Raw genomic sequence first — 111,937 nt, forward strand, 5'->3', positions numbered from 1 at the left:
AGCGACAAACCATCGAACATCGACGCTTGCAGCACCGCAAGCGCGCCGCCTAACATCAACCCCCAGACGAGGCCCGCACTCCACTAATTTACGCCGCGAGATGCGCCAAATGATCTGACGACGGACATCGCCAAGAAGGCCGGGATCGTTCATGTCGAACCGAACGAGGCTGGAGGCCCGCCCCTAGGCCGCCGCAAACACCTCCACGACGTGCGCGGCACGTTTGCGACCCGGCTGATGACCACCACCGACCTCACTAATGAGGAGATCGCCAGCATCATGGGCTGGTCGCCTGAAGAGGTCGAGTAGATCCGTCGCATCTACGTTGACGACGCCGCCCGAAACGTGGCACTTGGCCCCCGCATCGCGCGTGGATTGTAAACCGGAATTGTAAACCGGAGCTCCAGGGGCGATCAGTCAGCGCTAAGTCGTTGATATGCGGGTGTAGCTCAATGGCAGAGCAGAAGCTTCCCAAGCTTACGACGAGGGTTCGATTCCCTTCACCCGCTCCAGCCGTCGAGGTGATCTAGCCGCGCTAAATCACCTTTTGATCGACGGCTTGGCCGGCGCCGCTGATTGCGGCGTCCGACAGCGCGGCTTTGCCGCGCTGAACCCTCCAGCAATCCTCCAGTCTCAGGTGGAACTGCGCCCTCGTGCGGAGGGCTGGCGTCGACGAGCGGGCAAGATCGAACGGCCAGCCCGAGGCTCGGCGACCTGGAGCGCGCTTGTCGACCAATATGACGTTAGCGCTGCAGACGGCGAGCGCCTATGCCCCCGCGGGACTCGGTGTGCCGAACGGCCCTGACGGACGCCGCGTCTTCGGGATCGACGTTCCGACCGTTACGCGCGGCGCCTTCGGGCCATTGTCGATCCGCGCGATGTCTTCCCCCGCGATCAGCTTCTTGATCTCGTCGCCGGACAGCGTCTCATACTCGAGCAGCGCACCCGCAAGCAGATGGAGCTGGTCGACATGTTCGGTCAGCACATGCTTGGCGCGGTCGAGACCGCCTTCGACGATGTTCTTGATCTCGTCGTCGATCAGTTGCGCAGTCGCATTGCTCATCCGCACCGGCTGGCTCGAGGAGTAGCCGAGGAAGCTCTCGCCTTCGGGCTGCGCATATTCGACCGGGCCGACCTTGTCGGACATGCCCCATTTGGTGACCATGTCGCGCGCGAGACCGGTGGCGTACTGGATGTCGCCCGACGCACCGCTCGACACCTTATCGTAGCCGAAAATGATTTCCTCGGCGACGCGCCCGCCCATCGAGACCGCGAGGTTCGCATACATCTTGTCGCGGTGGTAGCTGTAGCTGTCCCGCTCAGGCAGCCGCATGACCATGCCCAGCGCGCGACCGCGCGGGATGATCGTGGCCTTGTGGATCGGATCGGATGCGGGTTCGTGGATCGAGACGATCGCGTGCCCCGCCTCGTGATAGGCGGTCATCCGCTTCTCGTCCTCGGTCATCACCATCGAGCGCCGCTCGGCGCCCATCATGACCTTGTCCTTGGCCTCCTCGAACTCGGCCATCGCAACGAGCCGCTTCGACTTGCGCGCTGCGGTCAGCGCCGCCTCGTTGACGAGGTTGGCGAGGTCCGCGCCCGAGAAGCCCGGCGTGCCGCGCGCGATCACCCGCGCATCGACGTCGGGCGCCAGCGGCACCTTCTTCATATGGACTTCGAGGATCTTGACGCGGCCCTCGATATCCGGCCGCGGCACGACGACCTGCCGATCGAAGCGGCCCGGACGCAGCAGCGCCGGGTCGAGCACGTCGGGCCGGTTGGTCGCGGCGATGATGATGATGCCCTCGTTCGCCTCGAACCCGTCCATCTCGACGAGGAGCTGGTTCAGCGTCTGCTCGCGCTCGTCATTGCCGTTGCCGAGGCCGGCGCCGCGGTGACGGCCGACCGCGTCGATCTCGTCGATGAAGACGATGCACGGAGCGCTCTTCTTGGCCTGTTCGAACATGTCGCGCACACGGCTGGCGCCGACGCCGACGAACATCTCGACGAAGTCCGAGCCGGAGATGGTGAAGAACGGCACGCCCGCCTCGCCCGCGATCGCGCGCGCGAGCAGCGTCTTGCCGGTGCCGGGCGAGCCGACGAGCAGCGCGCCCTTGGGGATCTTGCCACCCAGCCGCGCGAACTTCGTCGGGTCCTTCAGGAACTCGACGATTTCCTCCAGCTCCTCGCGCGCCTCGTCGATGCCAGCCACATCCTCGAAGGTGACCTTGCCTTCCTTCTGCGTCAGCATCTTCGCGCGGCTTTTGCCGAAGCCCATCGCGCCGCCGCCGGCGCCGCCCTTCTGCATCTGGCGCACGACCAAGAACGCGATGCCCATGAACAGCAGGAACGGCAGCGCCTGGACGAGGACATATTGCCAGATCGAGGGGCCGTCATCGGGCTTGCCGGTGATCTGCACGCCCGCCTTCAGCAACCGGTCGGTCAGCGAGGCATCGGCGATCGGGTTCGTCTTGAACTTGTCACCCGACGACAGCGTGCCGGTGATGAGCGACGGCGAGATGTTGACGTCCTTGACCGTGCCCTCGTCGACCTTCTGGACGAAGGTGGAATAGCTGATCGCATTGCCCTGCGCAGCCGCGGTCCGCCCGTCGAACATGGTGACGATGATCGCCAGCCCCAGCAGGATGCCGACCCAGATCAGCAGGCTCTTCATCCAGGGATTGTTGCCGCCGCCATTATCCTGGCCAGGCTGCTTGTCGTTGTCGTTCATCGGGCACGGAACCTTTCGTCCGCATTATGTAGGCGCAGGCCGGTTAATGGCAATGGAACAGATGGGCGCAATTCGCCCATCAGAGCGCGCGGCGCGGCGGGGCCTGGCGAAAGCGCCAGACGGTGCCCCGCCGGGTCACCTGAATGCCCGCCTGCGTCGCGCTGCGCCCGGCGGCCAGCGAATCGAGCAGCGGCTCGACGTTGGCGGCATCGGACCAGTCGGGCGTATCGACGCCGAACGCCGTGCGCGCCTCGCCGATCGCACGCCGCGCCAGCCGGCGGCGGAACTCGCGCGGCAGATCGGCCATATCGATATCGGTGTCCGTGCTGCGCTGACGCCAGAGCAGGTCGACCATCGCCTTCAGGTCGGAATCGATCTCCGCCACGTTCTGCGCGGCTTGCGCAAGGCCGGGCGGATCGAGCCATTCATTCGCGTCGAGCAGGCGGCGGAATCGGGTGCGATCGTGGCGCAGGTCGTCGTTCGCGGGATCGTCGATGAAGGGCATGCGCTGGCGCCGCGCCACCGCACGCAGCTCCGCGCGTCGCCACCCGAGCAGCGGGCGCACGATCACCACGCCGTCCGCCTCGCGCCGCGCACGCACCCCGGCGAGCCCCGCCACCCCAGACCCGCGCGCCGCGCGCATCAGGAACGTCTCGGCCTGATCGTCGGTGTGATGCGCCGTGACCAGGCAGCCGGCGCCGGCCCTTCGCGCCCAGTCCAGCAGCAGCGCATAACGAATGCCCCGCGCCTGCGCTTGCAGGCTCGCGCCCTCCGGCGGCGTCTGGGGAACGAGCGTGGCGTGGACGATGCCGAGCGTCGCGCATTGATCCGCGACCATCAGCGCCTCGTCGGCCGCCTCTGCCCGCAAGCCGTGATCGACCGTCGCCGCGATGACAGCGCCGGGAAAGGCCCCGTGGGCCAGCGCGAGCATCGCCATGCTGTCAGGACCACCCGACACCCCGAGCGCAACCGGACCGGTGGGGGCACGCCCGAGCGCGCGGATCAGATCGGCGCGGAACCGCGCGACCGCATCGCCCGGTTCGTCCGCGGCGTCGGCCTTGCGCTTCACTTGCAGCTCGCGGCGGAGCGTCCCTTTGCGATTCCCGCCTGCATCGACGGGCTGATCTTGCCCGCATAGACGTCGCTCAGCTCGCCATAGACCTTGCACGCATCCGCCGGCTTCTTCAGCTTCATCAGCGCATCGGCCAGATAGAACAGGCTTTCGGGCGCGCGCTCACCATCGGGCATTTTCTTGTAATTGTCGTAGAAAGCGATCGAGGCGAGGCTCGGCTTGCCCTCGTCGAGATACGCGCGGCCGAGCAGGTTCTGCGCGTAGCTCGCGCGCTTGCTCTTGGGGAAATCGGTGACCACCGACTTCAGCTGCGCCTCCGCCTCGGGGTAGAGCTTCGCCATCCACAGCCGGTAGCCGTAGAGATACGCATCCTCCGCCGCGTCGCCCGTCTGCGGCTTTTCCACCGCGGTCACCTGCGCAGCGCGCGCGGCATCGCGCGGCACCGATACCGGGCCGGCGGGGCGCGAGGCGGTCGGGCGCGTCGGCGGCGCTGCGCCGTCGTCTTCTACGTCACCGCCGCCCATCCCGCCTGCGGGGGCCGGCGGCGCGCCCGCCGACAGCCGCGCATCGGTCGCGCGCTTGTAGGCGTTGAACCCATCCTCGAGCTGGCGCTGCTTGTACTGGGTCTGTTCGATCTGGCCGGTCAGCGACGCGATCTGGCTCTCCAGCGCGCTAACCCGCTGCGTCAGGTCGGCGACCGCGCTGGTGGACGGCGTGCCGGGAACGACGGTCGGCGCCTGCTCCGGGGTGATCTGCGGCTCGACATAGGTGCCGCCGCCGGGAAAGACCTTGCGCTGGACCGCGCGCATCTCGCTCTCCAGCTTGCCGACGCGCGGCTCGAGGCTGGACTGGGCGAGTGCAGGCGTGGCAGCGGTGACCCCCGCCAGGATGGTCGTTGCGATCAGGACCTTGCGCATCAAACTCTCACACCCCGCACACATCCGGCACCCCCGGCGCCGATCCTTGAGCCTATAGCTGCAACCGCGAAGCTGTCGCCAGCCTTAAGGGTTGGTCTTGAACCCGTTGGGCAGAAGATTTTCCGGGCCCTCCGCGCTCGGCGTCGGGCTTGGCGAGCGGCGCGCGCGCGGACGTTCGTTCGACCGGCGCGCACTCGTCTCGGACGCGCGCGAAGCCGCCGCGCGCGGCGTCGGCGCGGTGAAGGCCGGCGGCACCGAGGCGGATGCGGTTGGCGTCGGGGACGCCGCCGCGCCCGGAGCCGCTGCCGACGCACCGTTGATCCGCGCCGCGATCGACGCCGCATCGACCGGGATGTCCTTGATCGGCCTCCGGCCATCGCCGAGCGCGGGAACGTTCGACCCGTTCAGCGTCACCTGCAGCTTGTCGGGCCGGCCGACGTTGATCATCGGAGACCTCGCGCCCGCGGGCACGTCGAACTTGTCGCCCGCCTTCATCGTGCCGAGGAAAAGCGTCTTGTTGTCGGCGTCATAGACGCGCAGCCACACCGCGTCGGTCGCCGCCAGAGTCACCTGCCCGCCCGAGACGGGGGTCGGGCTGGCGACCGGGACGGGCGCCGCGACGACGGGCGCGCCGACCTCGGTCGCCGGGGGCACGCTGCTACCGCCCCGGAACAGCCCGGTCGCGAAATACAGCAGCGCCAGGACGAGGACCGCAAGCGCAAGTCCGGCCGCGACGATCATCACCCCGCGCGACGGCACGCGTGCCGGATCGGCGATCTCATAGGGCTCGTATTTGGGGGTCGCGCGCACCGCCTGCCCCGCCTCGATGCGGACGTCGCGGGCCAGTGCCACCTCGTCGCCGCCCACCGCGCGGGCATAGGCGCGCACGAACCCGACCGCATAGGTCGGCGAGGGAAGCTGCGAATAGTCCGACGCCTCGATCGCCTCCAGATGACGCAGCGGCACCCGGGTGCGCGCGGCGACCTCGGGCAGGCTCAGCCCCAGGGCTTCGCGCTTCGCCCTCAGCCGTGCACCCACGGTCTGCGGAAACAAAGTCGCCTCGTCGCCGCGTTCGGCCTCGGTCATTCGTATCTCCGGCGGGAGGATGGCGCCCGTGCTTTGCCCCGCCCCTTGGCGCGAGATGTCCCAAAGCGGCTAGTCACTGTCAATCATACCGGCACGGTTTATCGGCACTTTAGGCCAGTTCGACGCCGTTATCGTCGGCCCAGCGGGTCAGCGCCGCGCGCATGTCGCGCGGGGGCTTGGCGAGCATCGTGTCCATCGCCGCGGTCAGCGCATCTCTATCGAGCGAGCGGATCATCGCCTTGACCGGGCCGACCGCTGCCGGCGTGATCGACAGCCGCCCGATTCCAAGCCCGATCAACGCCATCGCCTCCAGCGGCCGCCCGCCCATCTCACCGCAAACGCCAAGCGCCACCCCGGCCGCGCGCGTCGGCGCGACCACGCTTTTGAGGAAGCGCAGGATCGACGGGCTGAGCCAGTCGTAACGTTCCGCCAGCTTGGGGTTGGCGCGATCGGCCGCGAACAGGAACTGGGTCAGGTCATTGGTGCCGATCGACAGGAAATCGAGATTGGGGAGCAGCAGGTCGAGCTGATAGGCAAGGCTCGGCACCTCGAGCATCGCGCCGTAGCGGATCTCGGCGGGCAGCCGCTTGCCGCGCGCGCCGAGCCACACGCGCTGCGCCTCGAACAGCGCCTTCGCCTCGTCGAACTCCCACGCCTCGCTCACCATCGGGAACATGACGTTCAGCGTCCGCCCCGCCGCCGCCTCCAGCAGCGCGCGCGCCTGCGCCTTCATCAGCCCGCCGCGTTCCAGCGCCAGCCGCAGCGCGCGCCAGCCCATCGCCGGGTTCTCCTCGTCCCCGCCCGAATCGATGGTGAGATAGGGCAGCGCCTTGTCGCCGCCGATATCGACCGTGCGAAACACCACCGGCCGCTCGCCCGCCGCATCCAGCACCTCGCGGTACAACCGCTGCTGCCGCTCGCGCTGTGGCAGGGTGGCGGAGACGAGGAACTGGAATTCGGTGCGGAACAGCCCGATCCCGTCCGCGCCGGTGATGTCCAGCGCCGACACGTCGTCGCGCAGGCCCGCATTGACCATCAGCGTGATCCGCGTGCCGTCCTTCGTCTCGGGCGGCACTTCGCGCAGCGCCGCATAGGCCGCCTTGCGCTTCTGGCGCATCGCCAGTTTCGCGTCGAACGCCTCCTCGATCGCCGCCGATGGCCGCACGAACACCGATCCGTCGGTCACGTCGAGCAGCATCAGGTCGCCCTCGGCGATCAGCCGGCGCACGTCGCGCACCCGGCCGAGCACCGGCACCCCCATCGCCCGCGCGACGATGGTGACGTGCGCGGTCAGCGAGCCTTCCTCCAGCACCACGCCCTTCAGCCGCCGCCGGTCATATTCCAGCAGCTCGGCGGGACCCAGGTTGCGCGCGATGAGGATCGTGTCCTGCCGCAGCCCAAGCTGCGCCGCGGTGCCCATCTGGCCGGAAACGGTTCGCAGCAGCCGGTTCGCCAGATCTTCCAGATCGTGCATCCGGTCGGCGAGCAGCGGGTCGTCGATCTGGCGCATGCGCTGGCGGGTGCGCTGCTGGACGCGCTCGATCGCGGCCTCGGCGGTCAGCCCGCTGTCGATCGCCTCGTTGATCCGCCGCGCCCAGCCCTCGTCATAGGCGAACATCTTGTAGGTCGCGAGGACCTCCTTGTGCTCGCCGTCGACCCCGAACTCGGCCTGCGCCGTCATCCGGTCGATCTGCTCGCGCATCTTGTCGAACGCGGCATAGACGCGGTGGCGCTCCGCCTCGGTATCTTCCGCCACCGTATGTTCGATCGTGATTCGCGGCTGGTGGAACACCGCGTGCCCCGCCGCCATCCCCTCGACGAGGCGAAGGCCCTGCAACCGCACCGATGCGGTCGATTGCGGGCGTGCGGCGCCGGCTTCCGGGCCGTCGATCAGCCCCGCATTGGCGATCAGTTCGGAAAGCACCATCGCGACCGTCTGGAGCGCCTCGATCTCGATATCGGCATATTTGTGCGGATCGACATGCTGGACCGCCAGCACCCCCACCGCACGCTCGCGCCGGATGATCGGCACGCCCGCAAAGCTGTGGAACCGCTCCTCGCCCGTCTCCGGCTTGTAGGCGAAGTTCGCATGGGAGGCCGCTTCGTCGAGGTTCAGCACCTCGCTCGTCTCGGCGATCGTGCCGACGAGCCCCTCGCCCATCGCGAGCTTGGTGACGTGCACTGCCTCCTCGGCCAGCCCGCGGGTCGCAAACAGCTCCAGCACGCCCTCGCGCAGCAGGTAGATCGAGCAGACCTCGCTGGTCAGCGCCTCGCCGATGATCTGGACCACCGAATTGAGCTTCGCCTGCGCGTTGCTGCGCGCAGCCATCACGTCATGCAGGCGGACAAGGATTTCGCGGGCGGAGGCGGCGGCGGACAGCGGCATGCGAACGGGGTTAGCAGGCTCGTGGCTTGGGTGCCACGCAACAAAAACTACGCTGGTGCGCGACGATCGCCCTTTGCTCTCAAACGATCCTCCCCCGCCAGGGGGAGGTGTCAGCATAGCTGACGGAGGGGGAGGACACGAAACATCAGTTGGCGTGTCCTCCCCCCTCCCAGCCGCTAACGCGGCCCACCTCCCCCTGGCGGGGGAGGATCGGGAATGCGCGTCGGTCCGCTACTCGAACAGCCCGTCCTGGCTTCCGGCGGGCGGGTTCAGCCCCAGATGCTTCCAGCCGCCGGCGTTCAGGCAGCGTCCGCGCGCCGTCCGCGCGACGAGGCCGAGCTGGATCAGATACGGCTCGATGACTTCCTCGATCGTGTCGCGCGGTTCGCTCAGGCCCGCGGCGAGCGTCTCGACGCCCACCGGGCCACCGCGATAAATGTCCGCGATCATCGTCAGATAGCGCCGGTCCATCGCATCTAAGCCGAGCTTGTCGACCTCCAGCCGATTGAGCGCCGCGTCCGCGGTCTTCGCATCGACCACCGCCGCGCCTGCCACATCCGCGAAGTCGCGCACGCGGCGCAGCAGCCGCCCCGCAATCCGCGGCGTGCCGCGCGAGCGCCGCGCGACCTCGACCGCGCCATCCGCCGAAATCGCGAGCCCAAGCAGTCCCGCCGCCCGCGTCACCACCCGCTCCAGTTCCTCGACCGAATAGAATTGCAGCCGCACCGGGATGCCGAACCGGTCGCGCAAGGGGGTCGTCAGCAGGCCCTGCCGCGTCGTCGCGCCGACCAGCGTGAAGCGCGGCAGATCGATGCGCACCGACCGCGCCGACGGCCCCTCTCCGATCATCAGATCGAGCGCGCGGTCCTCCATTGCCGGATACAGCACTTCCTCGACTGCCGGCTGGAGCCGGTGAATCTCGTCGATGAACAGCACGTCGCCGTCCTCGAGATTGGTGAGCAGCGCCGCCAGATCGCCCGACTTCGCAATCACGGGACCGGAGGTGGCGCGGAACCCGACCCCCATCTCGCGGGCGATGATCTGTGCCAGCGTCGTCTTGCCGAGCCCGGGGGGCCCGAAGAACAGCACATGGTCCAGCGCCTCGCCCCGCGTCCGCGCCGCCGAGATGAATACGCGCAAATTCTCGCGCGCCGCCTTCTGCCCAACGAACTCGTCGAGCGATTTGGGCCGCAGCGCCGCGTCGACGTCTTCGGGCTTGCGGGCGGGCGTGAGGATGCGGTCGCTGTCGGTCATCGGTAGCGTGTTCCCTACCCGTTCGCCGATGCCGATGTCGAGCGCGGCAACGGCTTAGGGTTTCGCCGCCTTGCGCAGCGCCAGCCGCACCAGCGCGTCGAGCCCCGCACCGCTGCCGAGTTCTTCCTCGGCCGCCGCAACGGCCGCGCTCGCCTCGGCCGGGCGGAAACCCAGGTTGAGCAGCGCCGACACAGCGTCGGCGCCCGCACCAACCGGTGCAACAGATGCAGTCGCCCCGCCGATCGCGATGCCGCCCACCTTGTCCTTCAGCTCGCGCACGATGCGTTCGGCAAGCTTGGGCCCGACGCCGTTGGCGCGCGCGACCATCGCCTTGTCCTGCGCCGCGACCGCGCGCGAAAGGTCGGCCGGCTCCAGCGCCGACAGGATCGCGAGCGCCACCCGCGCGCCCACGCCCTGCACCCCGGTCAGCAGCCGAAACCAGTCGCGCTCGCCAGCGCTCGCGAAGCCGACGAGCCGAAGGAAATCCTCGCCCACCAGCATCTCGGTGTGCAGCATCGCCGCCTCGCCGACCGGCCCCAGCGCGGCGAGCGTCCGGCTCGACGCGCCGACGAGATAGCCGACGCCGCCCACGTCGATCACCGCATGGTCGAGTCCCAGCGAATCGAGCCGCCCCTTCAGATGCGCGATCATGCCGTCACCCGCGCGCGGCGCGCCATGCCCTGCGCACTCGCCAGATGATGCGCGTGGGTGATCGCGACCGCCAGCGCATCGGCCGCATCGGGTCCGGCGAGCTTCACGCCGGGCAGCAGCACCGCCATCATCGCCTGGATCTGGCGCTTCTCCGCGCCGCCCGTGCCGACGACCGCCTTCTTGACCGTCGATGGGTGATACTCGCCAATCACCAGACCCGCCCCGGCCGCGGCGAGCAGCACCACCCCGCGTGCCTGCCCCAGCTTCAGCGTGGATTGCGCGTTGGTGTTGCCCAGCACTTCCTCGACCGCGGCACCGTCCGGGCATTCGGCCAGGATCACGTCGGTGAGCGCGGCGTGCAGGTTCGACAGCCGGCGCGGCAGCGGCATCGACGGATCGGTCCTGATCTGGCCGTTGGCGATATGGCGCAACCGGTTGCCGTCGGCATGGATCACCCCCCAGCCCGTCGTGCCGAGCCCGGGATCAAGGCCGAGGATAATCACCAAATCCTCCCCGACGCGAGGAGGATCGAACCGATCAACCCAGCTTCTCCATGACCTCGTCCGAAACCTCGTAATTCCCCCAAACCGTCTGCACGTCGTCATCGTCGTCCAGCGCGTCGATCAGCTTGAATAGCGTCCCGGCGTCGCCTTCGTCGACGGCGACCATCGTCTGCGGGCGCCAGGCGAGCTTCGCCCCTTCCGCCTCGCCGAGCACCGGTTCCAGCGCCTTGGCGACTTCGTGGAGATCGGCCTGTGCCGTCCAGATCTCGTGCCCGTCCTCGGACGAGGACACGTCTTCCGCCCCGGCCTCGAGCGCGGCCTCGAACACCTTTTCGGCGTCGCCCACGCTGGCGGGATAGTTGATGAGACCCACCCGGTCGAAGCCGTGACTGACCGATCCGCTCGCCCCCAGATTGCCGCCGTTCTTCGACACCGCGGTGCGCACGTTGGTCGCGGTGCGGTTGCGGTTGTCGGTCAGCGCCTCGATGATGAGGCTGACGCCGCCGGGGCCGAAGCCTTCGTAGCGAATTTCCTCGTAATTCTCGGTATCGCCCTTCACCGCCTTGTCGATCGCGCGCTGGATGTTGTCCTTGGGCATTGACTGCGCCTTGGCGGCGTTGACCGCGGCGCGCAGCCGCGGGTTCATGTCCGGATCGGGCATGCCCATCTTCGCCGCGACGGTGATCTCGCGGCTGAGCTTCGAGAACATGCCCGACCGCTTCTTATCCTGCGCACCCTTGCGGTGCATGATGTTCTTGAACTTGGAATGGCCTGCCATTGTCGCCTCTGTTCGTGATGGCGAAGCTCTTAGGACGCGGCTGCGGTTTTCGCCAGACCGTCGATCTTCGCCTCGATCGCGCCCAGCCGGTCGATCACCTGCTGGTCAAGCTTGTGGTGGAGCCGCAGGATATCGAGCTCCGCGCGCAGGTTGGTCTCGTAATCGAGGCTCGCCGCAAGCCGGTCCTTCGCCGCCTGCCGGTTCTGGCTCATCATGATGATCGGCGCCTGCACCGCCGCCAGCGTCGACAGCATCAGGTTCAGGAAGATGTAGGGATAGGGATCGAACGCCACCCCGAAATGCGCCAGCACATCGGAATTGAGCAGCATCCAGCCGAGCAGCACCGCGGTGAAGGCGATGATGAACGTCCACGACCCGCCGATCGCCGCGACCCGATCCGACAGGCGTTCGCCGAAGGTCGATCGCTCGTCCGCCACATCGGCGGCGTCGCGGCTGACGGTGGTGCCCGCCTCGATCCCTTCGAGGACGCGCAGTTCTTCCTCGTCGAGCGCGCTGGCAGGCTTGCGCAGCAGCCGCTGGGCAAGATCGGCAATCTGGCTGGGGCGTAGTCCCATCGCCCTTCTCCTTCGCGTGTGCGGGCGTTCCCGAATCACCCGCGGCGCCTCTACGCCCGCCGCGGTCAGACGCAAACACCTTGCGATCGGCGCCCTGCATCGGCCAAACGCGCTGGCAATGACCGTCAGCGTAGACATGGGCACCGATTCCGCCGGCACGCCCGTCCCCATCGATCTCGAGGAACTGCTCGCCACCCGGCTGCTCGTCCAGGGCAATTCGGGGTCGGGCAAGTCGCACCTGCTGCGCCGTCTGCTCGAAGGCTCGACGGGGCAAGTGCAGCAGGTCGTCATCGATCCGGAAGGCGACTTCGTGACGCTCGCCGATGCCTATGGCCATGTCGCGATCGAGGCGGCGGATTACAGCGAGCGCGAGATCGCGCGCTTCGCCGCGCGCATCCGCGAGCACCGCGCGTCGGTGGTCCTCAGCCTCGAAGGGCTGGAGGCGGAAGGCCAGATGCGCTGCGCCGCGACCTTCCTCGCCGCGCTGTTCGATGCCCCGCGCGAGCATTGGTATCCGGCGCTGGTCGTGGTCGACGAGGCGCAGCTCTTCGCCCCCGCGGCGGGCGGCGAGGTGAACGAGGAGGTCCGCCGCGCGTCGCTCGGCGCAATGACGAACCTGATGTGCCGCGGTCGCAAGCGCGGGCTCGCCGGCGTCATCGCGACGCAGCGGCTGGCGAAGCTCGCCAAGAACGTCGCGGCGGAGGCGTCGAACTTCCTGATGGGGCGCACCTTCCTCGACATCGACATGCAGCGCGCCGCCGACCTGCTCGGCATGGAGCGTCGCCAGGCCGATGCGATCCGCGATCTCGCGCGCGGCACCTTCCTCGCGCTCGGCCCGGCGGTGTCCAGACGACCGATCACGGTGAAGATCGGCGCGGTCGCAACCCAGGCGCGCAGCGGCAGCCCGAAGCTGACCCCGCTGCCCGAGGCGCCGCCTGCCGACCTGAAGGACCTGCTCTTCGCGCCCGTCGCGGCGGCGCCCGAACTGCCCTTCGCGCCGCTGCCGAAGCCCGAGCCGATCGCGGCCGACGCGCTGCTCGCCACGATCGATCGCCCGGCCCCGGCGCCCGCAGACGCGACCGCGCGCGATCCGGACGAGGTGGAGACGATCGTCACCGACGTCATGCGCGCGATCCTCGCCGACGCCGATTCCGCCGGCCGCCAGCCCGCGGTGCTGTTCCAGGATTTCCAGGTCCGCTGCCGCATGGCCGACCTGCCGCGCCCGCCGGTCGACCTCGCCGCCTTCGCCCGCCGCCTCGCCTGTGCCCGCGCCGGAATCTTCGATCTCGACGACCCCGACTGGACCCGCGCCCTCGATGTCGCGGCGGGCCTCCCCGACGACATGCTCGGCGCCTTCCTGCTGATCGCCCGCGCCGCGCATGACGGCGACGCGTGCCCATCGGACGTCGCGCTCGCCGAAGTCTACGGCACCAGCTCGCTCGGCCGCGTCCGGCGCTTGCTGGCCAACATCGAAACCCGCGACCTGATCGTCGCGCGGGTGGATTTAGGGGGGAAGCGATCGATCACCATCCCCAAGCTGGGATGGACGACGGCAGCGGCCGAGGTTTGACGCTGCGATGTGCTCCCGCGAAGGGGTCCCCCGCAAAGTAGTACTTTGCGGGAACCCCGAAGGCGGGAGCCCAGACTGGATCCCCGCCTTCGCGGGGATCCAATTCGGCGGTTTTTAGATCATCCCCAGCGCGGTCATATACGTTTCGAGGATCGTCTCCTCCTCCTGATATTCTTCCTTCTTCTTCTTGCGAATCTGGAGGATCTTGCGGATCGCCTTCGTGTCGTAACCGCGCGATTTCGCTTCGGCCATCACGTCCTTGATATCGTCGGCAATGCCTTTCTTCTCTTCCTCGAGCCGCTCCGCACGCTCGATCAGCAGGCGCAGTTCGTCCGCCGCGACGCTGCCGCCGCCCATGCCGTGCTGCCGTTCTTCTGCCATTGTCCCGCCCCTAAGAATGAATGGATCGAACCGCCCCGCAACGACGATGAAATCGTCGACAGAATCGCGAAGGCGCATCGGAAAGCGCTGGCGTCTAGTGGCTCGCGCGGGCGCCCGCAACGGCCGAAGCGATCAAACGTGTGCGGCATTCTTCGCGACCGATTCCTCCATTCGGCGGAGCTGCTCGGGCGTCGCCTCGGTCTGGTATTTCGCCTTCCACTCGGCCTGCGGCATGCCATAGATCGTCTCGCGCGCCGTCGCCTTGTCGAGGTTGCCGGCGTCCTCGATCCAGTCCGACAGGCAGTTCCGGCAGAAGCCGGACAGCCCCATCAGATCGACATTCTGCGCGTCGGTGCGGTGACGAAGATGACGCACGAGCCGGCGGAAGGCCGCGGCTGCGGTCGCGTCGTCGAGAGTGTCGAGGGGGTCCATGATGATGCTCCTTGTATTGCCGCCGAGATAGCGGCGCGCCACCAGGGAACAACTCCTACCGTGCAAACGACCACCGTGCTCCCGCGCAGGCGGGAGCCCAGAGTTGCAGGCGTCATCGGTTGCGGCTCTGGATTCCCGCCTTCGCGGGAATACGGGTCTACTTTCGCCGCGGAGCAACACCCGCTACCCACCCCAGATGCCCGCAACCCCCGCCTGGCCTCCACAATCGACCCCGCGGCTGTTCGTCGAGACCGAACTCGCCCCCGGCCCGATCACCGTCGACGGCCCGCAAGCGCATTATCTCGTCTCGGTGATGCGCACGAAGCCCGGCGATCCGGTGAAGCTCTTCGACGATCGCACCGGCGAATGGCTCGCCGTCGCGACCGATATCGGCAAGCGATCGCTGACCCTCGACATCACCGAACGCCTGCGCCCGCGCGAAACCGTTCCCGACCTGTGGCTCTGCGCCGCGCCGCTCAAGAAGGGCCGTATCGACTGGATGGCGGAGAAGGCGTGCGAACTCGGCGTCGCGCGCTTCGTCCCCGTCATCACCCGCCGCACCGTCGTCGACAAGCCCAACACCGACCGGCTGCGCAGCCATATGATCGAGGCCGCCGAACAATGCGGCCGCACCGCCATCCCTGAGGTCGCTGCGCCGGTAAAGCTCGCCACCCTCCTCCGCGACTGGCCGACCAATCGTGCGCTGTTCTTCGCCGACGAAAATGGCGGCGCGCCCGCGGCAGAGGCGATGCGTGCGCACGCCGGACCCGCCGCAATCCTCATCGGCCCGGAAGGCGGCTTCGATACCGACGAGCGCGACCTCATCCGCGCGCACCCCCAAGCAATCGGCATCAGCCTGGGCCCGCGCATCCTGCGCGCCGATACCGCTGCGGCGGCGGCGGTATCGCTATGGATGGCAGCGGCCGGCGACTGGTAGTCCGCCACCTGAAAACGCCATGACCACTTGTTCATTTGCGGGCGTGTTTCCGGCATGGAATAGAACAGTGACCTCTGCCGCCCGGTGCGACAAAGGGTGCAAAGGATTGGCCATGCTCCGTCTTTCCATCGCCCTCACCCTGACGCTCGGCGCACTGATCGCCCCTCGCCCGGCCGCCGCCGATTGCAAGCTGTCGAAATATGTCGACATCCCGGTGACGATGACCGGCCGCAGCCCGATCGTCACCGTACAGATCAACGGCCGCGACGCGCGCTTCATCCTCGACAGCGGCGCCTTCTTCAGCACCATCGCGGAGGCGAACGCGAAGGAATATGGGCTGACCATCGGCGATCTCGGCCCAGGCGCACGGCTCAAGGGGATCGGCGGCAGCACCTCGCTCGGCTACACCACGGCGAAGACCTTCACCATCGCCGGCCAGACGCTCGATCGCATCCAGTTCGGGGTCGGCGGCAGCGACACGGGCTATGCGGGGCTCCTCGGCCAGAACCTGCTGGGCATCGCGGATGTCGCCTATGATCTGCCCCACGGCGTCGTCACGCTGATGAAGGGGGACGGCTGCAAGGACGCGAGCATGGCCTATTGGGCGGGCAGCAAGCCCTTCACCACCGTCCCGCTCGAACCGATGGGGCCGGGCCAGCGCCACACGATCGGCACGATCACGATCAACGGCGTGAAGCTGCGCGCGCTCTTCGATACCGGTGCGCAGAGCTCGCTGCTGACGCTTGCCGCAGCACGGAAACTCGGCGTCACGCCCGACAGTCCGGGCGTGACCGCGACCGGCTTCGCGCACGGGCTGGGCACCAAGGGCGTCCGGTCATGGCGTGCGCGCTTCGATACGATCGACATCGGCGGCGAGAAGATCAGCGGGCCGACGATCACCTTCGCCGACCAGGCGTTCGACAATGCCGACATGCTGATCGGTATCGATTTCTTCCTGACCCACCGCCTCTATGTTGACAATCGCTACCACCGGATGTTCGTGACCTATGAAGGCGGGCCGCTGTTCGGGCTGAGCCCGCGCGGCGCGGTGGATGACAAGGGCGTCAGGCTCGACCTGACCGACAAGGCAGGCGATCCCACGGACGCCGCCGGCTACAGCCGCCGCGGCGCGATCCTCGCATCCAGCGGGAAGCTGGACGCCGCGATCGCCGATTTCGACAAGGCCGTCACGATGGCGCCTGACGATGCGCATTATCTCGTCCAGCGTGCGAGCGCTCGCCTCGCGCTCCGCCAGCCGCTGCTCGCGTCCGGCGATCTCGACAAGGCGATCGCGCTGGCGCCGGACAATGGCGAGGCGCGGCTGGCGCGCGCGCAGATGCGGCTGCGCGGCAACGACCGGGCCGGCGCGCTCGAAGACCTGCGCGCGGCGGACCGGGTGCTGGCGCCCTCCTCCGATGCGCGGCTCCGGCTCGCCGCCATGTATAACGCGGCCGATACCAATGACGGCGCGATCGCGAGCTACGACCAGTGGCTGAAGGCACATCCCGAGGACCATGACCGCGCAGTCGCGTTCAACGGCCGCTGCTGGGCGCGGGCGCTCGCGAACCGCGACCTCGACCGCGCGCTCGACGATTGCAACGCGGCGCTGCGGCTTCGCCCGAACACCGCCGCCTATCTCGACAGCCGCGCGCTGGTGCGCTTGCGCCGCGGCGAACTCGACAAGGCGCTGGCCGATTACGACGCCGCGATTGCAGCGCAGCCGCGCAGCGCCTGGTCGCTCTACGCCCGCAGCATCGTCGCGCAGCGGCTGGGCAAGGCCGCACAGGCCGCCGCCGACCGCGCCGCCGCCCTATCGATCAGCCCGGCGGTCGCGGCGCGCGCCAAGCGCTACGGTCTCGAGGATCAGGCGGTCGCACGGCAGCCCTGACAGGCGCCGTTCAGCCATGCGAAAGGCGATCGGGCCGAGGCAGGCCGGCACTACAGTAAGAGTTGCGTCCTTGCCTCAGTCTCCCTTCACCGCAGCATCGTCGATCCGGACGATTTCTCCCCGGGTCGCGAGCGATCCTTCGCGGACGCGGCTGGACCATGGCCGGCCAATGTTCCTGTGCATCGCGGCAAGCGTCATCATGCTGTCGCTGCTGATGCATGCGGCGCGGCTGACGATCGATCCGCTCGGCGAAGGCATTGTCCCCTATTATCTCGCCGGCGGCGTCGCCATCTTCCTGCGCCTGAATGGCGAGCGCTGGATACCGCGATACGGCCGCGTTATCGCCGACTGCGCGGAATATTACGCGCTGTTCACCGGAATCGCGCTGATCGGCGCGGTGGCGAGCTACCCGATCGCAGCACTCACCTACGGCTTCCACGACGCCGCGCTGCAGCGAATCGATGTGGCGCTCGGCTTCGATTGGCTCGCCTGGTACCGGACGGTCGCCGAACATCCGCTGCTCCAGCACATCGGCCTCGCCGCCTATCGCAGCATCTACCTGACGCCCGCGATCCTGCTCGGCTGGTTTGCCTGGCACGGCGACCGGGCCGCCGCACACCGCTTCCTCATCACCTTCTGGCTGGCGGCGCTCGTCACGCTCGCGCTCTACGTGCTGATGCCGGCGGTCGGGCCGCTCGCCTATCTCTGGCATGCGCCGCTGCCCTACATGCCGGAAAGCGAGCTCTGGCAGGAGGGCCTCATCCCGGCGCTGCGCGATCACCGCGTCGGCGTCATCGACCTTTCGCATCTGCGCGGGATCGTCTCCGCCCCCAGCTTCCACACCGCAGCCGCGGTCCTTTACATCCATACCGCCTGGTCGCGGCGAGAGCTGCGATGGCCGATCCTGGCGATCAACATCGCCATGCTGCTCGCCACCCCGGTGGAAGGCACGCACTACTTCATCGACATGATCCTTGGCGCCGTCGTCGCGGTCGTGGCGATACTGGCCGTGAAGCGGATCGTATCGGCACCGCCCCCATGATCCGCCTCTAGCGGCGCCGTTCATCCCGGCGTAAGGCGCGGCCATGACGACCAAGACGGTTTCGAACAGCAACGCACCCCTGATCGAGTCGCGCGATCAGCTCATCGCCAATTTCGCGCGCGGCGAGAAACCGAAGGATCATTGGCGGATCGGCACCGAGCACGAGAAGTTCGTCTATTCCACCGCCGATCACCACGCGCCGAGCTGGGGCGAGCCGACGGGCATCCGCGCGCTGCTGGTCGAGCTGGAGCAGCATGGCTGGCAGCCGGTCGAGGAGGGCGGCAACATCATCGCGCTGACCGGGGCGGACGGCTCGGTCAGCCTCGAGCCCGCGGGGCAGTTCGAGCTGTCGGGCGCGCCACTCGATAATCTCCACGAAACCTGCGCCGAGACGGGCCGGCATCTGGAGCAGGTAAAGGCCGCGGGCGAGAAGCTGGGAATCGGCTTCCTCGGCCTCGGCATGTGGCCCGACAAGCGCCGCGACGAATTGCCGATCATGCCCAAGGGCCGCTACGCCATCATGCTCCGCCACATGCCGCGCGTCGGCACGATGGGCCTCGACATGATGCTGCGCACCTGCACCATTCAGGTGAATCTGGACTATTCATCAGAAACCGATATGGTGAAGAAATTCCGTGTCGGCCTTGCGCTCCAGCCGCTCGCGACAGCGCTCTTCGCCAACTCGCCCTTCACCGAAGGCAAGCCCAACGGCTTCCTTTCCTATCGCAGCCATATATGGTCGGACACCGATCCGCATCGCACCGGCATGCTGCCCTTCGTGTTCGAGGACGGCTTCGGCTACGAACGCTACGCCGATTACATGCTCGATGTGCCGATGTATTTCGTCTACCGGGAGGGGCGCTACATCGACGCCGCCGGCTTGTCGTTTCGCGATTTCCTGAAGGGCGAACTCTCCGTCCTGCCCGGCGAGAAGCCGACGCTCGACGACTGGAACGACCACCTCTCCACCGCCTTCCCCGAAGTGCGGCTGAAGACCTTTCTCGAGATGCGCGGTGCCGATGGCGGGCCGTGGAGTCGCATCTGCGCGCTGCCGGCCTTCTGGGTCGGGCTGCTCTACGATCAGGGGGCGCTCGATGCGGCGTGGGATCTCGTCAGGGGCTGGTCGATGGACGACCGCGAGGCGCTGCGCAGCGCGGTGCCGAAGCTGGCGCTCGACGCGCCGCTGCCCGGTGGCGGGCGCCTACGTGACATCGCGGGCGAAGTGCTGGAGATCGCGAGCACCGGGCTGGCCGCGCGGGCGCGCACCAACCAGTCGGGCGACAACGAGACCGGCTTCCTTGATCCCCTCCGCGAGATCGTCCGCTCAGGCAAGGTCCCCGCGCAGGTCCTGCTCGATCGCTACAACGGCGCCTGGGGCGGCGACGTGTCGAAGGTTTACGAAGAGGCCAGCTTCTAAATCCTCCCCTGCAAGGGGAGGTGGCAGTCGCGTTAGCGACTGACGGAGGGGTATCGCCCTCTCGATAGGGCGACCCCCTCCACCATGCTGCGCATGGTCCCCCTCCCTTTCCAGGGAGGATCGAGTCACCGCCCCCGCACCCACGCAAAGAGCCGCGGCACCGGCCCGTTCCGCGCCATCCACTCCGAATACGCCCGGTACGTCGGATCGGCCGAGAGATGCCGCTCCTCGGTCGTCGCGCGCCAGTAATACACCCCGCTCACCGCGCAGATGATGATCGTCGTCCGCGCCGCATCCACGATGCTGCCCGTCGTCAGCACCGGCACGGTCGAGATCCACCAGAACAGGTTCTTCGACAGATACGCGGGGTGCCGCGACCAGCTATACGGGCCATGCGTCAGGATGCCGCGATCGGTGAGGTTCGAGAAGCGCAAGCCGAACGCCATCGTCGACCACGCATAGATCGCGGTCAGCGCCACCAGCACCGCGCCGATCATGCCGAGCACCACCGGATGTCCCGCGAACCAGACGTTCCAATCCTGCGTGCCCGGCCGGTAATCGAGCGGCCCGCCATCGTCCATCAGGATGAAGGGCGGGTAGCAGATCAGCGCCGCCATCCACCCGGCGGCATAGGGGTTGGCCGATCGGATATGCGAATCGAGCGGCCGCATCGTCAGCAGATACCCGACTGTCGCGAACGCGACGTCGATCACGAACATGAAGGTGATGAGCCAGAGCGACAGTCTCACCGGATCGCCGAACACGCCCGACACGTCGCCGCGCACGAACTCCGCAAAGCCGCCCGGCACGATCGCGAGCATGAAGGCGAGGAAGAACCCCTTCACCGCCCAGGCCCGCAGATGCGCGAAGATTTTCGCGCTCTCCGCCCCGCCGATGCTCATCAGCCACGCACCCAGATGCCAGGCGCCGTCCTTCGGCTCCACCAGCCGGCGGTCGAGCCACAGGACGTAGGGGATCGAGGCAAGGAACACCCACGGCGCGGCGACCTCGAAACACCACATGGCGAACAGGTAATTGCCGTCCCAATAGAAGCGCCCCGTCGCGTAGATCAGCGCGATCCCGGCCCATGTCGCCCACAGTCCGGCAAGCTTCGTCAGGCTCACGTCGATCGTCGCGCGCCACGGCTTCACGTTTGCCCAGTCGATCCCGGTCGAGGGATTGCGGTGGACCTTGTCGACCAGCACCGACCAAAAGATCATCGGCACCCCGCACGCAGCGACGTTGCAGAGCGCCGCATACGGCCCGTCCATCCGGAAATGACACGCCAGCGCGATCCACGCGATAAGCCCGGCAAGCCCGACGAGCCCCGCCCCGTGGCTGACCGCCGATTTCGGCCGCGGATCGGCGGCACCGGTCCGCGCCAGGCTCGTGTCGTGATACATGCCCGCCCGTCTAGCGGGACTTGGTAAGCAAGCCGTGAAGGATGCGCCAGGTGCTTGCGCCCACCCGCCCCGCCCGCTAATCGCTCGTCCACGCGAGGCGCCAACAGGCTCCGGGCGGGTATAGCACAATGGTAGTGCAGCAGCCTTCCAAGCTGAATACACGGGTTCGATTCCCGTTACCCGCTCCAGCCCGCATCTTGCGTCCCCGGCATCGATCACACACATTGTTGCAACCGGCTGGCTGCGTATCCGTTCAGTCGGGAGAATGCGCAGCCGCGAGGGACACATGCACGATGAAAACACTTGCCTGCCGGTATCGCGCCGGGGGGTCATCGCAGGCGGAGTGGCAACCGCTACGCTCGCCGGCGCGCCCGCCATTGCCCGTCCGCAACCGCCGATGAAACAGGGTGTCGCCCCGACCATGCCAGTATCGTTCACCGTCAACGGCAAGCCCCGGTCGCTCGACCTCGATCCGCGCACGACGCTGCTCGATGCGCTGCGCGAGCATCTGCACCTGACGGGCACGAAAAAGGGCTGCGATCACGGCCAGTGCGGTGCCTGCACCGTCATCGTCGACGGTCGGCGGATCAACAGCTGCCTGACGCTCGCGGTGATGCATGAAGGCGACAAGGTGACGACGATCGAAGGCCTCGGCACGCCGGGCGATCTCCACCCGATGCAGGCAGCGTTCGTCCGCCACGACGGTTATCAATGCGGCTATTGCACGCCGGGGCAGATCTGCTCCGCGGTCGCGGTGCTCGATGAAATCCGCGATGGCATCCCCAGCCATGTCAGCGCCGATATCGTCGGCAAGCCCGCCTTCTCCACCGACGAAGTGCGCGAGCGGATGAGCGGCAACATCTGCCGCTGCGGCGCCTATTCGAACATCGTCGAGGCGATCACCGACGTCGCAAGCAAGGGAGGCAAGGCATGAAAGCCTTTACCTACGCCCGCGCGAAGACCGCCGCCGAGGCCGCGCAGATGGCGACCGCGACACCCGGCGCGAAGTTCATCGCCGGCGGCACGAACCTGCTCGACCTGATGAAGCTGGAGATCGAGACGCCGCAGCACCTGATCGACGTAAACGGCACCGGACTCGATACGATCGCGGCAACGCCCGAGGGCGGGCTCCGCATCGGGGCGATGGTCCGCAACACCGATCTGGCGGCGGACACGCGCGTGCGGCGCGATTACGGCGTCCTCACCCGCGCGCTCGTCGCGGGCGCCTCCGGCCAGCTGCGCAACAAGGCGACGACCGCGGGCAACCTGCTCCAGCGCACGCGCTGCCCCTATTTCTACGACACCAATCAGGCGTGCAACAAGCGCAAGCCCGGGTCGGGCTGCGCCGCGATCGGCGGGTTCAACCGCAATCTCGGCGTCATCGGGACAAGCGACGCGTGCATCGCGACGCATTCCAGCGACATGGCGGTCGCGATGCGGGTGCTCGATGCCAGCGTCGAGACGGTCGATGCCGGCGGCACCGCGCGAACCATCCCGATCGCGGACTTCCACCGCCTGCCGGGAAACACCCCGCAGGTCGAAACCGCGTTGAAGCCCGGCGAGTTCATCACCGCGGTCACCCTGCCCCGCCCCACAGGCGGCACCCACATCTACCGCAAGGTCCGCGACCGCGCGTCCTACGCCTTCGCGCTGGTTTCGGTCGCGGCGATCATGAAGCCGGACGGCGTCCGCGCGGCGTTCGGCGGCGTCGCGCATAAGCCGTGGCGGGTGGAAGCAGCCGAACGCGGCACCGACGCGCGCAGCATCGCAAGCGGAACCTTCGCCGGCGCGAAGACGACCCCACAGAACGCGTTCAAGCTGCCGCTCGCCGAACGCGCGCTGGCGAGCGCGATTGCGGAGGCACAAGCATGAAGTTCGACCAGCCAGCCGGCGCCAACCCCACCGACCAGTTGAAGGTCCTGGGGATCGCCCACGACCGCATCGACGGTCCGCTGAAGACGACCGGCACCGCGCCTTACGCCTATGAGCGCCGCGACGTCGCACCGGATGCGGCTTACGGCTTCATCCTCGGCTCCGCGATCGCCAAGGGGCGGATTACCGCGATCGACACCGCTGCCGCCGCCGCGGGCGCTGGCGTGCTCGCGGTCGTCACCTACAAGGACGCCGGCAAGCTTGGGAAGAGCGACGACGGCCCGGCGCGCTACCTGGCAGGCCCCGAAATCCAGCATTACGACCAGGCCGTCGCGATCGTCGTCGCAGAGACGTTCGAACAGGCGCGCGCGGCGGCCGGGCTCGTCCAGGTCGATTATGCCCGCGAAAATGGCGCCTACGATCTCAAGGCCGCGAAAGCGACCGCGACCAAGCCGAAGTCTGGCTTCGGCGGCGAATCCGACACCGCCGTCGGCGACTTCGCCGGCGCCTTCGCAAAGGCCGCCGTGAAGATCGACGCGACCTACACGACGCCCGACCAGAGCCATCAGATGATGGAGCCGCACGCGACGACGGCGGCATGGACGGCAGACGGGCTGACGCTGTGGACGTCCAACCAGATGGTCGCGTGGTCGGTACGCGACCTGATCAAGACATTCGGGCTGCCCAAGGACAAGATCCGCGTCCACTCGCCCTATGTCGGCGGCGGGTTCGGATCGAAACTGTGGATCCGCGCCGATGCCGTGATGGCGGCACTCGGCAGCCGCGCGATCGGCGGTCGCCCGGTAAAGGTCGCGCTCGCGCGGCCGCAGGTGATGAACAACACCACCCACCGTCCGGCGACGATCCAGCGCATACGGCTCGGCGCCGATACATCGGGGAACATCGTCGCGATTGCCCACGAAAGCTGGTCGGGCGACCTGCCCGGCGGCGCGCCCGAAACCGCAGCCAACCAGACCCGGCTGCTCTATGCGGGCGCCAACCGGATGACGGCGCACCGGCTGGCGGTCCTCGACCTGCCCGAGGGCAATGCTATGCGCGCACCGGGCGAGGCCGTCGGCCTCCTCGCGCTCGAGATCGCGGTCGATGAGCTTGCCGAGAAGCTGAAGATGGACCCGGTCCAGTTGCGTATCCTGAACGACACGCAGGTCGATCCCGAAAAGCCCACCCGCCCCTTCTCGCACCGTAATTTCATCGGCTGCCTGAAGACGGGGGCGGATCGCTTCGGCTGGTCCGCGCGCCGGCCCACGCCCGGCGCGGTGCGCGACGGGCGCTGGCGCATCGGCATGGGCGTCGCCTCCGCCTTTCGCGACAACATCACGATGGATTCGGCGGCGCGCGTCGGCATCGATCGCAAGGGCGTGGTGACCGTCGCGACCGACATGACCGATATCGGCACCGGCAGCTACACGATCATCGCGCAGACCGCCGCCGAGCTGATGGGCGTCGATATCGACAAGGTCGTCGTGCTGCTCGGCGATTCCAGCTTTCCCGTCTCGTCAGGCTCGGGCGGGCAATGGGGCGGGAACAGCTCGACCGCCGGCGTCTATGCCGCCTGCATGAAGCTGCGCGAGGGACTCGCGGCAAAGGCGGGGTTCGACCCAGCGACCGCAACCTTCGATGACGGGCGCATCAGGGCGGGCAACAAGTCCGTGTCCCTCAGCGACCTCGCGCCGCTGTCCGCCGAGGACAAGATCGAGTTCGGCGATCTCGGCAAGACCTATGCGCAATCGACCTTTGGCGCACACTTCGTCGAGGTGGCGGTCGACCCCGCGACCGCGGAGGTGCGCGTGCGGAGGATGCTCGCGGTCTGCGCTGCGGGACGTATCCTCAACCCCAAGTCCGCGCGGAGCCAGGTGATCGGCGCGATGACGATGGGGGTCGGCGCGGCGCTGATGGAGCATGCGGTCGTCGACACGCGCTTCGGCTTCTTCGTCAACCACGACCTTGCCGGATACGAAGTCCCCGTCCACGCCGACATCCCGCATCAGGAGGTGATCTTCCTCGACGAGATCGACGACAAATCCTCGCCGATGAAGGCGAAGGGTGTCGGCGAGCTCGGCATCTGCGGAGTCGGCGCGGCGGTCGCGAATGCGATCTACAACGCCTGCGGGGTGCGCGTGCGCGATTATCCCGTCACGCTCGACAAGCTGCTGCCCCAGATGAAAATGGCCTGATGCCGCTTTGGGAAATTGACGGAAAACGGCCGACCCGCGCGCCCAGCGCGTGGGTCGCGCCATCAGCGGACGTCATCGGCGACGTGCAACTCGGTGAGGAGGTGAGCGTGTGGTTCGGCGCGGTCATCCGCGGCGACAACACCGCGATCCCGATCGCCGCGCGCACCAATATCCAGGAAGGCGCGATGCTGCACAGCGACCCCGGCGCGCCGCTCACCGTGGGTCAGGACTGCACGATCGGCCATCACGCGATCCTCCACGGCTGCACGATCGGCGACCGCGTGCTGATCGGCATGGGCGCGATCGTCCTCAACCGCGCGGTCATCGCAGAGGATTGCATCGTCGGCGCTGGCACGCTGGTGACCGAAGGCAAGACCTTCCCGCCCGGCAGCCTGATCGTCGGATCGCCCGCCCGTGCGGTGCGCACCCTCGACGATACGGCCAGGGCGATGCTCCGCGTTTCGGCGCAGCATTATGTCGCAAAGGCGAAGGCCTGCGCGGCCGGATTGAAGCGCGTCGAGGATTGACCCCTACCCAACCCCCATCGTCACCCCGGACCTGGTCCGGGGTCCACCGTGCCGCCGAAGCCCAAGAGGTGGCGTTCAATCGCTCGGCGAGCGGCAAGCTGGTCCTGCCCCTGCTTCGATGCCCTCTGTCCTACAGCGCACCTTTCAGGCGATAACCGGCGCCGCTCTTTGAAACCGTCGATACCGGCTGTCCTACAGCCCTCACTCCATGCAACGCGCGGGCGCGCACCCGCGACTAGGTGTCAACCGTGTCAACCTGCGACGTTTTCATCCTGCGATATCAGCATGATAGCGGCGCGCCTGCCGTCAAGCGATTCGCCGCTATTGTCCGTGAACGGTGGCCCGCAGACTACATCCCCAGCCATTTGCTGACTGCTGGCCGCAGCCGATCCGCGACGGCCTTGCGCGTCGCAATCGTCGTCAGCGCGCGCTTGGCGCCGCCGCGCGAACCCTCGGGCAGATATTTGTCGGCATAGGCCTGGATCTTGCCGGGCATTGCCGCGTCGTTCGATCCCGCGCCCAGCCCGACGACGAAGCCGGCCCGGCTCGACTGCTCGACGAAGCTGTCGACCAGCGCGCGGTGCGCGACCGCCCAGTCGAACGCCATGTCGGGCTGGCTGCGACCGAGCGACGCGAGCAGGCTCGCGCGCTGCGGCTCGCTCAGCGTCGTGCCTTCCAGCAGGCCGAACGCACGCTGCGCGACCTTGGGATCGTGCGCTGCGCCCAGCAGCGTCGTCAGGCGGTTCTTCGCCACCGGGCTGCGCTCCGCCTGCTGCAGCTTCAGCAGCGTGTCCCAGTCTGCCGACGTGGCGTTGCGGGCATAGGTCGACAGCAGCGCCTCGCGCGTCGCGGGCGGCAGTGCCGTCGGATTCGATGCAAGCTTCGGCACGTCCGCACGGGCCAGCGCCACGACCGCCGGATCGCCCACCGCGCCCAGCCGGCCGACAAGCCCTTCGCGCAGGTTCGTGTCGAGGATCGATTCGCCTGCCTTCGCACTCATGCCGAGCCGCTGGAGCACCGGCGACAGCAGCGTGCGCGACTTGGCATCAATCGCGTCGCCAAGTGGCGTGTTCTCGTACAGCCCGCCGAGCCCCGCCATCTCGCCCGTCACCGCCGCCCATTCGAGCGGGCTCGCCCCCGCGCCGATGCGATCGAGCACCGCCGTCCAGCGCGACAGGTCCTGATAACCGCCGCGAGCGAGCGCATAATCGTCAGCGATCGTGCCCAGCCGATCCTCGAGATCGAGCTTGGTATAATCGCGCACGATCGCCGCATGGGTCGCGTCGTCATACATGACGCGGGTGTAGCTGCCCTTGCCGTGGTTGAGCACGATCGCGCCGCAGCCCGGCACCGACACCTGCGTGCCCGCCGCGCCGCGCACGATCGTCGAGGTCTGTCCACCGCCAAGCGTCGCGACGACCAGCGGCACCCGCCACGTCTGCGGCGCCTTCGATGCGGCATCCAGCCCGAAGCGCCCCTGGGTCAGCGTGGCGACCGTCTTGCCGCCTTCGCACCGCGCGCCCGTCAGCGTGACGAGCGGCACCCCGCCCTGCAGCGTGAAGTCGTGCGCGATCTCGGCGACGGGCTTGCCCCACGCCTTCGACAGTTCGGCCCAGAGCTGGTCGGTCTGCGTATTCTTGTATTTATACTTCGCCATGTAGCTGCGGATGCCCTGGCGGAAGACATCGGGACCGAGCGTCGATTCGAGCATCCCGATCACCGCCTGCCCCTTGGCATAGGTGATGCCGTCGAAGGCTTCGCTGATCTGGTCGACCGTCTCGACATGGCGGACGATCGGATGGGTGGCCGCGGTCGCATCGATCCCCATCGCCTGCTCGCGGTCGGAAATGATCGCCGCCGCGCGTGCCTGCCACTGGGGGTTCAGGTCGGCCGTCGCCTTGGTCTCCATCCACGAGGCGAAGCCCTCATTCAGCCACAGATCGTCCCACCACGCCATCGTGACGAGATCGCCGAACCACTGGTGCGCCATTTCGTGCGCGACGACGGTGTAGATGCGCTGGCGTCCGCTTTCGGTCGTCCGCTTCGGATCGAATAGCACCTCGTTCTCGAAGTAGAAGATCGCGCCCCAATTCTCCATCGCGCCGAAGAACTGGCTGGAGCCCGGCCCCGCGATCATGTCCATCTTGGGCAGCGGATAAGGCTGGCCGAAATAATTGTTGTAGTAGCCAAGCAGGTTCTTCGCCGCGCCCAGCGAATAGTCGCCCTGATCGACGACGCCCTTGCGGGTCACGATGCCGATCTCGGTCGGCCCGGCCTTCACCGTCTTGCGGTCCAGCTTGCCGGTGCCGAAATACAGCAGATAGCTCGACATGACCGGCGTCTGCGCGAACCGATAGAGTTGCGATCCGTCGGCCTGCTTCGTCACAGACACCGCGGGCGTGTTCGAAATGGCAAGGTCGCCCGCCGGCACCGTCGCGGTCAGCTTGAAGGTCGCCTTCAGCCCCGGTTCGTCCCACATCGGCGCGAAACGGCGCGCGTCGGGCGCCTCGAACTGGGTCGCGAGCATCTGCCCCGGCGATCCATCGACATTCGTGTAGTCGATCGAGAACAACCCCGCCGCCGATCCGTTGATCTTGCCGGTCCACGCAAAGGTCATGGTGTGGCGCCCGGCGCTTGCCCTGGCGGGCAGCGTGACCGTCATCTGCTGGGCGGCTTCGTCGATCGCGGTCTTCACCGGCTTGCCGTCGAAGGTAGCAGCGACGTTCGAGAGTTCGGCGGCGTTGAGCACGATCGAATCGGTCGGTGTCTTCACATCGACGACGACGGTTTCGGTGCCGGTGAAGGTTTTTGCCGCGGCGTTGGGCTTGACCGAAATGTCATAGGACACCGGAACGACGGTGCGCGGTAGCTGGCCCGCCGCAAGTGCCTCGGATGAAACGGTAAGCGCCAGGACGGTGGCGGCAGCGAGCTTCAGGGACAACACGACTCTCCGTAACCTTATATCGTCAGCTTCCCTTACGGTCTGCGCCGCGAAACGCAAACCGCTTGGCAGCGCGGTCGGTTGCGGTACAAAACGTATCCATGACGCTGCCAGCCCTGCTTTCGTCGCTGCGGATTCCGGTCATCGGATCGCCGCTGTTCATCATTTCCGGCCCCGATCTGGTGATCGCGCAGTGCAAGGCGGGGATCGTCGGTTCCTTCCCGGCGCTGAACGCGCGGCCGCAGGCGCTGCTCGACGAATGGCTGCACCGCATCACCGAAGAGCTCGCCGCGCATAATCGCGCTCATCCGGACCGGCCAGCGGCGCCCTTCGCGGTCAACCAGATCGTCCACAAATCCAATGATCGGCTTGAGGCCGACCTCGCAACCTGCGCGAAATGGCAGGTACCAATCGTCATCACCTCGCTCGGCGCGCGGGAGGACCTCAATACCGCGGTGCACGGCTGGGGCGGAATCACGCTGCACGACGTCATCGACGATCGCTTTGCGCGCAAGGCGATCGAAAAGGGCGCGGACGGTCTGATCGCGGTGGCGGCGGGCGCCGGCGGCCATGCCGGGCGGCTCTCGCCTTTTGCGATCGTGCAGGAAATCCGCCAATGGTTCACCGGCCCCCTCGCGCTCTCCGGATCGATCGCCACGGGCGATGCGGTGCTGGCGGCGCAGGCGATGGGGGCGGACCTGGCCTATATCGGATCGCCCTTCATCGCGACCGACGAGGCGAATGCCGATCCCGCCTACAAGGATGGCATCGTCGCGGGGAAGGCGTCGGACATCATCTATTCCAACCTCTTCACCGGCGTGCACGGCAACTATCTGCGCCAGTCGATCGAAACCGCGGGCCTCGATCCTGACAACCTGCCCGATGGCGACCTGAAGACGATGAACTTCGGCGGCGGCAATTCCGCCAAGCCAAAGGCGTGGAAGGAAATCTGGGGTTCGGGTCAGGGCATCGGCGTCGTCGACCGGATCGAGCCGGTGGCAGCCCGGATCGACCGGCTTGCGGCCCAATATGACGCCGCCCGCGCCCGGGTGCTTGCGCGCTGAAGCGCATCGGACCCGTGTTTCGGCGGGTTGTATGGGGCAGCACCTACCTCAGAACGACATCGCCAGCCGGTCGAGCATCGAACGCGCGGGGCTTGGCGCGGGCACATCCATGCTCTGCGCCTCGTCCAGGCGAGCCACGCGGCGGTGGAGGTCGATGCTCGTCGCGATCATCCCCTGTGCCGATTTGGGCAAACTCGCGAGAACGCGGCCTTCGGTGACCGGCGCAGTGCCGAGCCGACGCGACGGATCGAGCGCGTCGCGCGGGGCGAGTTCGCCCGCATCGATCGCGCGCTGGGTCAGCAGCCAGGCGATGATGTGCATCAGCCGCGTCGTCACCTTCAGCGATTCGCAGGAAAAGGTGACTCGCTCCATCGGCGCCAGCGCCTCCCGATCGGCACGCCCGCCTTCGTCGAAATAGGCGCGCGCCTCGTCGGCCAGCAGCATCGCTTCCATGTAAAGCGAATCGATGAGGCGGCGCTGGATGCGCGAGCGGTGACCGTCCCCTGTCATGACGCTTCGGTGACACGGATGCGGGCGCCCGAAAAGGGCCGCAAATGGTTATCGGCGCGATTTTGTGCCGATGCCGGGCAGGTCACGCGATGATGTCGGGAATCAGCTGATCCTCGAGCAGCGCGATCTCGTCGCGCAGACGCAGCTTGCGCTTCTTCAGCCGCGCCATCTGAAGCTGATCGACCGGCATCGCGGAACCCAGCGCGACGATCGCGGCATCCAGGTCGCGGTGATCGGTGCGCAGGATTTCCAGCCGTGCCGCGATCTGTTCGTCGTCGTTCATCGCCACCCCTGCGCCACCCGTTTCAGCGTTGTCTGCGCGCCATGCAAGCCCGACGATTACCCCATCGAGGCGCGAATCGTCTCGTCGCATCTGGCAAGCGGGTAAGCCGATTCACCGAATTTGACAGGGACTTTTCCATCATCGCGTGGTTTACTCCAAGGTTCCGTCAACCAACCCAGGAGGTTTTTCGCCATGCACGACGCGCATCTTTCCGCGCTTGAGGCAAAGCACGCTGGACTCGATCGCAGGATCGCGCAGGAATTGCAGCGACCTATGCCCGACAGCGCGACGATGGCAGACCTCAAGAAGCAGAAGCTGAGGCTGAAGGAAGAGATGATCGTCGCCGCCCATTGAGGCGACTCGCGCGGCGGCTGTCCCCTTGGGGCGGCCGCCGCTTTTGATTCTTGGCCGCGCGTTCAGCGCCCCGAATTCAGCCCTTGATGATGATCGGCTTGACGTAGCTGGGCGTCATCGTGCCGCCGGTAACCGGTTTGCGGGCAAGCTGCGGATCTACCAGCCTGTCGAACGCGATGCCCGTGCGACCCTCGGCATGCCATGCGATCCGGCCCTTGACCCAGCCAAGACCGCGCACCTCGACTTCCACCGCCTCGTCGATGTCCAGCGCTTCGGGCAGCTCCGCCATCAGCCCGCCCTCGGACAGGTTGCGCACCCGCACCGCCACATGCGCCTTCTCGCCGGCACGGCGAAATTTCGCCATCAGGAACAGGCTGTCGCGGCCGCGCTCCCGCCCCGCCCGAACCGATGCCGGCAGCTTCCCGAACGGGTGTTCTGGATCCATCGCGCCCATGGCTCGGCGCTACCCTTTATTCGTTAGCGAAAACTTGCGAAAACCACGCGATCGCTCGGCTTCGGATCAATCGTCGCGCGAAACCTTTTCGGCACGCTCGTGGCGCTCCTGCGCCTCTACCGTCATCGTCGCGATCGGCCGCGCTTCCAGCCGCGCCAGGCTGATCGGCTCACCGCTCACCTCGCAATAGCCATATTCGCCGTCCTCGATCCGGCGAAGCGCCGCGTCGATCTTGGAGATGAGCTTGCGCTGCCGGTCGCGCGTGCGCAGTTCGATCGACCAGTCCGTCTCGCTCGACGCGCGGTCGGTCAGGTCCGCCTCGCGCAGCGAATCGATCTGCAGCTGCGACAGCGTTTCCTGCGATTCCCGCTTGATCGCATCCTTCCACTGCAACAACTTGCTGCGAAAATACGCCTGCTGGCGCTCGTTCATGAAGGGTTCGTCCGCGCTCGGCCGGTAATCCCCCAGCGCATCGTTCGCGGCGGCCAGCGCCGCCATGTCGTCGTGGTCCACTCGATTCAACGCCGTCGCCATCGACCTTCTCCCCACCACGCGCCCGCTGCGTTGTCCCGCATGTCAGGCGCCCCGTGAGCGCGCCTATAAGCGGGCGAAAAGCGAACGACAAGCAAAGTTCCTTCGACGAAAGCCTTGGCGAATCCAAAGTTTATCGGCGATGAACTTTCCAGCTGTTGCAGGACGGCAATCTGTCGTGCGGCAGGCTTCCCGAGCCGTCAGACGTCCCGACATGGGACATTAACCGCGGCTTTCCCGCTCCCGCCCGCGCAAATCCGCGGTTAATCAACCCAATCGTCCTTAATGCGATTGCGCTTAAGCCTTTGTTTTGGGTTTCTGACGATATCGGCTTGGATGCCCGAACTGGCACCGGGCAAGACAGGGAAAGAGTGACATCATGTCGGTGCGGATGGCCTTGGCGAAACTCAGCGCGGTGGCAGCGGGCGGCGCTCTCATCGGCGGCGGCGCGGTGCACGTCGCGGAAACGAAGGCGCGCCCTGCGGTGACGAAGCAGACCAAGGGGTCGAAGCTCATCACCGTGCAGAAGAAGCGCCCCGTGCGCTATGCCGCAAAGCCGACCCGCGTGCGCCGCATTGTCACGACCACCAAGGCTGCCTGCGCGCCGACGGTCGTGACCGTCGCGAACCAACCCACCCCGATCCCGGTTCCCCCGCCCTATGCGATGGGCGGCGGCGGCGATGCTGGCCCGGCGGTGATCGGTGGGAGCGGCGGATTCGTCGGCGGTGGCGGCGGCTTTTTCGGCGGCGGTTTCTTCGGCGGCGGATCGTCGAGCGGGTCGAGCGGCATCGTCATTTCCTCGACCTCCAGTTCCAGCGGCGGATCGACCTCGACGGGCGGGTCCTCGACATCGACCGGTGGCTCGTCCACCTCGACCGGCGGGTCGTCGACCTCCACCTCCACCGGCGGCTCCTCGACGTCGACGTCGAGCGGGAATGTTTCGAGCACCTCGTCGTCCAGCGGCAATGTGTCCTCTTCGAGCTCGACGAGCAGCTCGACTTCGTCCTCCACCAGCAGTTCGACCTCGTCCTCGACCAGCTCGTCCAGCTACGGGTCGAGCTCCAAGGGCTGGAGCACGTCGAGCGGCTGGACGTCGAGCGGGCATCACCATGGCAGCACCGGATCGAGCGGCGGCCCGCCCGCGCCCGTGCCTGCGCCACCGATGATCCTGCTGTTCGGTGCGGCCGCAGCCGGCCTCGTCGCGCGCAAGCGCTTCGCGAAAAAGGCCGTCACCGCCTGATATCAGTTCCGCCGTGGGGGCGATCGGGGCGCGTGCGATCGGCACGCGCCCCATTTTATGGCCTCCGGGCTCAGGCGTCGATCAACAGCTTTTCGATTTGCTCGATCGGATGGCCGGTCAGGTCCTTGTCGATCTCGCCGGTCAGCCGTTCGCTGACCGCCTTGTGATAATGTTTGCGCATTTCTCCGAGCGTCCGCGGCGGCGCAACGATGATGAGCGATTCGAAGTCGTTGCTGAGCGCGCGGCGCTTCAGCATGTCCGCTGCCGCCGCTGCGAAACGATCCTCCTCGATCTGGTGGAAGTCGGTCGGTTCGACGGAACTGCGCGCACCGCCCAGCGATGAGGAGGCGGTGCCGGCACGATCGGTCGCTTGTTCGCGGGTCGCGGGGTTTTCCTGTTCTTCCGCATGCTCGACGATCAGATTGGGATGGGTCGCATCGCCGTCGTTGCGCAGGAACAGCATCTTGCGGCCATCGGCGACAAGAACGACGGAATTGTGCGGCAGCTGCATGAGACTCTCCTGATTGATACTAGCTAACCAACGCCCAGCGATGCGTCCGGGTTGCGAAGCGCAGGCCGTCTCGCCATAGCCGGCGCATGCACGACATCCGCCTGATCCGCGACGATCCCGCCGCTTTCGACGCCGCTCTGGCCCGCCGGGGGATGGCTCCGGCAGCGTCGGAGCTGGTCGCGCTGGACGAACGCCGGCGCGCGCTCCTGACTGAAGTGCAGATCGCACAGGCGCGCCGCAACGAGGCGTCGAAGGCGATCGGCGCGGCGAAGGTGCAGAAGGACGAAGCCGGCGCCGCCGCCCTGATGGCCGAGGTCGCAACGCTCAAGGAGCGCATGCCGGCGGTCGAAGCGGAAGCGGCCGAGTTGGGCGCCGACCTCGCCGCTCGCCTCGCCGCGATCCCGAACCTACCGCTCGCCGACGTGCCCGAGGGTGCGGACGAGGACGCCAACGCGCTCGTCCACGAACGCGGCTCCCGCCCCACCTTCGCCTTTGCGGTGAAGGAGCACGACGCGATCGGCCCCGCACTCGGCCTCGATTTCGAAACCGGCGTCGCGATCGCGGGCGCGCGCTTCGCGCTGCTGCGCGGACCGGCGGCGCGGCTCAACCGCGCGCTCGGCCAGTTCATGCTCGACCGACTGACACAGGAGCATGGCTATGAGCTGATGGCGCCCCCGCTTCTCGTCCGCGACGAAGCGGCGTTCGGGACGGGCCAGCTTCCCAAGTTCGCCGAGGATCTGTTCCAGACCACCGACGGCCGGTGGCTGATCCCGACCGCGGAGGTCAGCCTGACCAACGTCGTGCGCGAACAGATATTGAGCGAAGCCGAGCTGCCGCTCCGCTTCACCGCGCTCACCCCGTGCTTCCGTTCCGAAGCGGGTGCGGCCGGACGCGACACGCGCGGGCTGATTCGCCAGCACCAGTTCGACAAGGTGGAGATGGTGTCGATCGTCACCCCCGAGGCGTCGGAGGCCGAGCATGAGCGGATGACCGAGTGCGCGGAAGCCATGCTCGACGCGCTCGGGCTGGCCTATCGCCGGATGAAACTGTGCACCGGCGACATGGGCTTCACCGCTGCGCGGACCTACGACCTCGAAGTCTGGCTGCCCGGCCAGGATCGCTACCGCGAAATCTCCAGCTGCTCGACCTGCACCGATTTCCAGGCGCGGCGGATGAACGCCCGCTACCGCCCTGAGGGCGAGAAGGCCACGCGCTTCGTCCACACCCTCAACGGCTCCGCGCTCGCGGTCGGCCGCACGCTCGTCGCGATCATCGAAAACTACCAGCAGGCTGACGGATCGGTTGCTGTGCCCGAGGTGCTGCGCCCCTATCTCGGCGTCGATCGGCTGACGCCGCGTTAGAAAGGGGGGACGCATGGCGGCGAAGTGGCTGGTTGCGGGCGGGGCGATGCTCCTTGGGGGCTGCATCCCCCAGGTCGATCCGCCGGTCTATCGTGATGCACCGCCACCCGCGCCGCTCCAGATGGTTCAGCGGGTGCCGCCGGAAGAGGGCGTGCCGTATCGCGAGCCGGTCGATCGGCCGACGCCCCCCGCCCGGCCAGACCGGGTCACCGCCCTGCCGGCGCCGCGTCCTGCCTGGGAAGCACGCCCGGTTGCGCCGGATGCGACCGACGTCGCGGACCAGAGCTATGACGTGCGGCCCGGCGACACGCTGCGCGGCATCGCCAACGCGACGGGTGCGGGAACGGAGGCCATCGCCCGCGCCAACGGCATCGCACCGCCCTATGTCGTGACGATCGGGCAGCGGCTGCGCATTCCCGGCGGGCGCTATCATCTCGTGCGCAGCGGCGAAACGGGGATCGCGATCGCGCGCGCCTATGGCGTCGAATGGTCGCAGGTCGTGGCCGCCAACGCGCTGGAGGAACCCTATATTCTGCGCGCCGGCCAGCGCGTGCTGATCCCCGGCGCCGACCGCCCGCGCAGCGCCGCCGAGCGCGCCGCGGCGTTCAAGCTCGACATCGACGACATCCTGACCGGCGGCGAGCCGGCGCTCGCGCAGAATGCCAAGCCGGCCAGGCCCGCGCCCACGCCCAGGCGCGTCCTGCCGGAAACCGCCGCCGTGGTGGAACCCGCCCAATTGAACGGCCGCTTTCTATGGCCGGTGCGGGGCGAGATCGTGGGCCGGTTCGGCCCCGTGCGCACCGGGCAGCGCAATGACGGGATCAACGTCGCAGTGCCGAGCGGCACGCCGATCAAGGCCACGGCGGACGGCGTGGTGGCCTATGCCGGCGACGGTATCGCATCGCTCGGCGGGCTCGTCATCATTCGCCACGGCGATGGCTGGACGAGCGTTTATGGCTATGCCTCCAAACTGAGCGTCCGGCGCGGGCAGAGCGTGAAGCGCGGCGACACCATCGCGCTGTCGGGCGCGACCGGATCGACCGACGAACCGGCGGTGCATTTCGAACTGCGCCGCGGCCGCACCCCCGTCGATCCGCTGGGGCAATTGCCGCGGTTGTGAGACGCAGGCACGCGGTGCTAACGCCAAGCACATCATGACCAGCTACTCGTCCGATCTGCTCGCCACGCTTTCGACGCGCGGCTACATCCATCAGCTGACCGACGCGACGGCACTCGATGCGCTTGCCGCGAAGCAGGTCGTGCCGGGCTATATCGGCTTCGATCCGACCGCTCCGTCGCTGCATGTCGGCAGCCTCGTCCAGATCATGCTGCTGCGTCGCCTCCAGCAGACCGGTCACAAGCCGATCGTGCTGATGGGCGGCGGCACCGGCAAGATCGGCGACCCCAGCTTCAAGGATGAGGCGCGCAAGCTGCTCGCCGAGGACGGCATCCAGGCGAACGTCGCGTCGATCAAGCGGATCTTCGAACGCTTCCTGACCTTCGGCAACGGCCCGACCGACGCGGTGATGCTCGACAATGCCGAGTGGCTGGACGCGCTGGAATATATCCCGTTCCTGCGCGATGTGGGCCAGCATTTCAGCGTCAACCGGATGCTGTCGTTCGACAGCGTGAAGCTGCGGCTCGACCGCGAGCAGTCGCTGAGCTTCCTCGAGTTCAACTACATGATCCTCCAGGCCTATGACTTTCTGGAGCTGTCGCGGCGCGCCGAGTGCCGGCTCCAGATGGGCGGCAGCGACCAGTGGGGGAACATCGTCAACGGGATCGAGCTGGCGCGGCGGATGGACGGGACCGAGGTGTTCGGGGTGACGACCCCGCTCATCACGACCGCCGATGGCGGCAAGATGGGCAAGACGATGGCGGGCGCGGTGTGGCTGCACGAGGACCAGCTGCCGCATTTCGATTACTGGCAGTTCTGGCGCAACACCGACGACCGCGACGTGGGGCGGTTCCTGCGGCTCTTCACCGACCTGCCGCTGGGTGAGATCGCGCGGCTGGAGGCGCTGGAGGGCGCGGAGATCAATGCCGCGAAGATCGTACTGGCGAACGCAGCGACCGCGATGTGCCGAGGGCAGGCTGCCGCAGAGGAAGCTGCCGAAACCGCACGGCGTACCTTCGAGGAAGGCGCCACCGGCGCGTCGCTCCCCACGCTCGAGGTCAGCGGCGAAATAGCGCTCATCGATGCACTCGTCGGCCTGGGCTTTGCCGCGTCGAAGGGCGAGGCGCGCCGGCTGATCAAGGGCGGCGGCGCGCGCATCGATGGAGAGAAGGTCGGCGACGAGGGCGCGATCGTCACCGTCACGAGCGAGGTCCGAATCTCAGCCGGCAAAAAGCATCACGGCGTCCTGCGGGCGGTGTAAGGATTTCGTAACCAGCTTCCTTTGCCGGGGGTTCATGCCCGCAGCCTAGCGTCGAAATCGACAGGCAAAGGGGACCGCCGTGGCCAGTATCGCCCGGGCTTTGATCGATGAACGCAGCGTTCCGCGCGACGAGGTCCATTACCGGACCCGCGCGACTGCGGCGGACGGACGGTCGATGCCCGTCCTGATCGTCAACATTTCTGCCTGCGGGCTGATGATGCGCTGCGAATCGGATCATGCCGTGGGCGATCGATTGAAGGTCGCGCTACCCGTCATCGGCACGATCAGCGCGACCGTGCGGTGGTCGCTTGGCGGACGCACCGGCTGCGAGCTCGATGCGATGATCGCGCTCGCCCCCTATTACGAGCTGCTGACCGCGATGGTGAAGGGCCGTTGAGCGGCGCGCCTTACTCGACCGCGACGGACACCGTCAGCACATCGGAGTAGACGCCCGCGCGTTTGCCATCGACGTCGCCCACGCGGAAGACCACCGGCAGCGTATCGGCCCGCAGCCCCCCGCCCCGCCCGAACGACAGGCTGGAATCGCCAGTGAGCGTCGCCGTGCGGCCATCGATCTGCACGTCATAGGGAACCCACCAATCCGTGCCCGCGAGGCGCAGCTTGCCGCCATTCTGCGACCGCAATCCAAGACGATACCCGCGCGTGCTCTGCACCTGGAGCGCGAGCGGCACCGGCGCGACACCCTGTTGCAGCTCGCCCAGATCGACGTCCGCCTGGCCACCGTTGCGCCGGAAGGCGCCGGCAAGGCGCATCGTCGCCGAAGGAATGACCTGGATGCCGACAAGGAACTGGCGCGACGCGATCGGCGTGCCGTCGGTCTGGTCCGCCTCCATGATGAGGCGCTGCGAATAGATGCCGTCGCCCGGAATTTCGCCCGCCGCCACGTTCAGGACGTAGCGCACGAGCTGCTGCGCGCCGGGCGAGACGACGACCGGCCGGTTGGTGATTCGCGCGATCGTCCGCCCGCCAAGCGGCGTCGCGTCGTAGGATCCCCAGGTATCGAGGAGCGTATAGCCCACGCGCCGCCCGGTATCCGCCTGCAGTCCGAAAGGGGTCCCATCCGTCATGAAGACCGGACGAAAGCGGCATTCGCCGTCGCCCTCATTGAAGAACATGACGTCGAAGGTGGCGGTCGACTGGTTGCTGGCAAAGGGATCATAGCCCTGGATCATCCAGTTCGACCCGTTGCTGTCGATCCGCAGCCGGCACCCGGTCGCGAGCCGCGCGGCGGAGGCCTGCGCGGACGCATCGGTCGCGGCGAGGGCGAGCGTTGCGGCAAGAACGGCACGGGCGAGCGGTTTCATGGCGAACCTCAATTGGCCGGAGGCAGTTTGACGGCCTGCAGATCGACAAGGCCATTGGTATCCTTGGGTACCGCGAACTCGAAGCTCGCCGGCGCGCCGTAGAGCTCCACACGGTAGCGGTTGGCGGGCCGCAAATTCTGGATGGCGAAGCGGCCGACCGAATTGGTGAAGAACAGCAGCGGCTCGTCATCCTTCCGGTCGAGATCGATCACCCGTCCGCCGGCGAGCGCGACGGGTTTGCCGTTGGGCAGCAGGAGGTTGCCGACCGCGCTGACGAAGGCGTCGGTGCCGACCTCCAGCTTGTAACCGCTGCGATAGGGCGGCTTCACCCGCACCACGCCGGGGCCGATATCATAGCCCGCCGGCGGGTTCTCGACGTCATATTGCACCGATTGGGTGACATAGGACGAGAGATAGCCGTTCACCGCACCGCCCAGGATACCGCTCTTCGACAGATAGTCGTTCTCGGCGATCGACTGGCCGGCGACGACGCTGTGCCCCTTCAGCGTCGGGTGCGGATAGAGGATCGCGAAGCTGTCGTTGATCCGCCGCCCGATCCCGAACTCGCCACCCGCAAAGGCGAGCGACGTGCCGACGCGCACCGACGTGATCTGCTGGTCGGTGATCCGGTTGAAGCTGGTGCCGAACGCCGAATGGCTGACCGACGCGTCGAAGCGGTTGCCGGTATAATCGGCAAAGGCCTGCGCGTTCACGTCGCCGAAGTCGCGGCTGACGAGCCCACCATAACCGATCGCGCCGATGCGGTTGTCGGACGCGTGGACATAGGACAGGCTGCTGGTGTCGATACTGCTGTCGTGCCGCGCCTCCGCCCGGTCGCGATAGGTCGGCTGGAAGATCAGCGACGCGCTGAAACCGAGCCCGTTCTGGCGGCTGAAGGTATTGCCATACTTCGTGTAATCCACCCCGCCGCGCACGCTCCATTTGCGCGACACACGATAGGAGATGGACGAGTTGATCCGGTAGGTGTTGCCGAAGGTGCCGCGGTTCTTGATGTAGCTGCCGCCCAGCAGCGCGGTCAGATCGAAGGTGATCGCGCGGGTATATTGCGCGTTGACCGACCAGGAACTGCTGTTGTCCGGGTCGATATAGCCGAGCCCGGCGAAGCGCCGGGACAGATAGTCGGCGCGCACCGTGAAGGAATCGATCAGCCCGGCGCGGTCGAAGATTTGGTCGTAGGACACCCCCACCGAATAGCCGCCGCCATAGTTACGCGCGCGGCTGGCGCCGAGATCGAACTGGATGCGCCCGCTATTGGGCAGCACGAACTGGGTCTGGCCGGTGACGACCTGCACCCGCTGGCTTGCCTGCACGCCGATGCCGATCGCCGGCCGATCGAGGAACGCCTTGCGATAGAAGCCGGTGAACGAGATGTCGCCATTGTAGATCGGCGTGCGTCCGAACCGCCGGCTCGTCTTGCCGAAATAGGCGGCATATTCATAATCGCCGGGCTGCAGGTCGATCGGGTCGAGATAGGACGAGTAGTTCAGGTCCTGCACGCCGCCCGCATCGTCGCGGACCTGGATCTGCACGTCGTTGCCGCCAGTGACGAGCGGGAGGGCCGAGACGTCATACGCGCCCGCATCCAGCCGGAACTGCTTCAGCAGCGAGCCATTGCGATAGACGTCGACCGTCGAAGCGCGCTGCAGGATGAGCTGGCGATTCCCCTGCAGGATCGCCGAGCGGAACTGGTCGAAACGCTGCCGCTCGCGCGACACGCCGATGCCGCCCATCTGGACGAAACCCTGCTGGCCGCGGATTTCGGGGGTCAGGTCGCCAAGATACCAGCGGCGGAACTCTTCGGGCTGATCATAGACGAGGCGCACATAGTTGCGGTCGAAGCGATAGGTTCCGCCGGTGAAGCCAAGCTCCTCGGCATATTGCACATCGCCTTCCAGAACGACCGGGCCGACCCGCGTCGCGCCGTTGAGGTAGAAGGACGGCCGGGTCAGCCGGTCTTGCACGCCCCACAGCTTGTTCACGACGATATTGGCGTTGAGATAGCCCGAGAAGAATTCCGGGGCGAGATCGGGCTTGTCGTCGTCGCGTGTCGGCGTCTTGAACAGCGATTCCGTGGCGCGCTCTTCCGGGGCGATGCGCAGGACCACGACCGAGAGCGAGCCGGGATCATAGTCGAGCGAGACGCCCGACTTGGCGAGGTCGTCCGAGGTAAAGGTCTTCTTGCCCGCGAGCAGCGTGGCAAGCTTCGCCTGGGCCGCGGCATTGAGCAACGGCTGCAGCAGCTTCAGGAAAGGCGCGGTGTCGACGACGAAGCGGTCGTCGTGGGTCAGCAGCACGGGAACTTCGCCCAGCGGCCGGTCGCGATAGGTGAGCGGCACCGTCAGGTTGATGTCGCGATCGTACGGGTTGATATCCGGCCGGCCGTATTTGCCCATCGGCACGACGGGGATGGGCTGCGATCCGGGCAGCGGCACCGGCACGCCGGGCGGCTGTTGCGCCGGGACGGGAGTCTGCGACGAAGGAGACCCTTGGGTGGCGGGGCGGCTCGGCAGCGGCACGCTGACCTGCGCGCGCGCCGGCACCGCGATCGCGATCGCCGACGCCGCGAGCAGCAACGACGCGCGCGCCGCGATCATTTGCCGAAGCGGACCTTGACCGATCCGGGCGCGAAGGCAGTGCCGGTCGGCACCTGAAAAGTGCGCAGGCCGCCCAGCGGCGCGAGATAGCCGACGCCGATGTCGCGGTTGAGGTCTTCCAGCGACTTCACGACCTTGAGCGGCTTGCCTGCGGTGTCCTTGCCCTCGATCGTCCAGACCGCACCCGCCATCATCGCGTAGCGCGTGCCGGTATTGCGCACGACGATCTCCAGCCCCGGCGTTTTCACAGCAGGAGCGGTCGGTGCGGGCGCAGGCTTCGCGCCTTCGATGGCGGGCGGCGCCTTCGCCTCGATCTCGATCGGCTTGGCGGAGACGAACTCGACCTTCGGTGTGGCCTTGGGCGGCGCAACGGTGACCAGCGCCTTCATGTGATAGACGACCTGCACCTGCGCGCCGGTCGATTCCTGTCCCGGCGCGAGCGGGATCGGCAGCTGGTTGACCGACAGATAATAGCCGCGGCTCGCGGGCATGTCCGGTGCACCGGCCCATTGCAGGCGGACAACCTGCCGCGCGCCCGAGGGCAGCAGACCCTGCGGCGGGAAAACGAGGAAATCGCCGTCGGCCGGCGTTTCGGTCATGTTGCCCTTGTCGTCGTAATCGATCCGGGTGATCCGCGTCTCGAACGGCAGGTTGACCTGGTTGAGGTTCTGCACCTCGACGCGCGCGACCGCACCCGAGCCCGACGTCGTCATCTCGACGACCATCGGCGACACGCGCATCGCATAGGTGGCGCTGGCCAGGCCGATCGCGGCGACGGAGACGACAAATGCCGGCCGCACAAAAGCACGCACCGAAACCGGCAACATACGCGACATCAGACTATCCCCCCCGGGACAAGAAGTGGAGCAGCACTAGAGCAGATAGAGGTTAAGAAAGGGGAGACTTGCGCCTCCCCTTCCCGAGTTATCCGTTACCGACCAGCGATCAGATCGCAGCGAGGGTGACGGTGATGGTGTCGGTGTAGGTGCCTGCGACGAGGCCCTTGGACTGCGCGGGTGCGTTGACGTCCATGTTGAAGGCCGAACGCCATGCGCCGCCCGACTTGTTGTTGTTGCCCTGGTTGGCAGCAACCGCCAGCGTCTGGGTGGTGCCGGCCGCGGTCGAACCCGTCGCGACGCCGGTCCACGAGGCATTGACCGTGTAGGGAATGCGATCGGTGAANGCGAGGGTGACGGTGATGGTGTCGGTGTAGGTGCCTGCGACGAGGCCCTTGGACTGCGCGGGTGCGTTGACGTCCATGTTGAAGGCCGAACGCCATGCGCCGCCCGACTTGTTGTTGTTGCCCTGGTTGGCAGCAACCGCCAGCGTCTGGGTGGTGCCGGCCGCGGTCGAACCCGTCGCGACGCCGGTCCACGAGGCATTGACCGTGTAGGGAATGCGATCGGTGAACTGGTTGCTGTCATACGAACCCGGCTGGAAGTTGCGCAGGCCGTCCGAGCCGTTGGTCTTGGCGATCGTCACCGTGTTGTTCGTGTTGCAGCCGGCGGTCGCGCTGTTGACGTTGGCGGTCACCGCATCGCGCTGGTTGAACGCGATCGACACGTTGTCGTTGTTGCCGGTGCGCACGCCGATCGTGCCCAGGTTGATCGTGTGACCGGTCTGGCCGCCGCCGTAGAACGAGCAGTCCTTCGTCACCGAACCCGTCAGCGTGAAGCTGTTCGCAACGCTTTCCGAAGCCGCTTCGGTATTGTCGGGCGCGGTGCCTTCCTGGTGGAAGCGGCTGCCGCTGTTCGCGGTGTTGTAGGTCTTGTTGACGCCGCTGATGAAGCCCGTGGTATTGGGGTCCTGCAGGGCATTCCAGAAGAAGTCGCCGGTCGACGTGCTGAGACCGTTGATGCCCGCATCCGAGAAGGTCGTCTGCGAGGTGGTGTGCTGCGCATTGGCGCCGGTCGCGAGGCCGGCGAGCGCGGTTGCCGCAAGGGCAAGGCGTGCGAAACGGAACATGCTTTCTCTCCTGCATCGGCCGACGCGACCGAAGTGCGTTATGGAGACACGGAAAAGGCCGAAACCTTTTCCGCGCCCCTATTCAACCCGTCGCGATCAGATCGCGGCGAGGGTGACGGTGATGGTGTCGGTGTAGGTGCCTGCGACGAGGCCCTTGGACTGCGCGGGTGCGTTGACGTCCATGTTGAAGGCCGAACGCCATGCGCCGCCCGACTTGTTGTTGTTGCCCTGGTTGGCAGCAACCGCCAGCGTCTGGGTGGTGCCGGCCGCGGTCGAACCCGTCGCGACGCCGGTCCACGAGGCATTGACCGTGTAGGGAATGCGATCGGTGAACTGGTTGCTGTCATACGAACCCGGCTGGAAGTTGCGCAGGCCGTCCGAGCCGTTGGTCTTGGCGATCGTCACCGTGTTGTTCGTGTTGCAGCCGGCGGTCGCGCTGTTGACGTTGGCGGTCACCGCATCGCGCTGGTTGAACGCGATCGACACGTTGTCGTTGTTGCCGGTGCGCACGCCGATCGTGCCCAGGTTGATCGTGTGACCGGTCTGGCCGCCGCCGTAGAACGAGCAGTCCTTCGTCACCGAACCCGTCAGCGTGAAGCTGTTCGCAACGCTTTCCGAAGCCTCTTCGGTGTTGCGGGTGGTGGTGCTGCTCTGCTGATAACGGCTGCCGTCGCCCAGAGCGAATGCGATAGCCGCGACGTTCACGCCGAAGATATTGGTCGGAAGACCGTTCGAATACGTGGTCTGCGTCGTCGTATCCGCAAATGCGGTGCCCGACATGCCGACGATGGCAATTGCGGCAGTTGCCGCCTTCAGAATGCTTTTCATGCTTTCACCCCAAGTGTTGAGCGGTTCGGGTTGACGACTCATCCCGTTCCGACAATGATCGAATGCAACCTTTGCTTATTGTCGTCAATAACGGTTTATCGTTGATTATTGTTTCAATTTGACCCGTTTGTTACGTTTTTACTTAAGTCTTATCTGTTGTCAGCCTTCAACTTGGCGAAACTGTAATCACCACTGTCTCGGCATATTGCCCCGCGAGCAGCCCCGCCTCGCGCGGGGGCGCGCCCAGGGCGACCGACAAGGTGAAGCCTTCGGTCGCGATGCCGCCGGCGCTCGACAGCGTCGCGCCGCCCATCAGCTCGCGGCTGGAGAAGCTGCGCCCGACAAGGGCGGAGGCCGGCTTGCGCACGGGGATCGCGACATCCATCGTGAAGGGCAGCATGCCCGCATAGGGCCCCTGCCCCTGCGGATACTGAACGTTGGCGAGCCCGCCATGCGCGGCCTGAATCTTCATGTCGAAGGGGACGTTGCAGCTGAACCGCACCCGGGCCGCAGCGGTGAGGCCGGGGCGGGTGATGTCGCCGAACGCCATGTCGCCGATCTGCCCCATCGCGCAGTGCTCGGTCACCCGGCCATGCACGTTGATTTCCATGGATTTCGTAGCGTCAAGCTGATCCGCGGAGGCATTCGTCGCGCCGATCAAACCGATCATCGTTGCGCATGCCGTGCAGATATGACGGATCGGCGACGTGCGCCGAAGCCTCCCCCCAATCTTGTTCACCCAGCACCCCCACAGACAGTCGCCCATGCCACCGACACTTGCCGTTCCCGCACCGCGACAATGTTCTGCGTCGGTGAAAACCGATCCGACCCCCGCCAGTCCGGTTAACGACCCGTTTATGTTTGTTGTTGGGATTCTTGTCGAATCATTAGATGGTTAAGTGCGGCTCGGAGCCACGAATTGTAAGGAATTCTAGGCCATTGGCCTTAGGTAAGCTTGCATGTCCCGTTAACACTTTGCCGGCCTCAAGTGATGAAAATCTACAACAGTGACATTGTTTTCATCTAAAGGCTCCCCGACTCGCACTGTTCTTGGTGATTTCTTACAAAATCGGGCTTGAGGTCTTCTGCCCGGCAAAACCCTGCCGAGTCCGGCAAAAAATTACCGCAGCGTTTACCGCGCTCGAAAACGACGATTTCAGAGGTCGCTGCGAAAACGGCCCCATCGAACCAGCAGATGGGCCGAACCATGAAGAACCGCCTTTTCATTGCCTTGCCGATCGCCGGCCTCCTGTGCGCAAGCGCTCCTGCCGGGGCGAGCTCCGAAGCCAGCGCCGGCTGGCTCGTCCGCGTCCAGGTGCCGGTGCTGTGCCAGCTCCACCATCAGCCGGCACTCGTGCCCGCTGCGGGCGGCGCCTATGGGCTCGGCGAGCTTCAGGAATATTGCAATGCGCCGGGCGGATATCTGCTGAGCGTGAACTACGCGCCCGGGACGATGCGCGGCGCGACGATTTCGGTCGGCGAGGAACGCGTCGTGCTCGACGGATCGGGCACCGCGCTGGTCAGCCACGCACCGGGCCCGCGCATTCGCGAGCGTCCGGTCACGGCAACCCCCGGCGCGAACGGGTTCGACACCGACCGCCTGAACTTCGACATCGTTCCCGAATAACGCACGCCCGCGCTACCTATCGCGCGGCACGGATCATGTCGGTTATCCCCGCCGCCAGGCCGCGCGGCGTGTAGCCGAGCGCGCGCATCCGGTGGATCGCGAGCGCCGGAAAGCCCGGGTCCCCGGGGTCGGCCGGCGGCTCGCGAAGGATCGTCGCCGGCGTATCGGCGAGCCGCGCGCACAGATCGGCCAGTTCGATCATCGTTGTGCGCACGCCGCTGCCGACATTGAAAGCGCCGGTCGCGTCGCTTTCGGTCACCAGCATCAACGCGGTGACGACATCGTCCACATGGACGAAATCGGCCGCGAACCGCCCGTCATCAACGAGCGTCACCGGGCGCCCGGCCGACACGGCCGATCCGATCGCCGCAACGGCACCCGTCTTCTGGCCGGGCCCGTAAACCGAGGCCAGCCTGAGCGTCGCGAGCGCGATGCCGGCGTCTCGACAGATTTCGGCCGCGTAGATTTCCTGCAGCAGCTTCGCGCCGAGATAATAGCCGCGGCTGCACGGGAAGAGCGCCGCTTCTTCGTCAGGGTTGCTCTCCCATGGCGCATAAGCGTTGGCGCTCGTGGTCTGGACGAAGCGACGGATGCCGGCACGCGCGACGGCCTGCGCCAGATACAGCGTCCCCATCGCATTGATCCGCCAACAGCGCTCCGCCTCCGCCGGGTCGGCATGATCGCGCGGGATGTAGGCGGCGAGGTGGACGACGAGCGCGCAGTCTTCGAGACCTGCCGGATCGACCGCGCCTTCGCCAAGATCGAGCGCCCGATAGTCCTCGCCGGATGCGGGCGCGTGCCGCCCCAGATGGCGGATGCGATACCCCGCCCGCCGCGCGCGAGCCGCAAAACGCGCCCCGATGAATCCGGTGCCTCCCGTCAACGCAATCCGTTCACCCGGCGCAATCACGACACCGAATCGATTCGGGCCTGATCGACGAACATCTCCTCAAGAAAGCGCAGGATCACGCCCTCGCGCACCGCCGGCTGGCGGATCGGTTCACGGTGGAGCAGCCAGCGCAGACACATCTCGACCTCGTTGAAGCCGGCCATCGCGCGCATCGGCGTCGTGCCGGAAAAGCGCGCATTGATCTCGAACACGCGGGCGCGGCCGTGGCGATCGATGCGGAACTGAAAATTGGCGGGTCCATAGGGCCGCAGTGCCACGCCGAACGCGCGCACCATGTGGTTCAGCGCGGGGTAGTCGCCCGTATAGGCGCGGTAGGTGTTGCCATCGCGCAGGTCGCGCCGCATCACGATCGACGCTTGCGCTTCGCCATCGAAGACGAGGACGCTCGCGGTGTATTCGCCGTCCTCGGTCCCGACGCATTCCTGCACGACGAGGCCGCTGCGTCCCTCCAGCGCGGCGGAGAGCGCGTGGCGATTGTGGACGAGCGACACCCCGACCGAGCGCGCGCCGATGCGGGGTTTTACGATCAGGGGAAAGCCGACCGTCGCGATCAGATCCTCGATCCCGCTCGCGTCCTCGCCGATCGCGGAGGCAGGCGGCGACAGTCCCGCGGCGGCGAAGAAACGCGCCGTTTCGTATTTGTCGTCGGCGATGGCGACAACGCGCGGGTCGCTGACGATGACGTGCGCCCCGTGGCGCTTTTCCAGCGTCGCGCGATTGGCGGCGAACCAGGCAAGCTCGACATCGGTGCCGACGAGGACTGCGTCGGGCCGCTCGACCGCGATGATCTCCTCCACGCGGTCGCCGAAGCCGGCATCGCCCGCCATCGGGACGCGGTAGCCGCGATCGGCCCAGTAAAGCCCGGCGGACAGCGGATTGGGATCGGCCGCGACGACTTCGCAGTCGAGGGTCGACTGGCGCAGCGACTTGATGATCCCCTGCCCCAGCACCGCGCCGGCCCCGGTGACGAGCACCTTCACGCGAAGAACCCGCAGAGCCGGTCCTGAGTCGCGGCCGACAGCGTCGTCGCGCGGATCGCTGAGCAGTGAGCGTCCCGGTCGAACGCCACCCGGCGTGACGATACGCGAATTCCCGTCTCATCCATGTCGATCATCGTCCATTTCAGCCCCCGGTCGGCATCGTCGCGCGGTTGGCCGAGCGATCCCAGCGTGAACAGCGACACGCCGTGCGCATCGAAGCGGCGCGCGCGGTGGGTGTGGCCGAAAATCCCGTAGCGATAGCCGCGTGCACGCAGGGTCGAAGCCGCGGCATCGGCGGTGGTCTCGGTCAGATAGGTCCAGTCCCCGAAACTGCCCGGGTTGGCATGTGCGGCGAACAGAGCGCAGTGATGCCAGGACTCAGCCCAGTCGAAGCGCGCAAGCGCGTGCGCCGGCACCGCCGCCGCGGTCCATTCCACCGTCTCGCGCAGCCAATCGGGCAGCGCGGCAAGATAACCGTCCGCACCGCCGTCCAAGTCGCGGTAGATTTGATCGTGGTTGCCGGCGACCAGGATCGCCCCGTCACGCGCCACCGCATCCTGCACGAGGTCAAGCGTTTCCGCAGGGTCGACGCCATAGGTCAGCAGATCGCCCAGAATCAGCAGCACATCGAAGCCTTCGGCACGCGCGTCCGAAAGCGCGGTCGCAAGTGCGCCGTGCATCGCATGGATATCGGTGATGACCGCGATCCTCACCGCCGGCTGATCCCCTTCGTCATGCCCCCAGCGATATCACGGGACCGCGCTGCACCGGTCGAACCCGTTGGCTATCATCCGAAATTGTCCGACGCCGTTATCCGAGGACGGACCTGCCGATCGCAAGTCGCGACCGCGCCTGTGCGATCACGTCGCGGTAGAGTGCGAGGTGAGCGGCGGCGCAGCGATCGATCGAGAAGCGCGACGCAGACGCCAGCGACCCTGCCGACAGCGCCGCGTACAGCGCCGGATCGGTCACGACCCGCGCAAGGGCATCGGCGAGAGCATCGGGATCGCGCGGCTGTACGAGCATCCCGTTGCGGCCGGGCAGCACCATCTCGCAATTGCCCGCGACATCGGTGGCGACCAGCGGCAGCGCGCTCATCGACGCCTCGATCATCGCGATCGAGAAACCTTCCCACAGCGACGCATTCGCAAAGACGTCCGCCTCAGCCATCAGCGCTTGTACGTCGCTGCGCGGGCCGAGGAGATCGACGATGTCCTCCACGCCTTGCTCAGCGGCAAGCGCGCGCAGCTCATCGATCGCGTCGCCGCCACCGGCGATCCGGATGCACGGGCGCCGGCCTGTTGCGGCCAGTCGCTCCGCGAGCGGTCGCACGGCGCGGATGAGAGTTGCATAATCCTTCTGTTCCGAAATTGTGCCGACCGCGAGAACGACCGGATTTCTGGCCGGCGTTGTGCGGGGCGCTGACGCGCGGAAACGTGGGTTCGCCGCATTTGGGATCGCCCGGATGGGCTTGCGGGCGTGGCGCCGCGTCTGCTGCGCGCACTGGTCGCTGATCGCGACATAGGCGGCGACGATCCGGTCGAAGAGCCGGTACGCGAAGGGCGGGAAGGAAAGCCGGCTGTTGTGGTGGGTCAGCACCACCGGGCAGCGCATCCGGGCCAGCGCGATGGCGGGAAGCGCCGCTGCGGTATGCGTATGGATCATGTCGGGTGCGCGATCCGCCAGCGCGCTGCGCAAGGCTCTGGCGCCCGCGACCGGGTCGCGTCGGTTGCGCAGGCGAAGCGACTTCGCGGTGACCCCGACCTCCCGCAGCCGGGCCATCATCGCGCGCTCGATCGCTTCGTCATTGCCCAGCGTCGCTGCATCGCTGAGCGCGATAACCGTCGCGTCATGGCCGTTCGCGACGAACGCTTCGGCCAGGTTGCCCACGAGCATTTCCGCCCCGCCGGCGGTAAAGCTGGTGATGATGCAGGCGACGTGCATCGCCGCTCAGGCGCTGGCCATTGCCGGCGCGGCGGCGGTGCGCAGATCACCCGTCGGCACGCCGGTCGCCGCCAGCAACGCGCGTGCGCGCGGCGACAGTTCGCGCTGGCACCGTGCGAGGATCAGCGCGGATTGTTCGGGCGTCAGCAGCTCGTCGAACCCGCCTGCCTTGCCGCTGCGCATCCGCATGCTCTGGGCGTCGCCGCGGTCATAGTCATGGCCGGGAATGCCTTGATCGCGTTCCTTGTCGCGCATCCGGTCGAACCGCGCCGCCGCGATCGCCCGGCGCAGCGCCTCGCCATCGACGGGCACGCCGACGAACCGGAGGATCGCGCCCACCGTCTCCTCCGACCCGTCGAGCATTTCCTCGTAGCTCACCAGGATATGCCGGCGCGCGGCGAGCCCGCCAGCCCAACCGTTCAGGAAACGGAACAGCGCGGGGAGACCGTAAGTCGGATTGTCGAGAAAAGCGTCGATATCGCCCGCGAAGACCTTCTTGTGGCGCGTCGCATGAAAATAGGCCGAGACGATGACGTCGCGCGGATCGCGGACGAGGAAGATGACCGACCGGTCGAGGAACAGCCTTGCGGCGAAACCCAGATGACTGACGAGGATCAGGGGCAGCCGTTGCGCTGTCCCGCCCCAGGCAAAGGCGCCGATCCCGCGCACCGGATCGCGGTCGAAATTGGGCAGCACACGAAACGTCGTGATGAGGTCTGGCTCGAACCCAAGCTTCGCGACCTCGGCGAAATAGCAGGACAGCAGGAAGCGCAGCCATGTCCGCCCGCTTTTGGGATAGGAGACCAGAAACGCGTCGGCACGCTTCGCCGCCGCACGCAGATGCGGCTCGTCGCGAAAGCGCCGGCGGGCGCGGCGGACGAGCGACTTCAGCGTCACCGGGCCGCCTCGCGCTGGTCTGCGACCTCGGTGATGACCGCCAGCCACTGCGCCATGATCGCCGGCGGCGAGAACGCCTCCATACGCCGCCGCGCCGCATCGCCAAGCGCCGCGCGCCGTGCATCGTCGCGGCAGAGCGCGATGATGGCGTCCGCCAGCGAATCGACGTCGCCGTCGGGCACCAGCACGCCGCTGTCGCCGTGCTCGATCATTTCCGCCGGCCCCCAGGCGCAGTCGAAGGACACCGCCGGCAGCCCGCCTGCCATCGCCTCGCCGACGACCAGCCCCCAGCCTTCGAAACGCGAGGACAGCACGAACAGATCGGAGCGCGAGATCCACTCGCCCGGCCGCGTCGTGATGCCGGGCATATCGACGCGGTCCTCAAGGCTCAGTCGCGCGCGCTGTGCCTCCAGCGCGACGCGGTCCGGCCCGTCGCCCCAGATCACCAGCCGCCAGTCGGGCACTGCGCGCGCGACTCGAGCGAACGCATCGAGCAGCAGGTCGAATCCCTTTTGCGGCACGAAACGCCCGACCGCGCCGATCGTGCGCCCGTCCGAATGGCGCTCGCGGGCGCCTGCGGGGATGGTTGCCGGGTTCGCGATCACCCAGGTTCGCGGCGGGCTGGCATCGCCGAAATAGCGCATCGCGCCCGCGGTCATCGTCACCAGACCCGCCGCGCGCGGATAGGCCCAGCGGCGCAGCGCGCCCCAGATCGGGCCCACCCCCTGCAGCGCCGGGTTGTTGCGTTCGGAAACGATCACCGGAATGCCCATGCCGCGCGCTGCCAGCACCGACAGGATGTTGGCGCGGGTCAGGAAACTGACGACGAGATCGGGCTTCACCACCGCGAACGCCTTGCGCAGGATGGCACGACGCGCGCGGACGGCGCGGATCGCGGCCCACGCACCACGTCTTTCGGGTTTCAGCCCCAGCGGCAGGATGCGCACCGCCGGATCGTGGTGATAATAGGGATGTGCGCCGGGGTCCTCGAACGCGATGAGCGTCACCGTCCAGCCGCTGGCGACGCAGTGGTTGCACAGCTGGCTGACGATGTGCTCGGACCCGCCGGCGCCCAGCCCCGGCAGGACGAAGGCTATGTGGCGGCCCTTCGATGTGCGTGCGAGCATGCGCAAAAATCCCGCTTTTGTTGCGCCGCACTCTCCGCTGCTCGCCGGCGACTGTCGACCGCTCGAAAGGGGTAGCGGCCTGCCCTTTCGCGACGGTCTTCCCCGCCCGATCAGTAATGGAATTTGAGCGCGATCCCGCCGCGCAGGCGCGAGAAACCGTCGAGCGGCGCGGAACTGTTACGATCGGTGTAGCGCAGGTCGGCCGCAAGGATCAGCCGCCGGTTGAGGATATATTCGATCGCGAACAGACCGCCCCAGATATTCTGGGTCAGCCCGGTGCCGTAGTAGCGGCTGCGGCGGTACACCGCGCTCGCCTGCCAGCGCAGATTGTGGCGAAGCTCCTGCTGCACGCCGATGCGCACCCGCGTATCCTCGCGCGACGACGCGCCGGTCTGATAGGTCGCGACATTGCCGGTGAAGCCGTCCAGCGTGAAGCCGGTGCGCACGAACGGCTGGAAGATGAGCCCGACCTGCGCCGAAAAGCCGGTGCGCGCGTCCAGCCGGTCGTCATTGGGATCGAACCGGTAGACGCCCGCCGCCGCTTCGCCGCGCAGCGTCCCGCCAGGATCGATCGCCACACCGACCCGTGCGCCATAGGTATTCGAATCGCGGTCCAGCCCGCCCTCCCCAACGGTCGGCGCGAAATCGCGCTTGCTGACGAAGCCTTCGAGGAAGCCGTTCATCAGCGGGCTGATGCGCGCCGATCCGCGCGCGACAAGACCATAGGTATCGAGATTGCGGGGCCGGTCGATATCGCGATTGTAGCGATAGGTCGCAGCCGTTCCGCGCAGCGAGAAACCGAGACGCGCGCCCTGATGCGCGTACGACAGGTCGCCATCGAAGCTGTTATATTCGCGCGGACCGATTGAGGTGATCGTGCTCGCCTCGGGCTCGCCGCGATCCTCGATGCCGTGGAGATAGCCCGCCGCCGCCGTGATCTTGTCGCTGAGCGTGGGCGCCCACGCCGCACGCGCGCGCACCTCGCCGCCATCGGCGCTTTCGGTGCCGTATTTCAGATAGCGCCGGAAATTGCCCTCCGCGCGCAGCGACAGGTCGAGCGTGGCCATCGATTTCGTCAGCAGCGCATAGGGTTGAAAGATCAGCTTCGTGTCGCTCTTCCCGCCATAGGCCTGGGCGTAGATATTGCTGTCATATTCCGCGCGCGCGATGCCGCCGAATTCCACCCGCGCACCGCCCAGGGACAGCTCGGTCGGCACGAACAGATCCTCGGGGATGTCGAGGACCGGCGCCGCGGTCGGGATTTCCTGGGCATGGGCGCCCGTTGCCAGCGCAGCCGCGCCCAGCAGCAGCGCCGCTACGCGCGGCGCGCGGCGCGCCGCGGTCAGAACCATTTCTCATGCACCCTGATCGTATCACCGGGCTGGACCATGTCGGTGGGCCCCGCCCGTCCGGTCACCTGACGCCCGTTGATCATCCGCACGACCTCGACCGTGCCCTGCTGCGCGCGGAAGGTGTAGCCGCCCGCGACCGACACCGCCGCCAGGACCGAGATACCGGGCCGATACTGATACTCACCCGGCGTCTTCACCTCGCCCAGCACGTAGAAGGGCCGCAGCCGCACCGGCTGGACACTCACCGTCGGCGTGTTGAGCAGCTGGCGCTGCATCAGCTGCGCGGCGATCGCCTGCTGCAGCTCGGGGACCGTCTTGCCGTTCGCGTCGATGTCGCCGAGCAGGGGCAGCGACAACTGGCCCCGGTCGTTGACGACATAGGTCGCGTTCAGTGTGTCGGGCGTGGCGAGTCCCGGCACCATCACCCGAATTTCGTCCCCCGCGCCCAGCCGATAGGCTGCGACAGGCGCGGGCGGCAGGCTGTCGAGCCCGCTCATCCCGCTCGAGCAGGACGCCGTCACCGCCATCATGGTCAGCGCGACGGCGCGATTGAACCAAGTCCCCATCGTTCATTCACCCCAGCTAGAACCCGCCGAAGTGTAAGCCCTTTGCCGTGAGTCCCGGCTGGCAATTCCGGCTCACCGCGAAGCGAAAACGGGCGACCCTGCTGCGCCGGTCGTGCTGCCACCATCTCAGGAAATATCAGGCAGCCATTCTCGCGCTGCCGCGCCAGCCGGACAGATCGCGGCCGATCAGCCGTTCCAGCGTGTCGATGTCGCGGGCGTAGTAATCAGTCATCCGCACACGCAGCGACTCCGGGAGCGCCGGATAGCGGATCTCGCGCGCGAACACGCGCCGCACGCCCTCGAACGCGGCATTGCCGCGCAGCGGGCGCGCCGCCTGCTTTAAGGGAGCGAGCACCGTGCGCACCGGGAGCGGCAGGAAATGGGCGCTGCTGTCGTTGCGCGGGCGGGCGCCGACCTCGGTTGAAAAATGGTACGGTGCACCGATATGCCGGCAGACGGCGGCGACGACGTCGGTGGGCGCCGCCTTCACCTCCTCGAACAAGAGCACCTGCAGTTGCGCACGGTCGAAATGATCGAGCCACCGCGCCAGATGTTCGGCATAGAGCCCGTCGCGCAGGAACCGCGGCTGGTCGCAGGCGCGCCCGTCCAGATACGCCTCGGGCGGGCCGGTGACGGTGCCGCGGCGGTAGAGCATCTTGTAGTCGGAATAGGCGCGGTCGACCGGACTGCGCAGCTGCACGACGAGCTTCGCGTGCTGCATCACCGCGGCCATTCGCCGCGCGGCGTGCGGGTGGGCGAGATAATCGGCCGACTTCTCGCCGATCATCTGCCCGGACCGCGCACCGGCGAACAGGCTGCGATAATGGTCGAGTCCCCTGTCGTGCTCGGAACTGAAATAATGCGGCTCCGGCCCCGGCAGGAAGATCGCCGGGTTATGCTGCAGCTGGTTGTGGATCCACGTCGTCGCACCCTTCACCGCGCCGATGATGACGAATTGCGGCAGGCGGTTCGCGTCGCTCATTGCACGATCTCCATCGTGACGACATGCGCCTCTGCGAGCGCGATGCGCAGGCAGTTCGCCATGCGCCGCATATCGCTTTCGTCGAGCAGGTGATCGACCGGGAAGGCGATCGTCCGCCGCCCGATTTCCGCGGCGATACGCAGGCCATCGGCGCGCCGCACGACCATGTCGTCGAACGCGGTTTCCCGCGACATGTCGGCGCACGACCCGCTGCTGACCGGCATCCCCATCTCGATCATCCGCTCGATCAGCCGGTTGGTGTTGCCTTCCGGCCCGAGGCACGCCCGCGCGATCGTGACATAGAGCCGGTAAAAGGCATGTCCCGCATGCGACGGGATGTGCGGCAGTTCGACGCAGGGTTCGTCCTGCAGATAGGTCATCAGCGCCTCGGCATTGCGGCGGCGCTGATCGAGCCAGCGCGGCAGCTTCGCCAGCTGCTGCACCCCGATCGCGGCCTGCATCTCGGTCATCCGCCAGTTCGTGCCGAAGCTGTCATGGACATAGCGAAAACAGTGGCCAGTGACCGGACAGAGCACCTTGTCGGGGTTCTTGCCGTGATCCTTGAACGCCCAGGCTTTCGCCCAGTGATCGTGATCCTGGAACAGCACGATGCCGCCCTCGCCGCCGGTCGACATGATCTTGTCGGTGCAGAAGGAAAAGGCCGCCGCGTGGCCGAAGGTGCCGACGCGGCGCCCATCATACGTCGCGCCGTGCGCCTGCGCGCAGTCCTCGATCAGCCAGAGATGCGCGTCATGGGCAAGCATCAGCAGCTCGGTCATCTCGCACGGCCATCCGGCGAGATGGACGCAGATGACCGCGCGCGTGCGCGAGGTCACGATCGACCGCGCCGAGGCCGCGTCGATCGTCTGGCTGACCGGATCGATATCGGCAAAGGCCGGCGTTGCGCCGACCGCGACGACCGCGGCGGCGGTCGCGAAGAAGCTGCGCGACGGCACGATCACCTCGTCGCCGGGGCCGACGCCGAGCGCGCGCAGCGCCAGTTCGAGCGCGGTCGTGCCGTTCGACACCGCGATGGCATGCGGCGCCCCGCAATAGGCGGCGAATTCGCGCTCCAGCTCGCGCGTGTGCTCGCCGTGGACCAGCGAGTTCACCCGCCCGCTTTCCAGCACGAGGGCGGCGGCGTGGACTTCGTCCGCATCATATTGCGGCCAGCGAAGCTCCGGATGGTCGAGCGGACTCGGCCGGCCGTCGAGCGAGCGCGGCACGAAGGCGGTGATGTTGCTGAGGACGGCTTCGGCCACGGCGTTCACTCCATCAAGGGCCATCACCCCACCGCACGCGGCAGAGGGATTGCGGACATCGCGCTGACCGCCGCGATCGTCGCGGCGTCGAGCGGAACGAAGGCCGCATCGGTCGTCTCGGCGGCCATGCGGCGCAGGATCTCCGCCCAGCGCGAGCTGGCGGAGGCGGCGACCATTTCGTGGGTGAGGCGGATCAACTCGTCGGCGTCACCGTCGGTGATGAGGCGTTCGAGCTGGCAAAACCCTTCGACGAGCAGCTCGAGCGGGATAGGGCTCGGCATCGCTTCGAAAATGCCGGGAATCGCGCTTTCGATCTTGGATTCAGAGGTATCGAACAGCTCCTCGAACAGCTTTTCGCCTGGCCGCAGGCCGATGAAGCGGATCGGCACGTCGATATCGGGCCGCAGCCCGGCCATGCGGATTACGCGCTTGGCGATCTCGACGATCTTCACCGGCTCGCCCATGTCGAGCACGAAGATCATGCCGCGGTCGGCGTCGGTCTCCAGCGCGCGCGCGCCGCTCTGGAGGATCAGCAGCACCGCCTCCTCCACCGTCATGAAGAAGCGTTCGATATCCGGATGCGTCACGGTCAGAGGCTTGCCGGCAGCGATCTGGCGCTGGAACAGCGGGATCAGCGATCCGCTGGAGCCGAGCACGTTGCCGAAGCGCACCGTCAGGAAGCGTGGGCTTTCGGGATCGCAGGCGCCGATAAGGTCGAGCGCCTGGCAATAGAGCTCGCCCAGCCGCTTCGTCGCCCCCATCAGCCCGACCGGGTTGACCGCCTTGTCGGTGGACACCTGGATCATCGCGCGCGCTTCAAATTCGCACACCGCGTCGGCGACGTTGCGCGTGCCGAGCACGTTGGTGTGGACGCCGGCGCACGGGTTCGCCTCGACCATCGGCACATGCTTCAGCGCGGCGGCGTGGAAGACGATCTCGGGCCGCCGCCGCTCGAACACCTGCCACAGCGCGGGACGCTGGCGGATCGAGCACAGCTCGGCATGGACGCGAAGGCCAGGGAAGCGCTCGCGCACCTCCAGCTCTATCGCGTAGAGATTGTATTCGGCATGATCGAGCAGGATGATTTCCGCCGGATCATAGGTCGCCAGCTGCCGGACCAGCTCGCTGCCGATCGTGCCGCCGGCGCCCGTCACCAGGATGCGCTTGCCCGCTACGACGCGCTCGACATAGCTGTGCTGGATGCTGACCTCCGGCCGGCCGAGCAGCTCCGCGAGCGGCATCTTCTCGATCGCCATGCCGTCGCTGGCAGACGCGCCGCGCGCCCAGGGGTTGCGGAAGCGCGAAACGACCATGTCCTGCGCCTCGGCCAGCCGCGCGATCTCGATCGAGCGCTGGCGGTCGAGGAATTCGCTGCTGTCCTGCACCACCAGGCTGACCGGGCGGCGGCCCGCCTTGTCCAGCCGCGCGACGATGTCGGGCAGCATTTCGGGCGAGCCGAGCACCGGAACGCCGCCGATCTGGAGCTTGCGCTCGCGCCCGTCGAAGGTGAGCACGCCCGCAATATCGAGCCCGGTGCCGACATCGGTGCGCACCAGCTCCACCATCACCCGCGCCCAGTCGACATCGCCGAGCAGGAGCACGCGGCGCACAGGCTGCGCGCTGCGGCGCGCCCGCGTCGAACGGAGATGCTCGCGGACCTCGCGCCGGACGAGCCGGATCGCGAGCATCGCGGCCAGCATCAGCGCGACATGGACGACGAGGAAGGTCGCAAGCTCGACCCGGTGAACCCGCTGCGGAATGACGAAGGTCGCGGTTACCAGCCAGACCGCCGACGAACTTGCGAGCAGGCTCGTCCCCAGAACAAGCGCGTCGGCCAGCGACAGATAGCGCCAGCTTCGCCGATACGCCCCGATCGCGAAGAGCACCGCGATGGTGACCGCGGTAAACGCGAACGCGAACCCCATGTCGTTCAGCATCGTGAGCGTGCGGGTGCCGGGAAGCAGCGCGCGGGTCAGGCGCAACGCGGCGAGGATCGCGATCGCATCCAGCGTGACGACCGCGATCAGCCGCAGCGCCCAGAAACGTGCCGGGCTGCGCAGCGCAAAGGCACGGGCCAGCATGTCGAGCCGCGCGAGCAACCGCATACGCTGGGGAAGAACCGCGGGCGCAACGTCGTTCGCCGCAATCGGCGCGCGGGTCACCCCCGGGATGTAGCCTTGCGTGTCCGATGCGCTGTTCGCCATCTCCGACGCTCCTTCCCTTCCGCAACGGCGCGGGAGGCCTCTTGCGAGAGGCCCGTCGATCAAAAGGTATCGGAGGGTTCAGGCCATCGAAATCGATCGACCGGCCACTATCCTTTATGCCGCAAATCATCGGGTTCGGGCTGGCCGCGGCGCATAAGGGGTAGGTCGTTACGCATCCGCCCGCATCGTGCGCGCGCCGTCTCGCCCCTTTGCAAGCGCTTGCCGCCCTAAGGGGGTATCTACAGATGCGCCCCGCCGGCGCGCGCAGACCTTCGATATAGATGCCGAAGCGATGAGCGAAGGGGCGGTGGCCTGTGAAGATCGTGATCCTGTCGAGCCTTTCCATGTCGCTCATCAATTTTCGCGGTGCGCTGATCGCGCGGATGGCAACCGAGGGGCATGACGTCGTCGCCTGCGCGCCGGATGCCGAACCCGAAGTGGTCGCGGCACTTGCCCGGATGGGCGTGCGGTTCAGCCTGACGCCGATGGCACGCGCGGGGACCAATCCGGTGCGGGATCTGGCGACGCTGTGGACCTATCTGCGGCTGATCCGGCGCGAGCGCGCGGACATGGTCGTCGCCTACACGCAGAAGCCGATCATCTATGGCGGGCTCGCGGCACGGATCGCGACGCGGCTGGGGCGTCCGGTGCGCTTTCACGCGATCATGAGCGGGCTCGGCTATGTCTTCAGCAGCGAGGCGGACTCGCGCGGGCTGCTGCGCCGGGCGGTATCATGGCTCTACCGCCAGGGGGTTCGGCGCGCCGAGCGCATCTTCGTCTTCAACGGCGACGACCGGGCGGATATGATCGCCTATCGCATCGTCGATGCCGACCAGCCGGTGGTGCAGGTGCCGGGATCGGGCGTCGACACACGGCATTACGCCGAGCAGCCGATGCCGGGCACGCCGACGACATTCCTGATGATGGGACGCCTGATGCGCGACAAGGGCGTGGGGGACTATGTCGCCGCGGCGCGCAGCATCCGCGCGCGCTGGCCCGACACGCGCTTCCTGCTGCTGGGGCGCCCGGAAACTGAGAATCCGACCGGCTATTCCGCTGAGGAGATCGCCGGGTGGCAGGCCGACGGTCTCATCACCCTGCTGCCGGAGACGCGCGACGTGCGCCCGCATATCGCGACCGCGCACATATTCGTCCTGCCCTCCTTCTACCGCGAGGGGCTGCCGCGCACGATCCTCGAGGCGTTGTCGATGGGGCGGCCGGTCGTCACCACCGACATGCCCGGATGCCGCGAGCCGATCCGCGAAGGCGAGAACGGGTTCCTCGTCCCGCCGAAAGATGCCGCTGCGCTCGCCGAAGCGATGGCCCGGTTCATCGATCAGCCCGCGCTGGTAACCCGTATGGGTGCCGCCGCGCGAGAGACGGCGATCGCGATCTACGACGTCGAGCGGGTCAACCGGCAGCTGCTCGGCGAGATGGGCTTGCTCGATCAGGCGCAGGAGGCAGCACCGCCTCCGGCTACCGCGCCGGCGCTCGTGTCCCGGGCGGCTTGATGGCGGCGATCCGTCCTGCCGCGCTGATCTCGATCGTCGCGCTGATCCTCCTCGCGCCGGCCCTGCTCGCGCTCGCGCTGCTGGTGCGGATCGGCATGGGACGTCCGGTGCTTTTTCATCAGCACCGGGCGGGTCGCGGCGGCGCGCCGTTCCGCATGATGAAGTTCCGCACGATGCGCGACGCGAACGACGCGTCGGGCCGGCCGCTTCCCGACGAACAGCGCATCACCGGGCTGGGCCGGTTCCTTCGTCGCTCGCGGCTCGACGAGCTGCCGGAACTGGTCAACATCGTTGCGGGCGACATGGATATCGTCGGCCCGCGCCCGCTGCTGCCTGCGACGATCGAGGCGATGGGCGCGGGCGGGATCGTGCGCGGGCGGGTGCGCCCCGGGCTGACCGGGCTGGCGCAGGTCAGCGGCAACACCTTGCTCAGCAACGACGAAAAGCTCGCCTTCGATATCTGGTATGTCCGCAATCGCAGCTGGCGGCTCGACTGCGCGATCCTGCTGCGCACGGTGCTGGTCGTCCTTTTCGGGGAAAGGAGGACACGCTGGCATGCCGACGATGCGCGCCATTCTCGTGGGGGCTGTTGAGAGCAGCGCGGTGGCGCTGGACGCGATCGCCGGACATGCCGACTGGACCCTTGCCGCAGTGGCGACGCTGGATACGGCGCACAGCGCCCGCCATTCGGATTTCGTCGACCTCGGCCCGGCAGCACAAGCCGCGGGCGCCGCGGTGCTGCGTATCGACAACATCAATCGCGAGGCAGCGCTGGCCGCGATCGGCGCGTTCGATGCCGACTATATCTTCGTGATCGGCTGGTCGCAGATCTGCGGCGAGGCCTTTCGCGGGCTCGCCGACGGCCGCGTCATCGGCTACCACCCTGCTGCGCTCCCCCGGATGCGCGGGCGCGCGGCGATCCCCTGGACGATCCTGAGCGGCGATCCGATCACCGCCGGAACGCTGTTCTGGATCGACGCCGGCACTGACACGGGCGACCTGCTCGACCAGCATTATTTCCACGTCGCCCGCGATGAGACCGCAGCGACGCTCTACGCGAAGCACATGCGCGCGCTGTCGCAGATGCTCACGAACAGCCTTGGCGCCATCGCGCGCGGCGACATCCGGCGCGAGGCGCAGGACGATGCCTACGCGACCTGGGCTGCGCGGCGAACGCCGCTCGATGGGCGGATCGACTGGACGGCGCCGGCTGACGCAGTCCTGCGCCTGATCCGCGCTTCCGGACGCCCCTATCCGGGCGCCTTCACCGTGGTGGGAGAGGACGCGCTGCATATCTGGGCAGCGCGCGCCAAGGGCGGCAGCGGCCGGCACTTGGCACGACCGGGCCAGATCGTCGCGATGGCGCCCGACGCCTTCACGGTGCTGTGCGGCGACGGATCGACGATCGCGGTCACCGAATGGAGCGGCGCGCGACTGCGCCAGCATCTGCAGCTGGGGACAGCCGCATGACGCCCTTCGCGCCTGGCCAGCGTATCGCCGTCGTGGCCCCGCATCCCGACGACGAAATTCTCGGCTGCGGCGGCACGATGGCACGCGCCACGAGCGCTGGCGTACTTGTCGATGTCGTCGTCGTGACGCGCGGCCAGCCGCCGCAATTCGACGAAGCCTTTGTCGAGCAGATCCGTGCCGAGACTCTGGCCTCCCACGCCAGCATCGGCGTGCACGAGACCCATTTCCTCGATTTTCCCGCCGCCGCGCTGGATCAGGTGCCGCGCGCGCAGATCAACCGGGCGCTCGACGCAGCCCTCTCCGCCATTGCGCCCGATATCCTTTTCGTCCCCTTTGTCGGCGACATCCACCTCGATCACCAGATCGTCTTCACCGCAGCGATGGTCCACGCGCGGCCGCGATCACCCGCAGGCCCAAAGCACGTCCTCGCCTATGAAACGCTGTCGGAGACGAACTGGCTCGCGCCGGGGATCACCCCCGGCTTCCTTCCCAATTGCTACATCGACATCACCGATACGCTCGATGCGAAGATCGCGGCGTTTCAGGCGTTCACGACCCAGGTGAAGCCAGCACCGGACGAGCGATCGATCGAGGCGATCCGCGCTCTCGCCACGCTGCGCGGGGCGACCGTATATCGTGAGGCGGCAGAAGCGTTCATGACGGTGCGCCAGATCTGGTGACGTCAGCCAGCTCGACGCGTCTACGACGGGCGTACCCTGATTGCCTTAAAACTATAGCCACAGGCTATACCTTAATTCGCCGACGCTATGTTCAACAGCGGGACGGAATTTGTCCGAGAAATCTCATTGGATAAAAACGACTTGCAACGCGACTCGCGCGAATCACCTGATACGGAACACACGGCTCTACCTCGAAAGGCTTAGGTTCCGTTGCGGTCCTTTTCGAATCACCAATCGGTCAGCGCAACAAAATTCGCCATTTTTCTAACACTTGCGCAATTTTTCTAACCTAAATCATATATCCGAAAGTGTCGTTTGGGATAAAGTGAAAAAACTGTTACCTTCCGGTCATCAACAAGAAGAAAAAAGGCGTCGCGTCGTGCAGACCAGACAATCGTCGGTCGGCCGCCGTATGCGAAGGCTGTAGCTTTTCGCCCGGCAGGACGACCCATTCTAGGGGGTAACCATGTCCGATCCGGTCAACGTCTTTCTGTTGTGTCGCAATTCCATCGTCCGCGAAGGGCTCAGCCGCATCCTTGCCGATCGCGATTTCAACATCATTCAGTCGGCAAGTTCGTGCGAGGGCCTGACAGCGCTTGCCAGTGCCGATCCCGATGGTGTTCCGCAGCTGATCCTGCTCGATAACGCCGCCGAGGATTGCGACGCCGAATGCCTCGCCAGCCTGCAGGCGCGCTTCCCGCGATCGCATCTGGTGATGCTGTCCGACCGGTTCGATTTCCAGGTCATGCTGAAGGCGTTCCGGCTCGGCGTGCGCGCCTATATCGTCAAGGAAATCTCGTGTGAGCGCCTGGTCGGCACGCTCCAGCTTGTCGCAATGGGCGAGCGGGTGCTGCCGTCGCAGCTTGCCGACGAGCTCCAGTCGCGCCCCGGCCTTTCCAGCGCACCCGAGATCGAGAAGTCGGTCGAAACCGCCAGCCTTTCCGAACGCGAGCTGGAAATCCTGCGCTGGCTTATCATGGGCTGCCCGAACAAGGTCATCTCGCGCCGCATGGAGATCAGCGAGGCGACGGTGAAGGTTCATGTAAAGGCCGTCCTGCGCAAGCTGAGCGTGAAAAACCGGACCCAGGCCGCGATCTGGGCCGCCAATCACGGGATGCGCGGACGCTGCTATGATGTGGAGCCGGCCGCGATGAACGGCCTTCCGCATCCGGCGCACTTGCCCGGCCCGGTCGTGACAGGGCAGTTCGTCGCCGCCTGAACGCGCTCCAGCGGATCGGAAAGACCATGGCGACAGCCTTTGGCAACGCTCTTGGGGCGCAGGCACGGGCCGTGCTGCGTTCCAGGGCCGGCGGGCTGCACGTCAAGGGCACGCGGACGCGGCTGACAGCGATCGGGCATCTGCTTTCGGGCAATTTCCTGAACGCGCTCATCATGCTGGTCAGCGTCGCGATGGCGGCGCGCTCGCTCGGCCCTGCAAGCTACGGGATCATGGTGATGGTCCTGTCCTACAACCGGGTGGTCGAGCGCATCCTGCGCTTCGAATCCTGGCAGCCGCTGATCCGCTTCGCGGTGCAGGAGGAAAAGGAATCCTCGCCCGAGCGGTTGCAGCGGCTCTACGCCTACGGCCTGCTCCTCGACATGGGTGCGGCCGCACTGTCTGCGGTCGTCGCGGTATCGCTCGCGCTGCTGTTCGGCGGGATCTTCCACCTCACCTCGCTTCATGTCGAGCTGGTCGCGATCTATTCCTGCGCGACTCTCGTCAACATCGCCGGCGTGCCGACTGCGGCGCTACGCCTGTCGGGCCAGTTCAAGATGCTCGCCTATACCCAGGTCGCCGCGAACCTGCTGCGCATCGTCTTCGCCGGCTATTGCGCGCTCGGCGGCTACGGCCTGATCGGCTTCATGGTCGCGTGGACCGCGGCGCAGGCGCTGGGATCGCTCATCGTTTTCTGGGTCGGCTTCCGCGCGCTTCGACAGATGGGCATCCCGAACCCTTTCCGTGCCCGCATGCGCGGGCTGACGCGGGACTTTCCGGGCTTTTTCGGTTTCGCGTGCTCGACCAATCTCTCGCTCACCCTGCGGGTCATCACGACCGAGGCGGATTCGCTGTTCGTCGGCGCCGTTGCCGGCGCGCCCGCCGCCGCTGTCTACTACCTCGCCAAGCGCATCGCGAAGGTCGCCGCGCAGGTCGGCGCGCAGGTGCAGGCCGTCGTCTATCCCGACGTCGCGCGGATGTGGGCGAACGGCGATTTCCGCGGCTTCCGCGCCGCGACGCTGCAGGTCCAGATCGCGCTCGCCGCGGTCGGCGCCAGCATGCTGCTGGCCGCCTATCTGTTCGGCCCGCTGCTGATCCGCGTCGGCCCGGGTGAGGCGTATCAGCCGACCTATGTCCTGCTGCTGACCCAGCTGATGGCGGTGATCCTCACGCTCCACGCGGCGCCGTCGCGCTCCGCCTTGCTGGCGATGAACCGGTCGTGGCTGGTGCTGGCCCTGTCGGCGATCGGCACCGCGATGTTCGTCGGCGTCGCAGGTTATGCCGTGCCGCGCTATGGCCCGATCGGCGGCAACATCGCGCACATCGTCCTGGGCGCCTTCACCGCGATCCTGTTCGACATCTTCTGGATGCGCCGCGCGAAGCAGCGCGAGACGGAGATGGCTTCCGTCAGATCGTGACGAACGCCTGCGTCTGCGCCCGCAGCGCCTCGATGACCTGCGGCCCCAGATCGGGGCGGCAGATCAGCACATCCGGCAGCGTCGGGTCGGCGTTGTTGTAGACGAGCGGCGCGCCATCGATGCGCGAGGCGTGCAGGCCGCCAGCGAGCGCGACCGCCGCCGGCGCGCAATTGTCCCATTCATACTGGCCGCCACTGTGGAGGTAGATGTCGGCCTCCCCGCGAAGCACCGCCATCGCCTTGGCGCCGGCCGATCCCATCGGCACCATCGCCGCGCCCAGCCGCTGGGCGACGGCGACGGCATCCGGGCTCGGCCGGGTTCGGCTGACGAGCATGCGCAGCGGTGCGTCGACGGGGACGGCGGCAAGCGCCTCGCCGCCGCAGTGCACCAGCCCGAGCGCTGGCAAAGCGACAGCGCCGATCGCGGGACGACCATCGATCGCCAGCGCGACATGGACCGCCCAGTCGGCGCGACCCTCGCCATATTCGCGCGTGCCGTCGAGCGGGTCGACGATCCATACCCGCGACTGCGTCAGGCGATCTGCGCTGTCCTGCGTTTCCTCGCACAACACGCCATCATCGGGACGTAGCGCCGCGAGTCGCGCCATCAGCAGGTCGCTTGCCTGCCTGTCGCCGACCACGCCGAGTTCCTTCCCCGCAAGTCCCGATGTGCGTTGCAGATCGAGCAGCAATTCGCCCGCTTCATGGGCAAGCAGGCGCGCGATGTCCGCGTCGGTCATGGCGGGCTCCGTTCGGGGTATCATTCGGCGGGTTGCGCGATGGGATCGGCCGGCAGTTCGTGCACCGTTCCCCAGCGGACAAGCGACCAGCCGCGCTCATGGACGTAGTAGAGCGTCAGCTTGGTGAGCACCTCGGTCGATGCGATCGCCCCAGCGGCGCCGACGTTGCCGGTGAAGAACCAGCCGAGCAGAAACGTGTCGATGCTGCCAAGCGTGCGCCAGGACACGGCCTTTGCGATCGACCGGCTGTGCCGCTCGCCTCCCTGGAGGAACATGGCTCAGTCTCCGTCGAGCGCGAGAAGGTGCGTGACGACGCGCTCGGCTGCCTCTTCCGGGGGCATCGCGCAGGTATCGACGACCAGTTCCGGCGCCTCGGGCGTCTCATAGGGCGAATCGATGCCGGTGAAGTTCGCCAGCTCGCCGCGGCGGGCACGGCCGTAGAGGCCCTTCACGTCACGCGCCTCCGCCACGTCCAGCGGTGTGTCGACATGGATTTCGATGAACTCACCCGCCGGGATCATCCGGCGTACCATCTCGCGTTCGGCGCGGAAGGGGGAGATGAAGGCGGTGAGTACGATCAGCCCGGCATCGGTCATGATCTTCGCGACCTCGCCGATGCGGCGGATATTCTCCACGCGGTCGGCATCGGTGAAGCCGAGATCGCGGCTCAGCCCGTGGCGCACATTGTCCCCGTCGAGCAGGAAGCTATGCTTGCCGAGCGCCAGCAGCTTCTTCTCGACGAGGTTCGCGATCGTCGATTTGCCCGCCCCCGACAGCCCGGTGAACCACAGCACGCGCGGATGCTGCTGCTTCTGGCGCGCGTGCGCCTCTCGCGTGACGTCGATCGACTGCCAGTGGATGTTCTGCGTGCGGCGCAGCGCGAAGCGGATCATGCCGGCTCCGACCGTCTCGTTGGTCGCGCGGTCGATCAGGATGAAGCTGCCAAGGTCGATATTGTCGGCGAACGGCGCGAACGGGATCTGCCGGTCGAGCGAGATGTTGCACACGCCGATGCCGTTGAGCGGGAGCGTCTTCGCAGCTTCCTTCGCCAAAGTGTTCACATCGAGGCGGTATTTCAGGTCGGTGACCGTCGCGGTGGCGCTGCGCGCGCCCATTTTCAACAGATAAGGGCGCTGGGGCAGCATCGGCTCGGCGTTCATCCAGACGAGATCGACCTCGAACTGGTCGGCCACCTCGATCGGATGCGAAGCTGCCGCGACGACATCGCCGCGCGAACAATCCACGTCCTCGGCAAAAGCGAGAGTCACCGCCTGCCCGGTGTGCGCCACGGGCAGATCGCCGTCGAACGTCACGATCCGCGCAACCTGTGTCATCAGCCCCGATGGCGCGAGGCGGACACGGTCCCCGGGCCGCACCGTGCCCGCGGCGACCGTGCCCGACACCCCGCGAAAATCGAGGTTCGGACGATTGACCCACTGGACCTGCATCGCGAATCCGGCATCGGCGCCGCGGCGTTCGGGCAGCTCGGCATGATCGAGCGCATCGAGCAGCGTCGGGCCGGCATACCAAGGCATGGTCGTGGCGGACGCCGCGATATTGTCGCCGTCGATCGCGGCGATCGGGATGGCGGTGAACGCCTCGATCCCGATCGATGCGGCGAAATCGCCATAGTCCGCGACGATCGCGTCGAAGGTCGCCTGGTCGTAGCCGACGAGATCCATCTTGTTCACCGCAAGAATGATCTGGCGAATGCCGACGAGGTGGACGAGATAACTGTGCCGGCGCGTCTGGGTCAGCACGCCCTTGCGCGCGTCGATGAGCACGACCGCGAGATCGGCGGTCGACGCGCCGGTCACCATGTTACGGGTATACTGCTCATGGCCCGGGGTATCCGCGACGATGAACTTGCGCCGGCTGGAATTGAAGAATCGGTAGGCGACATCGATCGTGATGCCCTGCTCGCGCTCGGCCGAGAGCCCATCGACGAGCGAGGCGAAATCGAGCCGCCCGCCGCCGCCTCCGGCCTTGCGGCTGTCCTCCGCCAGCGTCGTCAGCTGGTCGTCGAGCAGCGATTTGGAATCGTAGAGCATGCGCCCGATGAGCGTCGACTTGCCGTCATCGACCGATCCGCAGGTGATGAAGCGCAGCAGCGACTGCTGATATCCGAACGGCACGACGACGCCTTCCGGCGCCGGTGTCGCGCAGGTTTCGAAGGCGGAGGAAATTGCGGTGGCCATCAGAAATACCCCTCCTGCTTCTTCTGCTCCATGCTGGCGGCCTGATCGGAATCGATCACCCGGCCCTGGCGTTCGGAGGTGCGGGTCAGCAACGTCTCGGCAACGATCGCCTCGATATCGGCCGCGTCGCTTTCGACCGCGCCGGTGAGCGGGTAGCAGCCGAGGGTGCGGAAGCGGACGCGGCGCTGCACCGGCACTTCGCCGGCGGCGAGCGGAAAGCGGGCGTCGTCGACCATCAGCAGCACGCCGTCGCGTTCGACGGTGGGGCGGACGGCGGCGAAATAGAGCGAGGGGATCTCGATCTCCTCACGCGCGATATACTGCCAGATGTCGAGCTCGGTCCAATTGCTCAAGGGGAAGACGCGCATCGATTCCCCGCGATTCTTGCGCGCGCTGTAGTGGCGCCACAGCTCGGGGCGCTGCTGTTTCGGGTCCCAGCGGTGGCTCGCGGTGCGGAACGAGAAGACGCGCTCCTTCGCGCGGCTCTTCTCCTCGTCGCGCCGTGCGCCACCGAACGCCGCGTCGAAGCCGTAAAGGTCAAGTGCCTGCTTCAGCCCCTCGGTCTTCCACATCTCGGTGTGACGCGGGCCGTGGTCGAAGGGATTGATCCCCTGCGCCAGCGCCTGCGGGTTGCGGTGGACGATCAGGTCGATATCGGGGTCGGCCGCCACCTTGTCGCGCAGCGCATACATGGCGCGGAACTTCCACGTCGTGTCGACATGGAGCAGCGGGAACGGCAGGCGGGAGGGGTAGAACGCCTTGCGCGCCAGATGCAGCATGACGGCCGAATCCTTGCCGATGCTATAGAGCATGACAGGCCGGTCCGCCTCCGCCACGACCTCGCGCATGATGTGGATCGCCTCGGCCTCCAGCGCATCGAGATGGGTGAAGGGCGGCAGGCTGCCCTGCGAGATCCACGGCGGCGCGGCACGGTGCTGGAGAGGCTGGACGTCACTGGTCATTGGCGTTCCCCTTCAGGAAATGCGCGACGATCTGCGTGCGGTTGGTGGCGCCGTTCTGTGCCATGATCGCGCGGATATGGACCTTCACCGTGCTCTCGCTGATCGCGAGGCGCTGGGCGATCGCCTTGTTCGAAAAGCCGAGTGCGAGGAGCTGGAGCACATCCTGCTGGCGCTTCGTCAGCGTGTTCAGCCGCCCCGCCTCGAACGGCGACGGCGGCTCGGCGCGCGCCGCCGTGGCCGGCTCCGGCGCGCGGGAGAGGAACTCGGTCAGCGATACCGGATAGACGCCGATGCCGTTCACCAGCAGCAGGATCGCGCTGCGCAGGCACTCGACGCTGGCGTTCGCGGTCAGCAGCCCCTGCGCGCCGGCCCGGATCGCCGCCAGCAGCTCCTCGATCTCGACATGCGGCGCGACGACGAGCGAAGCCGCATTGGGCCAGCGCCGTTCCGCCAGCGCAAGCTGGGCGCCAAGCGTGCCGCCGCCGATGCCGCCCTCCGCAATCTGGAACAGGATCAGGTCGGCGGCGATGTCGCGGTCGCACTGGGCGATCGTCGCACAGGATTCGACGATGAATTCGGACGCCGACCCAAGGCCCGCCACGGTGCACGCGCGGCTGAAGTCGCTTGGATCGACCACCAGGACGGTGATCGCCGCAGGCACGCTGCCCGTCGTCGCCGAATCCTCCCGTCGTGCCCGCGCCGCGGCGTCCACTTAGGCAGCCTCGCGGTGAAAGCCGTGGCGCACGCGGTCTCGCAGCCCCTGCGACCAGCTGCGACGCCGCGCAAAGCCGTCCGAATAATAGGAAGCGGACCCCATGTAGAACTGGACGGCATCGCCATAACCGCGCCGCGCATGCTCGGGATAATCGACCTGGTTGAACACCGCGCCAGCGACCGGCGTGTGCAGCAGCTGCATCGCGGCGCGAAGCTGCTCGACCGTGGTCTTGCCCCAGTGGACGACCATGACGGTCGAATCGGCGATCCCCGACAGCGTCGTCGCGTCGCGCACCGCCAGGATCGCCGGCGCATTGATGACCACCAGATCGAAGCGGTCGTGGAGATCGTTCAGCAGCCGCGCGACCTGCCAGCCCTGGATCAGCGACGCCGGATTGCGCACCGGTTCGCGGGTGCTCAGCACGACCGGTGCCAGCTCGGCCGCGGCATCGCCTTCCCCGGCCTTCGCCGCCGGGATCAGCTGCTGCATGTCGCCGGTGCGGGTCAGCAGCTCGACCAGATCGGGCATGCCCGACGTTCCCTGGATCGTGCGCAGGATGCTCGGTCCCGGACGCCGGAGGTCGAGATCAACGACGACCGCACTTCGCCCCATCGACACCGCCGCCGCCGCGATCGTCAGCGCGACGCTCGACTTGCCGTCGCCGGGCAGCGGCGAGGTGACGAGGACGCTCTGGCTCTCGCGGCCAGCCGCCAGGTCGCCGATCTCCGACGTGAGGGTGCGGGCGACTTCCGCGAACAGCGACTGGGGTTCGGTGACCACCGGATTGTCCTCAGTCGTCATCGGGATTTCGCGCGGCAGCAGCGGCAGCATCGCGAAGGTGCGCAAGCCGAACAGGCGGTGCAGCTGCTCCCCGCTGCGCAGCTTGTTGTCGAACATCTCGATGCAGAACACGATCAGCAGCGCGAGCATCAGCGATCCGACAAAGGCGGCAAGCGCCATCTTCTTGGGCGCCGGCGCGACCGGGATCAGCGGCGCGGTGGCGGCCGACACCATGCTGGAATTGACGCCCGTGGTTTCCAGTTCGGAGCGCACCGTCTGGGCACGCTGCGCCGTCGTCAGATACGCCTGCCGCGCGACCTCGGCGCGGCGATCGAGCACCGACAGATCGACATTGTTCGCGTTGTTGCGAAAGGTCTGCGCCGCAAGCGTGGACAGCCGCGCCTGAAGCTGTCCGGCCCGCGCTGCCGCCGCCCGTGCCTCGCCGCCGGCCAGCTGCTGCTCGCGCCCGGCATCGGTGCTGTTCTTCGTCCGCTCGGCGGAGATGACCGCTGCGCGCTCGCGATCGAGATCGGTTCGGACCTGGGTGAGTTGCGCCTCGACCCGCTGACGGTCGGGATGGTTCGCGCCGAGCGCGACCGAAAGCTGCGAACGCTCGCGCTGCAGGTCGTCATACTGGCGTTGCAGCGCATCGACGACGGGCGACGTCGCGCCGGCGACCGTGCGCATCTGCGCAGCGCTGGCGGCGCTGGCCGAACGCTGCGCGGTGGCGGCGTTCATCGCGGCGGCGGACGCTTCCTCGACCGCGATGCGGTTCATCTGCTGATAGTCCTCGGCGCTCCCCGCGCCGATCGGCATGTTGTGGGCGCGGCGGAATTCGGCGACGGCGCGCTCGGCCTTCTCGACCTCGCCGCCCAGCCGCGCGCTTTCCGAAGCGAGCGCGCGGGTCACGCCGTCGCGCCACGTCTGGCGGCGGTTGGAGCGCAGCTTCTGCAGGCTCTCGACATAGCGGTTGGCGACGCGCGCGGCGAGCTGCGGCGTGCCCTCGCGCACGACGATGTCGATGAAATCGGAATCGTTCGCGCTGACGACCCGCGTCTGGGCCATCAACTGCATCGTCGCCTGCTGCGCGGTCATCGGCGTGCCCGCGGTGAAGGTCGCATTATGCTCGAGATCGAGGTCCTTCACGACCTGTTCGGCCAGCGCCTGCGATCGGTAGATGCGCGCTTCGTTGGCGACGCGCTGCTGGTTGCGCGCGGCATCCGCCTGGTTCGATCCGTTGGCGTCATTCAGCTCGACCTGGACGGTCGCGGTCGCTTCATACTGGTCGGGCAGACGCAGCTGGATGAAGGTGACGACCGCGACGCACACCGTCACGATCCCGAGCACCATCGGCAGATGGCGCCTGAGCAGGAACCAGATCTGGCGCGCCGACATGCGCTGCATCTCGAACGAAAGATCGCGCGGGGATTCGGCCATCGCGCCGCGATAATTTCCGTCGATCAGGGCTAGTTGTGCTGGCGCCATGACAGTCCCTCGGGATTAGGCGGAAGCGCGCAGGTTGAATCCCCCCTCCACGGACTTCCGACGTTGCAAGGGAGTGTGCGGCGACCCGCGCTGCGGTGCAAAAGCGCATCGGAGCGGGGGCTTGCGCATACGGGCTAAGACTTCGGCATATCCGCCGCGCAGGCGCCGAACACCGCACACCGCCGAAAGCATGACGCCCCGCGGTACCCGGAATTGCCGTTCTGATGGCGCGTCGCCCATGGCAAAGGATCGCGCCTAGGAAGGGCCGATGTCAGACCTATTCGGAAGCGACGGACGAGGATTCCGCGCGTGCGGCGCGGGTTGTGCGCACGCCGGCCGTATGCGCGATCGGCGACGCCCGTGACCGCGCGGCGAGTCATCCTGGCCGACGACCACCCGTTCCTGCTGCGCGGGCTCGCTGACCTGGTATCGGTCGAACCGGGCTTTCAGGTCGTCGGCATGGCGAGCACCGGGCGGCAGGCGCTGGCGCTGGTCGAGCGACTGAAACCCGACATCGCCGTTTTCGATCTAGCGATGCACGATCTCGACGGCCTGGCCGTGCTTCGCCGTATCAGTCAGGCCAACCTGTCGACGCGGGTCGTCCTTTTGGCCGCGACGATCACGCCCGCGCAGAAATCGCGAGCGCTGGCGCTCGGCGCGTGGGGCGTCGTGCCGAAGGACGATGCGCCGGGAACGCTCATTGCATGCCTGTGCACGGTCGCGGCGGGGGAGCGCTGGCAGCACGAGGAACCCCGGGAAACAATCGATCCGATACCGCCGCCAGCCGCGCGCCGCGTCGCACGGCTGACCCCGCGCGAGCGCGAGATTGCCGATCTGGTTTCGCGCGGCCTGTCGAACCGCGCCATCGCGGCGCAGGTGGGAACGGCGGAGGGAACGGTGAAAATTCACCTCCACAATATCTTCCGCAAGATGAAGGTCGCGAACCGCACCGCGCTCGCCGCGCTGAAATTCGAGAATGGCGACAGGGTCTAGGCCGCGACCGGATCGGGCGGGATCGGGTCCTGCACCCCGCGCGCAGGCTCGGGCCGGACATAGATGACGCTCAGCGCGACCATCACCGGCATCACCCACATGCGCGAATACATGTGCGGGTAGGACGCGGTGTAGATAAGGAAAACGGCCACCACCGCGCAGGCCATCGCCCCTCCCGGCCGACTTCGCTTCAACCCCGCGATCGCCATGATGACCAGGAGGACGAGCATCGTCATCAGCCCGACAAAGGCGACCGCGCCGCCCTCGTTCCAGATCAGCAGATACAGGTCGTGCACCGGATTGTCGTATTGGCTGAGTTCCCGGTAACGATCGACCCCCATGCCGATCACGGTCGTGTTTTCCGCAAAGGTCCACGCCTCCGCGATCAGTTCCGACCGGTTCACGAACGTGCCGGCCTGGTTGATGTCGCCGCTTTCGACCGCGCTGCCGACGCGGGTCTGGAACGCCTTCGGCAACGGCGCACCACTCGCCACGAACAGCCCGAGCGCGACCGCCATGACAAGACCGAGGCGTACGACATGGCGGAAACCCAGCACCGTCAGCGTAAGGCCGATCGCGACGATACAGGCGAAGAAGCCGGTGAACGATGCGCTGAGCATCAACCCCCACAGCAGAATGACGGCGCAGACTAGGCCCAGCAGCCGTGGCATGGCCTTTATGTTCAACGTGTAGATCAGCATCGGCAGCGAAAAGGCGACGACCGCGCCGTTGGGATTGGGTTGGCCGGCCATCGCACCCAGCCGGTCGTTGCCCGTGATGAACCCGTCGCCGAGCAGCCCGATCGTATCGTGGTAGGTGAAGACGAAGGTCGTCGCGATCCCGATCGCTTCCGACAAGGTGGTGCCAAGCACGAAGAGCATGGGCAGGATTCGGGTCAGCCGCCGCTCCTGCTGCATCAGAAGGAGCGGGATAAAGAGGTAGGCGACGGTATACTGGCTCGCCACATTGGCCCAGCGCAGCGGATCGCCATTGATGATCGAGCTGACGAACAGCCCGCCGAGCATCATCGCCAGCCCGGCGATCCAGTAAGGCGTCAGCGGACCGAAGGGCATCAGGTTCAGCCGTCCCTGCACCGCGACGATGCCAAGGCAGGCAAAGAAGGCGATGTCGGAAAAGGTCAGATTGATTTGCCCGACGCGCAGCAGACTCCATCCGCTGAAGAACACCGCAAAGAACAGGCACGACTTCGCGATCCTGCCCCAGGCGACGGCGTGCTCGTCCATCGCGACGCGCAGGCTGGGCGCGGTGGCGCGCCAGCCGGGCTGCACGGGTTCGATGACATCGCTGGTCACGCAGTGGTCCCCGCACGATTTCTGGGTGACGCCGGCCGACCGACTGGCGCCGCGCTGACCCTGCGCGCGGACGGACCAGACCGCAAACGGCCTTCGGGAGAGTGCGGTCAGTCATGCTGGCTACGCCTTTCCGACAGGGATTACCTCTTTCGGTCAGGATCATCGACGTTGCGGGGTTTGCGGTGCCGTCGGGCTAGCCCGGCCTACCCGTAATGGTGCGACCGCCATCCCGCTGATCGATTGAAGACGCGGCGCACCGACCGGATAACCGTGATCTTCAGGCAGCGTTGGGGTGTCCTTCGTGCGTTCAGTTCTCTCGCCGCTCCGCGACCCGGAACCCGCGATCGATCCGTCTCGCGAACCGAACGCGCACGCGACGCCAGCAAGGGTGAAGGTCCTCTACATAGCGGGCTATGGGCGCAGCGGCACGACCCTGCTCGATATCGCACTCGGCGAGCATCCGGCCGTCATGGGCGGCGGCGAGATCGCGACGCTCGCGCGCCATGTCTGGGCGAATGACGAATATTGCGCATGCGGCGCATCGGTGCGTGCCTGCCCGGTGTGGCGCGAGATCGTCACCGACTGGCGCGCCGGCGAGCCGCCAACGCTGATCGACGACTATCGCCGCGCGCAGGAGCGGACGGAGACGATCCTCGGGCTTGGCCGCATCGCGGAGCGCTGGCGCGGCGACGCCCATGCCGCGCGCACCGTCAAGCTGCTGCGCGCCGTCGTTGCACGATCCGCGCGACCCGTCGTCGTCGATTCCTCGAAGCTGCCGGGGCGCGCCCTTGCGCTCGCGGCGATGGAGGGGATCGAGCTGTTCGTCGTCCATGTCGTCCGCGATCCGCGCGGTGTCGCGTGGTCGCTGAACAAGGCGATCAAGCGGCAGGTCGACAAGGGCGTCCAGCGCGAGCTTCGCCCGAAGCCCCTCGCCTACACCGCGCTGCGCTGGTCGATCGTCAACCTGGCGACCGAATGGCTATGCCGCCGTGTCGGGCCGGGCCGCCATGTGCGGGTGCGCTACGAGGAATTCGTCGCCGATCCGCCCGCCACTCTCGCGCGCATCCTGACGCTCGTCGGAGAGCGCCCGGTGCCAAGCGTGCTCGGCGCGCCGATGGTCCCGCAGCATCAGGTCGCCGGCAGCCGCCACCGGATGCAGAGCGCGATCACGATTGCCAGCGATGAACGCTGGAAGACCGCGATGCCGCGGTTGCGGCGTTGGTGGGTCACCCTACTGACCGCACCGCTTCTCCGACGCTACGGCTACGCGCTGGGCGTGCCCGCCGAGGACGAATCGTGACACCGCTACGCGCCCTGCTGATCGCCGCCAGCTTTGCCATCGCGATCGGCAGCGCAGGATGCTCGCGCGCTAAAAGCGCCGCCGCCGCGCCGCCGCCTGCACCGCAGCCGGTTGCGGGGAAACCGGCGTTCGGCGGTGCCATCGGTTACGGCGCGGCCGCCGCCGGAGGACGCGGCGGGCGCGTCATCGCGGTGACGACGCTCGCCGATGGCGTGGCCGGAAGCTTCCGTGCGTGCGTGGAGGCGTCGGGCCCGCGCACCTGCGTCTTCCGTGTCGCCGGGGTGATCCGCTTTGCCGACAAGCCGCCGGTCATCCGCAATCCCTTCCTCACGATCGCGGGACAGACCGCGCCGGGCGGCGGCGTGACGATCGCGCATTCGGGCGGCCCGCTCGGCCGCACGCCGATCCTCGTCAAGGACACCCACGATATCGTCATCCGCTTCATCCGCGTCCGCAACGACCGTATCGGCGGCAGCCGCGGGTCGGAAGACAGTTTCACGATCGAGAACAGCGACAATGTCATCCTCGATCATGTGAGCGCGAGCTGGGCACGTGACGAACTCATCAACGGCTATGGCGACAACGACCGAATCACCGTCAGCAACTCGATCTTCGCGCAAGGCATTCCGCGACATGACAAATGCGCGCTGCTGGCGAGCGACCCGAAGGGGCCGCAGCGCTTCAGCTTCGTCGGCAACATTTGCGCGCACAATGGCGACCGCAATCCGGAGCTCGATTTCACGCCCAAATCGTGCGTCGAGATCGTCAACAACGTCTTCTACAACGCCCAGTCGGAATTCGCCGAAATCTGGGAGAAGTTCGGCGGCGTCCCCGTCGCGTTGATCGGCAACAGCTTCATCGCCGGCCCCAATACCGCCGCGCACGCGATCGGTATCGCGCGCAACGCGCCAGGATCGACCGGGCGGGCACGGGTTTACCTTTGGGACAATGATTTCGACGGCGGCTTCGTCCCGATGTCGCCGACGCTGGCCGAGGTGACAGAATCCGCGCCGCCCTGCCCCGGCACGGTGAAGGCGCAGCCGGCGCAGGCAGCCTATGAGTCGGTTCTCGCGACCGCCGGCGCGTTCCCGCGAGACGCCTTCGACGCGAAGATCGTCGCCAACATCAGGAAGCGCGGCGGCCGGATCGTCCACCAGCCGGGCGAGATTCCGGCGATCGCACCCGGCACGCCCTATCCCGATACCGACGAGGACGGGATGGACGACCGCTGGGAAGCGGCGCACGGCGCGGACCCGCGCCGCTTCGATGCCTGGGCGACCGATGGGCGCGGCGTCACCCATCTCGATGCCTTCCTCGACGATATGGCGCGTCGCGCGATGCGACCTGCCGATCCGGTGTGAACGCGCTCACCTCCCCGATCCGCGCGGCACCGCCTGCGACCGAAGCCAGCGAACCCGTGCGCATCTGCTTCCCCTTTTCGGGCGACGCGGTCGGGGGAAGCCACGTCTCGGTCCTGGGGCTGGTCGGCCAGCTCGATCCAGCACACTACCGTGCGCTCATCGTTCCAGAGCTTGCCGATGGCAACATCGCACGCCTGTTCGCAGGGCATGAAATGCTGCCCGATCCGGTCGCCCGCCCGCGCCGCTTCGTGCCGGGTCACGCACTCGGTCTCGCAAAGTTCGTCGGCACGCTTGCCGGAGTGCCGGAACGGATGCGCTTCCTGCGGCGTCATCGGATCGCGATCGTGCATCTGAACGATGGGCGCACGAGCGCGAACTGGGCGCTCGCGGCGCGGCTGGCCAGCGCGCGCATCGTCTGGCACCACCGGGGCGACCCCGGCGCACTGGGACTCCGCATCGCCGCCCCCCTCCTTGCCGACCGGGTGTTGACCGTGTCGTCCTTCGCCCTGCCGCGCAAAGGCCTGTGGTCCGCCGCACGCAAGGCGCAGGTCGTCCACAGCCCCTTCGATACCGACATCGCGGTCGATCGCGATGCGGCGCGGGCCACGCTCGTCCGCGAGCTCGGCGTGTCGCCGGACACGGTAATCCTGGGCTATTTCGGCGCGTTCGTGCCGCGCAAGCGCCCGCTGCTCTTCGCCGACATGATGGCGCGACTGCGAACGCTGACCGGTCGCCCGGTGATCGGGCTGATGTTCGGGGAAGCGCGCGTGCCCGAAATGGCAGCCGCGCTCGACCGGCGCATCGCGGAGAACAATGCAGCGGATATCGTCCGCCTGATGGGATACCGCACCCCGGGCGCGTTCTGGATCGCGGCGTGCGACCAGCTTGTCGTGCCGTCGATCGGCGAGCCGTTCGGACGGACGCTGATCGAGGCGATGGTGGTGGGCACCCCCGTGATCGCGACCGCCTCTGGTGGCAACATCGAGGCGCTGGACGGCGGCTACGGCGTGCTCGTTGCGGCGGACGATGCCGATGCGCTCGCGCAAGGTTGCGCAGACCTGATCGCGGATCCCGCATCCGCTGCGCGACTTGCCGCCCGCGCGCGCGGCGCGGCACGCGCCCGCTTCAGCGCCAGACGCCACCATGACCAAGTGACCGCGGTGTATGCCGAACTTCTCCGGGGATGAGGATCAGTGACGCAGACAAAATAGGACCCGACGACAAAGGGGGGATGGTCGCCGGGTCCGTTGTGAAGCCGATGCTTCGGCCGTGTGCGATAAGCTGGGTGGGGTTTATCGCAGGTCCGATTACACGCTCATGCCCGTCCTGTGGCAACGGGGCATTTGGGTAATGGCCTTGCGGCTTCATCCTAAAGACTGACCGTGTTTTCCGATCGACCGGCTTATTACTTGGTCACGCTCGAAAGCGCTTCGCCAATACTTCGACGCCTAAGCAATGCCGCTACACGCTTCACCATGAAGGCCCGGCCTGCAAAGCGCCGGCCGGGCCTTCAATCAGGAATCACCCATCGGCGCCTTAGCGCGGGATGCGCGAACCGGTCGTCGTCGTGGTGCGCTCACCGCCAGTACGGCCGGTGTCGGCACCGCGCTTCGAGCCCGAATCCAGGCCACGGTTGGTGTTGCTGTCGAGACCGCGGTTCACGCCGCTGTCCAGACCGCGGTTGACCCCGCTGTCGAGACCGCGCGAAACGCCCGAGTCCAGGCCGCGCGACATGCCGCTATCCGTGCCCGCATGGCCACGGTCCTGAGCGCTTGCCGGGGCAGTCGCCGCAACCGCCATGCCCAGAGCGACCATGCTGGCGGTCTTGATAAGTGCGAACTTCATGGAATTTCCTTTGCCTTGACGTTTCCTCAACGCCCCTCAAAACTTTACTACTTATGCAAGGGGCGCAGCGGTGTTTCGTCCCTATTCGACAATATTGGACAGGGGGTGTCCGCCGTTTTGTGTTTTAAATGCGGTGAAGTGATTTTTTGTAAGTAAGTTCACGTCAAGTAGAACGCTTTCATGGTCAAGTTGTTAATATTGGATATACGTCGTTAGGACTATATCGGGCGCGGAATATCGTGTTCGACGCTTCGATCGCTGCTCCCTACCGGAACGACGCGCGGTGATCCGACCGGTTGCACCTCAGCGTCCGGCCCTTCAGGATGGCCGCGCGTTCCTCGCGTCGCCCAAGGAGATTCACGATGCCCATCCGTTACTCGTTCGCCCTCACCGCTCTCGCCCTGATGGCATCGGGATGCGGCCAGTCGGGCCGGGACGGCGGCAATGGCGCGGCCGTGTCGAACACCGCCGCGACCGGCTACCTCGCCAAGGTCGCCGCACTCCCGCCCGGTCAGGTCCGCGGCGTCCTGTTCCGCGCGATCGCCGATGCGAACGGCGACTGCCAGGCGATCAGCGACATGAAGCGCGCGCCCGACAAGGACGGCCGCGCGCGCTGGGGCGTTCGCTGCACCAACGGCAAGGAATGGAATGTCAGCATCGGCGACGACGGCGTCGCACAGGTCGGCAGCCAGAACTGATCGCTCACCAGCCGGCGTCGGGGCGGGCGAGATAGGCGTCCTCTTCGGGTGTCGATCGACGCCCGAGCGCCGCGTTGCGCGAGGGGAAGCGGCCATAAGTGTCGATGACGGCGGCATGATCGCGCGCGAAGGTCATGATCTTCTCGTCGCCCAGCGCCCCGAATTTCTCCAAGCTCAGCCGCTGAAGCATCCTGTCCTCGGCGTGCATCAGCGGCATGTAGAGGAACTGGAGACGCTCGGCCGCCATGCCCGCGTCCCAGCCCTTCTCGATCGCGCGCAGCGTCAGCATCGTCGCCAGATCGTCCGCCTCGAACGCGCGCGCGGTGCCGCGGTGGATGTTGCGCGAGAACTGATCGAGCACGACGATCGCGGCGAGGAGCGTCTCGGGATCGTCGCCCCATCCCGCCGCGTCGCTGGCATAGACGCGGTTGCGTAACGGGCCGAAGCGCGCGGTGATCCCCCGATCAAGCGCCTCGTCCTTTGCGAAATGCTGCTCCGCGGGCAGGCCGAACCAGAAGGCGAGCACGGCACGCGCACATTCATGGACTTCGCTGGGCGGCATCTCTAGATCGTCGGCCATGTCGATTGCTCCCGGTCCCGAGGTGATTTCCCTCGGCTGCCGTCTCAACATCGCCGAAAGCGAAACGATCCGCGGGCTCCTCGGCGACCGCGATGTCGTTGTCGTGAACAGCTGCGCGGTGACCGCGGAAGCGGTGAAACAGACGCGCCAGGCGATCCGCCGCGCCCGCCGCGCGCGGCCTTCTGTGCGCCTGGTGGTGACCGGCTGCGCGGCAACGATCGATGCGCCCGCCTTCATCGCAATGGGCGAAGTCGATGCGGTGGTCGACAACGCCGCCAAGCTGATGCCGGCAAGCTGGCAGGCGCGCGGCGCGACACCGATCGCGGCCAGCACCGATCACGCCCGCGCGTTCGTCGCGGTGCAGACCGGATGCGACCACGCCTGCACCTTCTGCACTATCCCCGCCGGACGCGGCGCCAGCCGGTCCGAACCGGCGGGCAGCGTCATCGACCGGATTGCGGCACTCGTCGATACGGGCAAGCGCGAGGTCGTGCTGACCGGGGTCGACATGACGAGCTACGGCCACGATCTGCCCGGCGCGCCGACGCTCGGCTCGCTGGTCGAGCGCATCCTGCGTCATGTCCCCGCGCTCGAACGGCTGCGGCTGTCCTCGATCGATTCGATCGAGATCGATGACCGCCTGTTCGTTCTCGTCACGCAGGAGGCGCGGGTGATGCCGCATCTTCATCTGTCGCTCCAGGCGGGTGATGACCTGATCCTGAAGCGGATGCGTCGCCGCCATTTGCGCGCGGATGCCGTCCGCATCGTCGAACGGCTCAAGACCGCACGACCCGAGATCGCGATCGGCGCGGACCTGATCGCCGGCTTCCCGACCGAGGACGCGCGCGCATTCGCCAATACTCTGGCGTTGATCGACGATTGCGACATCGTCCACGGCCACATCTTCCCCTATTCGCCGCGCCCCGGCACCCCCGCCGCACGGATGCCGCAGGTCGACCGCGAGACAATCCGATCGCGCGCCGCGCAGCTGCGGACGGCGGCTGGGGCGAGCAAGGCTGCTTGGTTGAAGAGACTTATCGGCACGACGCAATGGGTCCTGATCGAAAAGCCAGGCGACCGCGGCCACACACCCGCTTTCGCCGAAGTGCGCCTTCTTCTCTCCGTTCGCCCTGAGCCTGTCGAAGGGCCGTCCTTTCTTGCGACCGCAGACAGGAAGAACGGGGCTTCGACAGGCTCAGTCCGAACGGGGATCGGATGTGTCGTTCCAGTCCGCATCACCGCCGCCACTGACACCCACCTCATCGGAACCCTTGCATGAGCACGACACCAAGCTGGCACGACAAGCTTCTCGGCGGGTTTCGCCGCACGTCGGACAGGCTCGTCGGCAATCTCGCCGGGCTCGGCACCGCGCGGCTCGACGATGCGACGCTCGACGACATCGAGGAGGCGCTGATCGCGTCCGATCTCGGCCCCGACACCGCGGGCAAGATCCGCACGCGGCTCGCCGGTGGCAGTTTCGAGCGTAACATGGAGGAACTCGGCATCCGCCTCGTCGTCGCCGAGGAGGTTGAAAAGACACTCGCCAGGGTCGCGACGCCGCTCGAGGTGACCGCCTTCCCCCGCCCGCAGGTGATCCTCGTCATCGGTGTCAACGGCAGCGGCAAGACGACGACGATCGCCAAGCTCGCGCATCTGCTCATGGAGCAGGATTACGGGGTGATGCTCGCCGCGGGCGACACCTTCCGCGCCGCCGCGATCGGGCAACTACGCACCTGGGCGGAGCGCGTCGGCGTGCCGATCGTCACCGGCCCCGAGGGCGGCGACGCCGCAGGCGTAGTGTGGGACGCGGTGAAGAAGGCGACCGAAACCGGCATCGACGTGCTGATCGTCGACACCGCGGGGCGCCTCCAGAACAAGCGCGAGCTGATGGACGAGCTCGCCAAGGTCCGCCGCGTCCTCGGCCGGATCAATCCGGAAAGCCCGCACGACGTCGTCCTCGTCCTCGACGCGACGACCGGCCAGAACGCGCTCAACCAGATCGAGGTCTTCAGGGAAGTCGCCGGCGTCACCGGGCTCGTGATGACCAAGCTGGACGGCACAGCGCGCGGCGGCGTGCTGGTCGCGGCCGCGGAGAAATACGGACTGCCGATCCACGCGATCGGGGTCGGTGAGGGAATGACCGATCTGCGGCCGTTCGATGCCAATGAAGTGAGCCGGATCATTGCTGGGGTGGACAGCGCGCGATGACTGTTCCTCAGCTCCTATCTTCTACCCCGGCGAAGGCCGGGGCCCAGCATCGATCCGCTCGCAACTGGGCCCCGGCCTTCGCCGGGGTGGTTACATTGCGGAAGCGAAGCGCATGACAACGAAACCCTCCCCCGGCCTCCGCCTCGCGCTCGATTACGGCCCGCTGCTCGTTTTCTTCGCGCTCAATTTCCTCGCGCCCGGCGAAGCGATCGCGCGGATCATCGTGGCGACGATCGGCTTCATGATCGCGATGGTCGCGGCGCTCATCCTGTCCTGGGTGAAGACGCGGCACATCTCGCCGATGCTGTGGATTACGGGCGTGCTGGTCGTCGTGTTCGGCGGGCTGACCGTGTATTTCCACGACGATCGCTTCATCAAGATGAAGCCGACCTTCGTCTACGCGATCTTCGCCGCGGTCCTTGGCTTCGGGCTGGCGACCGGGCGGCCGCTGCTCCAGTCGCTGCTGGAAACCGCCTATCCGGGCCTGAACGCCGAAGGCTGGCGCAAGCTGACGCGCAACTGGGCGGTCTTTTTCGTGGGCATGGCGGTGCTGAACGAAGCCGTCTGGCGCAACGTCTCGACCGATTTCTGGGTGGGCTTCAAGCTGTGGGGCGCAATCCCGCTGACGCTGATCTTCGCCATCGCAAACGTGCCGATGCTGATGAAGCACGGGCTGATGCTGGAGAAAGGCGAGGCGGTCGCGGAGGAACTGCCGCCGGAATAAGCGAAAAGGCCGCCCCGGTTGAGGCGGCCGTTTCGTTCGTCATCCGGCTTCTTTTGTCATCCCGGCGCAGGCCGGGATCCATGTCTTTCTCGGGTGGCAAATCCGCCAGACATGGACCCCAGCCTTCGCTGGGGTGACGACTAACGCTGTGGCGCGCGTGTCACGCCCCCTCGAACCGCTTCCCCGCCTCGTCCCAGTTCACGATATCCCACCATGCCTTCAGATAGCCCGGCCGGTCATTCTTGTAGGTGAGGTAATAGGCGTGCTCCCACACGTCGTTGCCCAGGATCGGCGTGCCCTTGTCCTTGGCGTCGTCCATCAGCGGATTGTCCTGGTTCGGCGTCGACGTCACCTTCAGCGCGCCGCCTGAATCCTTGATGACCCACGCCCAGCCCGAGCCGAACTGCCCCGCACCCTTGGTGTTGAAGTCCTCCTTCAACTTGTCGAGTCCGCCATAGGCATCGATCGCGTCCTTGAGCGCGCCCGATGGCTGGGTCGAACCCTTCGGTGCCATGATCTTCCAGAAGAAATCATGGTTCCAGTATCCGCCGCCATTGTTGCGAACGAGCGGCGGCTGCGACGAGATCATGCCGAGGATGTCCTCGATCGACTTGCCCTCCAGCTTCGGATCGGCCGCGACGCCCTCGTTCAGCTTGTCGGTATAGGCCTTGTGGTGCTTGTCGTGGTGAAACGTCATCGTCTCCTTCGAGATGACCGGCTCCAGCGCGTCATAGTCATAGGGCAGCGGGGGGAGTTCGAACGCCATCGCAGCTTCTCCTGTTTGGATTTTCGGGTCGCGAGGGGAAACGCGACGCAACCCAAATGGCTCCCGCGAACTCGTTACGCAACCGGTCTTGTCTGCATGTCGCGCCGAGTAAAACCCGTTTGTGCTGAGCGAAGTCGAAGCACAGGCTCCTCGACTTTGATCGGGGCGAACGGGAGAGGATCACCCCCCGTGCGAAATGAGGTTGTGCCGCCGGAGCGCGTGGCGCAGCTGATCGTAGCTCAGTCCCAGCGATTCCGCCGTCGAACGCTGGTTGAAGCGATGCTCGCCCAGCGCCTTTTGCAGCAACTCCTTTTCGAACCGCGCGACCCGCGCCTTGAAGTCGGACGGCCCCGCCTCGCATGCCGCGACCGGCTCGTCCTCCTGGTCTTTCGGCGGCAGCGCGGGCGCGGGTTCGGCCTTTGACGGCGCCGCATGAGCCGAACCCGCGGGGCGATAGGGAGAGGCGAAAGGATCGAACTCGACCCGGTCGATCGGCCCCTCCTCCTCCCAACGATACACCGCGCGCTCCACCGCGTTGCGCAGCTCGCGCACATTGCCGGGCCATCGATATTCCGCCATCGCGTCGAGCGCGGTCGGGCCGAAGCCCGGCCAGCGATCGCGCCCCAGCTCCGCGGCCATCCGCCGCCCGAAATGATCGGCGAGCACTGGCACGTCGCCGCGACGCGCGCGCAAGGGGGGCAGCGTTACCACCTCGAACGATAGCCGGTCGAGCAGGTCGGCGCGGAAGCTGTGATCCTCCACCTTGTCGGGCAGATGCTCGTTGGTCGCCGCCACGATGCGCACGTCGACCCGCACCGGCCGCGACGATCCGATCCGGGTGATTTCGCCATATTCGACCGCGCGCAACAGGCGCTCCTGCGCACCCATCGAGAGCGTGCCGAGCTCGTCGAGAAACAGCGTGCCGCCATCCGCTTCCTCGAACCTTCCGACCCGCGCCTTGGTCGCGCCGGTGAACGCCCCCGCCTCGTGCCCGAACAGCTCGGCCTCGATCAGCGTTTCGGGAAGCGCCGCGCAGTTCATCACCACCAGCGCCTGGTCCCAGCGCGGCGACAGGCGGTGGAGGCGCTCCGCGACCAGTTCCTTGCCCGTCCCGCGCTCGCCTATGACCAGCACCGGGCGATCGAGCGCGGCGGCGCGGCTCGCACGCTCCAGCGCGTCGAGAAAGACCCCCGATTGGCCGATGACCTGGCTTGCGCGCTCCATGAACCGATGCTTGGCGCAAAATCCCAAACATTGGCAAGCCTGAAGTTTGGCTGAACGCGCAGCGGCGCAAAAACTCGCAGATTTCCGCCGATTTCAAAATTGGCACGCCCCCTGCAAAGCAGCAGGCAACCCGCCGCAAAGCGGTGCCACAAGGTTCCCGCCGCGGAGCGGCTAAACAAGGTTCAAGGAGACACACCATGTTCAAGACCAACGAAATCGGCCGCACCCTCGCCGCCATCGCCTGCACCATCGTCTTCTCCACGCTCTGCGTGGTCGGCGCGGTCGGCCCGGCACAAGCGGATGCGACCCACCACATCGTTCGCGTCATCGCGTGAACGGTCCCGCCGGGGCAGGCCAGCCCTCGCTCTGCCCCGGCGGACAGTGTAAACCCAGACCCGCAATTTCGGAGTATCGCTAGATGGGCATTTTCTCCCGCACCCGCGACATCGTCGCCGCCAACATGGCCGAGCTTCTCGACAAGGCGGAAGACCCCGCGAAGATGATCCGCATGATCATCCTCGAAATGGAGGAGACGCTGGTCGAGGTGCGCGCGTCCGCAGCCCGGACCATCGCCGACCAGAAGGAAATGCGGCGCCATGTGAGCAAGCTCGATCAGCTCCAGGAAAGCTGGACCGAGAAGGCGGAGCTCGCGCTGTCCAAGGGTCGCGAGGACCTTGCCAAGGCGGCGCTCGTCGAAAAGCAGAAGGCGGCCGACATGATCGACCAGCTTTCCGCGGAAATCTCGGTGCTCGACGATGCGCTGCGCGCGTCGGAAGAGGACATCGCCAAGCTGCAGGCGAAGCTGCGCGAGGCGCGCAACAAGCAGAACGGCATCTCGACCCGTCTGGAAAGCGCCAACAACCGCGTGAAGCTGCGCGAGATGTGGAACGGCCCGAAGACGCACGAGGCGTTCAGCAGGTTCGACGTCCTGGAACGCCGCGTCGATGCCGCCGAAGGCCGCGCCGAGGCGCTGGGTCTCGGCGCGCCGCCCAAGACGCTGGAGGAAGAGCTCGCCGAGCTGAAGGCCAGCGACAAGGTCGACGCCGAACTCGCCGCCTTGAAGGCGCGCCTCGGCAACACCGGCAAGCTGGAGGGTTGAGATGGAAGACTTCGCAACCCCCGTCTTCATCTGCGCGATGCTCTTCATCGGGCTGCCGTGGCTGATCTTCCACTACGTGACGAAATGGAAGCAGGCGCCCAAGATCACCGACGAGGACGAGAAGATGCTGGACGAGATGTATCAGCTCGCCCGCCGCCTCGAAGACCGGGTGAACACCGTCGAGCGGATCGTCGCCGCCGACAATCCCGACTGGAAGCCCGGCCTCGCCAGCTACCAGGCGAACGACCTTCTCTCCGACCGGAGGAACTGATCGATGACCGACAGCCGCACCAAATTCTACCTCGACAAGCAGGACGGCAAATACAAGGGCGTCTGCGCCGGGATCGCCGACTATACGGGGATCGAGGTCATCTGGGTCCGCCTTGCCGCAGTCATCCTGACGCTCGCCGGCGGCTTTCCGTGGACGCTCATCGCCTACTGGCTCGTCGCCTGGATGGCGACCGAACGGCCGATCGGCCTCTACGAGACTCCGGAGGACGCAAAGTTCTGGCAGGGCGTGCGGTCCAACCCGCGCCGCTCTACCGGGGAGGTCCGCTCCAAGCTGCGCGACATCGACCGGCGCCTGGCGGATATCGAATATCACTACACCAGCCGCAACAGCCGGCTCGCCAGCGAGATCGACAGCCTGCGCTGATCCCGACCGCGGCACATTAGGGGAGTTTCACAATGGACTTTCACGGGCCGGCCTTTGTCCTCGCGATCATCGCGATCTCGACGGGGGGATGGATCATCAACAACTGGATCCGCGCGAAGCACGGCTATGAGCCGACCAGCGACTGGGGCGGGTTCGGCGGACGGCGCCACCGCCGGGTGACTCGGTTCGGTGGCTTCGCCAGCGACGACGGCAATCTCGACGACGCCCGCAAGATCATGCTGCTTACCGGGGAAAACGAGAAGCTGACCGGCCAGGTCAGCCGCCTTGAGGAGCGGATCGCGGTCCTCGAACGGATCGCCACCGATCCCGCCGAGCGCACCGCCCGCGAGATCGACGCGCTGCGCGACCGGAACTGAGGGGAGAAAAGATCATGTCGCCGATATTCATGGATGTCCTGCGCATCGCGCCGATCATCGCCATCGTCGTCGGGATCGCGGTCGGCGGATGGGTCCTGACCACCTGGATGCGCATCAAGAACGGCTACCCGCTCGACGGCGCCTGGGGGCAGGCAGTATATCCCCGCAAGGACGAGGAATCGGTCGAACGGATCAAGCTGCTGAGCCAGGAAAACGCCCAGCTCCGCGCCGAGCTCGGTTCGATCAAGGACCGGCTCGCCAATGTCGAGCGCATCGTGACCGACACCGGCCATCAGGTTTCCACCGAGATCGATCGCCTGCGCGATCGCACCAATTGAAAGGCTGATCGATGAGCCCCTTTCTTATTCCGATCCTCGGCATCTCCTGCGGGCTGCTCGCGATCTTCGGCGGCGTCTTCCTGAAGCCCTGGTTCGCCTACCAGCACCGCAAGATGGAGCTGGAAGCATCGATGGTCGCCGAGAAAGCCGCGCAATACGCCGCGCAGACCGAACGTCTGGAACAGCGCGTCCGCGTGCTGGAGCGGATCGTGACCGACAAGGGGATCGACCTGTCCGACGAGATCGAACGGCTGCGCGACATGCCGGCGCTCGAAGACCGTCCCAACTGAATTTCACGCCAACGAAGCCACACAGAAGGGTTTGAGCAATGATCAACGGCGAAACGATGGTGGTCCTGATCGTGCTGATCGCGATGATCGGCGGGGTCATGAAAGCCCGGGCACGCTCCGGCCAGAGCTGGCGCGGGGAACACGCCCAGCCGGTCGAAAGTGCCGACACCATGCGCCTGCGCGACGAAGTGCGCACCTTGAAGGACCGCGTTCAGGTGCTTGAGCGCGTCATCACCGACAATCGCAGCAGTCTCGATCTCGATCAGGAGATCGAGCGGCTGCGCGATCGCTGAAAGAGGAGAAGGCAGCGATGTCCGACCCCGTTTTCTACCTGACCATGGCGGCGGCGAGCCTTGCTGGCCTCGCCATGCTCACCACCGCCATGCTGGCGGGCTGGCGCGGCTGGCTCCAGCTGCAACAGCTGCAGCTCGATCACCACACCCCGGCCCAGAATCTGGCGATGCCCGGCGCGCCGAGTGCGGGCGCCCGGATCGAGATCGCCGATCTGAAGGAACGCATCCGCAAGCTGGAAGCGATCGCGGCCGGCGTGGATTTGTAAGTCCACGCTGCAGGACGAAAACTCCCCTCCCTGGAAGGGAGGGGTCGGGGGTGGGTCGGCTTCCACGAGAGTCCCGCCTACGGAGAGCAACCCACCCCTACCCCTCCCTTCCAGGGAGGGGAGCGGCATCGTCTGGTAGGTGACGACCGGAGCAATAGGCGCTACCCGCCCCCCATGCGCACCCTCGACGACATCCGCGACGAATATGAGTTCCTGGAAGGCGACGAACGCTACCGGCTGCTGATCGAACTCGGCCGCGAGCTCGAGGACATGCCCGCCGCGCTCAAGACTGACGCGACGCTGGTGCGCGGCTGCTCGGCCTCGGTCTGGGTCTATCCGACAACCCGCGAGGATGGCACGCTCCACTTCCTCGCCGATTCGAATGCCGCGATCACCAAGGGCATCATCGCGCTCGTTCTGTCGGCGGTGCAGGACAGGGCCCCCGCCACCATCCTCGCGACCGATATCGATGCAGCCCTCAGCCCCTTCGATCTGCGTGCGCAACTGAGCTCGAACCGGACGCAGGGCATCCCCAACATGATCGCCCTCATCCGCGCGACGGCGGAGCGGCTATCCTGATTCCGTCATCCCTGCGCAGGCGGGGATCCATGTCTCTATCGGGTGGCTCATCGACCAGACATAGACCCCAGCCTTCGCTGGGGTGACGGAATCGCGTCGTCCCGCTACCGCACCCCGCGCCACACCTTCACGCGCGCATTCGGCGCGAGACCGCCCTGATGCGCCGGGCAGCGCTGATACCGCATCCGCGTATCGAGGCAGAGCCAGATCTCGTCGAGCCAGCCCTGCCGGTTCGCGGTGATCCGCATCCCGTCCGCGCGCAAGCCGGGGTTCGCGCGCGCCAACGCCGCCGCAAGCTTCCCCGCGGTCAGCGGCGTGCGCGACAGTGCCTGCATGTCGGGGTAGCGCAAGCGGCGGTACATCGCGGTCGAGGTCCGGAAGAACCGCGCCGGATCATAGCCCGCCATACAGGTCCCGTGCTTCGCCCATTCGTGCTGGATCAGCTGTGCCGACGGGGTCGAACACAGCGTCCGCCGGATCACCGGCTGCGGAACGAGAGCGGTCGCCTTGCAGTATTGCGGCCATTCCGCGCCGCGACCATCCGGCCACAGGCCGTGAAGGGTGAAGCCGAAGCGGTTGCCCGCCTTGCACTGGAAGCGCGCCGAGGCCTCGCGCGCATGGTCGTGGCAATATTGCGGCGCCCAGGTGATCGCGAGCGTGTAGCCGCCGATCGGCAGCACGCGTCTGGGCTGCTCGGCACTCGGCAGGTCCGGCCGGACGCGCTGGACTTTCGAGGGGATCGCGCACTCATAGGCCTGCGCCTGCGCGACCGCGGGCAGCGCCAGCATCGCTGCGAGGATCGCGCCGCGCACGATCACGCCGCCTCCTCCGCATCGTCGCCGTCTGGAGCCTCGCCAAACCACAGCTTCGCATCCGCACGGAACAGCAGCACCGCCGCGGCGATGTAGAGCGCGTTCGCGACAATCCCCGCCGCAATCGCATAGACCGGCACCGGGCCGTCGCGCATCAGCGTCGGCACCGCGAGCAGCACGCCGATCGCGGCGAAGGCCGCGAACACCACGACGATCCACTTCGCGACGATCCCCGGCTGCCGCGCGGTATACCACCACAGCACCGCGCTGATGAGCAGGCCGATCGCGGTCGCCCCGAGCACGATCGGCTGCGCCAGGGTCGCGACCTGCGGGTTCGCGGCGAGCAGATCGACCCGGGTCCCGTAGGTCAGCAGCCCGACGATCAGCGAAATGACGACGGATGCGAGATATAGCTGTTCGTAACGGACGATCGACGGTGGTCGCTGCACGGTGTTCCCCCCTCAAAACGGTGCGCAAGGCATCGCCTCAAATTGCGACGAAATCCAGCCCGATATCGGCCGCGGGCGCGGACTGGGTCAGCCGCCCGACGCTGACATAGGTCACCCCCGTCTCGGCGATGCTGCGGATCGTCTCCAGCGTCACCCCGCCCGATGCTTCGGTCGGCACCCGCCCGCCGACGAGTGTCACCGCGCCGCGCAGGACCGGCGGTGTCATGTTGTCGAGCAACAGATGCGTCGCCCCCGCCGCGAGCGCGGGTTCGATCTGATCGACCGAATCGACCTCGACGATGATCCGCGCGATCCCCGCCGCCCTGGCGCGCGAAACCGCCTCGCCGACGCCGCCGGCGACCGCGACGTGGTTGTCCTTGATCATCGCCGCATCCCACAGCCCCATGCGGTGGTTCTCCGCGCGCCCCATCCGCGTGGCGTATTTCTCCAGCACGCGCAGCCCGGGGATTGTCTTGCGCGTATCGAGCAGCGTCGCGCCCGTGCCGCGGATACGATCGACATAGGCGCGGGTCAGCGTCGCGATCCCCGACAGATGCTGGACGGTGTTGAGCGCCGATCGTTCCGCGGTGAGGAGCGCGCGTGCGGAACCCTCGACGCGCATCAGGTCTGCGCTGCTCGGCACCTGCTGGCCGTCATCCACCAGCCGGTCGATCCGAACATCCGGGTCGAGCGCGCGGAAGAACGCCTCCGCGATCTCCATCCCAGCGACGACGATCGCATCGCGGGTGTCCATCACCCCGGCAAAGCGCGCATCGGCGGGGATCACCGCTTCGGACGTCACGTCGCGACCTTCCGAGCCGAGGTCTTCCGCCAGCGTCGCCGCGACGAAGGCGTCGAGATTGAAGCCGGGTATTGAAAGACTCACAACCTCAATCCGTTCGCACTGAACTTGTCGAAGTGCCGTTCTTCCTTCGCAAGGAAATACGGGGCTTCGACAAGCGCAGCCCGAACGGTGTTTGGGGGATAGCTCAAGGAATCACCTCGTCTGACGCCACGCCCCATAAATGACTCGCCTCGACGAAGCCCGCCTGTCCCTTCACGTCGAAGCGGCACCAGCCGCTGCCGCATTCGCTGATCCGCCCGATGACACCGGGTTCCGCGCGCCACACGACCTTCGCGCCGAACCCCGCCTTGTCGCGCATTTCGGCGATGCCGCCCTGCACCACCGCGGTGCGCCGGTCGCTGACCATCGTGCCGAGCATCCAGCCGCTGGTCCCGCCGGGGTCCTCGATCTTGCGCCATTCCTTGTAGAGATCGACGACCTTCACCGGCAGGTCGGCGCGGATATAGACCCAGGTCGAGGGATAGGTGCGCCCCGGCCCCGATCGCATCCGCGCCCGCGTCGGGGCGATCGACGCGAAATAGGGCGGCTTGCGTTTCGCCTCCGCCGCGAAGGCGGTCGTCGTCTGCACCGGCATCGCCGCCCCGCCGACCCCAAAGAGCGCCACCGCCCACGCCAATCGCCGCATCATCCGTCCATCCCTGTTACGCGAACCGTACCCCGCTCCAGCGTCTAGCGCGCCGCAGCCGCTTCCATCAACCGCGTTGACGCGCCCGCGCCGCTCCGCCAATCCACCGTCATGGCCAAGCGCAACGCCCGTCCCCGGGTGATCGTCACCCGTGAGCTGCCCGATGCGGTCATGGACCGGATGGAGGCGCTGTTCGATACGGTGAACAACCGGTCGGACACCCCGATGACGCGCGATCAGCTCGCCGCGGCGATGGCGGACTGCGACGTGCTCGTGCCGACCGTCACCGACATGATCGACGGTGACCTGATCGACGGCGCGGGCGACCGGCTTCGCCTCATCGCCAGCTTCGGCAACGGCGTCGATCACATCGATCTGAAGGCGGCGCGCGCGCGCAGCATCATCGTCACCAATACGCCTGGCGTCCTGACCGAGGATACCGCCGACATGGCGATGGCGCTGATCCTGGCGCTGCCGCGGCGGCTGGCGGAGGGCGAGCGGCTGGCGCGGTCGGGCGAGTGGACCGGCTGGCGTCCCGGCGGGATGCTCGGCAACCGGGTGGGCGGCAAGACGCTCGGCATCCTCGGCATGGGGCGGATCGGCCAGGCAGTCGCGGCGCGCGCGCGGGCGTTCGGGCTCGGCGTCCATTACCACAACCGCCACCGTCTGCCCGAGGTGCTGGAGGCGCAGCTCGGCGCGATCTGGCAGCCCGATCTCGATACGATGCTCGGCGGAATCGACATCCTGACGATCCACACCCCGCACACGCCGCAGACCGAACATCTCATCGACGCGCGCCGGCTCGCGCTGATGAAGCCGAGCGCGTATCTGGTGAATACCGCCCGCGCGCAGGTGATCGACGAGGCCGCGCTCATCGCTGCGCTGGAAGGCCGCGCCGTCGCGGGTGCGGCGATCGACGTCTATTGGAACGAGCCGCATATCGATCCGCGGTTGCTGGCGCTGCCGGGCGTCATCCTGATGCCGCACACCGCGTCCTCCACCTACGAAGCGCGCATGGCGACCGGCGAGAAGGTGATGGCGAACATCCGAATGTGGGCCGACGGACACCGCCCGCCCGATCAGGTGCTCGAAGGCTGGGTTTAGTCAGCAGGTGATCCTCCCCTGTAAGGGGAGGGGGCAGCGCGCAGCGCTGTCGGAGGGGTGTCCCCGCTGCCGATAGCGAGATACCCCTCCGGCGCTAGCGCGCCACCTCCCCTTCCAGGAGAGGATTTCGGTCCGCACGGCCAGCCGCCTCTCCCTCGCTAACCCACTGGGCTACTGCAAAATAGCCGCGGCAAACCCGTCAGGGGTCGTTACCTTTCTTGCCGTGGTCACGCATGGTGCGCGGGATTTCCAGCTCCCCGGGAAACCCGATGCCGTTTGCAGTGTCGTCGCCCTTTGCCGGACCCCGACCCGCGCCCATATCAGCGCGGGCGGGGACATACCGCGCGGATATCGATGGCCTGCGCGCGCTGGCGGTCATCGCGGTCGTGCTGTTCCATGCACGGCTCGGCTCGGCGGCGGGCGGGTTCGTCGGGGTCGACGTGTTCTTCGTCATCTCCGGATACCTCATCACGAAGCTCATTGATCACGAGATTCTGACCGGGCGCTTCTCGATCGCGCATTTCTACGAACGCCGTATCCGGCGGCTGTTCCCGGCATTGTTCGCAATGCTGGCGGCTGCGGCCATCGCCGCCGCGATCCTGCTGATGCCTGACAATTTCGCGAAATTCGGGCGCAATGTCGCCGGCGCGGCTGGGTTCGTGTCCAATGTCTTCCTGTGGGAACAGGGCAGCTATTTCGAAGCGGCCGAGGCAAAGCCGCTGCTCCACACCTGGTCGCTCGCGATCGAGGAGCAGTTCTACCTGCTGTTCCCGCCACTCCTCATGCTGCTGCGCCACCGGTTCCGCCACCACACGGTCACCGTGCTGGGTGGAATCGCGCTCGCGTCGTTCGTCGCGAGCGTCGTCGCACTCCGCGCCGCGCAATCGGCGGTCTTCTACCTGCCGCAATACCGGATGTGGGAATTGCTGTGCGGCAGCCTGCTTGCGCTCGGCGCCATTCCCCGGATCGACAACGCCTATGTGCGCGAGTTCGCCGCGCTGGCGGGCCTTGCGCTCATCCTCTTTGCCGTCACCGCCCTTGCCGAGACGACGCCGTTTCCGGGCGCCGCTGCGCTTCTCCCTTGCGCCGGTGCGATGCTCGTTATTCATGCGGGCGAAGGCGGAAAGACCGTCGTGGGGCAAATCCTGTCGAGCCGCCCGCTCGTGTTCATCGGCCTGATCTCCTACTCGGTCTATCTGTGGCACTGGCCGCTGATCGTCTTCTTCAGCTACTACATCATCGACGAGCCGAGTTTTGCGCAGTCGCTGCTGCTGCTCGCCGCATCGTTTGTGATCGGCGCCCTGTCATGGCGCTTCATCGAGCTCCCCTTTCGCAAGCCGAAGGACCCGGCCGTGCACGGACGCCGCCGCGTCTTCGGCCTCGCAGCGGCCACCGCCGCGGTGAGTGCCGCTGCGGGAGGCACCATCTATTTTTCGGGCGGATTCCCCGGCCGCTTCTCCCCGGCGGTCGATACGATGGAGAATTATGCGCGGTCGCAGAATCCGCGTGCGGACCGGTGCGCGGCGACCGCGCTGCAGCTTGCGGCCGGATCGCCCTGCACCATCGGCAATCCGCGCCGTGCGACGCTGTTCCTGTGGGGCGATTCACATGCGGGCGCGCTCTACGGCGCGCTCAGAGACATTGCCCGCACCGGCCCCGCCACAGTCTATGGCGCGACTCCGCGCTGTCCCCCGCTGCTCGGCGTCGGGACCGATGCCGATTGCATCGCCGGCAACCAGCGCCGCCTGGACTATGTGCTGACGCACCCGGAAATCACCACCGTCATCATCGCGGCGCGCTGGTCGCTCTATTCGCGTGGGCGCGCGACTCGCTACGGCCCGGCGGAGAACAATGCCGACCTGCCGGTGCTGCAGGATGCCGCGGGGCATCGCTATCCGCAGTTCACGGCGGAGGCGCGACGCGGCCTGCGCCGGGGACTCTACACGCTGGTCGCGCGGCTGCTCGCTGCGGACAAGCATGTCGTGCTGATCTATCCCGTGCCGGAAATGGGATATGACATCCCGTCAACGATCGCGCGGCTGACGGCAGAGGGACGCCATCCCGCTTCGTTCGGCGTATCGGAGGCGCAGTATCTTCACCGGCAGCGCTACGCGATTCCCCTGCTCGACGGACTCGGCCGGCACCCCAATCTCACCCGTGTCTATCCCGAACAGGCGCTGTGCCCGGGCAACCAATGCCTGGGGTTCGCCGACGGCACGCCGCTCTATTTCGACAGCCACCATCTGAGCATTCCGGGATCGAGGCGGCTGGAGCCGCTGCTGGCGGCGGCGCTGCATCGCCGGTCCTGACGTCAGTTGCCGCTGCGCCGCCAGAATGGCGCCAGCAAACGTCCGGCGAACGCAGGAAAGCCCGGCCGCAGCAGCAGCCAGTCTCGGATCACCGGGCCCGCCTCCGCGCCGATCGTGCGCTTGTAGCCGCTGTCGCCCGCCCCCCAATCGACCCGCGTTACGCCGCGCGCGCGCGCATCGACGAGATTGCGGTAGTAGAGCAGCTTGCCGGGCGAGTGCTTCGCAAATGTCGGATCGTAGCTGTTTGCGACCGCGTATTTCAGGTCGCCCGCATCGAGATCGAAGGAGAAGGCGGCGGGCACGCCGTCCACGCGCAGCACCGCAGCCCGCATCATCGCGGCGAGCACCGGATCGGACGCCGCCGCGCGCCAGAAGGCGCCGTGGCCGCTTGCGGTGAACTTCGCATCGCGTCCGTCGGTACGATCGGCGATCCAGCTCTTCGCCTCGACGGCGGCGAGATCATCGAACGCTTCCGGCCAGTCGCTCCCGTTCACGAAGCTCCACTTCAGCGCACCGTGGTCGGCCAGATGCTTCTCGTGGAACCTGTTCTTGCGCAGCGTCGATCCGCGCGGCCATGTGCCGTCCGCCTGCGCTGCGCGCATGTCGAGCAGATAGCTCTGCGCCACGAACCGGTCGATCACCGCCCAGCCACGCGCGCGCGCCACGTGGAGCAGAGGCGCGACGCTCGGATCATCATCGTGGACCGGTCCGATACGCAGCGCGCGGACATGGCGCGACAGCACCGCCAGCGCCTCGCCCAGCACATCCTCGCCCGCATCGCTTGCCAGCGCAAAGCTGCGGAACGGCCAGTAGCAGCCCGGCACGCTCGCCAGCTTCAGCATCTTCGGCCCGGTGGCGACGAAGGGCAGCGCCAGTACGGGCCGCTCCTCGGCCGTCACGATCAGCGTGCGCGGATGCCCGCCATAGGCAGCGACAGCAGCCGCGAACCACTGGTAGCGCAGGAACCGGTGCGAAGCCGGCCCCGCATCCGCCACAGTGTCGATCGCGGCGGCAAGCCCATCCACGACCACGCCCTGAATGGCGCGCGGCAGGCGCGTGAAATCGCTGAGCGGCATCGGCTTGGTCATGACGTTTTCGCATTTAGCGCAGCCGAGGTTACCAACGGGTTTGACTTGCTCCAAACCGGCGCGAACGGCACACAGGCCGCCGTGCAGCAGTTTTCCCCCGCCGTCTCGACGATCGCCCAGACGATCCAGCTCTCGCTCTCGCCCGTCTTCATGCTCGCCGGCATCGGCGCGCTATTGAACGTGCTTGCGGGGCGCCTCGCGCGCGTCGTCGACCGGGTCCGCGCGCTGGAAACGCTGCATCCGCGCTCCGAAGGCCCGGAGCATGACCGCCATGTCTGGGAACTGCGCGTGCTCGACCGGCGGATCACCGTCATCAACAACGGCCTGTTTCTGGCGGTGGCGAGCGCGGTGATGACCTGCTCGGTCGTCGCGATGCTGTTCGTCGCCGAACTCGCAAAGCTCCATATCGGCCGCTACGTCGCGGTCACCTTCATCCTCGCGATGCTGCTGCTGATCGCGAGCCTCATCGCCTTCATCGTCGAGGTGCGCGTGTCGCTCGCCGCGGTGCGCGTGCGGAGTGAATTGCTGGAGCTGGACGAATGATCGAGAAGCGCCTCCTGCAGGTGGTCGTAGCCGTCGCGTGCCTGCTACCGCTCATCGTCGGCGCGCAGGGCATCCTCCACGGCCCCGCGCCGTTCGGCCATCTGACAGACGTGCCACGCGATCTGGACAGCCATTTCCGCTATATCTCGGGCATCTTCTTCGCGACCGGAATCGGCTTTCTCAGCTGCATTCCCGATATCGAGCGCAAGGGCGCGCGGTTTCGTCTGCTCGGCGGGCTGATTTTTGTCGGCGGCCTGTCGCGCGGGCTGTCCTGGATCGAGGTCGGTGCGCCTTCGACGGGGCATCAGCTTGGGCTGGTCATGGAGACGGTCGTCGTGCCGCTGCTGATGCTCTGGCAATGGCGGGTTTCGGGAATCGCAGCGCCCTCCCGTTTGGGCTGAGCGAAGTCGAAGCCCGCCCTTCGACTTCGCTCAGGGCTAACGAATAGTCGCTACCGCACCCCCTCCAGCCCCGGCCCGACATCCGCGCCCGGCAGATATCGCGGCGCGGCCCGCGCCTTCGCGCGCTGCTCATAGGCATAGCCCGCGCCGAGCACCGTCGCCTCGCCGAACTTCGTCGCGATGAACGACAGCCCGACCGGCAGGCCGCGCACCAGCCCCATCGGCACCGTCAGGTTCGGATAGCCCGCGATCGCCGGCAGCTCCGACGAGGACGGCCCGCCATATTGATCGCCGTAAACCGGTTCCTGCAGCCAGGCCGGGCCATAGGTCGGCTCGACCAGCACCGTCGCCCTCGCCTTGGCGAGCATCCCGTCGATCGCTTCCGATGCCATCTTCAGCGATTTCGCGCGCGCCGCCTTGTAGGCAGGATCGTTCAGCCCCTTGGTCTTCGCTGCCGCCTCGAACGTCTCCTGATCGAAATACGGCATCTCGGTCGCCCGGTTCGCGCGATTGAACGCGATGACGTCGTCGAGCGTGCGCGTCTTCACCGCGGCCGGCGTCGTCGCGAGATAAGTGTCGAGATCGGCCTTCAGCTCGGTCTGGAGAACGGTCAGTTCCGCATCGCCGATTCCCTCAAGCTTGGGCGCAGTGACCTCTACCAGTTCCGCCCCTGCCGCTTTCAGAACATCCAGCGCCGCCTGATACTTCGCCGCGAGATCGGGGGTCATATCCGGCCGCAGCACCGCGACGCGAAGCCCGGACAAGGCACTTGCCGACAGCCCCGCCGCATAGTCCTTCTTCACCGCTCCCGCCGTCACCGCATCGGCGGGGTCCGCCGCCGACATCGCGGAGAACAGAATCGCGGCATCGCGCACCGTCTTCGCCATCGGCCCCGGCGTGTCCTGGCTGTGGCTGATCGGCACGACATGGGTGCGGCTCACCAGCCCGATCGACGGCTTCAAGCCCACCAGCCCGTTGATCGAGGACGGACAGACGACCGAGCCGTCGGTCTCTGTTCCCACCGCCGCCGCGGCAAAGCTCGCCGCGGTCGCCGCGCCGGAGCCGGACGACGATCCACACGCGGTGCGATCGAGCGCATAGGGGTTCTTCACCAGCCCCCCGACCGCGCTCCAGCCGCTCATCGACCGGGTCGAACGGATGTTCGCCCATTCGCTGAGATTGGTCTTGCCGAGGATCACCGCGCCCGCCTTGCGCAATTCCGCGACCAGCGGCGCGTCGCGCCCGGTCACATTGTCCTTGAGTGCAAGGCTGCCCGCGGTCGTCGCCATTCGATCCGCCGTCTCGATATTGTCCTTGATGAGGATCGGCACGCCGTGGAGCGGCCCGCGAATGCGCCCCGCCTTGCGCTCCGCATCCAGCGCCTTCGCCTGCGCGATTGCATCGGGATTGAGCGCAATGATCGCACGCAGCGTTGGCCCTTTGCGATCCATCGCCGCGATCCGCTTGAGATAGGATTGCACCAGATCGACGCTTGAGGCGCGGCCTGCGGTCATTTCCGCCTGCAACTGCTCGACCGTGCGCTCCTCGACCGGCACCGTCTTGGCCTGCACCGCGACCGGCAACGCCGTAGCCAGTGCCAGTGCGAGAATCATCCGCCGCATATCCGTCCCCCTTTGATCCACTCGGACGCTAGCGGTTCGCGACCGCCGCGCAAGCGGAGCGTTGCCGCGCGCGCTGCGTTGTGCCACCCGCCGATACAAAAGGGGCCGCGCGATTTTCACGACCATCCTGAAAGCGATCGGCAAGACATTGTGGATCGCGCTCATCCTCGCGCTGCTGGCGATCGTCATCGTCCCGCATTTTCTCGACCGACGCTATTATGACGGGGCACCCGGCCCGCATTATGACGGCGACCGATTCTTCAATCCCGATGGCGATTCCGACACCATCCGCATGCCGACCGGCGGCAGTCGTGCGGGATTCTTCTGGAAATATCTGACCGGCAATGACGGTCGCCCGGTCTGGCCGGATCACGTCACCGTGCAACCAAGCAAGCCCGAGCGGCGCGTGATGGGCGAGCGCATGGTCGCGACCTGGATCGGCCACGCGACCGTCCTCGTCCAGACGGGCGGCCTGAATATCCTTACCGACCCCGTCTGGAGCCGCACCGCAGGACCGTTCGGTTTCGGCCCTGCACGCGTCGCAGAACCCGGCGTGCGGCTGACCGACCTGCCGAAGATCGATCTGATCCTCGTCAGCCACAATCATTACGATCACATGGACCTGAAAACGCTGAGAGCGCTGTGGGACCGAGACCACCCGATGATCCTCACCAGTCTCGGAAACGACAGCGTCATCGGCGCGGCTGCTGTGAAAGCGACTGCGCTCGACTGGGGCGACCGCATCAAGGTGCGGCCCAACATCGAAGTCGTCGTCACCCGCAATCACCACTGGTCGAGCCGCTGGTTCACCGATCGCAACCGCGCGCTGTGGTCAAGCTTCATCGTGCACCTTCCCGGCGGCAACATCTTCTTCGCTGGCGATACCGGCATGGGCGACGGTCAATGGATTACCGAAGCCGCACGCCTCGGCCCCATCCGCCTCGCACTCATCCCGATCGGCGCGTTCCGCTTCGTGCCCGGGCAGATGGGGATCGGCAGCCATATCGGCCCGGTCGATGCGGTGGAGGTCTATCGCCGGCTCGGCGCCGCGCATGCGATCCCGATCCATTGGGGCACCTTTCGTCTCAGCTACGAGGCGTGGGATACGCCGCCCAAGATGCTCGCGGCAGCGATGAAATGCACCGGGCAGACCGGCTTCGCACCGGCGCGGATCGGCCAGCCGGTGGACGTCTCCGCTTACGCGCCACCGGCGCCGGTCAAGCCGCTATCCCGCGCCGCGCGGCTTGCCTGCCTCGACACTCCCGCCGTCCGCGCCCTGCGCTGATGCAAGGAACGGCCGCGACAGGCCGTGATACAGCTTTTCGCGACACACCGCCTGGCTCGCCCAGTCTGCGATGAAGGCGGTTGCGAACATTGGCAGCATCAGGCCTCGGCTCGCGGTGGTTTCGGACAGGATGATGACCGCGGTCAGCGGTGCGCGGACGACGCCGGCGAAATAGGCGACCATCCCCAGGATCACGACCGCCTTTGCCGGATCGTTCGGGAACAGCTCGCGCAGCAGATTGCCGAAGCCGGCGCCGACTGCCAGCGACGGCGCGAACACCCCGCCCGGCAGCCCCGCGACCGCCGTCGCCAGCGTCGCCAGCGCCTTGGCCGGCCCGAACCATAACGGCGCATCGACGCCGACGATCATCGCGCGCGCCGAAGCATAGCCGGTGCCCCATGTCAGGCTCGTCATCACGCCGAGCACCGCGACCACCACGCCGCAGAGGAACCCGAAGGTGATCGGCCGGGCGCGCGCGAAGCTTCGCACCGGATTCTCGCCGACAAGGATCGACAGCATGGACTTCGAGAACAAGCCGCCCGCCGCTCCGCCGATCAGCCCCGCGACGGGCACGACCACCAGCGCCGGCCCGATCGGCATCGTCGCACCGATCGCGCCGAAATAGACGTAATCGCCCGCGAGCGACTGTGCGACCATGCCCGAAATGACGATCGCCGACAGGACCAGCAGCGTCACTTTCTGCTCATAGGCAGCCGCCAGCTCCTCGATCGCGAACATCACGCCGGCAAGCGGCGTGTTGAACGCCGCCGCAACGCCCGCCGCCCCGCCCGCGATCACCACCGCGCCGCGCAGAGACACGCCCAGCAGCCGGTGAGTCGCGCCCATGATCGCCGCGGCGAGCTGCACTGTCGGCCCCTCGCGCCCCGTCGAGGCGCCCACCCCGATCGCGCCCAGCGTCAGGAAAATCTTGCCGATCCCCGTCTTCAGCGAAATGAGGCCGCGCGTCGCCCCGTCGGGATCGTGCCGTGCGGCGATCACCTGCTGGATGCCGGATGCGCGCGCATAGGGCACGAAGCGCCGCGTCGCCCATACGAACACCGCGAACGCGCACGGCGTCACGACCAGCGGCGCATAGCGGTTACGATCGACCCACTCGCCGAACGCCGCGCCCAGCAAATCGGCGGCTTTCGCAAACAGGACCGCGACGATTCCGATCGCCACCGCACCCGTCAGCACCGCGATCCGCCGCCGGAACTGGAGCGAGGTCGGCCCGCGCGACCGCATCAAAGCGCGGACGCGGCGCGGCGTCCACCGGCGGACGCGGCGGGCGGGGACGGTATCGGTGGTCATGTCCGCCGCTGGTAGGCGCAGCGCGCGTCAATCGCAAACGCCGCGCCCCCGCAACGCTTCACCCCATCTTGAACGCGCAGAACTTGTTGCCGTCCAGATCGCGGAAATAGCCGCCATAAAAGCCCATCGCCTCCGGCCCGCGCGGCCCTGGCGCGCCCTCGTCCGCGCCGCCCAGCTCGACGGCCTTGGCATAGAGCGCGTCGACCTGTTCGCGCGTTTCCATCGCCAGCGAGATCATCGTGCCGTTGCCCGCGGTCGCGGTGCCGCCGTCATAGGGCTTGCCGATCGCGACCATCGGCGTCTTCGGCGCGTTGCCATAAAAGGTCAGCTGCCGCTCGTCGGGCATCTGCATCAGCCGCTTGCCTCCGACGACCGCGAACAGCGCGTCGTAGAACGGCAGGGCCTTGTCGAGGTCGTTCGATCCGAGCGTCGCGTAACCGATCATCGTGTGTCTCCTGCGTTCGTTGCACCGTCTGCGCGGGCGCCCCATATTCCCTATCTATGGCAATCCAGATTCGCACCAGCCTCGACGAGCCTGAAACCGGCCAGAGTTTCGTGCCGCACCGCCCCGCGCGCCCCGACAAGGGCGAAGGCGGCAAGGCGTTCAAGCTGGTCAGCGACTATGTCGCCGCGGGCGACCAGCCGACCGCGATCGCGGAACTGACCGCCGCGGCGCGCGACGGCGAGCGCGACCAGGTCCTGCTCGGCGTCACCGGCTCCGGCAAGACCTTCACGATGGCAAGCGTCATCGAGGAACTGCAGCGCCCCGCCCTCATCCTCGCGCCCAACAAGATCCTCGCCGCCCAGCTCTACGGCGAGATGAAGTCGTTCTTCCCGGACAACGCGGTCGAATATTTCGTCAGCTATTACGACTATTACCAGCCCGAGGCCTATGTCGCCCGGTCGGACACGTACATCGAGAAAGAAAGCTCGGTGAACGAGGCGATCGACCGGATGCGCCACTCCGCCACCCGCGCGCTGCTCGAACGCGACGACGTCATCATCGTCGCGTCGGTGTCCTGCCTCTACGGCATCGGCTCGGTCGAGACCTATTCGGCGATGATCTTCGATCTGAAGAAGGGGCAGAGCGTCGACCAGCGCGAGATCGTCCGCAAGCTCGTCGCGCTGCAATACAAGCGCAACGACGCCGCCTTCGCGCGCGGCAATTTCCGCGTCCGCGGCGATAATCTCGAAATCTTCCCCTCGCATTACGAAGACAGCGCGTGGCGCATCTCTTTCTTCGGCGACGATATCGAGGAAATCGTCGAGTTCGATCCGCTGACCGGCAAGAAGGTCGCTTCGCTCAATTCGGTGCGGGTCTATGCGAACTCGCACTATGTCACCCCCGGGCCGACGCTCAAGCAGGCGGGCGAGGCGATCAAGTTCGAGCTGGTCGAGCGCCTCAAGGAACTCGTCGCCGAGGGCAAGCTGCTCGAAGCGCAACGCCTCGAACAACGTACCAATTTCGACCTGGAGATGATCGCCGCGACCGGCAGTTGCGCGGGCATCGAGAATTACAGCCGCTTCCTTACCGGCCGCCTCCCCGGCGAGCCGCCGCCCACACTCTTCGAATACCTCCCCGAAAACGCGCTACTCTTCGTCGACGAGAGCCACGTCACCATCGGCCAGATCAACGGCATGTCGCGCGGCGATCACCGCCGCAAGCTGACGCTCGCCGAATATGGCTTCCGCCTGCCCTCCGCGATCGACAATCGCCCGCTGCGGTTCAACGAATGGGAGGCGATGCGCCCGCAGACCACCTACGTCTCGGCCACCCCGGGCTCGTGGGAGATGGAGCAGACCGGTGGCGTCTTCGCCGAGCAGGTCATCCGCCCGACCGGGCTGATCGACCCGCCGGTCGAGATCAAGCCGGTCGAGGAGCAGGTGCAGGACTGCATCGAGGAGTGCCGCAAGACCGCGTCGGCCGGCTACCGCACCCTCGTCACCACCCTCACCAAACGCATGGCCGAGGACCTCACCGAGTTCATGCACGAGGCCGGGCTCAAGGTCCGCTACATGCACTCCGACGTCGAGACGCTGGAACGCATTGAGCTGATCCGCGACCTGCGATTGGGCGTCTATGACGTGCTGGTCGGCATCAACCTGCTGCGCGAGGGGCTCGACATTCCCGAATGCGGGCTCGTCTGCATCCTCGACGCCGACAAGGAAGGGTTCCTGCGCTCCGAAACCTCGCTCATCCAGACGATCGGTCGCGCCGCGCGCAACGTCGACGGCCGCGTGATCCTCTATGCCGATCGCGTGACAGGATCGATGGAGCGCGCGATGAACGAGACCGGGCGAAGACGCGAGAAGCAGGTCGCCTATAACGAAGCCAACGGCATCACCCCCCAGACGATCCGCCGCAACATCGGCGACATTATCAAAGACGTCTCGCAGGGCGATCAGGTCACGGTCCCGATCGACGACGAGCGGCCCCACATGGTCGGCCACAATCTGCGCGCCTATATCGAGGACTTGGAAAAGAAGATGCGCAAGGCCGCATCGGACCTGGAATTCGAGGAAGCCGGCCGCCTCCGCGATGAAATCCGCCAGCTTGAGCAGGAGGAACTGGGCCTACCCGTCCACGAGCAAAAAGCGCCCCAGATGGGCCGCTCGAACGAAGGCAAACCCGGCACCCGCAAGACCCGCTATGGCAAGAGCCAGAAGATGCGGATGGGCGGCGCGCGGCGTTGACACTTTGTCTATTTACGCACTATACGAGATTTAGTGCGGAGATAGATTGTGCAGATCGAGATTGATTTTGACGTGTTCAAGGCGCTGACGGCTCGGCGGCGAAGCGAAGCGCACAATTACAATGACGTTCTCCGCGAGATGCTCGACCTCGAGAAGGCCGTGAGCGATCGCGTTCAGGGCGCTCTATCCGCATCCGGATCGACGGCGTCGGGACGCGGATTTCCGTTACGCGGCGGCGACCTGCCAAATGGAACCGATTTGCGCGCAAGCTATAAGGGCGAACAGTTCCGGGCGAAGATTCGCGAAGGACGCTGGTATGACGAGCAAGAACGCGAACATTCCAGTCCCTCCGCTGCGGCAAGTGCGATCAGCGGCACCAACGTTAACGGGTTGCGATTCTGGCACGCCCGCCGTCCGGGCGACGATGAGTGGCTTCGCTTGGACATTCTTCTGGCGATGCCGTCGTGACTCAAATAGAAAAACTCTACGCGGCTCTACTCTCCAACCGCCGTTCGACGATCACTTTTCGGGACTTCGAACGTCTGCTCCGCGCCTTCGGATTTGAGCATGCGCGGACATCGGGAAGCCACCGCCAATATACTCACCCGAACGTTCCCCGCCCTTTCCCGGTTCAGCCCACCGGCAAGGACGCCAAGCCCTATCAAGTCCGCGAGCTTTTCGATATGATCGACGAGTACGGCTTGAGCATGGACGAATGACCGCCCCCCATTATCACATCAACCTTTTCTGGTCGGACGATGACCTTTGCTGGATCGCGGACGTGCCGGATTTGCGACCATGTTCGGCGCATGGTGAGAGTCCGCAAGAGGCACTCACCAACGTCGGCGACGCCATAAGCGGTTGGCTGGAGGTGGCGCGGGAAAATGGGTTCGCGGTTCCGACGCCACGATATCGTCCCGCAATCTACGCAGCGAAATTCGCCGCCTGAGGCTCAGCGCCTCTCCTCGTCCGTCTCAGGCTCCGCGTCGATCGTCTGCGGCGGGGTGGTGTTGCCCCGCTGGGGCGCATCGGGATCGACGAACAATTCCTCGATCGTTTCCTCGACGGCGTTGTCCTCGTCGGGCGTCTTCGGCTGGGCAGTCATCGCGGATCAGTCCTTCATGCTCGCGGGAACCGTCCCGCCATTCTTTTCCAGCTCGCGCATCACGGCCTTGTGGAGCCACATGTTCATCTCTGCCGATCCGTCCTTGGCGCCTGTATAGCCCAGCTCCGTCGCGAGCTCCTTGCGGTTGTCGAGGCTCGAATCGAGGTCGAGCAGCTTCATCAGATCGACGATCGACGTGCGCCAGTTGAGGTCCGGATTGCCCTTTTTTTGCGCGATCCCGGTCAGCACCGCCTCGACATCGACAGGCGCCGGGGGCGCGGCCGGTGCGGCTTGCGGAGCCGGTGCCGGCTGAGCGGGAGGCGGTGCCGCCTGGGTTGGCGCGGACTGGGGTGCAGGGGCAGCGGGCGCGTCCTTATGTCCACCGAACTGACCGCCCAGCGGACCGCGCTGACCGAAGATCGCGTCCTTGATCTTGCCGAAGATGCTCATGCTCGCTCTCCCGTTCCGTCCTGGCGCTCAACGCGCAAGGCGCCGCTTCGGGCGCATCATCCCGCCGCAAGATCTTCGCGATTGACGCCGTAATAGCTCGCCACGCGGTCGGCATAGGCCTGGTCGAAAACCGGCGCGTTGTTGGCCCAGCTCGGCCCGCCTTCCAGCAGGCGGCGGTCGATCGTCACGACATACAGGTCGCGCACCGGATCGAAGGTGAGCAGCTGGAAGGGCAGCGGATAGAAGCTCTTGCCCATGCCCAGAAACCCGCCGAGGCTCAGCACCGCATGGGTGACCCGTCCGGAGCCCTTGTGGACCTCGAACGCGTGGATCGTGCCCACCGCGTCGCCGTCGCGGCTTTCGACTTTCATCGTGCCGGTCACGTTCGCCTGGATAAGCAGCAGCGTGGGGGGGGCGGCGTCGGCCATCGGTCATCTCCAAATCGGTCGTTTCGCCGCAGGAACCGCCGGGCGAGGCGCACGGTTCCGCCGTGCCGCGTCCGCTGCAAGGTGGCGCGCGGTTCGCGTGCCTTGAGCCAGCGTGCCGCATCGCCCATAGACCGTGCATGCGTGCGTATCCGTTCCCCCGCCCCGTCGCCCGGATTGCCGGGCCGCTTGCCGTGACGATTGCCGCGATGCTCGCCGGCTGCATCCCCTCACGACCCGCGCCGACGCCGCCGCCGGTCGTGCACCCGGCACCCGAACCGGCGCCCGAACCTGCCCCACCGCCGGCATCGTCGGACTGGCGCGACTGGCCGCTGACCCCCGGCACCTGGACCTATGCCCGCGATCCACGCGGCAGCGTCGCCAAGTTCGGCACCGCGGGCGCCGACGCCGCGCTCGTCCTGCGCTGCGACCTCCAGCGCCGCCAGCTTTACCTCTCGCGTCCCGGCATAGCGCTCACCCCGATGACGATCCGCACGACGAGCGCGACAAGGGCGCTGGCCGTCCAGCCGACCGGCGGCGCGCCGGCCTATGTCGCGGCGACGCTCACCGCGCGCGATCCGCTGCTCGATGCGATCGGGTTCAGCCGCGGACGCTTCATCGTCGAGCAGCAGGGCGCAGCGACGCTGGTCGTGCCGGCCTGGGCAGAGATCGAACGGGTGACCGAGGATTGCCGCGGCTGACGCTATATCCGGAACGTCGCGCAGACCTGTGATTCTCTTCCAAAACTTCGCATAAAACAAGACTTGTATCGCGCCATCTTTCGACTCACATTGGCGTCGTGGTCTTCAAGATCACGGCTTTATCAACCAGCGAAAGGAGGTGATCCGATGTCTCATGGTTCAGCAGTGAGTTCGGTTCGGTTCGTTCGGGGGACGCGCTTCTAAATCCGCCGTTTCGCCGCGGGAGGTATCCTCCTTCAATCAACGCGGATGAGACACAGGAACAGAGGCTCGCATGGTCCTCCGGGCTGGAGCTCTCCGGCCGCTGACCATGTTTAGGGGTTGTCGGGTGTTCTTTCGGGAGCATTCGGCAACCTCTTTTCACGCGCAGCGCGCATGGCCGCAGCGAAGCTGCGTCCAAGACGCGCAAGTGCGGCCGGCGCGGCAAGGCCGCGACCGACATAGCCTGTCCTGAGCGCCTGCCTTGCCAGGCAGTCGAAGGGCGGCTTTGCCGCGACGGCACTAGGCCCAAATGTTCTCCAACCCTTTTCTAACCCCACCAATCCGCTATCCCCTTCGCGATGAAGGCCCTCCAAGATCCCAACCGCGCGCTGGCTGACGGCCTCGCCGCAATCCGCCTCCAATACCAGCTTCCCACCGCCTTCCCGCCCGAAGTGGAAGCCGCCGCAGCGGACGCCGCGAAACGCGCGCTCACCGCCCACGCCGATCGCACCGCGATCCCCTTCGTCACCCTCGACCCCGCGACCTCGACCGATCTCGATCAGGCCTTTACGATCGAACCCGCCGGCGCAGACCTTCTGCTCCACTACGCGATCGCCGACGTCGCCTGGTTCGTCGATGATGGCGGCGTCATCGATGCCGAAGCCTGGCGCCGCGGCGAGACGCTCTATCTCCCCGACGGCAAGGCCGGACTTTATCCGCGCGTGCTCAGCGAAGGCGCGGCGAGCCTGCTGCCCGATGGCGACCGCCCCGCGATCGTCTTCACCGTCCGCGTCGTCCCCGATGGCGCGGCGAAAATCGACGGCGTGGAGCGCGCGCGGATCCGCAGCCGGGCGAAGCTGGCCTATGACAACGTCCGCGATACCGACCTGCCGCCCGACTTCGCCGAGCTCTCCCGCCGCATCGCCGCAGCGGAAACGCGGCGCGGCGCGGCGCGCGTCGATCCGCCTGAACAGGAAGTCGCGGCCGGGGCGGACGGTCGCCTCGCGCTCGCTTTCCGCCCGCGCCTCGAATCCGAAGCGCGCAACGCAGCGATGTCGCTCGCGACGAACCTCGCGGTCGCGGATCTGCTCCAGGCGCATCATACCGGCCTGTTCCGCGTGATGGCCGAGCCCGACGCAAGCGCCGTAAAACGCCTCCGTCATACCGCCACCGCCCTCGGGCTGACCTGGCCCGATGAAACGCCGCTGGAATCCTACGAACGCACCCTCGACCCCGCAGACCCCCGTCAGGCCGCCTTCATGCTGGCGATCCGTCGCGCCGGAAACGGCGCCTCTTACGCGCCGTATCGCGACGGCGAGGTGCCGTGGCACGCCGCGATGGCCGCCACCTACGCGCAGGCGACCGCCCCGCTCCGCCGCCTCGCCGACCGCTACGTCGTCGAGGCGGCGCTGGCGGTGGCGAACGGAAAACCCGTGCCGCCCGCCGCCCTCGACGCCTTCCCCCGCCTCCCCAAGGCCATGGCGCGCGCCGACATGCTGAGCGGCCAGATCGACCGCGCGGTGATCGATCTCGCGGAGGCGGCGATGCTCCAGGGGCGCGAGGGCGAGACCTTCGCCGCGGTCGCGACCGACCTCGACGATCGCGGGACGCAGGTGCAGCTCCGCAACTTGCCCGTCGTCGCCCGCATCCCGGCGAACGGTGTCCTGCCCGGCCAGCCTGTCACGCTTCACCTGACGCTTGCCGACCCGATCGAGCGGCGTATCGCATTCGAACCGGTGGTCTGACTCTCGTCACCCCGAACTTGATCCGGGGTGACGTCATGGGCATACGCTCACGCCCCTTCCAGCAGCCGCTCCCGCGCGATCTTGTCCCGCCACACGAGCGGCGCGAGCTGGTGGACGTTGTTGCCTTCGCTATCCACCGCGACCGTCACCGGGAAATCCGCGACCTCGAACTCGTAGATGGCCTCCATCCCCAGGTCCTCGAACCCGACGACCTTCGATCCCTTGATCGCGCGCGCGACCAGATACGCCGCCCCGCCGACCGCCATCAGATACGCCGATTTCCCTTCCGCGATCGCCTGCGTCGCATCCGGCCCGCGCTCGGCCTTGCCGACCATCGCGAGCAGGCCTTGCGCCAGCATCATCCGGGTGAACTTGTCCATCCGCGTCGCAGTCGTCGGACCCGCCGGCCCCACGACCTCCTCGCCGACCGGATCGACCGGGCCGACATAATAGATGACGCGGCCCTTGAAGCTCACCGGCAGCTCCTCGCCGGCGTCGAGCATGTCCTTGATCCGCTTGTGCGCAGCGTCGCGCCCGGTCAGCATCTTGCCGTTCAATAGCAGCCGGTCGCCCTGTTTCCAGCCCTGCACGATCTCGGGCGTCAGCGTATCGAGATCGACCCGGATCGCCGCCCGGTCCGGCGTCCAGTTCACGTCGGGCCATTCGTCGAGCTTCGGCGCTTCCAGATAGGCCGGACCCGATCCATCGAGCACGAAATGCGCGTGGCGCGTGGCGGCGCAATTCGGGATCATCGCGACTGGCTTGCCCGCGGCGTGACACGGCGCATCCTTGATCTTCACGTCGAGAATGGTCGAAAGCCCGCCCAGACCCTGCGCGCCGATACCGAGCGCATTGACCTTGTCGAAAATCTCGACGCGCAGCTTCTCGATATCGGTTCGCGGCCCGCGCAGCTTCAACTGCGCCATGTCGATCGGCTCCATCAGCGCCTGTTTCGCCAGCAGGACGCAGTGTTCCGCCGTCCCGCCGATCCCGATGCCCAACATCCCGGGCGGGCACCACCCTGCGCCCATCTGCGGCAGCATCTCGATCACCCAGTCGACGATCGAATCGCTCGGGTTCATCATCTTGAACTTGGACTTGTTCTCGGACCCGCCGCCCTTCGCTGCGACATCGACCGAAACGGTGTCGCCCGGCACCAGATCGACATGGAGCACGCAGGGCGTGTTGTCCTTGGTGTTGCGCCGGGTGAAGGCCGGATCGGCAAGCACCGAGGCGCGCAGCGGGTTCTCGGGGTTCAGATAGGCGCGCCGCACGCCTTCATCGACAACGTCCTGCATCGAGCGCGACGTGTCGTCGAGCCGGCAGTCCATGCCCCATCGCACGAAGACGTTGACGATGCCGGTGTCCTGACAGATCGGCCTATGCCCTTCGGCGCACATCCGGCTGTTGGTCAGGATCTGCGCGATCGCGTCCTTCGCCGCCGGCCCCTGCTCGGCCTTGTACGCCTCGCCGAGCGCACGGATGTAATCCATCGGATGGTAGTAGCTGATGAACTGGAGCGCGTCGGCGACGCTCTCGATCAGATCGGCTGCGCGGATCGTTTTCGTCATGGCAGCGCCGTTACGGCGTGCGTGGCCCGCCCGCAACGGTCGCGTTTCGTTAAGCATCTCCGTCAAGCGCGTTCAAACCCTTCGGCGCTACCCGGGGGGGATGGGAGATACCGCCGACGACAACGAAACGATTCTCGGCGTGGCCGATGCGCTCGGCCTGTGTGCGACTCATGACGAAGGGCTGGCGGAAACCCACGAGGCGCATTTGTCGGAAGCTTCGGCGCTGTGGCCGGTCGCGCTGACCGCGATCTTCCTTGCGCCCCTGTGCTTCGCCGCCGGCGCGCTGACGCAGGGCAGGATGGCGACCGCGGCCGAAATCGCCTTGCAGGGCGGCGCGCTGGTGGCTGGCGGGGTCGGCATCTTCATGGTCACCGGGCGCCGGACGCGCGGGCGGTGGCAGCCGCATACGCGGATCATCACGGTCGCGCTGCTCACGGCGCTGCTGGGAATCGGCCTGTCCTGCCTGATCCCCTCGGTGCAGGATCTGCCCGCGTCTCCCTACCGGCTTGCCGGGATGGTCATCACCTTCGGCGCGGTCATCGCCACCGCGATCGCGCTCCATCCCATTCGGGCGGCGACGCTCGCCTTCGCGCTGTCGCTCGCCATCATGGTGCCCTTCACCGCAGGCATGGGCCTTGCCGCCGCGCTCGCGCTGCTGCTCGTCGCGCTGCTGACGATGGGAGTCCTGCGCGTCGCCCGCCACGACCGGAGGAAATTCGACCGCGAGGTCGCGAATCGCGGCGACGCGCAACTGGCCGCGCGGCTGGTCGACGATTTCGAAAGCCAGGGCACGGGCTGGTTCTGGCAGACCGACCGGCTTGGCAATTTCACCTACCTGACCGAAAAGGTCGCGCGCGAGATCGCGGGTCTCGGCATCGACCCGGCGCGCAACCGTATCACCGATATCTTCCGCGTCGATTCCGAACTGGTCGAAACCGAGCGCACGCTGACGTTCCACTTCTCGTCGCGCACGTCGTTCAACGATTATTCGGTGCGCCCCGCCTTCGAGACCGAGGCCGATCGCTGGTGGTCGATTTCCGGGCGTCCGATCATCGACGATTTCGGTCGCTTCCAGGGCTTTATCGGCTCCGGCTCCGACCTGACCGAAAAGCGCCGGGCCGAGGCCGAGATCACGCGGCTCGCGCTGTTCGACAGCCTGACCGGACTCGCCAATCGTCAGCGGATGCGCCTTTCGCTCGACCAGACGCTGCAGCAGGGCGCGACGACCGCGCTGTTCCTGCTCGATCTCGATCGGTTCAAGGCAGTCAACGACACGCTGGGCCACCAGACCGGTGATTCACTGCTGAAGCAGGTCGCCGGCCGGCTCCAGCGCGCGATCGGCGATGCGGGGCTCGTCGGGCGGCTGGGCGGAGACGAGTTCCAGGTCGTGCTGCCGCGCGAATTCAACCCGGACCGGCTCGCCGCGCTCGCGAACGAAGTCATCGCGACGCTGTCCCAGCCCTATTTCATCGACGGATCGTCGATCGCGATCGGCTGTTCGATCGGGATCGCGATGGCGCCCGATCATGGCAAGGATTCGGAAACGCTCGTCCGGAACGCCGATCTCGCGCTCTACGCCGCCAAGGCCGACGGCCGCGGCGTCCACCGCTTCTACCGCGACGAGCTGCTGGAGGGCGCGCGCAGCCGCAAGCGGCTTGAGGACGATCTGCGCACCGCGTTGCAGGACAACCAGCTTCACCTGACCTACCAGCCCGTCGTCTCGACCAGGACCGAGAAGATCGTCGGTTATGAAGCGCTCGTTCGCTGGACCCACCCGGTCCACGGATCGATCAGCCCCTCCGATTTCATCCCCGTCGCAGAGGAGTGCGGGATGATCGAGGCGATCGGCGAGTGGGTGCTGCGCACCGCGGTCGATGAAGCCGCGCGCTGGCCGGGGCATGTCCGGGTCGCGGTCAACGTGTCGCCGATCCAGTTCGCCAACCCCGCGCTCCCCGTGATCGTCACCAATGCCCTCGCCGCCAGCGGTCTGCCCGCCGGGCGGCTGGAGCTGGAGATCACCGAAGGCGTCTTCCTCAATGAAAGCGCATCGTCCGAACGCATGTTCCAGGCGCTGAAGGGCATCGGCGTACGCCTTGCGCTCGACGATTTCGGCACCGGCTATTCGAGCCTCGGCTATCTGAAGAGCGCGCCGTTCGACAAGATCAAGATCGACCAGAGCTTCGTGCGCGGCGCGATCCAGCCGGGCAACCGCAACGCCGCGATCATCAAGGCGATCGTGACGCTCGCCGACACGCTGGGCATGGAGACGACCGCGGAAGGCGTCGAGCAGCAGGACGAGATCGCGCTGATCCGCGAGCTCGGGTGCAGCCACATCCAGGGCTTCGTCTATGGTCGCCCCGCTCCCGCCGCCACCGTGCACGAGCAACTGGCCGGCGCGCGGGGCCAGGCCGCCCCCATCGGCCACCGCGTCAGCCGCGCCGCGCGGACGAAGATGCTGCGGTCGGCGCGGATCGCGGTCGGCGAGGAGATGGGCGAGGTCCGCATCCGCAACATGTCGACCACCGGCGCGATGATCGACGGCGTCGATTTTCCGGCAGAGGCGATCGGCGTCGATGTGCAGATCGAGCTTCTGGAAGACCAGCTGTTCCCGGCGACGATCCGCTGGGCGAAGGACGGCAAGGCCGGGCTGGAATTCGCCCGCAGCTTCGATATGGAACGCCTCAACCAGGTGCCCTCGCGTATCTCGCGCCGAACCGCCG

At 67.0% G+C, this 111,937-nt stretch carries 110 protein-coding genes, 2 tRNA genes and 1 pseudogene (1 of these 113 cut by a window edge); 54 read left to right on the forward strand and 59 right to left on the reverse strand.

Annotated elements, in window-relative coordinates; genetic code table 11:
• The first annotated feature begins 438 nt into the window (after positions 1-438).
• Positions 439-512, forward strand: a tRNA-Gly gene (locus BOS5A_RS00345).
• Positions 513-766: 254 nt separating this feature from the next.
• On the opposite strand, the gene ftsH is transcribed toward BOS5A_RS00345, so the two are convergent.
• The 10 genes from ftsH to BOS5A_RS00395 form a co-directional block, all read right to left on the reverse strand.
• Positions 767-2,731 (reverse strand): ATP-dependent zinc metalloprotease FtsH, encoded by a 1,965-nt coding sequence (gene ftsH / locus BOS5A_RS00350; protein ID WP_151953248.1) that lies wholly within the window; start codon positions 2,729-2,731, stop codon positions 767-769.
• 79 nt (positions 2,732-2,810) lie between these two features.
• Complete coding sequence (tilS, locus tag BOS5A_RS00355; protein ID WP_151953249.1) at positions 2,811-3,800, reverse strand: tRNA lysidine(34) synthetase TilS; 990 nt, start codon at positions 3,798-3,800, stop codon at positions 2,811-2,813.
• A complete protein-coding gene (locus tag BOS5A_RS00360) occupies positions 3,797-4,720 on the reverse strand; it encodes a hypothetical protein (RefSeq protein WP_151953250.1) in 924 nt (307 codons plus the stop codon). The genes tilS and BOS5A_RS00360 overlap by 4 nt, the downstream gene beginning before the upstream one ends.
• 84 nt (positions 4,721-4,804) lie before the next feature.
• Entirely contained in the window at positions 4,805-5,806 is a 1,002-nt protein-coding gene (locus tag BOS5A_RS00365) for a helix-turn-helix domain-containing protein (RefSeq protein ID WP_151953251.1), read from the reverse strand.
• Positions 5,807-5,915: 109 nt separating this feature from the next.
• Positions 5,916-8,192, reverse strand: a complete 2,277-nt coding sequence (gene ptsP, locus BOS5A_RS00370; protein ID WP_151953252.1) for a phosphoenolpyruvate--protein phosphotransferase — start codon at positions 8,190-8,192, stop codon at positions 5,916-5,918.
• 231 nt (positions 8,193-8,423) lie between these two features.
• Positions 8,424-9,446 carry a Holliday junction branch migration DNA helicase RuvB gene (gene ruvB / locus BOS5A_RS00375; RefSeq protein ID WP_151953253.1) on the reverse strand — a complete coding sequence of 341 codons (1,023 nt, stop codon included), beginning with the start codon at positions 9,444-9,446 and terminating at the stop codon, positions 8,424-8,426.
• 54 nt (positions 9,447-9,500) lie between these two features.
• Entirely contained in the window at positions 9,501-10,097 is a 597-nt protein-coding gene (ruvA, locus tag BOS5A_RS00380; RefSeq protein WP_151953254.1) for a Holliday junction branch migration protein RuvA, read from the reverse strand.
• Positions 10,094-10,600, reverse strand: a complete 507-nt coding sequence (gene ruvC / locus BOS5A_RS00385; protein ID WP_151953255.1) for a crossover junction endodeoxyribonuclease RuvC — start codon at positions 10,598-10,600, stop codon at positions 10,094-10,096. The genes ruvA and ruvC overlap by 4 nt, the downstream gene beginning before the upstream one ends.
• A gap of 34 nt (positions 10,601-10,634) precedes the next feature.
• Positions 10,635-11,378: a YebC/PmpR family DNA-binding transcriptional regulator gene (locus BOS5A_RS00390; RefSeq protein WP_151953256.1), complete on the reverse strand. Its 744-nt coding sequence runs from the start codon at positions 11,376-11,378 to the stop codon at positions 10,635-10,637.
• A gap of 29 nt (positions 11,379-11,407) precedes the next feature.
• A complete protein-coding gene (locus BOS5A_RS00395; RefSeq protein WP_151953257.1) occupies positions 11,408-11,953 on the reverse strand; it encodes a DUF1003 domain-containing protein in 546 nt (181 codons plus the stop codon).
• 118 nt (positions 11,954-12,071) lie between these two features.
• Between BOS5A_RS00395 and BOS5A_RS00400 the strand changes: the two genes are divergently transcribed.
• Positions 12,072-13,523, forward strand: coding sequence for an ATP-binding protein (locus BOS5A_RS00400; protein WP_151953258.1), 1,452 nt, complete (start codon positions 12,072-12,074; stop codon positions 13,521-13,523).
• Between the two features lie 114 nt (positions 13,524-13,637).
• Here the strand turns inward: BOS5A_RS00400 and BOS5A_RS00405 are convergent, their stop codons facing one another.
• Together BOS5A_RS00405 and BOS5A_RS00410 are read right to left on the reverse strand one after the other, a co-directional pair.
• The gene (locus BOS5A_RS00405; RefSeq protein ID WP_199857160.1) at positions 13,638-13,880 is read right to left on the reverse strand and encodes a DUF2312 domain-containing protein; all 243 of its coding nucleotides are present in this window, start codon (positions 13,878-13,880) and stop codon (positions 13,638-13,640) included.
• Between the two features lie 156 nt (positions 13,881-14,036).
• Complete coding sequence (locus BOS5A_RS00410) at positions 14,037-14,336, reverse strand: DUF1244 domain-containing protein (protein ID WP_151953260.1); 300 nt, start codon at positions 14,334-14,336, stop codon at positions 14,037-14,039.
• Between the two features lie 196 nt (positions 14,337-14,532).
• On the opposite strand from BOS5A_RS00410, the gene BOS5A_RS00415 reads away from it, so the two are divergent.
• From BOS5A_RS00415 to BOS5A_RS00430, 4 genes are all read left to right on the forward strand, one after another.
• Positions 14,533-15,273, forward strand: coding sequence for a 16S rRNA (uracil(1498)-N(3))-methyltransferase (locus BOS5A_RS00415; RefSeq protein WP_151953261.1), 741 nt, complete (start codon positions 14,533-14,535; stop codon positions 15,271-15,273).
• Between the two features lie 112 nt (positions 15,274-15,385).
• Entirely contained in the window at positions 15,386-17,161 is a 1,776-nt protein-coding gene (locus tag BOS5A_RS00420; RefSeq protein WP_151953262.1) for a retropepsin-like aspartic protease, read from the forward strand.
• Between the two features lie 169 nt (positions 17,162-17,330).
• Positions 17,331-18,203: a phosphatase PAP2 family protein gene (locus BOS5A_RS00425; protein ID WP_151953263.1), complete on the forward strand. Its 873-nt coding sequence runs from the start codon at positions 17,331-17,333 to the stop codon at positions 18,201-18,203.
• A 43-nt stretch (positions 18,204-18,246) separates the two neighbouring features.
• Positions 18,247-19,620, forward strand: a complete 1,374-nt coding sequence (locus tag BOS5A_RS00430) for a glutamate--cysteine ligase (protein ID WP_151953264.1) — start codon at positions 18,247-18,249, stop codon at positions 19,618-19,620.
• A 125-nt stretch (positions 19,621-19,745) separates the two neighbouring features.
• Here the strand turns inward: BOS5A_RS00430 and BOS5A_RS00435 are convergent, their stop codons facing one another.
• Positions 19,746-21,023 carry a methyltransferase family protein gene (locus BOS5A_RS00435; protein WP_151953265.1) on the reverse strand — a complete coding sequence of 426 codons (1,278 nt, stop codon included), beginning with the start codon at positions 21,021-21,023 and terminating at the stop codon, positions 19,746-19,748.
• A 114-nt stretch (positions 21,024-21,137) separates the two neighbouring features.
• On the opposite strand from BOS5A_RS00435, the gene BOS5A_RS00440 reads away from it, so the two are divergent.
• From BOS5A_RS00440 to BOS5A_RS00460, 5 genes are all read left to right on the forward strand, one after another.
• Positions 21,138-21,211, forward strand: a tRNA-Gly gene (locus BOS5A_RS00440).
• A gap of 98 nt (positions 21,212-21,309) precedes the next feature.
• Positions 21,310-21,957, forward strand: a complete 648-nt coding sequence (gene paoA / locus BOS5A_RS00445; RefSeq protein ID WP_151953266.1) for an aldehyde dehydrogenase iron-sulfur subunit PaoA — start codon at positions 21,310-21,312, stop codon at positions 21,955-21,957.
• Complete coding sequence (locus BOS5A_RS00450; protein ID WP_151953267.1) at positions 21,954-22,895, forward strand: FAD binding domain-containing protein; 942 nt, start codon at positions 21,954-21,956, stop codon at positions 22,893-22,895. Before paoA ends, BOS5A_RS00450 begins: the two co-directional genes overlap by 4 nt.
• On the forward strand, positions 22,892-25,090 hold the full coding sequence (gene paoC / locus BOS5A_RS00455) for an aldehyde oxidoreductase molybdenum-binding subunit PaoC (protein ID WP_151953268.1): 2,199 nt from the start codon (positions 22,892-22,894) through the stop codon (positions 25,088-25,090). The genes BOS5A_RS00450 and paoC overlap by 4 nt, the downstream gene beginning before the upstream one ends.
• Positions 25,090-25,617, forward strand: a complete 528-nt coding sequence (locus tag BOS5A_RS00460; protein ID WP_151953269.1) for a gamma carbonic anhydrase family protein — start codon at positions 25,090-25,092, stop codon at positions 25,615-25,617. Before paoC ends, BOS5A_RS00460 begins: the two co-directional genes overlap by 1 nt.
• Positions 25,618-25,966: 349 nt before the next feature.
• Here BOS5A_RS00460 and BOS5A_RS00465 read toward each other — a convergent pair whose 3' ends face one another.
• Complete coding sequence (locus BOS5A_RS00465; RefSeq protein WP_325058510.1) at positions 25,967-28,558, reverse strand: M1 family metallopeptidase; 2,592 nt, start codon at positions 28,556-28,558, stop codon at positions 25,967-25,969.
• A gap of 101 nt (positions 28,559-28,659) precedes the next feature.
• Between BOS5A_RS00465 and BOS5A_RS00470 the strand changes: the two genes are divergently transcribed.
• On the forward strand, positions 28,660-29,622 hold the full coding sequence (locus tag BOS5A_RS00470; RefSeq protein WP_151953270.1) for an NAD(P)H-dependent flavin oxidoreductase: 963 nt from the start codon (positions 28,660-28,662) through the stop codon (positions 29,620-29,622).
• Between the two features lie 48 nt (positions 29,623-29,670).
• On the opposite strand, the gene BOS5A_RS00475 is transcribed toward BOS5A_RS00470, so the two are convergent.
• Together BOS5A_RS00475 and BOS5A_RS00480 are read right to left on the reverse strand one after the other, a co-directional pair.
• The gene (locus BOS5A_RS00475) at positions 29,671-30,132 is read right to left on the reverse strand and encodes a DUF1465 family protein (RefSeq protein WP_151953271.1); all 462 of its coding nucleotides are present in this window, start codon (positions 30,130-30,132) and stop codon (positions 29,671-29,673) included.
• 82 nt (positions 30,133-30,214) lie between these two features.
• Positions 30,215-30,415: a YdcH family protein gene (locus tag BOS5A_RS00480; protein WP_151953272.1), complete on the reverse strand. Its 201-nt coding sequence runs from the start codon at positions 30,413-30,415 to the stop codon at positions 30,215-30,217.
• 192 nt (positions 30,416-30,607) lie between these two features.
• Here BOS5A_RS00480 and BOS5A_RS00485 point away from each other — a divergent pair, with 192 nt between their 5' ends.
• Positions 30,608-30,769 (forward strand): YdcH family protein, encoded by a 162-nt coding sequence (locus BOS5A_RS00485; protein ID WP_151953273.1) that lies wholly within the window; start codon positions 30,608-30,610, stop codon positions 30,767-30,769.
• Between the two features lie 76 nt (positions 30,770-30,845).
• On the opposite strand, the gene BOS5A_RS00490 is transcribed toward BOS5A_RS00485, so the two are convergent.
• Both BOS5A_RS00490 and dksA read right to left on the reverse strand, forming a co-directional pair.
• Positions 30,846-31,214: a PilZ domain-containing protein gene (locus BOS5A_RS00490; RefSeq protein WP_151953274.1), complete on the reverse strand. Its 369-nt coding sequence runs from the start codon at positions 31,212-31,214 to the stop codon at positions 30,846-30,848.
• Positions 31,215-31,289: 75 nt separating this feature from the next.
• Positions 31,290-31,757 carry an RNA polymerase-binding protein DksA gene (dksA, locus tag BOS5A_RS00495; protein ID WP_151953275.1) on the reverse strand — a complete coding sequence of 156 codons (468 nt, stop codon included), beginning with the start codon at positions 31,755-31,757 and terminating at the stop codon, positions 31,290-31,292.
• A gap of 376 nt (positions 31,758-32,133) precedes the next feature.
• On the opposite strand from dksA, the gene BOS5A_RS00500 reads away from it, so the two are divergent.
• The gene (locus tag BOS5A_RS00500) at positions 32,134-32,994 is read left to right on the forward strand and encodes a hypothetical protein (RefSeq protein WP_199857151.1); all 861 of its coding nucleotides are present in this window, start codon (positions 32,134-32,136) and stop codon (positions 32,992-32,994) included.
• Between the two features lie 70 nt (positions 32,995-33,064).
• Here the strand turns inward: BOS5A_RS00500 and BOS5A_RS00505 are convergent, their stop codons facing one another.
• A complete protein-coding gene (locus tag BOS5A_RS00505) occupies positions 33,065-33,505 on the reverse strand; it encodes a host attachment family protein (RefSeq protein ID WP_151953276.1) in 441 nt (146 codons plus the stop codon).
• Positions 33,506-33,591: 86 nt separating this feature from the next.
• On the opposite strand from BOS5A_RS00505, the gene serS reads away from it, so the two are divergent.
• The 4 genes from serS to BOS5A_RS00525 all read left to right on the forward strand — a co-directional run bounded on the left by serS (position 33,592) and on the right by BOS5A_RS00525 (position 37,641).
• Positions 33,592-34,866 carry a serine--tRNA ligase gene (serS, locus tag BOS5A_RS00510; RefSeq protein ID WP_151953277.1) on the forward strand — a complete coding sequence of 425 codons (1,275 nt, stop codon included), beginning with the start codon at positions 33,592-33,594 and terminating at the stop codon, positions 34,864-34,866.
• A gap of 13 nt (positions 34,867-34,879) precedes the next feature.
• Positions 34,880-35,986 (forward strand): M23 family metallopeptidase, encoded by a 1,107-nt coding sequence (locus BOS5A_RS00515; RefSeq protein WP_234419117.1) that lies wholly within the window; start codon positions 34,880-34,882, stop codon positions 35,984-35,986.
• Between the two features lie 34 nt (positions 35,987-36,020).
• Positions 36,021-37,244, forward strand: coding sequence for a tyrosine--tRNA ligase (gene tyrS / locus BOS5A_RS00520; RefSeq protein WP_151953278.1), 1,224 nt, complete (start codon positions 36,021-36,023; stop codon positions 37,242-37,244).
• 79 nt (positions 37,245-37,323) lie between these two features.
• Positions 37,324-37,641: a PilZ domain-containing protein gene (locus tag BOS5A_RS00525; RefSeq protein WP_234419118.1), complete on the forward strand. Its 318-nt coding sequence runs from the start codon at positions 37,324-37,326 to the stop codon at positions 37,639-37,641.
• A 10-nt stretch (positions 37,642-37,651) separates the two neighbouring features.
• Here BOS5A_RS00525 and BOS5A_RS16045 read toward each other — a convergent pair whose 3' ends face one another.
• The 6 genes and pseudogenes from BOS5A_RS16045 to BOS5A_RS00555 all read right to left on the reverse strand — a co-directional run bounded on the left by BOS5A_RS16045 (position 37,652) and on the right by BOS5A_RS00555 (position 44,647).
• Positions 37,652-38,569, reverse strand: coding sequence for a hypothetical protein (locus BOS5A_RS16045; protein ID WP_234419119.1), 918 nt, complete (start codon positions 38,567-38,569; stop codon positions 37,652-37,654).
• An 8-nt stretch (positions 38,570-38,577) separates the two neighbouring features.
• The gene (locus tag BOS5A_RS00535) at positions 38,578-41,184 is read right to left on the reverse strand and encodes a hypothetical protein (RefSeq protein WP_234419120.1); all 2,607 of its coding nucleotides are present in this window, start codon (positions 41,182-41,184) and stop codon (positions 38,578-38,580) included.
• Positions 41,181-42,020, reverse strand: a complete 840-nt coding sequence (locus tag BOS5A_RS00540) for a fimbria/pilus periplasmic chaperone (protein WP_234419121.1) — start codon at positions 42,018-42,020, stop codon at positions 41,181-41,183. The genes BOS5A_RS00535 and BOS5A_RS00540 overlap by 4 nt, the downstream gene beginning before the upstream one ends.
• A gap of 109 nt (positions 42,021-42,129) precedes the next feature.
• A pseudogene (locus BOS5A_RS16050) lies at positions 42,130-42,366 on the reverse strand (hypothetical protein); the annotation flags it as partial.
• 879 nt (positions 42,367-43,245) lie between these two features.
• Positions 43,246-43,977, reverse strand: a complete 732-nt coding sequence (locus tag BOS5A_RS00550; RefSeq protein WP_151953280.1) for a hypothetical protein — start codon at positions 43,975-43,977, stop codon at positions 43,246-43,248.
• Positions 43,978-44,143: 166 nt separating this feature from the next.
• Positions 44,144-44,647 (reverse strand): hypothetical protein, encoded by a 504-nt coding sequence (locus tag BOS5A_RS00555; RefSeq protein WP_151953281.1) that lies wholly within the window; start codon positions 44,645-44,647, stop codon positions 44,144-44,146.
• A 537-nt stretch (positions 44,648-45,184) separates the two neighbouring features.
• Here BOS5A_RS00555 and BOS5A_RS00560 point away from each other — a divergent pair.
• Positions 45,185-45,604 (forward strand): hypothetical protein, encoded by a 420-nt coding sequence (locus BOS5A_RS00560; RefSeq protein WP_234419122.1) that lies wholly within the window; start codon positions 45,185-45,187, stop codon positions 45,602-45,604.
• 16 nt (positions 45,605-45,620) lie between these two features.
• Here BOS5A_RS00560 and BOS5A_RS00565 read toward each other — a convergent pair whose 3' ends face one another.
• From BOS5A_RS00565 to BOS5A_RS00615, 11 genes are all read right to left on the reverse strand, one after another.
• Complete coding sequence (locus BOS5A_RS00565; RefSeq protein WP_234419123.1) at positions 45,621-46,487, reverse strand: NAD-dependent epimerase/dehydratase family protein; 867 nt, start codon at positions 46,485-46,487, stop codon at positions 45,621-45,623.
• Between the two features lie 23 nt (positions 46,488-46,510).
• On the reverse strand, positions 46,511-47,494 hold the full coding sequence (locus tag BOS5A_RS00570; protein WP_151953283.1) for an ATP-grasp domain-containing protein: 984 nt from the start codon (positions 47,492-47,494) through the stop codon (positions 46,511-46,513).
• On the reverse strand, positions 47,491-48,207 hold the full coding sequence (locus BOS5A_RS00575) for a metallophosphoesterase family protein (protein ID WP_151953284.1): 717 nt from the start codon (positions 48,205-48,207) through the stop codon (positions 47,491-47,493). The genes BOS5A_RS00570 and BOS5A_RS00575 overlap by 4 nt, the downstream gene beginning before the upstream one ends.
• Before the next feature lie 97 nt (positions 48,208-48,304).
• On the reverse strand, positions 48,305-49,438 hold the full coding sequence (locus BOS5A_RS00580) for a glycosyltransferase family 4 protein (protein WP_151953285.1): 1,134 nt from the start codon (positions 49,436-49,438) through the stop codon (positions 48,305-48,307).
• Positions 49,439-49,444: 6 nt separating this feature from the next.
• Entirely contained in the window at positions 49,445-50,335 is an 891-nt protein-coding gene (locus tag BOS5A_RS00585; protein ID WP_151953286.1) for a sulfotransferase domain-containing protein, read from the reverse strand.
• On the reverse strand, positions 50,332-51,462 hold the full coding sequence (locus tag BOS5A_RS00590) for a glycosyltransferase family 4 protein (RefSeq protein WP_151953287.1): 1,131 nt from the start codon (positions 51,460-51,462) through the stop codon (positions 50,332-50,334). Before BOS5A_RS00590 ends, BOS5A_RS00585 begins: the two co-directional genes overlap by 4 nt.
• Before the next feature lie 110 nt (positions 51,463-51,572).
• Positions 51,573-52,814, reverse strand: a complete 1,242-nt coding sequence (locus BOS5A_RS00595; RefSeq protein ID WP_151953288.1) for an outer membrane beta-barrel protein — start codon at positions 52,812-52,814, stop codon at positions 51,573-51,575.
• Positions 52,805-53,380, reverse strand: coding sequence for a polysaccharide biosynthesis/export family protein (locus BOS5A_RS00600; RefSeq protein ID WP_151953289.1), 576 nt, complete (start codon positions 53,378-53,380; stop codon positions 52,805-52,807). The genes BOS5A_RS00595 and BOS5A_RS00600 overlap by 10 nt, the downstream gene beginning before the upstream one ends.
• A gap of 136 nt (positions 53,381-53,516) precedes the next feature.
• Positions 53,517-54,362 (reverse strand): sulfotransferase, encoded by an 846-nt coding sequence (locus BOS5A_RS00605; protein WP_151953290.1) that lies wholly within the window; start codon positions 54,360-54,362, stop codon positions 53,517-53,519.
• Entirely contained in the window at positions 54,359-55,624 is a 1,266-nt protein-coding gene (locus BOS5A_RS00610; protein ID WP_234419124.1) for a DegT/DnrJ/EryC1/StrS family aminotransferase, read from the reverse strand. The genes BOS5A_RS00605 and BOS5A_RS00610 overlap by 4 nt, the downstream gene beginning before the upstream one ends.
• A gap of 23 nt (positions 55,625-55,647) precedes the next feature.
• Positions 55,648-57,828 carry a polysaccharide biosynthesis protein gene (locus BOS5A_RS00615; protein ID WP_234419125.1) on the reverse strand — a complete coding sequence of 727 codons (2,181 nt, stop codon included), beginning with the start codon at positions 57,826-57,828 and terminating at the stop codon, positions 55,648-55,650.
• Between the two features lie 314 nt (positions 57,829-58,142).
• On the opposite strand from BOS5A_RS00615, the gene BOS5A_RS00620 reads away from it, so the two are divergent.
• From BOS5A_RS00620 to BOS5A_RS00645, 6 genes are all read left to right on the forward strand, one after another.
• On the forward strand, positions 58,143-59,339 hold the full coding sequence (locus BOS5A_RS00620) for a glycosyltransferase family 4 protein (RefSeq protein ID WP_151953292.1): 1,197 nt from the start codon (positions 58,143-58,145) through the stop codon (positions 59,337-59,339).
• Positions 59,339-59,932, forward strand: coding sequence for a sugar transferase (locus BOS5A_RS00625; RefSeq protein ID WP_234419126.1), 594 nt, complete (start codon positions 59,339-59,341; stop codon positions 59,930-59,932). The genes BOS5A_RS00620 and BOS5A_RS00625 overlap by 1 nt, the downstream gene beginning before the upstream one ends.
• On the forward strand, positions 59,895-60,809 hold the full coding sequence (locus tag BOS5A_RS00630; protein ID WP_151953294.1) for a methionyl-tRNA formyltransferase: 915 nt from the start codon (positions 59,895-59,897) through the stop codon (positions 60,807-60,809). Before BOS5A_RS00625 ends, BOS5A_RS00630 begins: the two co-directional genes overlap by 38 nt.
• Positions 60,806-61,489, forward strand: coding sequence for a PIG-L deacetylase family protein (locus BOS5A_RS00635; protein ID WP_151953295.1), 684 nt, complete (start codon positions 60,806-60,808; stop codon positions 61,487-61,489). The genes BOS5A_RS00630 and BOS5A_RS00635 overlap by 4 nt, the downstream gene beginning before the upstream one ends.
• A 466-nt stretch (positions 61,490-61,955) precedes the next feature.
• On the forward strand, positions 61,956-62,708 hold the full coding sequence (locus BOS5A_RS00640) for a LuxR C-terminal-related transcriptional regulator (protein WP_151953296.1): 753 nt from the start codon (positions 61,956-61,958) through the stop codon (positions 62,706-62,708).
• A gap of 26 nt (positions 62,709-62,734) precedes the next feature.
• Complete coding sequence (locus BOS5A_RS00645; RefSeq protein ID WP_151953297.1) at positions 62,735-64,123, forward strand: lipopolysaccharide biosynthesis protein; 1,389 nt, start codon at positions 62,735-62,737, stop codon at positions 64,121-64,123.
• On the opposite strand, the gene BOS5A_RS00650 is transcribed toward BOS5A_RS00645, so the two are convergent.
• Genes BOS5A_RS00650 through BOS5A_RS00675 form a run of 6 tightly spaced genes read right to left on the reverse strand, consistent with a single transcriptional unit; the run spans position 64,113 to position 70,954 of the window.
• Entirely contained in the window at positions 64,113-64,862 is a 750-nt protein-coding gene (locus tag BOS5A_RS00650; protein ID WP_151953298.1) for a 3'(2'),5'-bisphosphate nucleotidase CysQ, read from the reverse strand. The genes BOS5A_RS00645 and BOS5A_RS00650 overlap by 11 nt on opposite strands.
• A 20-nt stretch (positions 64,863-64,882) precedes the next feature.
• Positions 64,883-65,137 carry a DUF2061 domain-containing protein gene (locus BOS5A_RS00655; RefSeq protein ID WP_151953299.1) on the reverse strand — a complete coding sequence of 85 codons (255 nt, stop codon included), beginning with the start codon at positions 65,135-65,137 and terminating at the stop codon, positions 64,883-64,885.
• Positions 65,138-65,140: 3 nt separating this feature from the next.
• The gene (cysN, locus tag BOS5A_RS00660; protein ID WP_151953300.1) at positions 65,141-67,060 is read right to left on the reverse strand and encodes a sulfate adenylyltransferase subunit CysN; all 1,920 of its coding nucleotides are present in this window, start codon (positions 67,058-67,060) and stop codon (positions 65,141-65,143) included.
• Positions 67,060-67,959 (reverse strand): sulfate adenylyltransferase subunit CysD, encoded by a 900-nt coding sequence (gene cysD / locus BOS5A_RS00665; protein WP_151953428.1) that lies wholly within the window; start codon positions 67,957-67,959, stop codon positions 67,060-67,062. Before cysD ends, cysN begins: the two co-directional genes overlap by 1 nt.
• 52 nt (positions 67,960-68,011) lie before the next feature.
• Positions 68,012-68,734, reverse strand: a complete 723-nt coding sequence (locus tag BOS5A_RS00670; RefSeq protein ID WP_151953301.1) for a response regulator transcription factor — start codon at positions 68,732-68,734, stop codon at positions 68,012-68,014.
• Entirely contained in the window at positions 68,735-70,954 is a 2,220-nt protein-coding gene (locus BOS5A_RS00675) for a GumC family protein (RefSeq protein WP_234419127.1), read from the reverse strand. It lies immediately after the preceding gene.
• Between the two features lie 408 nt (positions 70,955-71,362).
• Between BOS5A_RS00675 and BOS5A_RS00680 the strand changes: the two genes are divergently transcribed.
• A complete protein-coding gene (locus BOS5A_RS00680) occupies positions 71,363-71,995 on the forward strand; it encodes a response regulator (RefSeq protein WP_151953303.1) in 633 nt (210 codons plus the stop codon).
• On the opposite strand, the gene BOS5A_RS00685 is transcribed toward BOS5A_RS00680, so the two are convergent.
• On the reverse strand, positions 71,992-73,308 hold the full coding sequence (locus BOS5A_RS00685; RefSeq protein WP_234419128.1) for an O-antigen ligase family protein: 1,317 nt from the start codon (positions 73,306-73,308) through the stop codon (positions 71,992-71,994). The two genes, BOS5A_RS00680 and BOS5A_RS00685, sit on opposite strands and share 4 nt — an antisense overlap.
• A gap of 301 nt (positions 73,309-73,609) precedes the next feature.
• On the opposite strand from BOS5A_RS00685, the gene BOS5A_RS00690 reads away from it, so the two are divergent.
• From BOS5A_RS00690 to BOS5A_RS00700, 3 genes are read left to right on the forward strand one after another with little or no spacing between them, the layout of a single operon-like run.
• The gene (locus BOS5A_RS00690; RefSeq protein ID WP_234419129.1) at positions 73,610-74,608 is read left to right on the forward strand and encodes a sulfotransferase family protein; all 999 of its coding nucleotides are present in this window, start codon (positions 73,610-73,612) and stop codon (positions 74,606-74,608) included.
• Positions 74,605-75,969, forward strand: coding sequence for a pectate lyase family protein (locus BOS5A_RS00695; protein WP_234419130.1), 1,365 nt, complete (start codon positions 74,605-74,607; stop codon positions 75,967-75,969). The genes BOS5A_RS00690 and BOS5A_RS00695 overlap by 4 nt, the downstream gene beginning before the upstream one ends.
• Positions 75,966-77,156, forward strand: a complete 1,191-nt coding sequence (locus BOS5A_RS00700) for a glycosyltransferase (protein WP_234419131.1) — start codon at positions 75,966-75,968, stop codon at positions 77,154-77,156. Before BOS5A_RS00695 ends, BOS5A_RS00700 begins: the two co-directional genes overlap by 4 nt.
• Before the next feature lie 349 nt (positions 77,157-77,505).
• On the opposite strand, the gene BOS5A_RS00705 is transcribed toward BOS5A_RS00700, so the two are convergent.
• The gene (locus tag BOS5A_RS00705; protein ID WP_151953305.1) at positions 77,506-77,814 is read right to left on the reverse strand and encodes a hypothetical protein; all 309 of its coding nucleotides are present in this window, start codon (positions 77,812-77,814) and stop codon (positions 77,506-77,508) included.
• Between the two features lie 362 nt (positions 77,815-78,176).
• On the opposite strand from BOS5A_RS00705, the gene BOS5A_RS00710 reads away from it, so the two are divergent.
• Entirely contained in the window at positions 78,177-78,512 is a 336-nt protein-coding gene (locus BOS5A_RS00710) for a hypothetical protein (protein ID WP_151953306.1), read from the forward strand.
• Positions 78,513-78,516: 4 nt separating this feature from the next.
• On the opposite strand, the gene BOS5A_RS00715 is transcribed toward BOS5A_RS00710, so the two are convergent.
• Complete coding sequence (locus BOS5A_RS00715) at positions 78,517-79,092, reverse strand: DUF924 family protein (protein WP_151953307.1); 576 nt, start codon at positions 79,090-79,092, stop codon at positions 78,517-78,519.
• Here BOS5A_RS00715 and mtaB point away from each other — a divergent pair.
• From mtaB to BOS5A_RS00730, 3 genes are all read left to right on the forward strand, one after another.
• Positions 79,091-80,371, forward strand: coding sequence for a tRNA (N(6)-L-threonylcarbamoyladenosine(37)-C(2))-methylthiotransferase MtaB (gene mtaB / locus BOS5A_RS00720; RefSeq protein WP_151953308.1), 1,281 nt, complete (start codon positions 79,091-79,093; stop codon positions 80,369-80,371). The genes BOS5A_RS00715 and mtaB overlap by 2 nt on opposite strands.
• Positions 80,368-81,300: a signal recognition particle-docking protein FtsY gene (gene ftsY, locus BOS5A_RS00725; protein ID WP_151953309.1), complete on the forward strand. Its 933-nt coding sequence runs from the start codon at positions 80,368-80,370 to the stop codon at positions 81,298-81,300. Before mtaB ends, ftsY begins: the two co-directional genes overlap by 4 nt.
• A gap of 112 nt (positions 81,301-81,412) precedes the next feature.
• On the forward strand, positions 81,413-82,024 hold the full coding sequence (locus tag BOS5A_RS00730; RefSeq protein ID WP_151953310.1) for a septation protein A: 612 nt from the start codon (positions 81,413-81,415) through the stop codon (positions 82,022-82,024).
• A gap of 160 nt (positions 82,025-82,184) precedes the next feature.
• Here BOS5A_RS00730 and BOS5A_RS00735 read toward each other — a convergent pair whose 3' ends face one another.
• Both BOS5A_RS00735 and pspF read right to left on the reverse strand, forming a co-directional pair.
• Complete coding sequence (locus BOS5A_RS00735) at positions 82,185-82,790, reverse strand: superoxide dismutase (RefSeq protein ID WP_151953311.1); 606 nt, start codon at positions 82,788-82,790, stop codon at positions 82,185-82,187.
• Between the two features lie 180 nt (positions 82,791-82,970).
• Positions 82,971-84,014 carry a phage shock protein operon transcriptional activator gene (gene pspF / locus BOS5A_RS00740; RefSeq protein ID WP_151953312.1) on the reverse strand — a complete coding sequence of 348 codons (1,044 nt, stop codon included), beginning with the start codon at positions 84,012-84,014 and terminating at the stop codon, positions 82,971-82,973.
• A gap of 197 nt (positions 84,015-84,211) precedes the next feature.
• Between pspF and BOS5A_RS00745 the strand changes: the two genes are divergently transcribed.
• The 10 genes from BOS5A_RS00745 (at position 84,212) to BOS5A_RS00790 (ending at position 87,911) form a co-directional block, all read left to right on the forward strand.
• The gene (locus BOS5A_RS00745; RefSeq protein ID WP_199857153.1) at positions 84,212-84,349 is read left to right on the forward strand and encodes a hypothetical protein; all 138 of its coding nucleotides are present in this window, start codon (positions 84,212-84,214) and stop codon (positions 84,347-84,349) included.
• Between the two features lie 83 nt (positions 84,350-84,432).
• Positions 84,433-85,113, forward strand: a complete 681-nt coding sequence (pspA, locus tag BOS5A_RS00750; RefSeq protein WP_151953313.1) for a phage shock protein PspA — start codon at positions 84,433-84,435, stop codon at positions 85,111-85,113.
• Between the two features lies 1 nt (position 85,114).
• A complete protein-coding gene (gene pspB / locus BOS5A_RS00755; protein ID WP_151953314.1) occupies positions 85,115-85,384 on the forward strand; it encodes an envelope stress response membrane protein PspB in 270 nt (89 codons plus the stop codon).
• Positions 85,385-85,387: 3 nt separating this feature from the next.
• Positions 85,388-85,768 carry an envelope stress response membrane protein PspC gene (gene pspC, locus BOS5A_RS00760; protein ID WP_151953315.1) on the forward strand — a complete coding sequence of 127 codons (381 nt, stop codon included), beginning with the start codon at positions 85,388-85,390 and terminating at the stop codon, positions 85,766-85,768.
• Between the two features lie 32 nt (positions 85,769-85,800).
• The gene (locus BOS5A_RS00765; protein WP_151953316.1) at positions 85,801-86,145 is read left to right on the forward strand and encodes a hypothetical protein; all 345 of its coding nucleotides are present in this window, start codon (positions 85,801-85,803) and stop codon (positions 86,143-86,145) included.
• A 14-nt stretch (positions 86,146-86,159) separates the two neighbouring features.
• Positions 86,160-86,483 (forward strand): hypothetical protein, encoded by a 324-nt coding sequence (locus BOS5A_RS00770; RefSeq protein ID WP_151953317.1) that lies wholly within the window; start codon positions 86,160-86,162, stop codon positions 86,481-86,483.
• A gap of 11 nt (positions 86,484-86,494) precedes the next feature.
• Positions 86,495-86,773, forward strand: a complete 279-nt coding sequence (locus BOS5A_RS00775) for a hypothetical protein (protein WP_151953318.1) — start codon at positions 86,495-86,497, stop codon at positions 86,771-86,773.
• Positions 86,774-86,811: 38 nt separating this feature from the next.
• Positions 86,812-87,066 carry a hypothetical protein gene (locus BOS5A_RS00780; RefSeq protein ID WP_234419132.1) on the forward strand — a complete coding sequence of 85 codons (255 nt, stop codon included), beginning with the start codon at positions 86,812-86,814 and terminating at the stop codon, positions 87,064-87,066.
• 17 nt (positions 87,067-87,083) lie between these two features.
• On the forward strand, positions 87,084-87,332 hold the full coding sequence (locus BOS5A_RS00785; protein ID WP_151953319.1) for a hypothetical protein: 249 nt from the start codon (positions 87,084-87,086) through the stop codon (positions 87,330-87,332).
• A gap of 174 nt (positions 87,333-87,506) precedes the next feature.
• Positions 87,507-87,911, forward strand: a complete 405-nt coding sequence (locus BOS5A_RS00790; RefSeq protein ID WP_151953320.1) for a SufE family protein — start codon at positions 87,507-87,509, stop codon at positions 87,909-87,911.
• Between the two features lie 104 nt (positions 87,912-88,015).
• Here the strand turns inward: BOS5A_RS00790 and BOS5A_RS00795 are convergent, their stop codons facing one another.
• The 4 genes from BOS5A_RS00795 to BOS5A_RS00810 all read right to left on the reverse strand — a co-directional run bounded on the left by BOS5A_RS00795 (position 88,016) and on the right by BOS5A_RS00810 (position 90,665).
• The gene (locus BOS5A_RS00795; RefSeq protein ID WP_151953433.1) at positions 88,016-88,699 is read right to left on the reverse strand and encodes a ribonuclease T2 family protein; all 684 of its coding nucleotides are present in this window, start codon (positions 88,697-88,699) and stop codon (positions 88,016-88,018) included.
• A 26-nt stretch (positions 88,700-88,725) separates the two neighbouring features.
• Positions 88,726-89,172, reverse strand: a complete 447-nt coding sequence (locus BOS5A_RS00800; protein WP_151953321.1) for a hypothetical protein — start codon at positions 89,170-89,172, stop codon at positions 88,726-88,728.
• 37 nt (positions 89,173-89,209) lie between these two features.
• Positions 89,210-90,058 carry a carboxylating nicotinate-nucleotide diphosphorylase gene (nadC, locus tag BOS5A_RS00805; RefSeq protein ID WP_151953322.1) on the reverse strand — a complete coding sequence of 283 codons (849 nt, stop codon included), beginning with the start codon at positions 90,056-90,058 and terminating at the stop codon, positions 89,210-89,212.
• 103 nt (positions 90,059-90,161) lie between these two features.
• Complete coding sequence (locus BOS5A_RS00810; protein WP_325058512.1) at positions 90,162-90,665, reverse strand: SH3 domain-containing protein; 504 nt, start codon at positions 90,663-90,665, stop codon at positions 90,162-90,164.
• Between the two features lie 108 nt (positions 90,666-90,773).
• Here BOS5A_RS00810 and BOS5A_RS00815 point away from each other — a divergent pair, with 108 nt between their 5' ends.
• Positions 90,774-91,766, forward strand: coding sequence for a 2-hydroxyacid dehydrogenase (locus BOS5A_RS00815; RefSeq protein WP_151953323.1), 993 nt, complete (start codon positions 90,774-90,776; stop codon positions 91,764-91,766).
• Positions 91,767-92,035: 269 nt separating this feature from the next.
• Positions 92,036-94,075 (forward strand): acyltransferase family protein, encoded by a 2,040-nt coding sequence (locus BOS5A_RS00820; protein ID WP_199857154.1) that lies wholly within the window; start codon positions 92,036-92,038, stop codon positions 94,073-94,075.
• 2 nt (positions 94,076-94,077) lie between these two features.
• On the opposite strand, the gene BOS5A_RS00825 is transcribed toward BOS5A_RS00820, so the two are convergent.
• Positions 94,078-95,163, reverse strand: a complete 1,086-nt coding sequence (locus BOS5A_RS00825) for a GNAT family N-acetyltransferase (RefSeq protein WP_151953325.1) — start codon at positions 95,161-95,163, stop codon at positions 94,078-94,080.
• 45 nt (positions 95,164-95,208) lie between these two features.
• On the opposite strand from BOS5A_RS00825, the gene BOS5A_RS00830 reads away from it, so the two are divergent.
• Both BOS5A_RS00830 and BOS5A_RS00835 read left to right on the forward strand, forming a co-directional pair.
• The gene (locus BOS5A_RS00830) at positions 95,209-95,706 is read left to right on the forward strand and encodes a DUF2721 domain-containing protein (RefSeq protein ID WP_234419133.1); all 498 of its coding nucleotides are present in this window, start codon (positions 95,209-95,211) and stop codon (positions 95,704-95,706) included.
• A complete protein-coding gene (locus BOS5A_RS00835; RefSeq protein WP_151953326.1) occupies positions 95,703-96,107 on the forward strand; it encodes a DUF4345 domain-containing protein in 405 nt (134 codons plus the stop codon). The genes BOS5A_RS00830 and BOS5A_RS00835 overlap by 4 nt, the downstream gene beginning before the upstream one ends.
• A 50-nt stretch (positions 96,108-96,157) precedes the next feature.
• Here BOS5A_RS00835 and BOS5A_RS00840 read toward each other — a convergent pair whose 3' ends face one another.
• Positions 96,158-97,729: an amidase gene (locus tag BOS5A_RS00840; protein ID WP_151953327.1), complete on the reverse strand. Its 1,572-nt coding sequence runs from the start codon at positions 97,727-97,729 to the stop codon at positions 96,158-96,160.
• Positions 97,730-97,877: 148 nt separating this feature from the next.
• Between BOS5A_RS00840 and BOS5A_RS00845 the strand changes: the two genes are divergently transcribed.
• A complete protein-coding gene (locus BOS5A_RS00845) occupies positions 97,878-99,014 on the forward strand; it encodes an MBL fold metallo-hydrolase (protein ID WP_442800489.1) in 1,137 nt (378 codons plus the stop codon).
• Here BOS5A_RS00845 and BOS5A_RS00850 read toward each other — a convergent pair.
• Both BOS5A_RS00850 and BOS5A_RS00855 read right to left on the reverse strand, forming a co-directional pair.
• Positions 98,955-100,325: a chloride channel protein gene (locus BOS5A_RS00850; protein WP_151953328.1), complete on the reverse strand. Its 1,371-nt coding sequence runs from the start codon at positions 100,323-100,325 to the stop codon at positions 98,955-98,957. The genes BOS5A_RS00845 and BOS5A_RS00850 overlap by 60 nt on opposite strands.
• Before the next feature lie 58 nt (positions 100,326-100,383).
• Positions 100,384-100,770, reverse strand: a complete 387-nt coding sequence (locus BOS5A_RS00855) for a VOC family protein (protein ID WP_151953329.1) — start codon at positions 100,768-100,770, stop codon at positions 100,384-100,386.
• A gap of 56 nt (positions 100,771-100,826) precedes the next feature.
• Between BOS5A_RS00855 and uvrB the strand changes: the two genes are divergently transcribed.
• From uvrB to BOS5A_RS00870, 3 genes are read left to right on the forward strand one after another with little or no spacing between them, the layout of a single operon-like run.
• On the forward strand, positions 100,827-103,019 hold the full coding sequence (gene uvrB, locus BOS5A_RS00860) for an excinuclease ABC subunit UvrB (protein ID WP_151953330.1): 2,193 nt from the start codon (positions 100,827-100,829) through the stop codon (positions 103,017-103,019).
• A 48-nt stretch (positions 103,020-103,067) separates the two neighbouring features.
• A complete protein-coding gene (locus tag BOS5A_RS00865; protein ID WP_151953331.1) occupies positions 103,068-103,487 on the forward strand; it encodes a DUF4357 domain-containing protein in 420 nt (139 codons plus the stop codon).
• Positions 103,484-103,738, forward strand: coding sequence for a type II toxin-antitoxin system HicA family toxin (locus tag BOS5A_RS00870; protein WP_151953332.1), 255 nt, complete (start codon positions 103,484-103,486; stop codon positions 103,736-103,738). Before BOS5A_RS00865 ends, BOS5A_RS00870 begins: the two co-directional genes overlap by 4 nt.
• 233 nt (positions 103,739-103,971) lie before the next feature.
• On the opposite strand, the gene BOS5A_RS00875 is transcribed toward BOS5A_RS00870, so the two are convergent.
• The 3 genes from BOS5A_RS00875 to BOS5A_RS00885 are packed head-to-tail and all read right to left on the reverse strand — an operon-like array spanning position 103,972 to position 105,002.
• Positions 103,972-104,124, reverse strand: coding sequence for a hypothetical protein (locus tag BOS5A_RS00875; protein ID WP_199857155.1), 153 nt, complete (start codon positions 104,122-104,124; stop codon positions 103,972-103,974).
• A 6-nt stretch (positions 104,125-104,130) separates the two neighbouring features.
• Positions 104,131-104,574, reverse strand: a complete 444-nt coding sequence (locus BOS5A_RS00880) for a DUF3597 domain-containing protein (RefSeq protein ID WP_151953334.1) — start codon at positions 104,572-104,574, stop codon at positions 104,131-104,133.
• Between the two features lie 56 nt (positions 104,575-104,630).
• Entirely contained in the window at positions 104,631-105,002 is a 372-nt protein-coding gene (locus BOS5A_RS00885) for a PRC-barrel domain-containing protein (protein ID WP_151953335.1), read from the reverse strand.
• Positions 105,003-105,139: 137 nt separating this feature from the next.
• Here BOS5A_RS00885 and BOS5A_RS00890 point away from each other — a divergent pair, with 137 nt between their 5' ends.
• Complete coding sequence (locus BOS5A_RS00890; protein WP_151953336.1) at positions 105,140-105,700, forward strand: hypothetical protein; 561 nt, start codon at positions 105,140-105,142, stop codon at positions 105,698-105,700.
• A gap of 560 nt (positions 105,701-106,260) precedes the next feature.
• Positions 106,261-107,646, forward strand: a complete 1,386-nt coding sequence (locus BOS5A_RS00895; RefSeq protein ID WP_151953337.1) for an RNB domain-containing ribonuclease — start codon at positions 106,261-106,263, stop codon at positions 107,644-107,646.
• 47 nt (positions 107,647-107,693) lie between these two features.
• On the opposite strand, the gene BOS5A_RS00900 is transcribed toward BOS5A_RS00895, so the two are convergent.
• The gene (locus BOS5A_RS00900) at positions 107,694-109,217 is read right to left on the reverse strand and encodes a fumarate hydratase (protein WP_151953338.1); all 1,524 of its coding nucleotides are present in this window, start codon (positions 109,215-109,217) and stop codon (positions 107,694-107,696) included.
• 100 nt (positions 109,218-109,317) lie between these two features.
• Between BOS5A_RS00900 and BOS5A_RS00905 the strand changes: the two genes are divergently transcribed.
• Positions 109,318-111,937, forward strand: partial view of an EAL domain-containing protein gene (locus tag BOS5A_RS00905; protein WP_151953339.1) — the 5' portion only. Its footprint extends 5 nt past the window's final position; only the first 2,620 of its 2,625 coding nucleotides appear in the window; its start codon is at positions 109,318-109,320; its stop codon lies beyond the right edge, outside the window.

This window comes from Sphingomonas sp. EC-HK361, assembly GCF_902498785.1.
Classification (GTDB): Bacteria; Pseudomonadota; Alphaproteobacteria; order Sphingomonadales; family Sphingomonadaceae; genus Sphingomonas.

What these genes read in the sequence shown, in the direction of transcription:
- BOS5A_RS00490 (WP_151953274.1), bottom strand. Translation starts at nt 31,214, where the DNA reads ATGGATCCAGAACACCCGTTCGGGAAGCTGCCGGCATCGGTTCGGGCG.
- BOS5A_RS00500 (WP_199857151.1), top strand. Translation starts at nt 32,134, where the DNA reads ATGTCGGTGCGGATGGCCTTGGCGAAACTCAGCGCGGTGGCAGCGGGC.
- BOS5A_RS00775 (WP_151953318.1), top strand. Translation starts at nt 86,495, where the DNA reads ATGAGCCCCTTTCTTATTCCGATCCTCGGCATCTCCTGCGGGCTGCTC.
- BOS5A_RS00405 (WP_199857160.1), bottom strand. Translation starts at nt 13,880, where the DNA reads ATGGGCGGCGGCAGCGTCGCGGCGGACGAACTGCGCCTGCTGATCGAG.
- BOS5A_RS00470 (WP_151953270.1), top strand. Translation starts at nt 28,660, where the DNA reads ATGACGCTGCCAGCCCTGCTTTCGTCGCTGCGGATTCCGGTCATCGGA.
- BOS5A_RS00395 (WP_151953257.1), bottom strand. Translation starts at nt 11,953, where the DNA reads ATGGGACTACGCCCCAGCCAGATTGCCGATCTTGCCCAGCGGCTGCTG.
- BOS5A_RS00420 (WP_151953262.1), top strand. Translation starts at nt 15,386, where the DNA reads ATGCTCCGTCTTTCCATCGCCCTCACCCTGACGCTCGGCGCACTGATC.
- BOS5A_RS00615 (WP_234419125.1), bottom strand. Translation starts at nt 57,828, where the DNA reads ATGGCGAACAGCGCATCGGACACGCAAGGCTACATCCCGGGGGTGACC.
- ftsY (WP_151953309.1), top strand. Translation starts at nt 80,368, where the DNA reads ATGAGCACGACACCAAGCTGGCACGACAAGCTTCTCGGCGGGTTTCGC.
- BOS5A_RS00365 (WP_151953251.1), bottom strand. Translation starts at nt 5,806, where the DNA reads ATGACCGAGGCCGAACGCGGCGACGAGGCGACTTTGTTTCCGCAGACC.
- BOS5A_RS00875 (WP_199857155.1), bottom strand. Translation starts at nt 104,124, where the DNA reads ATGACTGCCCAGCCGAAGACGCCCGACGAGGACAACGCCGTCGAGGAA.
- pspC (WP_151953315.1), top strand. Translation starts at nt 85,388, where the DNA reads ATGACCGACAGCCGCACCAAATTCTACCTCGACAAGCAGGACGGCAAA.
- BOS5A_RS00475 (WP_151953271.1), bottom strand. Translation starts at nt 30,132, where the DNA reads ATGACAGGGGACGGTCACCGCTCGCGCATCCAGCGCCGCCTCATCGAT.
- BOS5A_RS00710 (WP_151953306.1), top strand. Translation starts at nt 78,177, where the DNA reads ATGCCCATCCGTTACTCGTTCGCCCTCACCGCTCTCGCCCTGATGGCA.
- BOS5A_RS00535 (WP_234419120.1), bottom strand. Translation starts at nt 41,184, where the DNA reads ATGATCGCGGCGCGCGCGTCGTTGCTGCTCGCGGCGTCGGCGATCGCG.
- cysN (WP_151953300.1), bottom strand. Translation starts at nt 67,060, where the DNA reads ATGGCCACCGCAATTTCCTCCGCCTTCGAAACCTGCGCGACACCGGCG.
- paoC (WP_151953268.1), top strand. Translation starts at nt 22,892, where the DNA reads ATGAAGTTCGACCAGCCAGCCGGCGCCAACCCCACCGACCAGTTGAAG.
- BOS5A_RS00515 (WP_234419117.1), top strand. Translation starts at nt 34,880, where the DNA reads ATGGCGGCGAAGTGGCTGGTTGCGGGCGGGGCGATGCTCCTTGGGGGC.
- BOS5A_RS00855 (WP_151953329.1), bottom strand. Translation starts at nt 100,770, where the DNA reads ATGATCGGTTACGCGACGCTCGGATCGAACGACCTCGACAAGGCCCTG.
- ruvB (WP_151953253.1), bottom strand. Translation starts at nt 9,446, where the DNA reads ATGACCGACAGCGACCGCATCCTCACGCCCGCCCGCAAGCCCGAAGAC.
- BOS5A_RS00400 (WP_151953258.1), top strand. Translation starts at nt 12,072, where the DNA reads ATGACCGTCAGCGTAGACATGGGCACCGATTCCGCCGGCACGCCCGTC.
- ftsH (WP_151953248.1), bottom strand. Translation starts at nt 2,731, where the DNA reads ATGAACGACAACGACAAGCAGCCTGGCCAGGATAATGGCGGCGGCAAC.
- BOS5A_RS00895 (WP_151953337.1), top strand. Translation starts at nt 106,261, where the DNA reads ATGAAGGCCCTCCAAGATCCCAACCGCGCGCTGGCTGACGGCCTCGCC.
- BOS5A_RS00360 (WP_151953250.1), bottom strand. Translation starts at nt 4,720, where the DNA reads ATGCGCAAGGTCCTGATCGCAACGACCATCCTGGCGGGGGTCACCGCT.
- BOS5A_RS00705 (WP_151953305.1), bottom strand. Translation starts at nt 77,814, where the DNA reads ATGAAGTTCGCACTTATCAAGACCGCCAGCATGGTCGCTCTGGGCATG.
- BOS5A_RS00635 (WP_151953295.1), top strand. Translation starts at nt 60,806, where the DNA reads ATGACGCCCTTCGCGCCTGGCCAGCGTATCGCCGTCGTGGCCCCGCAT.
- dksA (WP_151953275.1), bottom strand. Translation starts at nt 31,757, where the DNA reads ATGGCGACGGCGTTGAATCGAGTGGACCACGACGACATGGCGGCGCTG.
- pspF (WP_151953312.1), bottom strand. Translation starts at nt 84,014, where the DNA reads ATGGAGCGCGCAAGCCAGGTCATCGGCCAATCGGGGGTCTTTCTCGAC.
- BOS5A_RS00480 (WP_151953272.1), bottom strand. Translation starts at nt 30,415, where the DNA reads ATGAACGACGACGAACAGATCGCGGCACGGCTGGAAATCCTGCGCACC.
- BOS5A_RS00625 (WP_234419126.1), top strand. Translation starts at nt 59,339, where the DNA reads ATGGCGGCGATCCGTCCTGCCGCGCTGATCTCGATCGTCGCGCTGATC.
- BOS5A_RS00730 (WP_151953310.1), top strand. Translation starts at nt 81,413, where the DNA reads ATGACAACGAAACCCTCCCCCGGCCTCCGCCTCGCGCTCGATTACGGC.
- BOS5A_RS00890 (WP_151953336.1), top strand. Translation starts at nt 105,140, where the DNA reads ATGCGTGCGTATCCGTTCCCCCGCCCCGTCGCCCGGATTGCCGGGCCG.
- BOS5A_RS00450 (WP_151953267.1), top strand. Translation starts at nt 21,954, where the DNA reads ATGAAAGCCTTTACCTACGCCCGCGCGAAGACCGCCGCCGAGGCCGCG.
- BOS5A_RS00425 (WP_151953263.1), top strand. Translation starts at nt 17,331, where the DNA reads ATGTTCCTGTGCATCGCGGCAAGCGTCATCATGCTGTCGCTGCTGATG.
- BOS5A_RS00835 (WP_151953326.1), top strand. Translation starts at nt 95,703, where the DNA reads ATGATCGAGAAGCGCCTCCTGCAGGTGGTCGTAGCCGTCGCGTGCCTG.
- BOS5A_RS00735 (WP_151953311.1), bottom strand. Translation starts at nt 82,790, where the DNA reads ATGGCGTTCGAACTCCCCCCGCTGCCCTATGACTATGACGCGCTGGAG.
- BOS5A_RS00560 (WP_234419122.1), top strand. Translation starts at nt 45,185, where the DNA reads ATGAAGAACCGCCTTTTCATTGCCTTGCCGATCGCCGGCCTCCTGTGC.
- BOS5A_RS00795 (WP_151953433.1), bottom strand. Translation starts at nt 88,699, where the DNA reads ATGCTGGCGCTGCCCGCGGTCGCGCAGGCGCAGGCCTATGAGTGCGCG.
- BOS5A_RS00605 (WP_151953290.1), bottom strand. Translation starts at nt 54,362, where the DNA reads ATGAGCGACGCGAACCGCCTGCCGCAATTCGTCATCATCGGCGCGGTG.
- ptsP (WP_151953252.1), bottom strand. Translation starts at nt 8,192, where the DNA reads ATGCCGCTGTCCGCCGCCGCCTCCGCCCGCGAAATCCTTGTCCGCCTG.
- BOS5A_RS00810 (WP_325058512.1), bottom strand. Translation starts at nt 90,665, where the DNA reads ATGATGCGGCGATTGGCGTGGGCGGTGGCGCTCTTTGGGGTCGGCGGG.
- BOS5A_RS00820 (WP_199857154.1), top strand. Translation starts at nt 92,036, where the DNA reads ATGCCGTTTGCAGTGTCGTCGCCCTTTGCCGGACCCCGACCCGCGCCC.
- pspB (WP_151953314.1), top strand. Translation starts at nt 85,115, where the DNA reads ATGGAAGACTTCGCAACCCCCGTCTTCATCTGCGCGATGCTCTTCATC.
- uvrB (WP_151953330.1), top strand. Translation starts at nt 100,827, where the DNA reads ATGGCAATCCAGATTCGCACCAGCCTCGACGAGCCTGAAACCGGCCAG.
- BOS5A_RS00780 (WP_234419132.1), top strand. Translation starts at nt 86,812, where the DNA reads ATGATCAACGGCGAAACGATGGTGGTCCTGATCGTGCTGATCGCGATG.
- BOS5A_RS00900 (WP_151953338.1), bottom strand. Translation starts at nt 109,217, where the DNA reads ATGACGAAAACGATCCGCGCAGCCGATCTGATCGAGAGCGTCGCCGAC.
- BOS5A_RS00580 (WP_151953285.1), bottom strand. Translation starts at nt 49,438, where the DNA reads ATGCACGTCGCCTGCATCATCACCAGCTTTACCGCCGGCGGGGCGGAA.
- BOS5A_RS00785 (WP_151953319.1), top strand. Translation starts at nt 87,084, where the DNA reads ATGTCCGACCCCGTTTTCTACCTGACCATGGCGGCGGCGAGCCTTGCT.
- ruvA (WP_151953254.1), bottom strand. Translation starts at nt 10,097, where the DNA reads ATGATCGCGCATCTGAAGGGGCGGCTCGATTCGCTGGGACTCGACCAT.
- BOS5A_RS00645 (WP_151953297.1), top strand. Translation starts at nt 62,735, where the DNA reads ATGGCGACAGCCTTTGGCAACGCTCTTGGGGCGCAGGCACGGGCCGTG.
- BOS5A_RS00460 (WP_151953269.1), top strand. Translation starts at nt 25,090, where the DNA reads ATGCCGCTTTGGGAAATTGACGGAAAACGGCCGACCCGCGCGCCCAGC.
- BOS5A_RS00765 (WP_151953316.1), top strand. Translation starts at nt 85,801, where the DNA reads ATGGACTTTCACGGGCCGGCCTTTGTCCTCGCGATCATCGCGATCTCG.
- pspA (WP_151953313.1), top strand. Translation starts at nt 84,433, where the DNA reads ATGGGCATTTTCTCCCGCACCCGCGACATCGTCGCCGCCAACATGGCC.
- BOS5A_RS00745 (WP_199857153.1), top strand. Translation starts at nt 84,212, where the DNA reads ATGTTCAAGACCAACGAAATCGGCCGCACCCTCGCCGCCATCGCCTGC.
- BOS5A_RS00840 (WP_151953327.1), bottom strand. Translation starts at nt 97,729, where the DNA reads ATGCGGCGGATGATTCTCGCACTGGCACTGGCTACGGCGTTGCCGGTC.
- BOS5A_RS00675 (WP_234419127.1), bottom strand. Translation starts at nt 70,954, where the DNA reads ATGGCCGAATCCCCGCGCGATCTTTCGTTCGAGATGCAGCGCATGTCG.
- BOS5A_RS00430 (WP_151953264.1), top strand. Translation starts at nt 18,247, where the DNA reads ATGACGACCAAGACGGTTTCGAACAGCAACGCACCCCTGATCGAGTCG.
- BOS5A_RS00410 (WP_151953260.1), bottom strand. Translation starts at nt 14,336, where the DNA reads ATGGACCCCCTCGACACTCTCGACGACGCGACCGCAGCCGCGGCCTTC.
- BOS5A_RS00770 (WP_151953317.1), top strand. Translation starts at nt 86,160, where the DNA reads ATGTCGCCGATATTCATGGATGTCCTGCGCATCGCGCCGATCATCGCC.
- BOS5A_RS00630 (WP_151953294.1), top strand. Translation starts at nt 59,895, where the DNA reads ATGCCGACGATGCGCGCCATTCTCGTGGGGGCTGTTGAGAGCAGCGCG.
- BOS5A_RS00555 (WP_151953281.1), bottom strand. Translation starts at nt 44,647, where the DNA reads ATGATCGGTTTGATCGGCGCGACGAATGCCTCCGCGGATCAGCTTGAC.
- BOS5A_RS00715 (WP_151953307.1), bottom strand. Translation starts at nt 79,092, where the DNA reads ATGGCCGACGATCTAGAGATGCCGCCCAGCGAAGTCCATGAATGTGCG.
- BOS5A_RS00640 (WP_151953296.1), top strand. Translation starts at nt 61,956, where the DNA reads ATGTCCGATCCGGTCAACGTCTTTCTGTTGTGTCGCAATTCCATCGTC.
- BOS5A_RS00550 (WP_151953280.1), bottom strand. Translation starts at nt 43,977, where the DNA reads ATGAAAAGCATTCTGAAGGCGGCAACTGCCGCAATTGCCATCGTCGGC.
- BOS5A_RS00415 (WP_151953261.1), top strand. Translation starts at nt 14,533, where the DNA reads ATGCCCGCAACCCCCGCCTGGCCTCCACAATCGACCCCGCGGCTGTTC.
- BOS5A_RS00790 (WP_151953320.1), top strand. Translation starts at nt 87,507, where the DNA reads ATGCGCACCCTCGACGACATCCGCGACGAATATGAGTTCCTGGAAGGC.
- serS (WP_151953277.1), top strand. Translation starts at nt 33,592, where the DNA reads ATGCACGACATCCGCCTGATCCGCGACGATCCCGCCGCTTTCGACGCC.
- BOS5A_RS16045 (WP_234419119.1), bottom strand. Translation starts at nt 38,569, where the DNA reads ATGAAACCGCTCGCCCGTGCCGTTCTTGCCGCAACGCTCGCCCTCGCC.
- BOS5A_RS00390 (WP_151953256.1), bottom strand. Translation starts at nt 11,378, where the DNA reads ATGGCAGGCCATTCCAAGTTCAAGAACATCATGCACCGCAAGGGTGCG.
- tyrS (WP_151953278.1), top strand. Translation starts at nt 36,021, where the DNA reads ATGACCAGCTACTCGTCCGATCTGCTCGCCACGCTTTCGACGCGCGGC.
- BOS5A_RS00885 (WP_151953335.1), bottom strand. Translation starts at nt 105,002, where the DNA reads ATGGCCGACGCCGCCCCCCCCACGCTGCTGCTTATCCAGGCGAACGTG.
- BOS5A_RS00815 (WP_151953323.1), top strand. Translation starts at nt 90,774, where the DNA reads ATGGCCAAGCGCAACGCCCGTCCCCGGGTGATCGTCACCCGTGAGCTG.
- BOS5A_RS00825 (WP_151953325.1), bottom strand. Translation starts at nt 95,163, where the DNA reads ATGACCAAGCCGATGCCGCTCAGCGATTTCACGCGCCTGCCGCGCGCC.
- BOS5A_RS00590 (WP_151953287.1), bottom strand. Translation starts at nt 51,462, where the DNA reads ATGCTCGCACGCACATCGAAGGGCCGCCACATAGCCTTCGTCCTGCCG.
- BOS5A_RS00505 (WP_151953276.1), bottom strand. Translation starts at nt 33,505, where the DNA reads ATGCAGCTGCCGCACAATTCCGTCGTTCTTGTCGCCGATGGCCGCAAG.
- BOS5A_RS00850 (WP_151953328.1), bottom strand. Translation starts at nt 100,325, where the DNA reads ATGACCACCGATACCGTCCCCGCCCGCCGCGTCCGCCGGTGGACGCCG.
- BOS5A_RS00435 (WP_151953265.1), bottom strand. Translation starts at nt 21,023, where the DNA reads ATGTATCACGACACGAGCCTGGCGCGGACCGGTGCCGCCGATCCGCGG.
- BOS5A_RS00880 (WP_151953334.1), bottom strand. Translation starts at nt 104,574, where the DNA reads ATGAGCATCTTCGGCAAGATCAAGGACGCGATCTTCGGTCAGCGCGGT.
- BOS5A_RS00650 (WP_151953298.1), bottom strand. Translation starts at nt 64,862, where the DNA reads ATGACCGACGCGGACATCGCGCGCCTGCTTGCCCATGAAGCGGGCGAA.
- BOS5A_RS00655 (WP_151953299.1), bottom strand. Translation starts at nt 65,137, where the DNA reads ATGTTCCTCCAGGGAGGCGAGCGGCACAGCCGGTCGATCGCAAAGGCC.
- BOS5A_RS00540 (WP_234419121.1), bottom strand. Translation starts at nt 42,020, where the DNA reads ATGTCGCGTATGTTGCCGGTTTCGGTGCGTGCTTTTGTGCGGCCGGCA.
- BOS5A_RS00485 (WP_151953273.1), top strand. Translation starts at nt 30,608, where the DNA reads ATGCACGACGCGCATCTTTCCGCGCTTGAGGCAAAGCACGCTGGACTC.
- BOS5A_RS00595 (WP_151953288.1), bottom strand. Translation starts at nt 52,814, where the DNA reads ATGGTTCTGACCGCGGCGCGCCGCGCGCCGCGCGTAGCGGCGCTGCTG.
- mtaB (WP_151953308.1), top strand. Translation starts at nt 79,091, where the DNA reads ATGTCGATTGCTCCCGGTCCCGAGGTGATTTCCCTCGGCTGCCGTCTC.
- BOS5A_RS00600 (WP_151953289.1), bottom strand. Translation starts at nt 53,380, where the DNA reads ATGGGGACTTGGTTCAATCGCGCCGTCGCGCTGACCATGATGGCGGTG.
- paoA (WP_151953266.1), top strand. Translation starts at nt 21,310, where the DNA reads ATGCACGATGAAAACACTTGCCTGCCGGTATCGCGCCGGGGGGTCATC.